The organism is Bradyrhizobium sp. MI1.11, assembly GCF_055811255.1.
Genome location: NZ_JBVVPM010000015.1, coordinates 47,327 through 137,136 on the forward strand (window position 1 = coordinate 47,327; position 89,810 = coordinate 137,136).

The window sequence follows — 89,810 nt, forward strand, 5'->3', positions numbered from 1 at the left end:
CTGCCGCGGGCGCCCACCACTCCCCCGCCCCCGCCTCTTAAATCCACCCCCCCCCCCCCCCCCGGGTTTTTTTTTTTTTCCCCCCCCCCCCCCCCCCCCGGGGGGCCCCCGCCCGCCGCGGCACGCCGCCATGTCTCGAACGCCTCCATGAAGGCACCGCGGTCATAGGCATCTACGCCGCGCTGAACCAGCGCGTCGGGGCCAAGCGCGGCCCATGGCTTCAGCCGGCTCAGCAGTCCGGGCCTGCGCATGCTCGCGGCCATGCTCATTGAGCTTCGCGCATGGCCTGGCCGAGGCCCTTGAGCATGTCGCCGATCACGTACATCGCGACCGACCGCGTGCCGACATGGACATCGCCGGTAAGCGTCATGCCCGGGATCAGCCGGAAATTCGCCGGCACGTCGCGGAAATCCGCCTTGTCCACCGAACAGCGCCCCTTGTAGTAGGCGTCCACCGGCTGGCCGTTGTCGTCGGTGGTGAAGGCCCCCTCGCTGATCCATCGGATCTTGCCTTCGGCGGTGCCGTGCTCGGCAAAGTTGAAGGCATCGATCTTCAGCGTGCAGCGATCGCCGGCCCTGACAAAGCCGACGTCACGCGAGGCGAGCTTGATCTCGGCCTCGAGGCGCGTCTTCACCGGCATCAGCGTGATGAAGGGATCGCCCTGCTTCAGCACCGAGCCGACCGACAGCTTCGCCATGGTCAAGACCACGGACGGCTCGTCCGCCGTCAGCCGAACAAGGTCCTGATGCTTCAGCGCCTTGTCATAGGAGGCCTTTGCCGCGTCCAATGTGTTCTGCGTCGTCACCAGATCCTGGCTGAGTTGCGCATTCCACTGCTGGCTAAACGCGTTGCGATCGGCCTTCAGTGAGTCGAGCTGGTGCTGCGCTTCGACTAGGCTGTTGTGCGTCGAGTCCATCTGCCGCAGCAGCTCGAGGCGGGCATCCTGCGAGATATAGAGGTTGAGCTTGGACCCGCTGCCGCTTTCGGCCAGCGACGAGCGCATCGACTCGATCTTCTGCAGGACGTCGTCGCGCTGGGCATAGCGCTCGTCGTCCTTCTGCAGCTTCTGGATCGTCGCCTCGGTCTGGCTGATCTTGGAATCGAAGCTGGTGACCTGGGCGGCGTATTGCGCCCTCCTTTGGTCGTACAATGCCTTTTGCAGGGCGGCGTAGTTCTTGAATTCGGCATTCGGCCGCTCGGGAAAAACCAGCGGCGAATTGCTGAGCTCCGCCTTGTCGCGCACGACCTGCGCCTCGAGGCTTGCGACCTGCTGCCTATACTGGGTGACGTCGGCCGAGGCGAAGGTCGAATCGAGAGTCGCGAGCAACTGCCCGGCCTGAACTTGCTCACCTTCGCGCACGTCGATGGTCTTGATGATGGACGGATCGAGCGCCTGCAGCACATTGATCTGGTCCAGTGGCACGACCTTGCCGCCGACGCTGGACACGACGCGGTCAAGTCGCGTCAGAAACATGATCGCGACGAGCGAGGCCAGAAAGGCGACCAGGACCCACAAGGTCGCACGAGCGGCAAGCGGCTCGGCGGCCTCGCGGATTTCGTCGGATTCGGACTGGAACTGCCGGACGGTGGTGAGCGCGGTGGGGTTACGAGACAAGGGTCGGCCCTCCGACTTTCGCGCGCGGCCGACGCGCCGGCAGGTTGTGGCTGTTCTGCTGGTGCCAGAGACTGCCGTAGATCTCATTGCGCGCCAGCAATTCCTCGTGCTTGCCGACGTCGTCCACCGCGCCGCGATTGAGCACGAGGATCGCGTCGCAATCGACCAGAGATGACAGGCGGTGCGAGATGATGATCAGCGTCCGGCCATGCGCAATCCGCGATATATTGGCATTGACGATCGCCTCGCTCTCGGCATCGAGCGCGCTGGTCGCCTCGTCCAGGATCAGGATTGGCGGGTTCACGATCAGGGCGCGCGCGATCGCAAGGCGCTGCCGCTGGCCGCCCGACAGATTGGGTGAACCTTCGTAAATATGGGTCTCATAGCCGCGCGGCAGCTTGTCGATGAACTCCTCTGCGCCGGCCATGCGGGCCGCCTGCACCACCTCGTCGAACGTCGCGTCCGGCTTGGCCGCCGCGATGTTCTCGCGGATCGAGCCGCTGAACAGGAAGTTTTCCTGCAGCACCACCCCGATGTTGCGTCGAAGGTGATCGACATCGTATTCGCGCACGTCGATGCCGTCGATCTTGATCAGCCCGCCATAATCAGAGTGCAGCCGCTGCAAAAGCCTCGTAATCGTGGTCTTGCCGGAGCCGCTCTTGCCCATGACGCCCAGCGTGGTGCCGGTCGGAATCTCAAACGAAACACCGTTGAGCGCCGGCGACACCGCGCCCTTGTACTTGAACGTCACATTGGCGAATTCGACGTGGCCCTGCAGTAGGCTCTGCACGCCGTGTCCGGAACGTCCCTCCTCAGGCTCCTGGTTGACCAGGTTGCCGACGATAGCGACGGCCATTCGCGCTTCGTCAAGCTGGTTGACGAGTTGCGCCATCTGCATCAAGGGCGCAGCTACGCGTTGGGACAACAGCAAGAAGGCAAACAGTGCTCCCACATAAACAGGGTCGGCCGTGCTGATCGCCAGGTAGACACCAATCGCAAAAGGCGCGCTCACCGTGAGCCGCTCCAGCGGTTTTACGACCGCCTGGATCGTCACGCCCGCGATACCCTCGGCCAGCCGCGCCTTGGCGACGCGGGCGACATGAACATCCCACGTGTGCTTCTGGCGCGCATCGAGCGCCAGCGACTTCACGGTACGAATGCCATTCAGGTTCTGCACCATGAAGGCGCCCTGCGCACCCTCGGCTGCGATGACGGCGGCCGACTTCTTGCGATAGAAGGGCAGCATCAGGACCAGCCACCCCACGATCAGTCCCGAAAAGCCTAGCACAACGAACGTCAGCAGCGGGCTGAAGAAGAACATCACGGGCAGGAAGAAGATCAGTGTAGTCGAATCCAGAATCGTCCCGAAGACCTGTCCTACCAGAAACGTGCGCACCCTGAAGATTTCGCGCATATCGCGCGCGATCAAGCCAATTTGGTTGCGCTCGAAGTAGTCGATCGGAAGATTGAGCACCTTCTCGAATACGTAGGTCGAAAGCTTGACATCCAGCCGCGCGGTCAGACTGTGAACCAGATATTGGCGCAACACAAAGAACGCCGTCTCAAAGGCGATGATAACGGCCATTGCAAGACACAGCACATAGAAAGTATTGAACGCTCTGTAGAACATCACTTTGTCGGTCAGTAGCCGCCAAAACATGATCGGCGCCAGTGCCAGAAGGCCGAGCACGAGTGCGGCGACGGCGACGTCCCGCACCATGCGGCGCTCACGGAAGATCAACGCCGTGATAAATCCGAAGCTGAACGGCTGGGTCTCGTCCGAGATTTCATAGTCGCGCTTGGCGAGCACGACCTCACCCGTCCAGATATCCTCAAGCCGGATGCGGTCGATCACCAGTAGCGCGTCTTCGCCGACATTGGGATCGCGCAGCACGACGCGCGGGTTATTCTCATCCCCCTCCAGACGCAGCAGCACCATCTTGCTGCCATCCTTGAGACTAAGGATCGCCGGCAACGCCTTCTTCAGATGGCTGAGCCCGTCCCAATCGAGGCGGACGACCTTGGCCCTCATGCCGGAATTGTTAGCGCACTTGACGATCTCGGAGGTCGCAACCTCGCCGCCGCCCAGCACGTTTTCGTGGATGAGCTGCGAGACGGTCAGATGCAGTCCATGCTGCCGCGCCACGATGACGAGCGCCGCAAGGCCGGTCGGCCCAGTGTTCTCAACCGCAGCAAGCGAGACATCCGGAGCAGTGTCGGATGAAACATCGACGGTCATGCAAACCTCTATTCCTGAAGCGGTCCTACCGGACGACGCATCCGCCTCGCTTCATTGTGCACTTGCGAAGCATTCAATCAACTTTAGCGTTTTGAAAGCCGAAAACCAATCTTTCATTGCGTGGGCACAGGTCGTTCATGCCGAAATCAAAACATCATAAATGCCTGAATCATGGGCATGTTTCGCGATTTTGCGCTCTCGACAGATCCCGTCTCGACCCGTCGCCGACACCCAAGGCCGGTCATCCCGCACTGCAAGGAATTTCCTTTGAATTTTAACCCTTTACCGCCCGACTGCGAAACACACGAACGCGTCCGCTGCCACTACGAACGGGACCAGTGGGCGCCGCCTCAGCCACGGCCGGCGCAACGGGCATTTCTTGCCTCGCCGTCGCAGGCGCCGATCGGGCCGGCGGCACCGCAACCTTTGTCGAGGCAATTTGCAGCCGCAATCCGACCAGGGGCTCTCGCCCCGTTGGCCCGGAGACCACAACCCGCTGTCCGGTAACCTTCATCTGCGGTGAACCCAGGAAAATGGCGTCAGCCGTGATCTCGTAATGCTGGGCCGCCGGGCCGAACACTTCGAACGTAGCCCCGACCAACGGCAGCGCCCGTCCGCGGGTGCCCGAATATCCTCCGGCCTCGACGAACTCGGTCGCCCTCGGCTCACCCGGTCCACCCACCCGAACCGAATGACGCAGTCCGAAGTTTTGCGGCCGCCGCGCCCAATCAAGACCGACCCCCTCGATGCGGGTTGGGGCCATCGGGCCGCCGAGCCATTCGCCGAGCCCCGCGGACGTGTCGCCGCGGCCGGCCAAGTGACCGAGCAAACGAAGACCCGAAAGATCAATCGGCGGCTCATCCAAGGCTGCCAAGCCAAGCGGGTCCGTCGAAAGCGACGCCGACTGGATGCGCGCGCCAAGTGAACCGCCAGGCGACCGCGCGCTCACCTCAACCTGAATGCGAGTTGGGGCGGACAACCGAATGACGACATTGGCCCCCGGTGACCACAGGATCGGCTCGTCAATGTCGGGTGGCAGGAGGAATTCTGCCGACCCAGCCGCTCGGGAATCGATCGAAAGGCTGACTTTCGGCGGTTGCGCCACGTCCTCCGCCGAGTCGTAGCGGATCAAAAACAGGCCCTTCTGCAGATCGAGCGACTTCTGCAGTGTCGATAATTTCATTGGAACCCCCAGATGTGGCGCATCATAGCGACCCCACCGCCTGTTAGGCAAGATGCAGGCCAGCGCAGCTTAGCAAAAGCTTTTTTAGCGTTAAATTGTGTCGGCGCTGCAAGCTGCGCGATTCCAGTGCTAAGACTGGGGCGCAGGCCGCTGCGAAGGACTCATGCAGAAAATTCTTTTTGTTCATAATAATTTCCCCGCGCAGTTTCTACCACTGTGTAAGGCTCTTTCCGGCCGCGACGACGTCCAGATGGCGGCGATCGGAGCGCCGAACGCGCGTTCGATTGCTGGCGTCTCCTTAAAGAAGTACATGATCCCCGATGGCGAGCTCGCCGCCGCCCACCCCTTTGCGCGTCGTTTTGAGGCGGAATGCCGCCGTGCCGAGCAGGTGCTCTATTCAGCCTCGAACCTGAAGCAGCAGGGCTTCGTACCCGATCTGGTCGTCGCCCATCCCGGCTGGGGCGAGATGCTGCCCTTACGACCGCTGTTTCCCCAGGCGCGGATTATCGCCTATTGCGAATTCTACTATCGCGCTAACGGGCAGGACGTCGGCTTTGATGCGGAATTCCCCGACATGGGCGTGGATGGCCACGTCCGCATTCACCTGAAGAACGCCGCAACTCTGCTGGCGCTCGACGATGCGGATGCAGGCCTTTCGCCGACCTTGTGGCAGCGCTCCACCTATCCCGCCGAATTCCAGAGCAAGATCGAGGTGATCCACGAAGGCGTGGACACCGAGGCCATTCGTCCCCGAGACAACGCTATATTGACGCTGCCTTCGGGCAAGGTGTTGACCAAGGCCGACGAGGTCGTCACCTTTGCGACCCGAAGCCACGAACCTTTGCGCGGTTTCCACTGCTTCCTGCGCGCACTGCCGGCGATCATGGCGGCCCGGCCGAAGGCCCAGATTCTGATCGTGGGCGGCTCGGGCATTCCCTACGGGCTATCACCCCCGGAAGGCCACAGCTGGCGCTCCTTTTTCTCTCGCGAGATCCAAGGCAAGGTCGATACCAGCCGCATTCATTTCACTGAGGACTTGAGCCGCGAGGATTTCCTCAAGGCGTTCCAGATCTCAAGCGCTCACGTCTACTTCACTTATCCGTTCGTCTTGTCCTGGTCGCTGCTGGAAGCCATGAGCGCGGGCTGCCTCGTGATCGGCTCCGATACTGCCCCCTTGCGCGAGATCATTGACGGCTCCAATGGCCTCCTGGTGCCGTTTTTTGATATCGAACAGTTGTCCGGACGCGTGATCGAGGCGCTGGCCAATCCGCGCCGCTTTGCCGGCATGCGCCGCGCAGCCCGCGAGACCGTGGTCAGCCGCTACGATCTCGAAACCGTGTGCCTGCCGCGCCTGATGGACTTCTACAGGATCGCTGCCAAAGGCCGCGCCGCACGGCCGAAACGGGCCGCGGCCAGCCGCAAGCGCTAGAGCGGATGGGCGCGGTGTTGGACAGAATTGCAGCTCTCGATCCGGAGCAACACCCTGCAGCGCTGGAACGAGCAGCTATCGCAAATCTCGCCCGCGGCAAGCTGGCCGAGGCGTTTCGCCTCGCCGACCGTCGCTGCCGCATCCTTCCCGTTGCCCAGGCACGCCACTACACACTCCGCGCCGAAATAGCCCGTCAATCCGGCTTTGCAGCCGCGGCACTTTCAGACGTCACTAAAGCACTCGAGCTCGCACCGGACGATCTCGCCGCCAATCGGCGCCTGATGCAATGGGGCGACGACGAGCAGCGTGCGTGTGCTGCCCGCCGGTTGATCGAGCTCGATCGCGACATGGCTCTGCTGGGCGAAGCCGTCGCACGGCTGAAGGGTAAGGGGGAAACGTCGTTGGGTGCCATCCACCGCATCGGGGACAGCATCACGGGCTGGGCGGCCTGGCAGGGCCACGGGCAATTGAGCCTGTGGATCGAGACTGACAAGACCCGCATCTCTCATGTGATTGAAAGCGACCCGCAGCACGCCTTGGCAAGCAAAATCGAGCATGCGGCAAGTTTCAGCGTGCCGTTTCCGGCCTCTCCGACCCGCCGCTTGGTGAGCCTGCAGCTTGGCCGACGCGTCATGATCCAAACCGCGTTTCCGGCGCCGCTTGCTGCCCGCCCGGTAAAGCATCACACGCCGGTCACGACGAAATCGGCTGGCCGCAGCAAGGATCGCACCTTCGAAGTGACGGTGGTCGTCCCGGTTTATGACGATTTCGAAGCGACCGAACGCTGTCTCAAAAGCCTGATGAACGCGATCGCGGATGACGAAGGGATCAAGGTAGTCCTGGTCGACGATGCAACGCCCGACAAGCGCATCGCGATGCTGCTTGACTCGGTTGCAACCGCCTCGAACGTGCGATTGATCCGCAACGCCGATAATCTGGGGTTTATCGGTGCCGTCAATCGTGCGCTCGATACGATCCGCGCCGGCGATGTGATCCTGCTTAACTCCGACACCGTGGTGCCAGACGGCTTCGTGAGGCGACTGAGCAACGTAGCTCATGCGGCTCCCGACATCGGCACAGTCACACCGCTGTCGAACAATGGCGAAGCCACCAGCCTGCCGCTCGCCTTTACCTCCAATCCCTTGCCTTCGATCCAGGACGTCGCGCACCTGGACGCAATTGCCGCGCGCGTCAACGCCGGTCGCTTGGTCGATATGCCGGACGGTATCGGCTTTTGCCTTTACATCACCCGCGCCTGTCTCGACGCGGTCGGTGGACTATCCGACCATTATCATCGCGGCTATCTCGAAGATGTTGATCTCTGCCTTCGCGCGCGCCAGAGCGGTTTTCGCAATGTTTGCGCCCCATCGGTCTATGTAGGCCACTCCGGCTCGGCCTCGTTCAAGACCGAAAAACGTGCCCTGGTGGTCCTCAATCTCGGACGACTTCGTTTGCGCTTTCCGGAGTATCGCAACGAAAGCGCAGCCTTCAAGGAATTGGACCCATTAAAATCGAGCCGTGGCGCAATTGAGCGCGAGCTCATCGCCGGTCGCAAGGGATCGACCATCGTCTTGTCCGGCGTCGGCGTGGCGATGGAGGTCGCAAAGCGGTACGCTGCCCAACCCGGCAAGCCCGCGCTTGTCGCGTCCCTTAATCGGGGCAACACCACGCTTGCCATGCGTGATGCCGGGCCCGACTTTCCGCAATCCCTCGACTTCCGGCTTCCTGCCGACGAGCCGACGCTGGTCGAGACCCTGACCGCAATCGCGCCCCCGCGCGTGGTCGTCGCTGATCCGGCCAATATACCCACCGCTCTTGTGCGCCCCCTGGTTGACCGAGGCGCGGTGGTCGATCTCCTGGTCGCCGACGGCGGACTGTGGTGTTCTTGCGGAGGTCTCGATCAAAAAGGCCGTCTCTGCCCTGCCCTTCTTGATGACAAGGAATGCAACTGCGGCTGCGATACGTCCGAGAGCTGGCTCAAGCTCTTAACCCGCGGCAGCTGTATCCTCGCGCCCGATACGGTGGCGGAGACCTTCTTGAGACGACGGCTGCCTCCGAACGCTGCGAAGCGGGTCAGGCTGGTCAATAGTCCTGAGGTCTTCCACAGCAACGAGCAGCGGGGCGCAGTGATGCCGCGCGGCGAGGCACTCGGCGTGCTTCCCGTTGGCCTGGCAGCACTCGATTTTGCCTTCATGCGGGATCTCATTCGGCGCATCCGACATGAGCGACCTGAAACCGGAATCGTCGTGTTGGGTGAAACTCTCGACGATCTGGCACTGATGGCGCTTGGCAACTTGATGGTCACCGGCGCCGTCTCCGCCAAGGACTTGGCCAGCACGGCAGCACTTCATGGTCTTGGCGGAGTTCTGATTGCCCGGCGTGCTCCATTGTTCGGCCACCCGTTGATGACGGCAGCCTTCAACGAGGTCGGTGTGCCACTCGCTTTCTTCGACTGGTCATTCGGCAGTGTCGTTACGCACGGTGCCGATTTGCCGATGCCCCCCTCAAGCAACGTGGCCGCAGCCGCGCAAGACCTACTCAGCTGGAGCGCGCGGCAATGGTGAAGCTCCGCCGTCCATCGCGTGCCGGCGCGGCTCCGGTGCCGCATTCGGCTATAGACCCGCTTCGCCATGAATTCGCGCGGACCGATGAGGCCAATTTCTCCGGCTTCATCTACGACCCGAACGATCTTTCACGCCGGCTGGTGGTTGAGCTCCTGCTCGATGGCGTGCCTGTGCGGCTTGCCCGTGCCGAGGCTTACGTGCCGCAGCTCGCTTTGCAAAGGATTGGCGATGCCTGCTACGGGTTCTCCTTTGCATTGGCGCCTGACATGCTGGCCGACAGCCGGAGCGTCGAGGTCCGCATGGCCAATAGCGCGGACGCGATCGGTTCTTCAATTCAGCTGGATGACGCTTTGGAGAAAGCCACCGATAGCCGCGGCCTGGGCGCTGTCGATTGGATGGGCGGCTTGCGATTTCAGGGGTGGGTGCGCTGCCCAGCGGCGGAGTCGCCGATGGTTCGCGCCGTCGTCGAGGGCGAGCCCGTGGCGGAAGCCCGCGCCAGCGGCTTCAGCCATGTTGGCGGCATCGACAATGCCAACCTCGTCAAGGCCTTCGATCTCCATCTGCCGACCGATTATGCGGACGGACGGGTGAGGCGGGTTCACTTCATCACGGAAGATGAGTTGCAGTTGACTGTGGCGCCTTTGACGTTTGTAGCCTTTCCGGATGCCATGGAGCGGTTCTTTGCCGACTTCGGCGAAACGGAATCCGAACGTCTGCGCGGTCGGATGCTCGATCGTCTATTGCCGGCTTCCGCGCCGTTCACGGCCTATGAAGACTGGCGCAAGCGCTGGGACTTGGGAGGGCAATCGCCGCCTCCCGGTGCGGGCTCTTCCGCCGACCGCGCCACTGCCGTGGTGCTTGTTGCGGGAGGCGACGAGGGTACTTCACTGGAGAGCCTGGAGCAGCAACAGCACAACAATTGGGTCGCCGCCGCCCTCCCGCCACTGGACGGGCCGGGAACGTTTGATCCGGATGAGCTGCGCGAGTTCCTGGCTTACGACGGACGCGACGCTGAAATCGTGATCTTCGCACAGGCCGGGACCGATTTCGGCAGCGCCGCACTATCAAGTCTCATTGCAGGTTTTGCCGCGGTACCGCAGGCTCGCTTGATGTACTGTGATCTGGAGATCGATGGCGAGGATCGACGTCCCTGGCCATTGGCTCTGCCGGCCTTCGATTATGAACGGATGCTCGAACAGGGCTATTGCGCGCAGCTATTTGCGATGGACCGCGCCTCCGTGGAGGCTGCGCTCGAAGCCCGTCCAACCAGCCTCTACCGCCTGTTCAACAGCCAGTTCGACGGCGATGGCGCTTTGCACAAGCAGCAGGTCGCTCATGTACCGATTCCGCTCGCGCGCATGACGCTGCCGGATCTGGCCGCGCACAGCCGACTGTTGGTTAAAGCAAGCCTCGACCATCTATCGGCGCGCGGTATTATGGCAGAGGCAACCGCTCAGCGCGGCGCGCTATTGCCCGCGGCCCGGGTGAGGCGAAAATCGAAGTCTCGCACACTCACGGTGATCGTTCCGGTTCGCAATCGCAAGGAACTGCTGCAAACCTGTCTTTCAAGCATTGCGCCAGCGCTCAGCCACGCACGAGCGCGCGTGCTGGTCGTCGATAACGACTCAGGCGATGCCGACATGCTTGACTATCTCGGCACACTTAAACGCGGCGGCACAGAGGTGCTCGCCATCCCCGGAGCATTCAATTTCGCGCGGCTCAACAATCTCGCCGTCGAAGCCTGCGACAGCGACGACGTTCTGCTGCTCAACAACGACATCAGGGCGATGGACGCCGCTTGGCTGGCCGAGATGCAGGGCCGGCTTGTCGAGCGTGACGTGGGCGCCGTCGGTGCACTGCTGTTGTGGCCGAGCGGCATGATCCAGCATGCCGGCGTTGCTCTCGGTCCGAGTTTTGGAGCCCAACATATCGGTAATGACCGGCTCGCCAGTGATCAAGGCTACGGAGACATGTTGAAGGTTGCGCGCGAATGCGGGTCGGTTACCGCGGCCTGTCTATTGACTCGTCGCAGCGACTATCTGGCCGTGGGCGGGCTTGACGAGGTACGCTTTCCCGTGAACTTCAATGACGTGGACTACTGCCTGAAGCTTCGTAGCCAGGGCAAACGCATCGTCTGGACCCCGTCGGCCCGGCTTTATCACCACGAATCGGCCAGCCGCGGCCGTGACCAGGCTGGCGAAAAGGCCGCGCGCTTCGAGCGCGAGCTCCGGAACCTCCGCAACAAATGGGGCGAGCATCTTCTCGAGGATCCTTACTACAATCCCAATCTTTCGCTTGATGCGGTGCCATTTTCCGCCCTGGCTTGGCCTCCCCGGGGACGGACGGCCCGCGTCAATCTGCCTCCCTCTCCCATCGAGCTCCCACCGGGATTTTGATCAATGTCGTTGAAATTCAATGCGAGCTTCTCTAGCAGCACCAAGCGAGCCGAAATGCGGCTGACTGAGCCACGAGCTACGAGGCGGCGGGTGTTGGGAATACTGAGCAGGTGCACGTGATTGTAATTCAGCCGCTGACCGCGAAAGTCATTCATTTCTTGGGTTTGGTGCAATGCTAAAGAAGGTCCTCAATGCTGGAAGCGGGCCCGTCAATCCCGAACGACTGCAGCGCACCTTCCGCAACGGCGGCTGGCAGGAAGTCCGCATGGACGTCGACCCCCGCGTGTCCCCGGACATCGTCGGATCACTCGAGGATCTCAGTCCGGTTGCCGACAGGAGCTTTGACGCAGTCTTCTGTTCGCACAGCCTGGAGCACCTGCATCCCCACGACGTCCGCTCTGCGCTGCGGGGAATCGGTCGCGTGTTGAAGCCGGATGGGTTCGCGCTCATCACCTCACCCGATCTCGAACCCATTGCGGCACTCGTTGCCCAGGGCCGCGGCGAACAAATCGCCTACGAATCGCCGCTTGGCCCCATCACCGCGCTCGACATGATCTACGGACACGCCGCGTCGATCGAGAAGGGCAACCACTACATGGCCCACAACAGCGGCTTCACGGAAGAACGGATCGCGCGCCTGCTGCTGGAAGCCCGCTTCGAGGAGGTGCTGGTGATCAAGGGCAACTGCTACGACTTCTACGCATTGGCGCTGATGCCACAGGCCGAGAAGCCACTGATTTTAGACGAATTGCACGACGGCGGGCTCGACTTCACTGACTAGTGTGCCGCTCGGTCCGCTTCTGCACCCGACTCGGAGGCACGGACTAGGATCGAGCGCGGCCAATTGTTCCCTCGCCTTACTTTGCAATAGCACGCCCGGCGTCCTGAGGAGAATCAGGGCACCCAGCCGTGGCCAAACGTGGACGATCGGACGATCGGGTGGAGGTTACTGAGAACAAAAAAACGCCCCCAGAACTGGGGGCGCTCCTCATCGTCAGGTCCACGAAGCGGCTTAGGTGGGCTTGTAGTCGGTGTCGTTGAAGATGATGTCCTGCACGTTGGTGAAGGTTAGCGTGTTGCCGCCATAAGCAACGGTGGTAACACCCGCCGTCGTGTTGATCGCGACGTCGGTCGAATTGAGGCCATCCATGAAGGCCACGTTGCTGCCCGAGCCGCCATCGATCGTGCTGTTGGTGATCGACGTAACCTCGAACTGATCGTTGCCCGAGCCGCCAGCGATCGACGCAGTTCCCGAACCGCTGATGAAGAGGTTGTTGCCCGAGGATGCGGAGGCATCGATCGTATCGCTGCCAGACCCTGCCCAAATTGTGTTTGCACCGCTACCGGTGACGGTCGCAATTGCCACGGACGCGCCATCCAAGTTGGCTTGGTTACCCGAGCCGCTGATGTTGACCACATCAATGCCGGAGCCGCCGAACAGCGTGTCGTTGCCATTGAGCGTAAACGAATCCGTACCCGAGCTGTCACCAGCATACATCAATGTGGCGCCAGAGCCGGCCACCAGCGTGTCGTTGCCGCTACCGCCAGCGTACATGGTATCGTTGCCGCTGCCACCGGTCATCGACACATTGCCGGAGCCCGAGGCGTAGAACGTGTCGTTGCCGCCACCGCCGGTTATCGTCGTGTTGCCACCGGCCGCCGAAGTCAGCAGCTCGCTGCCCGTACCGCCGGTCAGGGTGTCGTTGCCGGCGCCAGCAGTCAGGGTGCTGTTGCCAGAGCCGCCAACCAGCAAATCGTTGCCCGTGCCCGCAGATTGCAGGATATCGTTGCCACCGCCCGAGACCAGGGTGTTGCTGCCCGACCCGAGCGAAACGATCAGGTCGTTGCCTGTGCCGCCGATCATCGAGTCGTTGCCAGCACCGCCCCACAAGGTATCGCCGCCACTGCCCGCGATCAGGGTTTGGCTGCCGCTACCGGCATAGAGCACGTTGTGGCCATTCCCGGTAGCCTCGAGCGTGTCGTTACCCGAACCACCATAGAACGTATCGTTACCACCGCCCCCGATGAAATGGTTGCTGCCGCCGTTGCCGTCATAGAGCACATCATCGCCGGAGCCCCCGTAAATGGAGCTATTGCCCGTTCCGGCGATCAAGAAGTTGTTGCCATCGCCGCCGTAGATCGTGTCGTTGCCGGCGCCTGCGGTAATCGTATCGTTGCCTGAGCTGCCCCACACCACATCGTTGCCGCTGTCGAGCAGCGTGACCTTGGCGGGACCGCCGTCGGCAATCACAACACCGACGTCCTGCGTCCCGCGGACCGCAAGGCTTCCGCCGGGCTCGACCACGATCAGTGCATCGTTGGCGTCCGTCGTAATACCTGCCGGCGAGTCCCCCTCGATGAGGACATTCGCCGTCGGATCGACGGGCTGGTAGCCGTTCAGCCCCTGAACTCGAATGGTGTCGGGAAAGAATCCCTTGGAAATCAGATAATTATCGATCTCGGTAAGCGTCGTTGGATCGACGTGGGGGCCTATGAGCGTGTTAAATTGAGCTTCGGTATAGTCATAAGTAGACATCGACTGCCCCTTTTGCCCGAAGGTTGCAACAACCCCCCGGTTCATTCCACAAATTCGCCTTTTGCACCCACGGACGCCCACTTGCCCATAAAGGCAGGTGGAACACGAGGTATGCTTAACTATTGGTTAGATAGCCGGCCAGAGGTATATGAGTCAATCATTAGAATTGTGCACCGCGATCTAGAAAATTTCACTTTATAATCAATAACATGCCATCACGGGAACTCGGCCAGCCGCCCCTGAGTGCAATAACGCCCAATTTGCGAGCACGCTTTTGAAGCAGATGGTGAACATGGAGATTTACGGAACTTTCATCCTTCGGCATGCAGGCGGCGCACACCTTTTGATTGAAATCCTTGGAAATACCAATAATTAGCCTCATTCAATAAGCGGAGGATCTGAGCAGAACGATGCAGGTCTTCAGCAGAATTTTGACGTCGAGCCACAGGCTCCAATTGTCGATGTACCAGAGGTCGTGATCGACGCGCGCTTTCATCTGCGAGAGCGTGGTCTCGCCGCGGAAACCGTTGACCTGCGCCCACCCAGTCAAGCCGGGCTTGACGTGATGCCGATAGGCGTAGTTGGCGATGAGTTGTCCGTAATAATCCGTATGCGCCGCGGCATGGGGCCGCGGTCCCACCAACGACATCTCGCCGCGCAAAATATTGAACAACTGCGGCAGCTCGTCGATGCTGGTCCGTCGCAGCCAGCGGCCCACGCCCGTCAGACGATCGTCATTGCGTGATACCTGCTTCACGACAGGACCATCATCCATCGTGGTGAGCGTGCGAAACTTGAAGATTCTGAACGGCACTCCGCTAAAGCCGGTACGGGCCTGCCTGAAGAGCACCGATCCTTTTGAGCCGAGCTTGACAAGCAGCGCAGAGGCCAGCATCAACGGCGACGCCAGAACGAGCAGCACGGCCGAGACCGCGATATCGAGCGTGCGCTTCGCAAAGCGCTCCTCGAGACTCAGCGGAGCGCGCTGTATCTCGGTCGCCCAAACCCCTCCGACGGACAATGCGTGCTGTCCAAGAAAGCGCGAAACCTTGGAATCCGGAAATAGCCGCACCGATATCGGCACCGCACGCAGGATTTCCGCGAGCCGATCGATACGATCGAGCCTGCCCCAGTCCATCAACAAAAAGAAGCTGTCGATGCGATACTCTGGCCGAGCGGCCTCGGTCAGTTCGCGACTGAATTCGTCAAGCTCATCTGACGCAGGGAGAACCAGAAATCGCGCAACATCGTAATCGTGAAACGCAAGATCCTGCAGGCAGGGGCGGGCTTCTTCAACGCACCGATCGCTGACGACAACCACCTGCCGCGCTGCGATCACACGCTTGGCGCGTGCGTGGTGCAACTGCGCGCCAAGCAGCGCGCGCCAGCCGACCAGCGCACTCCAGCCGGTCAGAAAAAAGGTGACGGTGGCACCACGGGAGAGATTGGGGCCGACCTTCAGCAGGAAGGCCAGCGTGACAAGCATGAGAAAGACTGCGATCCATGCCAGCGTGAGTTCGCGGCACTGAAGAACGGGCCGCATCAGTTGTCTCACGGAATAGTTGCCGCGGTAAGTCAGAACGATCGAGAGATAGAAAGATACGGCGCAGGCAAGGCCAATGAAGGTAGTGATATCTCCGACCTCCTGCAGCATGATGCGATGATAGCCGACAGCAGAGACCACACTCGCAAGGACCAACAGACAAAGATCGGCGAAAAATACCGCAGGACCAACCGAGTAGCCGGGGATGCCAAGCCGCACGCCCAAAACCCTGGCCGCGCTCCCTGCTTCTCGGGACGGCCGATAGTGGGTAATGTCAGCCACAATAATGACTCAGCTGTAACCGAATTAAGGAAAAATTAAGCGTGCCTTATAGAGGCAACTGCAACGTTTGGCGAGTCATTTGCGGTGATGCGGTATCGCCCCTGCTTCCGACCGGCCACGGTCGAAAGCGCGACCGGCAAGAATACAACACTCTATCGCCAAAATTTCCGCAGAACTCATCGAGACTTGAATGGGAAAATCATTCGTTGGATTGATGGGAGACGATCGGCGGAAAGGGCGCAACGCTCGAATAGAGAACAGCTACATGCGCTCGGTGATCTCGGTTGTCCAACGAAAAGGCGGGGTGGGCAAGACGACCATTGCGATAAGCTTGGCGGGCGATTTGCACCAACGTGGCATTTTGGTGGATGTGATTGATGCCGATCCACAGCGATCCGCTGCGGAATGGGCTGCGCCTGGACGGCTTCCCTTTCGCGTCTCGGAAGTGCCGCTGCATTATGGTGAAGCAGCCCGCTGGGCGAGGCTCGTCGGCTCATCGCCAGGCAGCATCACCATTATCGACACTCCGCCGCACGAATACGCGGTTGGCGCTGCGGTGGCCGTGGCTGACATTGTCGTTCTGCCTTGTACAGCTTCGGGGCTCGACCTGAGCGCCACAGAGGAAACAATTTCAGCCATCGCCTTCGCGCGTAGCAAGCGGGACGCCGACGTCCCGACCTTTCTCGTCCCCAATCGGGTCGATCTCCGAACGCTGGAAGGCCAGCAAATCGTAGAGGCGCTCGGCGAAATGGGAGAGACGGTCTGCGGCCCGATCGCTTCACGGCTCGCTTATGTCCGCGCCTTCTCGGCTGGGATAGTCCCTCGAGGTTACGCCATCGCGACGGAGCTTGCCGGACTGAGCGGGCCCGTACTTCAAGCAGTCCGGCAGGCGATGGACGCCTCCCGCCTGCCGGCGACCTGATTATTTTGCCGCTGCAGATAGACGACCTTTAACACTAGCTTTAAACGCGGCGGTGAACTCACAAATACTCGCTTGGATACCCGGAGCGAAGCCATTTCCTATCGTAACCGATTGCAACAAGCGCGCAGAACACCCGCACGCGCGAACGACAGCACAAGCCCCCCGATGTTCGATCGAGCCTTGCTCGTCTGAGCGGCGCGCCAGCTGGCGACTATTGGAGATATTTCAACCTGGGCAAACCCGAGGCTTGATTGCCTTCGAGCTGCGCCGCCTGATCGCGGGCATGCGCGGCTTGGGCCTGATCTCCAACATGCTTGATGTAGGGCCGCAAAAGCTCTCGCGCATTCGCTATGCCGGCACGGGCATCGTTGACGTCGATACCTCTTGGCAGGGGCGTCGCCGTCAGCTGTCTATCCATCGCCTCGATCAGCTTGGCGCAGTCATCGCGATGCTCTCCGGCAACCAGTTCTGCGGCGAGCAGCCGGATGAGGTTCAACAATGCCAAGGTAGTCACATTGGGCAAATCACTCAACGCCGAACCTTTCGCCTCGTTGCCTGCCCATGCCATTCGCTAGCAAAATCCTAGCGCGGTGTGATTTCTGTTGTGGGCAGTTTGTGGTCGATGTCCTTTGCCGATCCATTCGTATTTTGGCCGAGGCAAAATATAAAGTCTATTTATATTAAAATTAAATCACAATATATCATTAAAGCAAGCCCCAAATTATATCACCGCCCTTGCGGCGCCCAGAAGCGCTTGCAGCTGGTTTCGGAATTTGAAATCGATAGGTTCGTGGTCGGGACTTTCCACGGAAAAATATGCGCAGGTCGCGAGTTCCGCGGCTTCGGACCGACTGACGCTCGGCCCCCATCCAGGCCGTGGCAAACCAGCCGCGTGTCACGCAGCGCTGGGACCTCAGACGACAACGTCGGCCGCTTCAATCAGCCGGCTGAACTTTCGAGGCTCGATTAGTATGCGCGGCGGAGGACAGGGCCTACAGGCTCGCAAACGCGATCCCAGTACCAACCATACGGTGTCTCGACGCGGACCTGCGGACAGCGGCGCGATGGCACGTAGCGATAGGGGTAAGACTGTGCCCAGAAGGTCACCGGTGTTGCCTGGCCTTCACCGGTCAGCAGAGCTGCGCTCGCAGGCATCTGCATAGCAGCGCTTGCGCCGCTGGCCGCACAAAACGATGCAGCCAAGCTCAGAAGACCCACCCGCGCGAACGTCTGCAACATTCGTAAAGCTCCTTGCCCCAACCCAATTCACCGATAGCCCGCTAGATTGTCGAAACGAACGGACCCAGCGGCGACCGAGCTCCGTGACCCACCCAGCAATCCGGCTCACATATCCAAAGCAGATTATCAACCCATCGGGTCATTAAGCAACCGGGGCACCAGACGAAATCGCCCCCTGAGGCGAAATAGCCCGGAACTGTGGCATGTCCGACCTAGTTCTTGCCCCTCCCGGTCCGCGATGTGGCAAGATCCGGCGGGCGACGATAGACGTCCCGCAACAGCTGATAGTTGACCAATTGGGCAAGGGGCACCTCTTCCTCCCCAAGCTTGGCAAAAAGGAGAATGTCACGAAGAGTTCTCCAGCGGCTTTCGTCATAGTCGGCGATCCGCCCACCTGTCGGCAGAATCAGGTCCCGCTGTTGCTGCAGCTCAAATCTGACACGGTCTGGGTCCAGCCTCTCCGGGTCGAATCCGACAAGCACAGGAACGCTCTGTGCATAGTCCGTATAGACGAAATGCCAACCTCGGATCAGACCTTGGAGCACTTCCGTGACCAGGGAGGGCTGGTCACGAATGAGATCATTGCTGGCGAAATAGACCAGCCCCGGAACGTGAATCCCGTAATCCTGCGGTTTGATGACATTTAGCCGGACATCGCCGTTCGTAACAGACGGACTTGGCTGATCATCGACGAGGGCGATGATGGCTTCCACCTCGTGGGCTCGAAGCGCGTCGAAAGTGTCGCGATCGGCGACCTTGGTAATCTGACTCCGCGGCAGGCCGAGCTGCGCGATCATGGCATCAAAGATGACGTCGCCCTCGGTGGCTCGGCGGTAGCCGACGCGCTTACCGACCAGATCAGCCGGCCGCCGCAAGCCAGAGCTTTCGAGCGTGAAAATCGCAACAGAGGTATCAAGGAAGCTTGCGGCGAAGGCGGTGACTGGAACGCCGCGCCAAGCCGCCAAGAGGAACTTATAGCTGCTCGTCACACCAATCGCATCCTGACGCGCAACTGCCGCGACAAAATCGGGATTGTTCGGATCGGTCCGCACCGCGACGTTCGGAGCGAAGTATTCTCGCTTGCCGGCGGTCATTTCTCCGGCGAACCGCGCTCCGAAGGGACCATCCAGCAGCAGACTAAGTTGCGTGGCCCCTTCCAGGCGTTTCGTCACCGGCAACGGCTCCCGCGTGAGCGCCAGGATCATCGCGCCAACAACAGCCGTCCCGACCAGAATAAGCAGCGTGAACCGCTTGTATTCGCCGCTCACCGTTCCTCGCGATCGTGCCCGAGCCATTGGCAGGTTCTTGTGGTGAGCGCTTCGCCCATCAAGTCTGGCAGGCGAAGCAATGTCAAGAAATCACCTGTTTCTCTGATCATTTGCATCACGATCGTGTTCGAGAGCTCATTCCGACATTGTGATTTCGATTGTGGTCCCGCGCTTCTGCGCAATCCATTCTCGTAAGCTTGCCGCATGACGACGTGGTCACCGGCAGCGCTTACGAATACGTCGGTCTGCCGGAGCAACGTAGCGCAATCACACGGCACCTTTGATTGATCATCGCCCCGAAGTGATCCAAACAAGAGAGCAAATCCGCTTGCAGGTAACTACCTTTGCAAAAGGACATACTTGAAGTTTTTTATTCCGCTCATCGTTCCAAGAATGGTGTCGACTCGCTTATACGAGGCGACATCAAAAGCGTTACATTTGTCCGAGTTCACATAGCAAACCTTGACGCTTATCGAACGTGGGCAGCTGTTCTTTACGCTGACAACGTGGTCGACTAGGGTCGGGTTGATGACGTGGGCGCGAGCCGCAGCTTCGACGTCCAGGCAAGGTCGTCCCAATGCGTCGCGGAGCACCGGCTGGTAAGACTGTTCTGCCGGCCCCTGTATCGTAAGCCGAGAGGGGCTCCGGCTAATCGCTTGCGCATGGGCGCCAAATATCGGCAGAAAAGCGAAATAGACGGCGACAGCACGAATCGATCGGGAAGAAATTTTGATGATCACCGCCACAACCTCTCATCAATCTCAACGCCCGGAACTCTGACCTTCAAACCATCTCCGACCAGTTTTTTTGCGAGCGACTTACGCTGAATGATATCCACGTGCTCCAAGCTCGCGAGGAGGCGGTCCCGACGGAGCCAACCCACCGTCTTCAAATTGATCGCAGCATCGTCGATGAAATCGCCCTCAACCATCCCAGCGAACTCCTGCGTTGCCTTTGCCTGTACTGCTTCGCTAAGGTTCGGAAAGATCGCGAGCGCCAACCGGTTGCGGCGGAGTGCAACCCAAGCTTCCCGCGGCGCCATGGCATAGGATTGATCGAGATAGCTGACGTTGCTGGGATCGAAACCGTTGCGCATTGTCTCGACCGAATAGAGCATCAGCCAAAGAAAGGAATCAGTGGGATTTAATGAAAGGGAGGACCTGACCTTTTCCAAGGTCAAGGCCACCTCGCGTTCAGCGTCCTCCGAACTTGCCCGCGCGACGGCCTCCTCGGCGACACGAAGCCGTACCAGCGCTTCCGCTCGCGCAAGCTCATGAGGCAGAAGGAGCGGAGCAGACTGCCGCTCGATCCGTGCTAGCACCTTGCTCAGTACGCCGGGTTTAAAGCGGTCATCCAGCAGAATTCGCGTCGAAAGCTCACGGGCCGGCATCACTCGCCAGAACGACGGCAGCACGGCCGACGACCAGAGCACGCCAAGCACGCCAAGCAGCAGCATCGGCGCCCGCTTGCACGCTTGCCGCGCGATGCGGCCGCTATTCCACATAGCCATAACGGGCGTAGTACTTCTGATAGTAATAGCGGCCGTGGTATGATTCATAGCGCGCCAGCAACTTAGTGTCCGCCTTGTTCAGAACGACCCCGAGCAGCTTGTCCTGGATCTCCGGCGCACCACGCAAATTGTGCTTGACGACGTCCATCTTGGTCTTCCCCCACTCGATCACGAAGACGTAGGAATCGACAAACGAAGAGGTGACCCGCACGTCCACCACAGGTGCCATCGGGGGCATGTCGAGCACAACATAATCGTATTTCGAGCGGAGCCGCGCCACTAGGTCGCGCATCGGCTGGGAGGCGAGGATCTCGTTGGTGTGCAGCAGTTTCGAGGTCTTGCCAGCGGACAGGATCGACAGCTTGGTTTCCGGATCGACTATGAGCGCGTCTTCCAACTGCACCTTCTGCGCGATGACATCGACTAGCCCGGTCTCTGCGTGCGGTGCCAGCGCGCGCGATAGCGAGGGATTGCGCAAATCGGCATCTACCAGGATGACACGAGCACCACTATGCGCCATCAGCTGCGCGAGATTGCTTGAGAGTGTACTCTTGCCCTCACTCGGCAAAGTTGAGGTCACTGCCAGAACCCGGTTCTCCCGAACGATTGAATTGAGATCCACTGCCACCTTCAGCGAACGCACGGCCTCCGCAAAGCGAGAGAGCGGAACGTTGACGACATAGCGCAGGAGATTGGGCTGCGGGTTGTCGGATTTCTTGCCGAGCTTGCCGGGGACGGGGAATGACGCGGCAGCCTCGTCCAGCGTCGGCAGAATCGCGATGCAGCTGGCACCCAGCACCTCTTCCACTTGCGCCGTGGTCCGGAACACCTTGTCGGTGAGCTCCCGCGCCATTGCCGCGCCAAAGCTCAGCATCAGGCCGCCAAGCAACGCTGCACCCAGTATGACCATGCTCTTGGGGGAACTCTTCACCAGAGGCGTGGTAGCCGCGCTGATCACGCGCGCCTCGGTGATCGGGAACGACTGTTGCTGCACGCTTTCCATGTAGCGCTGCAGGAAATTGTCGTACATCGCCTGGTAGCTCTGCGCGGTGCTCTCGAGCTCGCGGAGCTGGATCTGCGCCTGGTTGGTGAGCTGCGATTCCGAGACAACGTTGGCGAGGCTCGACTTGATCGCCTCCTCGCGGGTCTGGGCGATGTCGTAGTCGCTCTTGTAAGATTCCTGGATGCGCCTCAGCTCGTCGATGATGTTCTTCTTGATCTCGGCCATCTGGCGACGGAGGTTGACCGCGGCCAGATGGTCCGAGCCGTATTTCATCGCCCAGATCGATTCCTTCGAGGCCATGTCGACATATTGGCCGCGCAGCTTGACGATCGTGTCGTTCTTCAGCGCGTCGGCGACGTTGGCATCCGGAATCTCCTGCTTGAGGATGTCGTTGATGCGGTCCATCCGCGCCTTGGCCTCGGCGGTGCCTGCATGCGCCATCACCAGCTGGCTGTTCACCTCGGCGAGCTGCTGCTCGTTCATCAGCCGGCCGCCGGTGTCGACGATGTTGTTGACTTGCTTGAAATCCACGACGGCCCTTTGCGCCGTCGAAGCCTGAGTCCGCAGCTCCTTGATACGGTCCTGCAGCCAGACGCTCGCCCGGCGCGTCGCTTGGTATTTTGCTTCAAGCTGATCAACGATATAAGCGTCCGCAATCGCATTGGCGATCCGGGCGGACTTGGCAGGATCCCGCGAGGTGAAGCCGATCTCCATGACATAGGTGAGGCCCAAGCGCTTGACTGTCCGGCTATGCTCGAAGCGTTGCAGCGACTTCCGTGTCAACTCGAATTCGGAAGAGGTACGGCCACTCGAAAACAGCCCTGTGAGCGAGCCGATCATCGCACCGAGAAGGCCACCCCCGCTGCCCGTGAATTCCGGGTCGTCGATCAGATGCAAATCCCGGATGACGGCGAGGCTGATATTCTCGGACTTAAGGATTTCCACCTGCGTTTCGACGGTCGCCGAATCGACCGCGATGTCGCCGAGCACGGACTGCTGCTGGAATAGCTGCACCTTGCGGGTGTCGATCACCATCGAGGCACTCGAGGTGAACTGCGGCGCCGCTGTAAAGAGATACAGCAACGCCACCAACAAGCAGGCGGACACGATTGCGATTATAGTCGGAAACTGGCGCCGGACGATCTCGACGTAGGAGGTTAGCGTTTGCGGCGGGGAGCCGTCGGCCTCGGCGAAATCGCGATTGATCTCGGAGGACCGCTTGTTCACCTGCAACATCTATCGGTTCCTGAAATGGATCGATTATCTCTGGATTGAAAATCTGCCAACAGCGCCGAGACATCCGGGGCGAAGCCGATCCGTAAGCCCAAGCCATGCGGCAGCCTAGCACAAGACCGGCTACAATTGAACGTTGTTGATGCAGCGCACCGCGCCGGCGGCCCGGGACTTATCGAGAAGCTTAACAGCTGCAAAGCAAAGCGGCGCTCGATGGCGCCGCTCGACTGCAATGAGATGAGGGGGCTACCCGCTGATCTTAGCGCGGGCTCACATTGCCGCCAGCGTTGGTCGTGCCGGTTACGCCATTCGAGGCGTTCGGGGTAACAGTCGTCGCATAGTGCAGACCACCAAACGTCGGCGCGCCATTGTTGGCACCGCCGCTGGATGCGCCTGCGCCCGTCGGCCCACCTGCGCCGGAGCCACCGCCGCCGCCGCCGGTCGCGGCGATCCCGACGTCGCCGATTTCGCGTTGATAGGCGGCGATCACGTCCGCGTTGCCGGTGTTGGCAATCGCGGTCTGGATCTCATTGGCGAAGGCCGCATCGCTCTGCGCGGCCATGCGGGCGACCTGGGCGAGACCGACGACGATGGCGCGCTGCTGCTCCTTTGTCGTCGCGGGAGCCGTCAACAGCGCGATGAGAGCGTTAAGCGTCGTGGGATCGGAGGCGCCGAGATCGCGCACGCGCGAGATCAGCTGCGGGCCGCCGATCGGATATTGCTGCAACAGGCTGTTCGGCGAAGCCTTGAAGTCGGAAATGACCGTGGCCGGCAGCTGGCGCTGCGGCGGGTAAATGGCGGCGCTTGCGGCCGTGGTGATCGTCACGGCCAGAGCCGCAGCGGCAGCCATCCGAAGCGCAATCCTGATAACGCTCATAAAACAAACCTCCAAAAATCAGCTGCCCCGAATTCGCATCCTCGCCTCGGGCAAATGGCTGTGCAGTGCAGGAACCTAGCCGAAGAGAAAACGGCTGTCCATTTATTCTAAAGAGTTCGTAAACGGCGCAACTGCTTCAAATCTAGACACTTTTGTGAAGCTGGGGCACCCGGCGTGGGGCGGCGTTCGCGGTTGAGGTGCGGCCCTCGCCTCGCCGGCTGGTGGCGCCCGCCTCGACCATCGGGCGGCCCTCCTTGGTGCGGAAGGACTGCGAAAGGCCGGCGCCGAAAAGCGCAAAGAATGGAATGCTGTAGCCGGGCACCTGCAGCGTGAAGTCGAGGCACGAATGCAGCAGCGACAGCGTCGCGGTCGCCGCCGCCGCCAGCGGGATGATGGCATCGCGCCTTCGTCCGAACACGCCCCTCGCCAGCACCAGCAGCATGATCGCCCAGGCAGCAGCGATCAGGAGCGTCATCGGAATGCCCACTTCGGAAGCAAGCTCCAGCGGCGTGGAATGCGCGGCGTCCCAGATTCCGCGCATCGAGATGTTGGGGCTGCGGTAGGGCGGGAAGGCCCATTGGAAGGTGCCCATGCCGGTGCCGAACCAGGGATTGTCGCCGATGATCTTGAGCGTGGATTTCCAGGCCTCGATGCGGCCCTCGTCGACCAAGCCCTGGGTGTCGAAGCGGGAGGAGACGCGGCCGCCGAGCAGCTGCAGGAGACCGAGCGCGACAGCGATGCCGGAGCCGAGCGAGATCCAGATGCCGGTGCGCGGCGGCAGGTCTTTCCTTAGGAACAGCGTGAACGCCACGATCATCGCGAGCAGCGACAGGCCGACGCCGGCGCGCGAGCCGGTCATGAACATCGCCATCAGGCAGACCAGCAGGCTGCCAAGATGCGGCAGGATCTGTTTCGGCGGGATCCTGCGCAGATCGAGCGACAGACGCCGCCATTCGACGTGCCGCTCGGGCAAGCGGCGGCGGACATCCTCGAGGATCAAGAGCATCCAGATCACCGCGCAGGAGCCGAAATAGGCCGCCGCCGTGTTGCGGTTGATGAAGGTGCCGGTGACGCTGCCCATATAGGCCGTCTTGTCCCGCCACAGGATCATGGTGGGCTCGATCAGGAACGAGAGCACGCCGTAGAGCGCGTAAGCCGCGCCCGAGATCGCGATCACCCAGAGCATGCGGCGCGCGCGGTCGCGGTTCGCGCCGACGGTGAGGCCGAGGATGATCGCAAAAATGTTGGCGAGCGGCGCGCCGAGCGCGAAGAACGCCTCGTTCTTCACGATCGACGCGGACCGGGCGATCGGCACGCCGAGGAGTTCCGAGGCCTGCTTCCAGATCGGCTGGAACGGCGCAATCCAAGGATGATCGGAGAGGTGCTCATGCAGCACGAAGGCGTAAGCGGCGACGATCACGCCGATGCCCGCGAGCAGCCACAGGTGCGGCCGGCGTAGCTCGCGCGTCGGCGCGAAGATCACCGCGATCCCGAGGCAGAGACACCAGAACGCGATTGACAGATCATTGGTCGAGCCGAACGGAAACGGCGCGCCGGCCACCACGAAGAACAGGATGAAGGTCGCGGGCATGCTCCATGACCAACGAATCCTGAACCAGTCGATGTTGGGAGGCCGAAGGCGCATCGTGATGTCTTGCGAGCTTTGCTCGAGCCTAGAGGAAGCAATCGATCGGATAGATCTTCAGATCGACGTTGAGGCGGCTGTTCCGGGTCTGGGCCCGAAACGCATAGAATAGCCCAAAGCTGTCACTTCCCGGATCGAGTTTTATTCCAGGGGTCAATTCGTCGGGCGGGACCAGGACGCCGATGTGCCGGTTGATGGCGGTAATCTCGATCCGCCCCTCCCCCTCGCCAAAATGGCCGCGGAGCTGCGTCACCGTCACCTTCGGCAGGCCGCGGCGCTGATGACAGACCTCCTCGTCCCAGAGCTTGATCTGCTGGACCAGCGGTTTGCCCGCGTCATTGGGGACAACGATATCCGGAAATGACGGACGCAACATACCGAAGAACTTGCTCTCCTTGGAGTTCGCCGACAGCCGGACCGTGAACGACAGCTCCCCCTTCGCCCCGCGCAGGCGCGACAAGATCGGACCATCGGGCTCTGCAGAGACCATCACATCGATCCGGTGGCGGACGCCCAGCTCAGCGCCAAGAGCCTTCCCGAGCGGTGCCGACCCGAAGATGACTGGGACGAGAACCAGAAGACGCCCAAATGTTCGAAAGCGCATGAAGCCCCTTGCAACACTGCGGGGTGACCGATGACCGCGCGCCGTGCTCAGTGGCGCCTTGATCCAGATCTCAGACTCGTGGCCGCGTCGATTGCTAAACGAAAATGGCACCGGGACATAGCCCGGTGCCATCGTTTGGTGGATCAAGTCGGCTTCTTACGGCGCCAGCTTGACGTTGTTGCGGAAGATCAGGGCGTCGTTGGAAAGATTCACCGCATCCGAGCCGGTGGCCATGATCACGCGCAGGAACTGCAGGAATTTCGTAACTTCGACGTTGCGGGAGTTCGAGACGTAGATCACGTCGCCGTTCTTCATCATGACCTTGGTGGTAAGAAAGAAGCCGCCGGGATCGCGGAGGTTCACGTTGAAGATGACCGGAACGGTCTCAGAGGTGTACTTGCTGACGTCAATGCCAAGCTGGGCGGCAACCTCACGCGGCTCCCGGCGATACAGGTACACTGATGCCGGATCCGCCTGGCCATCGAGAAGACCACCAGCCTTGCCGACGGCTTCGCCGAGGTTGATGCGCCATGCATCGAAGTTGAACTCGCCGCTCTGGCCGCTGGCGCCGAACGCCAGGAACTTCTGCTGCTCGCGATAGACGTAGATGCTGTCGTCCGGACGAACATAGATGTTGTTTTCCGGGCTCATGACCAGATTCTCGAACGGCACGGTCGCCCGCTTGCCGGCGCGCTCCAGCATCACCCAGGTCTCAAAGCCCTGGCCCTTGATGCCGCCAGCGCGCGTAATCGCATCGAGTACCTTATCCTTCGCGCCCGCGGCGCTCGCCGGATAACGCGCCGGCGAGTTGACCTCACCGAGCACGCTGATGAGCTGTGTCCGCTGCGAGGACATCGCAACCACGACCTGCGGCTCAATGGCGCGGTTGGAGATCTTCTCAACGATCGCGCGCTGAATTTGGACCGCAGTGAGGCCTGCCGCCTTGACCTGACCGGCATACGGCACGGTGATGAAGCCGTCGTTATCGACAGCCTGGTCCGGTATCGTCACGAAGTTACCGGGGCGGACACCGGCTTCGGCGGGGATGAACAGACCACCCGCCGCCGCTTCGAAAATGGTGACGCTGACCACGTCGCCGATGCCGAACACGATGCTGGCCGGCGGCCGTTTGTCCGTGAACGCCCCCGCGAGACCCTTCGGTTCATGGGTGTGCAGAATGTTGACCGTCGCCGGATTGATCGGCACGAGCTCGTATGCCGGCGCGCTTGCCGTCTGAATGTGGTTGTTAACGTCATCCGTTAACGGTCCCGAGCCGGGATTGGTCGAGCAGGCGCCAAGCGCCAAGCCGACACTCAAAAGCGCCAGCTTCAAAACACGAGTCGTCACAAATGCATGCATGAAGGCGCCCGATGGTTCCCCAATTGACTCAATTGGTACGGTGCGGCGCCACCTGCGACAAGCCTGCGCAGCCCAAATGGATGGTTAATGGTGCGATCTGATCGGGAGTGTTGCGCGCGCGCAACTTATCGGAACCCGCATTAAGCCGTTGTGACCGTTTGTTATATTCTGTGTGCGCGTTAATCAGGCAACCGCCTGCGGACCGGCGCCTCCCCAGCGCTTCAAGCTTCTGCTAGAAATCCATGACCTTTGTGTTGATGGGTGACGTGGCTCTTTTCGCAATTGCAGCATCGTTTTTGGCTTTTGGATCTCCCGCCACCTGTACCGCTGGGTCGGCGGCCGAGCTCGATTGCCTCAACCGATCTTTGATCCGGGTAGCCGCACCGGCCTCGACCTGGAAGTTCAGCCGAACCCAGGGCCCGAAGGAGGGCGAGAGCTTCGCCGCGATCACTAAGACCGCGGAGACCGTGCAGTCCGATCCCGATTTCGCCGGCCTGATCGTCCGCTGTGCGCCCAAGGGCAAGATTGACGTGCTGGTGGCATTGATCCGCCCCTTCCCGCCGAAGAGCCACCCCAAGATTACGATCGCCTCCGCCACGGGGGGCGCAGTGACGGTCGAGGCCAGCATGGCAGCGGCCGGAGCCGCCGTCCTGCTACCCCATGAAGTCTCCGCCTTTGCCGCCGGTAAGTGGCAGACGACGCCCGCTTTGAGCTTTGTGGTGAAGGAAGGCGATAGCGAGATCAAAGGCGTGGTGGCCCTGAACGGGCTTCGCGAAGCCTATAATTCTCTGGCGGCAAGTTGCGGCCAATAGACAAAATTTAGCCATACGACTTAAGGGTCTTTTTAGGGTGGGGAACCTAAGGTCCGGAGCACGGAGTGTTTCGGATGACCGAGCTTTTGATCTTCAGCTTTCTGGTAGGCGCAGTTCTGGGCCAACGCTTTCGCGTCCTGGTGCTCCTGCCGCTGACCTTCGTCATGCTCCTCGCCGCGATCCCGGTCGGCTGGATGGCCAATCTGAGCTTTCTCGATGGTCTGAAGGGCGTAGCGCTCGCGGCCGTCGCGCTCCAGGCCGGTTATCTCTTTGGCTCGGCCGCCCGCTTTGCTCTCGCCGCGGGTCGTGCCGCCCGCGTGTTTGCCCGTCCGCTCAAGACCGCCCGCTGACCTCCTCTGTGGCGCATCAATCCGTCTGATCCCGCAGGCGACGCTTCGTTGATCTGGGGTTGGGCTGGGAGCTGCGTGGGCTGCAGAGCTCTGTTTGAAAACTTGCCTCCGGCTTGTATGGTGGCCTGACCCTTTCAGGATTCCTTCCAGGCGCACGTTTGTCCTTCGCTTATTTTGCCCTCATCGTTTGCCTTGTTTCTGCATCCGCTCTCGACATTGTCGGCGCCAAATTCGGCGTTCAGCTCGGGATGACGGCGACGGCCCTGGGGCTATTTGCAGCGGTCTTCAGCGCACGAAAGGCCGACTACGAGCACTATTTGCGTGCCACGGTCTGGGGCCGCTGGGTCCTGATCGCCATTCCCCTTTGCATCGCAACCCAGCTGGCGCCGCTGTGGCTGAATTGGGCGCATCCGATCTGGGCGAGCAGCCACGATGCTCTGGGTGGCCTGTCGCTTGGGCCAGTGACGGCGGATCTCGGCCTTACCCTGAATGCGCTGTTTCAAGCCCTTGCGGCGATCTCGTTGCTCAGCGTGACAATCGTCGTGGTCCGTGACCGCAGCCGTGCCGAACTGGTGCTGTTCGTGCTGAGCGGGGTAACAGCAGTGTCGGCTCTGATCCTGGGCTTGCGTCCACTGTCGCCCGCCCTTGCAACCGCCGTCCCTTCCGACCTCGGGTCAACGATGGCCGGTCTTGGCGTCATGCTTAATCTAGCCGTCATGCAGCTTGCCGCCGAGCGGGCCGAAACGCGCCACTCGGTCGTTCGGTCGGTCGCTGTCGGCCTTTGCGGCCTCGTGGGCGCGTTGGCCAGCGCGGTTGCGGTTTTTGCCTTGTCAGGGACGAACAGCGCGATCGCCGCGGCCTTTGGCCTCGTGTTGATCTTGCTGATCCTTGTCATTCGAAGGATCGACCTGTCGCCGTTGGCCGCTGGCGCACTGTCCTTAGCTGCGCTGGTCGGAGCGATGATTGTCCTGAGCTTCCTGTTCGAAAAGAATGCAGGGCCGATTCTTTTGCGGCTTGTCCCGGATGCGGGGGCCGAAACCAGAGCCGCGCTGGAGCGAATGTTGGCCGATACGAGATGGTTTGGTGCGGGCGCAGGCACCTTTTCGGCCGTTGGCAGGATCTACCAAAGCGATGCCGGCGCGGCTTTGACGGCGCCCTCGACGGCTTTTGCCATCTTCGCGGATACCGGATGGATCGGCTTTTCCGCCGCGCTGCTGGCGGGCATGTTGGCTTTGGGACGTTTGTTTTTGGGGGCTTTGCAGCGCGGCCGCGACTCGTTCTTCCCTGCGGCGGCCGCAGCCTGCGTTGTCTTCGCGCTGGTTGAGAGCTTCGCTGGCTCAGGACTGCTGCATCCGGCAGCAATCCTTTGCCTGTCGACGATTGTGGGACTCGGATTGTCCCAAAGCATCACCCAGTCCGCACGCGGCACGGGTCACTAGTCGCTCGTCGTTAGACGTCGCGATCAGCGAGTGACGCCCAGTAGGTCGGGTTCTTGGGCGTTTGAATGCGGACCCACCGATAGGACTTTTTCGACCACGGCAGGATGTGTCCGGTGAGGTTATCCAGCACGAGATCGCCGGAGAACGTGCGCACCACGACCACGAGATGATGCTCACCCCAGGTCGTGACGACCTCGCTGAGCAACACCGATCGCGCCGGAAAGCCCTCGGCGATCAGGTCATGGCGTTTTGTCACGGCATAGTCGTTGCAGTCGCCGCTGGTGGGATGCAGCAGCCACTTCTCGCCGCGCAGCCCCTCCAAATTGGGCTCGGGTCGGATCGCGCTGTTGACCCGCTGGTTGACCTCCTGAAGCTGCGCCATGCGCTCGGCCGTAAGCTTGAGACGTCCGCCCCTGAACACGATTTGCTGCGGTCGCGGCTTACACTCGCCCTCGTACTTCAGGCAAAAGATCGTGAATGCCATCGGCGCCAGGGTCGGCTGGTTGAACTTGATGTACTGGATGGCGCCGCGCAACGCTGACGGCGCACCAACAAAGGCGGCCTCGGCCTTGTGTTGAGCCGTCCCAGCCAACAGAGCGGCGGCAATCGCCAGGAACTTTAAAGTCTTGCGCATGTCGCGCTCCCCATTTCTTGTTGGGGAAACGCTACGCGAGACGTCTTGAAATCCGGCTCAAAAGCCCAGCAATCCTTTAATCAAAACCGCCGCGCCTTGGTTAGAAACAATTAAGAATACCGACGCGTAACTTGTTCTGCTATGAGCGATCATGCCCTCCATTCATGATGCCAGACCCGATTCGACGAGCTGATGGGCCTTTCCAAGCGCTTTCGTAAGAACGTCAAGCCTCGGCTTCCCGACGGCGTGAGGATCTATGCCATTGGCGATGTGCATGGACGCGCTGACCTGCTTCAGTCGCTCTTAACCGTCATCGACGCCGACCTTGCCCGCTCCGCTCCCGAACGAGCGATTCAGGTCTTTCTTGGCGACTATGTCGACCGGGGCCCGGACTCGCGTGCTGTGATTGATCTCCTGATCGAGCGCTCGAAGTCGCATGAGACAGTGTGCCTCAAGGGCAATCACGAAGTGTTCCTGCTCGAGGTCCTCAAGGACCCGGCACGGCTGGAGGAATGGCGTCGCTACGGAGGCCTGCTGACCCTTGTTTCCTACGGCATCAACCCGACAATGAATCCGACGCCGGAGCAACAGATTGAGTTGATCGAAGGGTTGAGGCAGGCGCTTCCGCCGGAGCATGTTTCGTTTCTTCAGCAGCTCCGCCCGTCCTTCGCGTGTGGCGACTTCTTCTTTGTGCACGCCGGCGTCAAGCCAGGCGTAGCTCTGGAACGTCAGAAGGAGGAGGATCTGCTCTGGATCCGCGAGGAATTCCTCGAGTCCGAAAGACGCTTCGGCAAATATGTCGTCCACGGCCATACCCCGGTCAGCGTCCCGGATATCCGCTCGAACCGGATCAATATCGACACGGGCGCCTACGCGACCGGCAACTTGACCTTGCTCACGATCCAGGGCGATAGTCTGCTCGCAATTTAGGACTTTTGCAGAGTTGCAGGCCGACTCCCGCGCCTTCCACGCGGACATCGAAATTCATCATGAGCCGTATGATCTTGCTTCGCATCATTGGCGCCTGCATCGCAGTGATGTTGCTGCTTTACGCAGCATTGGGCTTTTACGGCGATCTCACGCGGTCGAACTTTCGGGCGAGCGATTTGTTCTTGGGCGAGTTTCCGCCCGAGAAGGTCAAGGTAGCCGCTTCGGGCGTTCTGGCGCCCCTTTCATTGGACGGCGACTTGCTGGCGAATTATGCGGCCGCCAAAGCCGCGGATTTTCTTCACCATCCCGCAGCCGATGCGACCAGCAGGGCGACCGAGAACAAGGCGGCCCAGGATGCCGTCGTTGCGGCCCTGAAAGTATCGCCCATCCGGCCCGCGCTCTGGCTCACGCTCGGCACGCTGAAGGCGCAGTCGGGTGAGCTGGTGACGCCCGCAGTGAAAATGTCTTACTTGACCGGCGCGGTGCCGATCGCTGTTGCCTTCGCACGGCTCCAAACCGTCACCTCGAGCGCGGCGGCAGCCGACGAAGAGATCAAGCTGCTGGCGCAATCGGACGTTCGCTCGGCGCTTGCCAATCGCTCTCGCTACGAGCAGCTCCTGATCGCTGCCTACCTGCAGGCCACGCCGCAGGGCAAGTCGCTGCTTCTGGAGGCCACGCAGGGGACCGATCCGAAGTTCAATCAGATTTTGCGGCGGTACTGAGCGTTCGAGCGCGACCTAGCCTGCTGGTTCGCCGTCAATTCTTCAACGCGTCGCTTTTGGCGCGATCGGCACGAAATCCTGCTCGCGGCGCGGTTGATCCGGTCGCCCCTGGTAGACGAACATGCCCTTCTTGGTCGAGACGATGTCGCCGCGCTGCAGGCTGTCGTCGTTGAGGAGACGTCCGGTCGCGACAAGGTCCGTATCCTCCGGGACCGGCTTATAGAACTCGGGATGATCCCGCCGCTCGCGCGAGAGCTCTTTGGATCTTCGCCGTGCATCTTCGATACGCTGACGCCACTCGTCACGGCTGACTTCCGGCTCGCTTGGTGGGAGATAGTCGTTGACCGAGGGCTCCGGCTCGGTCTGGGCAAAACACGAGGGCGGATTTGCGAGACCGAAGCCGATCGCACCGGCAACGGTCAGGACCGCTCCCGACAACGCCCCAAGCCGCCTTGCATGAGCTAGTGAGGTGTGGGGTCGCGCGGTTCGCACGCTGTAACTCCAGGGCAGAGCAACAAGAACGAGCAAGGGCCGGAACTTCTCGTCTACTCCATTCAATGTATACGTTTGCCGATTGCACGAAAGCCAAATCGCGGGCAAGCTTTGTGCTTTAGCGCGCGAGGGTATTGACCAGTGGTCCGCAACATTACTTTCCTGGTTCTGGCGATCTTTTTGGGGACTCACTTTGCAGCGGCCGGCCAGATCGAATACCCGCAATTGATCCATACGCAATACGAAGCTGTCGATCAGAAGACCGGCGGTCACTTCGTGCTGTGGTCAGAGCGGGAAAAGATCTTCTATGGCCTCGACCAGAAGCTTTTCCCGGGAGCTCGGTTTGTCGACATCACCCAGGTAACCCCAAGCGTGGGTTCGATCACGCTGACCTATGTCGAGGTGCGGACCGTCAGCAGCACGACCTCGGATTATTTGTACCTGGCAGGAAATGTCCGCTTTCGCGTCAGTGGAATGGCGCTCAAATCCAGCAACTTCCCCAGCGGCGGCGGAATGACACCCAACGCACAGTAGCCAGACTAGCGCCTGCTCGACCCGCTACCCCGCGTTCTGTTGCCATAATAGGGACGTGCGCGCCCTCCGCTGACCAGAGGTGGCTGAATCTGGCTCGGAATATTCGGCGTAGCCGTGCTCGGCGAGGGCTGCGAGGGATTGACGATGATGACATTTCGGTTGGGCGTCGACGGATCATTGACACCCTGGGCCAAAGCGCTTGGGACCCAGATGCTTGGGCCCAACGTACTTGCTGTTACAAAAAGCGCGACTGCGGTCAGGACTAATCGTTTCATGAGATGTCTCCCAAGCGAGAACGTCGGGGAGGCGATCACCGTTCCTTCACGGTCGCTTGGGCGTCATTGCCGAGGCACGGCGATCAGCTTGCCGTCTCTCCAGACCCCCTGAGCCGCCATCCCGCTCGGCAGCTTGCCCGGCGCCAGGGTTCGAATGGCTGTGGGTCGGGAGGCGCTCTGGGCCGTTTGGGTTTTCTTCGTAGGGGTCGTCACGATGCTGGTGCTCGTCAAATTGGCTTTGTCCTTGGTCCCTTGTGCAAAACAAGGTTGCACAAGGAGAGCCACAAACGTGAGTGCTATGAAACCGTCGCGCATGATCAACATACCGGAAAGAGGAGCTCGTCGAACTGTCACAGCTTTCTGCCCAAAAGCAAGCCCCCGAAGCTGTTCGACAAGGGCTCTTGCAAGGTTGGCGATCAGAGCGGCTTTCGCAGAGATGGGATTTGACGCCGAAAAAGCCTAGCGAAACAGCCTGTTTCGGGTTACTTGATCGGCCTTGATGACGGACCCCAGCGACACCGCCGCCAGCGCGCCAAATACGCACGCGATCAAGGCCGGGTTTGTGCGTCTACTGTCCGGGCGAATTCGCGACATTTCCGGCGACCCGCGGCAGATCCGGGAAATTGTGTACGAGCTTGCCCGGATCAAGCTTCTGGAACAATTCACCCATGGCGACGCACGGGAATCACGCGAGCTCCAGCAAGTGCTCGAACGCGCCATTCGGGACGTCGAGCTATCATTTGAACGCAACGAGCGCGACGCGCTGTCCAAAGCGCCGGAGTCGGCCCTAGACGTCGCTTCGCATCAGTCGCCACTCGATCCCCCGGCTGCTCAGCCCGTTCCGCCTTCGCCGCCCGTCCCAACGGCGGCGGAAACCAGGCGCGGTTCTGTCGCGCGGCCCGGACCGCTCGACCAATCTCAGCGAAGCGGCATCCTTAACTCCCTCATGCGATTAGCCGCCATCCTGGTCGTCATTGCCGGCGCCAGCGCGGCGGTTACTTATTGGCCGCGGTTGAGGACGCAATCCCTCTCATTGTGGCAGTCCACGACGCTGTCCAAGCGCACCTCGGCAAGCCCCGAGCCTCAACCCACCGTGGCTGTGACTCCATCGAGCGGTGAGAGTGTCGAACGGACACCGGATCAACCGAAGGAGCCGACGCCAGCTGCGCAACCCTCGACGCCGTTGCCGACAGCGTTTGGCGTCTACGCCCTGAGCGAGGGCCAGCTTCAGGAGCTCAAGCCGGTCGCCGGGAAGATTCCGGACCGTCGTGTCGCGATCTCAGCGGCAATCAACACGCCGAGCGCAACGACCCTGACAAGCGGAGATGTCAGCTTCATTGTGTTCAGGCCCGACGGTGGTGTCGATGCAACCGGGACCGAGGTTCGGGTGGTCGCAAAAGTCTCCCGAGCGATGGGCGTCGATGCATCCGGGAAAGCGGCCATGGTCACTGCCGGCGACACCTGGGTCATCCGCAGCATGTCCTACCCTTACAAAGTAGGTCCGGTCGAGGATCAGCCGCGAATGCTATCGCTGCAGCCGGAGCAGGACGGCTTTACGCTTTCGCCGGGTCGCTACGTCGTGGTCGTCAAAGGTATGGGCTATGACTTCACGGTGGCCGGGACGCCGACTGATCCCAACCAATGCGTCGAACGCATCAATGCAACGAACGGCGCTTTCTACTCCCCCTGCCCGCCGCGACGCTAAAGTGGCGCGACGCGTTTCGTTTATTTCTTGGCCTTGGCGTCTTTAGGCGCATCCGCCGGAGCATCATCGACCTTGCCGTTGTTCGCGACGCATTTGCTCAAATAATCGCGCCGCTCCTTGACAGTCCCGGCGCTGCCCGCAGCGGGATTGCCGATTTGCTTTGGGGGAAAGGCCTTGGCCAAAGCTGCGTCGCATGCGCGCGCTACTTCTACCGTGACGGCCGAAGCCGTGACTGGTGCGCCAATAGCCAAAACAAATGCCAATCCCATCGACCTTTGCAAATTTCTGGAGATCACCTGGCTCGCTCCTTCAATCCGTCCGAGAACAGGGCGGGACCATATCAAAAAGGACAGAAGAGCCAAACGGCAAAGCGGCGCCGAAATGTCTGGTGGCAGAAGCTGCTCTGCGAGAGATGATGCTTCTCGGGCCGAGATATCCATCGCGCCCGGACCTGCTGCTTTTCACCAGACGGCAGATGCCGAGCCAAAGCCTCGATCCTAGCTATTGAGCTGCGGCGGCTTCAGGTTCGGAAAGCGCGTGAGCATCGCGGTCCTGATAAACCTCAAGTGAGTGATGGTGTTTGCCAATTCCTTGAGCCGCCGCTGGCCGTTGGAGATATCGGCGGCAAAGAGATCTTGATGATGGCTGTCGATCGGCTCCCGTTCGAGATATTCATCGGTGCCGTTTCCGAAGGTGACGGATGCACGCGCAAGTGCGTCATCAACGCGTCGTCCGAGGCCGACCTGCTCCCTCTCCGCATCGCGCAATGCCGCATCGATCGCGACCATGACGGCATCGATTCGAACGCGGTCCGTCTCCGCATCGCGCTCGACGGTACGGGCCTTGAAGCCCTTGTCCTCACGGCGGGAGCTGAGAAAGTTGTGTGCGCGCGCTCTCAGGAACAGCTGAAACATTTGGGCCATCCCACGTTCGAGATTTGGACCGCTAACATCGGTCAGACATAGTTAACAAAGCTTGAACCTTGTGGCCGCTCCGCCTGGCTTTGTACGATCCACGCCCGCCAGGCTCCTTCGTGTTTGGAATAGAGCTCACGCCATCGAGCTTCGTCCGCCGCGGCGGCTCCATCGCTCAGACCGATTTCGGCCGCGATTTCAACCGTCTCTCCCGATGTCACATCCAGCGCTTCGAACTCGGCCGTTTCCGGAAGCGACAGCCCTATCAGCACCCGTTTCCCTTGCGCATCAACGAAATACCTGCGGGGCGCGTTGTGCCTTTCAGTCATTCGAATGAGCCTCGTCCATGATCCAAGGACCTGGAAGATCTTTCAGGTGCCGATCATAGTCGCGAACGAAAACCATCAAAACAAGGATACAAATTATCGCGCTCAACAACGCAATCAGATACGCCATTTACGCCTACCCTAACGCGGGCCCCGGAAAAATCGGGGCGACTAAACTTTCGCTGTCAATCGATATGTTCTAGGTGACGTCGGCTAGGCTCTCAAGAGTTGCGACAAGTTAACCTAACCGTACATGGTTATTTCGATCATGCCACTGAGATCGTCCGGCAAACAGGCCACGCGCGAGATTCCACCATTACGACGGCGACCGACTTCGTCCCGCCCCTGTTGCCGCGGGAGTATAGGGCGCATAGAGACGATATCTTGCCGATCGCTTTCGCGAGCGCCACGCCCTCGCACCATAGCCGCAAGCAAAACCGCCGGCGAAGATCGAACCCAAGACCACGATTGCCAACATTTGAACGTCCCATTTTTCCGGCGCGTTCCTCCCATTGCATTTCATCTTGTCGTTGTGACGACTTCAAGATCGGCGCCGCTGAAGGTTTTGTCAGGCGACGATGAAGGTTGTGCAAGAGTTGATCGAAGTTTGGTCGTCGCCCGACGGCCGGGGGCCCGGAAAGACCAAAACGTCTCACTGTTGAAGTTAAATCCGGCCGGATGTTAATCCGGGTTCACGTCGACGGCCCCGGCCCATGCAGCCTTCAGAATCGCCGGTCGATAAGTTCGGCTTCGAACCACTCAAAACGCGGCGACGGCCGCTGCTGATCAGCATTGAAATCTCCGTGATAATACGGAGCCACGAAGTCCGGATTAGACGCGTTAAGGTTGAGCGGTTAGCTTAATCCGCGTTGTTTGTTGCGAAGTCTCACCGATCGCTTATCCCATCGTCTCACCGGGCTTCCCCAAGCTCGGCCCCACCCAAGCAAAGCCGTCGAGCGACATGGGTCCGCTTGGCGGCTTTGTCTTTGTCTCGACGAGAGGATGATTTCGGTTATGGCGCGCAAGCCCTGGTCGTTCAAGGAAGACCGCCGGCTGATGGAGTTGGCCAAGTCTTCGGCTTCATTGGAGGAGGCGGCGAAACAGCTCGGACGATCGCCCGATGCGATCAAGCGCATGGCCTTGCGCCTTGGTCTTTCGTTGAAAACGAAGGCGAGGAAAAAGGCCTAGGCGTGCGGCGGTGTTTCGCCAACGACGTCATGGATGACCGCGGGCGCGCGATCTCCGATTCTGACGAAGAACGAATGCGACGTGTTGCTCATCGGACTGGAGCCAGGACTCAAGCCAAGGTGAGACCACCGTCCGCTCGAAAGCCTCGAATCCAGCTGCATGAAATAAACGCGCTCTAACCCTGTTCGCCAGGGAACCGAACCAGCGCGCTCGCGTTGACTCCAACTTCATCGCGAGGTCTGGCCGTGGCACATCTTGCCATTTGCGTCATCCTGGTCTGGTTGGCTATCAATATCGCCTTCGTGGTCTTGCGCTTGCGAGCCACCCGGCCACAGCATGGTGGCAGCACCCGGCAGACTTCCATCGCGCCCTACAATCCCGCACCCGCTTCCCTCCGCCATCGAATGGGCCGCCAGAACTTGGGAGCGGAAGGTTAAGAGGCATTTTCGATAGGGCCCCCGCCCCGGGGGCAGACGGGTCACTCGCCTGCCCAACCCCCCAAAGGCCGGTTCCACATGCCCCGTCCGGGCATTAAACCCTATTTTAGCGCGTCCTGACTAAGATCGGCCGACGCTTCCCTCTGTTCCGCCGGGCCGAATGAGATTGCAGCGACCGACTTTCGCATTTGCGGCGCTTGTGCTCGCGAGCACGGCCGTGTTCGGCGCGGCCGGCCACTTTGCGGCAACTTCGTTCATTCGGTACCAGCAGACCCATCAGCTCGACGAATTGACCGAAGTCGTTCTGCGTCGCGCCGAATTTGCGGTCGATTTTGCCGGCGCGAGCCTGGGCGAACTCGCGCGGCGCGACCTTGCCGATTGCGGGCCCGCGACGCTGCAGGCGATCCGGCTCCACGTCTACCAGCGCTCCGCGATCAAGGACGTGCGCCTCGTCAACCCTGATGGCTCGGTGATCTGTTCGGCCTATTCCGAAACGCTGGAATTCGACAAGGGATGGATCGACCGCCGCGATATGCTTCCCTCGCACGACAAGAGCCTTTCGCTCTTCCGTGTCGAGCAATTCGGCGGCGATGCTCTGGGCGTGCTCAAAGACATCAACGGCAATGCCGCACTGGTCGCCATTCTTGGCGTCAACGCCAGCCTGTTCGACATCATGCCCGCCGAGTTGCGCGCCCATAGCGAAGTGATCCTCGCCTTGAGCAACGGCGAGAAACTTGGCGAATTCCTGCTCGATCCCGACAAAGCCTTGCAGGCCCCGATCGATCTCGACAAAAATTCCGCTCGATTCCCGCTCCATGCGACCATCCGCCTCGAACGCGGCATCCTCTCGACGTGGAACAGCGAGGCCTACTGGCCGGCGTTGGCCGTAGCGTTTGCAATCGGCGCGCTTTTCGGCGAGCTTTTGGCGCGGAGCCGCCGCATGGAAGGGCCCGTCGCCGATCTCGATCGCGGGCTGGCCGCGAACGAATTCAAGCCGTACTACCAGCCAATCTTCGAGCTCAAGACCGGTCGGATCAAGGGCTGCGAGGTGTTGGCTCGGTGGCTGCTCAAAGACGGATCGGTCGTGCCTCCGATGAACTTCATCCCGCTCGCGGAATCCAGCGGCCGCATCGAGGTCATGACCTGGCAGATACTGCGATCAGCGCTGTCGGATCTGCAACCGTTGTTGAAAGCGAACAAGGATTTCAAGCTCTCCCTCAACGTCGTGCCAAAGCATCTCTTGAGTGCAGGCTTCATTGAAACGCTTCGCCGCACAGTCATGGCGGCGCACGTCTCCGCGCGCCAGATCGTCATCGAGGTGACCGAGCGCGACGAACTCGACGACCTCGCACGCGCCGCAGCCGTGGTCAGCGAACTCAGGGACTACGGGTTTCGCGTCGCCATCGACGACGTCGGCGTCGGTCACAGCGGGCTATCTCGGCTCAAGGGCCTGGGCGCCAATACAATCAAGATCGACAAATTTTTCGTCGACACGATCACCGTGGACGCATCGACTGCCACGATCGTGGAGATGCTGGTCGCACTTGCGAAGGACCTCCAAATGACGGTGGTCGCGGAAGGCATCGAGACGGAAGAGCAGGTCCAGGCGCTTATTTCATCCGGCGTAGAGGAGGGGCAGGGCTATCTCGTCTCCGCCCCACTGCCCTTCCCGCGATTCAACGAGTTGGTCGAGTCACGCTGCCTGGCGCAGAGCGCTAAATTGCCGACCGACGCGGTGTTGGTGGCCTGACTGGATTGAGCCGTTAACCCGAGACGGCAAAACGCTCCGCACCGGGCGCCCTGCTCAATCAGCCTTAACGATACTCTCATCTTTCAACGCGGCCTGGCTCCGGTCCGGCTATGGTCGTCCAATGCGCCGAAACCACCTTATCGCAGCCGCAGGAATCTGCTTCGCGCTCATCGTCTATGCCACGCTTGCGAGACTGGCGGGGAGACCCGTGCTTATCGGTCATCACGAGGCTTATTGGGTCGTCGTGATCGAGCGCTTCAGCGCCTACGGGTTGCTGGGATTTCTTTTGTCCTTCCTGTTGCCCGGTCGGCTCACTCTCGCATGCGCGCTTGTCGTGGCGGTCGCAATGGGACTCGAAATCCTGCAAGCAATGACGCCCGATCGTGACCCGGGTTTCCTGGACGTGCTGCAAAAAGCAGCAGGCGGGACCGTCGGGGTCCTCCTCGCTCAAACAATCCTGGCCTTCTTACCGAGACCGCCCTCCTGAGCAGATGCCGGGCCTGCACGTCTGCATCGGGAAGTTACCGTCCTTATTTTATCATTTGTCCGCGTAGTTCACCGCCCGGGTTCGCGGCCGTATGAATGTTCGCGTACCATTTCCCGGCCAGCAGATCCGCAGCCTGAGCTTCCGTGAGCGTTGCGCTCCCCTGAATCGGACTTTGCACCGTCTTGAACGGCAGCACGATGCCGGCGTTCTTGCCGGGCTCCACGGGGCCATGGAAATGTGCCCCCATGACTGGCCCGGTCAAGCCGGAAAAGCTGACCGTATAGGTGAGGGTCTTCGCCTCGGTATCGTAGGTCGCCTCGGCCTTGCCTGTTCCAGGCGAGTTGTTCGGAGGCACTTCATTGCTGCCTTTTAAATCGGCCTGCAACTTCACAAGCTCTGCGTTTGCCGTTGCGGTTGTCATGATGATCAGCCCGCCCAGCATCGCCGCTCCCAACAGTGTCGCGTAGCCTCGATCGCTGTCGTTCCTCATGGCATCCTCCTGCAGGCTCTGCGGCCCGCTGCGGTTAACCCGGCCCGCAATGGAAAATCCGGATGGAGATTTATGCCTGATTCGGAACAAGCATCGCGAGAATCTCGGCTCCTCGTGCCCGGAGCGTGATCGATTGCATGCGGGGGCTAAGCCGACCAGCGCCGGCCCTGGAACTGGTTCGGCGACAGGAGTTCTGCCATCTGGCGATGGGTGGCCTGGAGCGCCTCGATGGCGCCGTCCAGATCAAAACCGGCGTCCCGGACAGATGCGAAAAATTTAGCCGTCAGCGCCAGATCGAGCTTAACGCGGGTTGCGCCATCGCGGCTTTTGCGGCGGTCAAGTGACAAATGGATGGCCCGCATTCTGGCCTCGGCAGGCGTGCAGCCACTAAGCCCGGCGAGTTCGTCATAAGTCATCCAGATCTGTGCCATGTTTCCGTCACTCCTTTACTCGGCATCAGCTTATTTTTCGTCCTTAAAGCTTCGGTTGCCGCGATGCGCGCGCCCACCGTTTCGCAGCGATAGGGTCAATGCGAGCTAAACGAAGACAATCATGCCGAGTCCCGGTGGGTTGCATACGGCGAAGATCGATCTATGCTCACCCGATCGATCAACTGTCGAACTGAGGCAATCACATTGGGACAGATCACTTCGGAAGCCCTCTCCTCGAGTGATGTCGTGTCCCGTGGTGCCACGCGGCGTGTCCCCGCCTTCGGCAAGCGTTTCGAATGGTTGACGCTTGCGGTGCTCGTGCTGTGTGCCGATTTGGTGCTGGCCGCGGACGCATGGATGATCGTTGATTTCACATCGAGGTAAGCAGACATGACCGACCGACCGACTGTCCTCGTTACGGGAGGCGCGGGCTATATCGGCTCGCATGCCTGCCGCGCCCTGACCGCCGCCGGTTATCAGCCCGTCGTTTATGACAATCTGTCGACAGGTCATCGCGGCTTCGTCGCCGGGCCGCTGGTAACAGGCGATCTGCTCGACGGCGCCACGCTGGCGCGCGCCTTCGCCGAGCACAACATCACGGCGGTCATGCATTTCGCGGCGGCGAGCCTCGTCGGCGAGTCCATGACCGACCCGCAAAAGTACTACATCAACAATGTGCAGGGCACGCTGTCGCTATTGCAGGCGATGCGCAATGCGGGCTGCCATCGTATCGTGTTCTCCTCGACCGGCGCCGTCTACGGCAATGCCGATTCCAAGGAACTGCCGGAAGACTTCCCCTGCGCGCCGATCAACCCCTATGGCGCATCGAAGTGGATGATCGAGCGCATGCTCGCCGATTACCGCGCCGCTTACGGCTTCGGCGCGTTCTGCCTGCGCTATTTCAACGCCAGCGGCGCCGATCCTGCCGGCGGCATCGGCGAATTGCGTGACAATGAAACCCATCTCATTCCGCGCGCCATGATGGCATTACAGGGCCATGTCGATTTTGCCGTGTTCGGCGAGGACTACGACACGCCCGATGGCACCGCGATCCGCGATTACATCCATGTCACCGACCTCGCCGCGGCGCATGTTGCGGCGCTGAAGCTGCTGGAACAAGGGCATGCCGGCGGGAGCTTCAATCTGGGCACCGGCTCCGGCTTTTCGGTGCGGGAAATTCTGACTGCCATCAGGCAGGAGACCGGGCGCGAGGTGCCCCACACCATGAAACCGCGCCGCGCCGGCGATCCCACCTATCTGGTCGCCGATCCCTCCGCAGCGCGAAAAGTGCTGAATTTCGTGCCGCGACATTCGGATCTGCCGACTGTGATCCGCACCGCCTGGGCCTGGCACCAGAGGGCTCATCCGCTTAAGCAGCCCTGACGACATCGTCGAAGTCGATCAGGCGGGATAAGACGTGGCCTATGGTCTATTCCGTTCTGAGCCGAGCGATCCCGGCGCAAACGGATGGCGCGATCGCGAGCGGCCGTCGAGACCCTTGGGCAGCTTGTCGGCGTTGAGCTTCACGACCGCACCTCTGGCCTCAACGGCGGGCACCTCGTCCTGGCTGTAAATCAGCGTCGCCTCGAAGGTCACATCGGGCGCCTGCTCGGCCGTTCCGGAACAGGTCGCCATGGCGCCGCTGCACACGCCCGAGAGCTTGACCTCGACTTCGTCGAGCCCGAACACGGTCGGCGGCCCCTCGGCATGTCGCCGCGTGGTCAGAACCGCCGTGAAGCGCTGCTCGTCGATTCGGTAAGAGCCGCCATACGTGAAGAAGCTGTCGCTGCCGGAGATTCGTCCCTCCGCCAGATGCACGACGCCCGTGCCCTGACCGCGCGGGGTCCTGAACCAGGCCGCATATTTGCCGTCTCTCAGCATGAAAACATCCACCGTAAAACCCAAACGTATTTGCAACCAACTCTGGGGCGCGACAATGACCCGCGCGGGGAGCATTCCGCCACGGTTAACGTCCTGCAAAGCGAGCCAGTCAAATTGCTGCCGACGCGCAGCGACGCGGGCGGGCGCACGTTCCCCCGTGCAGCGGGCAAGAAAGCTGGACTTCGTTGGATACCGCGCTAAAAACGATCGGCGTGCCGACTTCGTTTGGCAGCTTGCATATGACCGCTATCAACTCCAACCAGTTCGTGACAGCCAGCCTTCCTGTCGCGATGGGACAAAGTCGTGGAGATCGCGGCCGGTCAACAGACGACGCCGCACCAGAAGACCGAGCAACGCTGGCTCCCATTATCACGCTCGCGCCCATTATAGAGAGTGCAGCGGAGGGCCACCCGGTCGAGGCCGTCCCAGCCGAATGAAATTATCCATCCGGCCAACAGCTTGCCGGCGCACTGTTTTCTCCGGTCGCCGGTTTGAACCTCTTCCTGATAGAGTGCACCAATATCTGAGAGTGATTCCGGTCACACTTGCCTGGGCGTTTCGCTGCTAAGCATCGGGCCTGGACGGGGACCGGGCAAGTATCGGTCGAATTGGATGAGAATTCCCATGAAAAGCCTGATCGGCGCTGTTGTCGGCGCGTGCTGTCTTGCTGCCCCCGCTTTGGCGGAGACCCCGGCCGCCATCGTCGAGGAGGTGCAAGGCAAGGTCGACGGTGTCGCGTTCATGGATTACGTGGCGCCGGGCAAGATCATCAAGCTGGGGCCCAAGGCAACCATTACGCTCAGCTATCTCAAATCGTGCCAGCGCGAGACCATCAGCGAAGGCGTCATCATGGTCGGCACCGAGCAGAGCACCGTGCAACTCGGTGAGGTCAAGCGGGAAAAGGTGCCCTGCGATACCAACGCGGCAAAACTGTCGGAGCGCGAGGCGAACCAGAGTGCCGCGACGACCTTCCGCACCATGCGGTCGGACGCCAAGGGCAGCGCTCCGGCCAAGCTGCCGACGCTCTACGGCGTCGCGCCGTTAGTGCAGGCCAAGAGCGGCAGCACCCTGGTGATCGAACGCACCGATGGCAAGGAGCCCTCGATCAGCGTGCCGCTCAAGAGCGAGACGATGGTCGGCGGCAAGTTCTATGACTTCGCCAAGGCCGGGAAGTCGCTGACGCCGGGCGGCAGCTATCTCGCCATCCTCGGCACCAAGCGTTACGCTTTCCAGGTCGATCCCAGCGCTACGTCGTCGCCGACACCGATCGTCGGGCGCCTGCTGCGGCTCGAATAGGCAGCTAGCGGCGGGGCGATGCGGCGGATCGGCAGACGGGACATCGTTCCAGCGATCCTGATTGCGCTTCTTGCAGGCGCCGTCGTCACGTCTCCGCCGTTCCAGACGCTGCAGGGCCTGTCGCTCGACATCCTCACGGCACTGCGCGGCAAGCTCGTCGGCGACCACCGCGATCCCGCGACATCGCCGGTCGTCGTCGTGGCCATCGACGGCGAGACCTACGACACTCCGCCGTTCAAGGGATCGCCAACGCAGACCTGGACGCGCGAGATCGGCCGGGTGCTCGGGAGTATCAGCGACGGCGGTGCCAAGGTCATCGGCTTCGACGTCATCTTTCCGAGTTCGATCGAGCAGTCGGAGATTCCCTTTGGGGATACCTCGTTCGGCAGCCGGATCAAGGGATTTGACCGCGATTACCTGATCGCACTGCGGCAGCTCTCCGACAGCGGCAAGCTGGTGCTCGGCGAGGTCCTCAGTAACGACCACCCGGATAGTCCTGACCGCGCGCAGCAACTAGTGGTGAAGAACAATATCCGCGCGCTCAACGTCCATACCGACAGCGACGACGTTATCCGGCGGATGCCGCTGAGCTTTGCGATCAACGGCAAGCCGGCCACCGCAATGGCGGTCGAGCTCGCCGCGCGTACGCTCGGCGCAAGGCCCGAGATCGGACCATCCGACGCGACGGAACTATCCGGCTACACGATCCCAAGCGCGGTCCCCAACACGCTGACGCTCAACTTCCGCGGCATGGGTCGTGACGTGCCGGCCTATTCCTTCGCCGACCTGCGTGCCTGCGTGGAGAAAGGTGACCGCGACTTCTTCCGTCGCGCCTTCGAAGACAAGGTGGTGCTGCTCGGGACCGTCCTCAATTTCGATGACCGCAAGCTCACCTCGATGCGGCTGTCCGGCGGGTATGACGGAACGCCGGGGCCACGATGCGCCCTGCCCGTCCCGGCGAACACCGCACAAAAGGCTCGCAGCGACATTGCCGGTGTCTTCGTGCATGCCAACGCGGTGCGAAATCTGATCGAACGCGATGCGGTGACCGAGCTCGGCTTTCCACTGCGGAGCATTCTCACCATCGGGTTCGCAGCGATCGTGGCCTGCGCGGCCTGCGTGCTCGCACCGGGTGGCGCACTGATCGCATGGCTCGGCCTCACCGCCGTATACGCCGCTGTGGCCGTCGGTGCATTCGTCCATGCCTTGGCGCTGCCGTTGACCGAGCCGGCACTCGCGAGCCTTGCCGCGCTCGCGATGATGATCGGCTACCGTTTCGTGCTGGCCGATCGTGACGAGCGTTTCCTGCGCAGGAGCTTTGCGTTCTATCTCGCGCCCGAGGTGATCGAGACGATGGTGGCCTCCGGCAAGATGCCGGCGCTCGGCGGCGAAATGCGCAACGTCACGATGTTCTTCTCCGACCTGAGCGGCTTTTCCTCCATCGCCGAGACGATGACGCCGGGCGAGCTGGTGACGCTGATGAACGAATATCTGTCGGCCATGACCGACATCATCGAGAGCCATGGCGGTTATGTCGACAAATATATCGGTGATTCCATCGTCGCCATGTTCGGTGCGCCCGCCGACGATCCCGCGCATGCGCGCCACGCCGTCCATGCCGCGCTGAAATGTCACGCAAAGCTGGCGGAGCTCAACGCCGGCGGCGCCGCCTTCGCCGGCCACGGCCTGTCGCACCGCATCGGGCTCAACAGCGGCGAGGCCGTGGTCGGCAATATCGGCTCCCGCCGCCGCTTCAACTACACCGTGATGAGCGACACCGTGAACGTCGCCTCGCGGCTCGAAGGCGCCAACAAATATTATGGCACCGCCATCATGGCCTCAGAAACGACTGTCGCGCAGACAGGCGATACTTTCGCCTGGCGCGAGCTCGACGCCATCAAATTGATAGGACGCGGCGAGGCGATCAAGGTGTTCGAGCCCCTCGCGGACAAGGGCACGGAGAGTGCCGGGCAGACGAAGGTTGCCGCCGCGTATGCGGAAGGGTTGGCGTGCTGGCGGGCAAGGGAGTTTGCGAAGGCGGCTGATGCGTTCGGGCGAACGGCGGAAATGGATCCGGCGTCAGCGCTTTTTGGCAAGCGCGCGACTGCGCTCGCTACAAATCCACCGGGGTCGGATTGGACGCCGGTGAACATCCTAGAAGGAAAGTAGCGCAGCGTCGCACCGCTTTTCGGGTCCACTCCACGCTAGAACGGCAGTCCCACATAATTCTCCGCGAGCAGGCGCTGTGCCGTCTCAGACGAGAGGAGATATTCCAGCTCCGTCTGCTGGAGCCGGTCCTCGTATTCGAGCCGGTCGGGGAAGCGATGCAGCAGCATCGTCATCCACCACGAGAAGCGTTGCGCCTTCCAGATCCGCGCCAGCGCCTTGGCGGAATAGCCCTGGAGCCCGGAATCATCGTCGTTCTGATAGTGCGCGAGCATGGCGTGGTAGAGATAATAGATGTCGGAGGCGGCGCTGTTCAGCCCGCGCGCGCCGGTCGGCGGCACGATGTGGGCGGCATCGCCGGCGAGAAACAGGCGACCGTAGCTCATCGGCTCGGCGACGAAGCTGCGCAACGGCGCGATGCTCTTTTCGATGGACGGTCCCGTGATCAGGCGGCCGCCGACCTCGTCCGGCAGACGACGCTTCAGCTCGGCCCAGAACGCATCGTCGCTCCAGTCCTCCACCTTGTCGGTGAGCGGCACCTGGACGTAGTAGCGGCTCAGCACTTGCGACCGCAAGGAACACAACGCGAAGCCGCGCTCATGCTTCACATAGATCAGCTCCGGCGACACCGGTTTCGTACGCGACAGCACGCCGAGCCAGCCGAACGGATAGATCTTCTCGTATTCCCGCAGCACGTCCTTCGGAATCGACTTGCGACTGACGCCATGAAAGCCGTCGGCGCCAACGATATAATCGCAATCGACTCGGACGGTCTCGCCATTCGAACGATAGGTCACGTAAGGCCGATCGGAGGTCAGGTCATGCGGCGTCACGTCCTCGGCATTGTGCACGACGTTGCCGCCGAGGCGGTCGCGCGCCTCGTAGAGGTCGCGCGTCAGCTCGGTCTGGCCGTAGACCAGCACCGAATTGCCGCCGGAATGCTTGTGGAGGTCGATCTGGGAGAGCACCCCATCATGGGCGATCTCGAATCCCTTGTGGATCTCACCCTCGCGGTCCATCCGCTCGCCGCACTGAGCCTCGCGCATCAGCCTGGCGAAGCCGTGTTCGAGCACGCCGGCACGGATCCGGGCAAGCACGTGGTCGCGGCTGGATTTTTCCAGCACGACCGTGTCGATGCCCTTGAGGTGCAGGAGCTGGGACAACAGCAGCCCGGAGGGCCCGCCGCCGATGATACAGACCTGAACTTTCATTTTTGCGTCCTCCTCGGCACTTTCTTGCAGATTCAGCGCCGCTGACCGATGGAGGCTTTCGTCTTTGTCTTGTACTATTCGAACATGAGACGCGCAGCCCCCGCCCCGGCGATCCGGGTCTACAATTTGTTCGGCGAGTCCGGCGATCTGCCCGATGTCGTGCATTGCGAGACGATTGCCTCGCGCTCGGTGCTGCACGACTGGACGCTGGCCGTGCACCGCCATGCCCGGCTGCACCAGGTGCTGCTGATCGAGCGCGGCGGCGGCGAAGCCACGCTCGACGGGCGCGTGGTGCAGCTGAAGCCGATGCAAATCGTGAACGTGCCTGTCGGCCACGTCCACGGCTTCCGTTTCGTGCCTGATACCCAGGGCTGGGTGCTGACCATCGCCGCGGAAATATTGGACGAAGCGCTGCTCGCCTCTGAAGGCCTGCGAAGTGCCTTGTCGCGCTCGGCCGTGATACGCGGCACGCCGCAGATCCGGACCACCATGAAGCAGATCTTTGCCGAACACGCCGCGCGCGATTTCGGCCGAGCGCATGTGCTGCGTGCACTCTCGGCAGCCATGATCGGGCTGGTGGCCCGCGCACTCACTGGCGAGAGCGGAGGCAACGGCACGGCTGAAAGCGGACTATTCCGCCGCTTCGAGGCGCTGCTGGAACAGCATCATCTGGAACGCTGGAGCGTTGCGGACTATGCGGGCGCGCTGTCGATCACGACGACCCATCTCAACCGGGTAACGCGGACGGCAACCGGCGACACCGCCTCGCACCTGATCCTCAACCGGCTGATCCGCGAGGCGCGGCGCAACCTCGTCTACACCAATTTGCCGGTCTCGACGATCGCCTATGCGCTGGGTTTCGAGGACCCCGCCTATTTCAGCCGGGTCTATGCCGCCGCCACGGGCGTGTCGCCGCGCGCCTTTCGCGCGCAGCTCCACGGCGAGGAAGGCTGACAAATCGGCCGATCGATCAGGCGCGCCTGTGGTCGAAGGCCACGCTGGGAACCGCAATGGCCTTTGTTGCCAGCGCTGCCACTTAACCTTCGTATATGGGGCCCTATCCTTTGGATAGGCGCCCTTTACCTCAGTACAATTGAGTAGGGAATGCGCGCGCCTTAGCCTGGCTGCATTCGGCGCCCTGGCGCCGGTGGGCATTGTATCCTCCCTAACCTGGGCGCAAGACGGCCGCCCCTGTCCGGTCGTCTGCGCTGCTTTTTCGGCAAGCCATCGGTGGCTTCAATGTTTTTCCGGCCGACACACCGCCCCCGGCGGTTGGACCGGCCACCTTTCGCGTACAACTGGAGATTTGTGCATAATGTCTTCGATTGAGAAGATCGCACTCTTTATCGATGGCTCCAACCTCCATGCCACCTCCAAGGCGCTCGGCTTCGACATCGACTACAGGCGACTGCTCGGCGAATTCCAAAGCCGAGGTGCGCTGTTGCGGGCCTTCTACTACACGACCGTCGTCGAGGATCAGGAGTATTCGTCAATCCGTCCGTTGATCGATTGGCTCGACTATAACGGATACACCGTCGTCACGAAACTCACGAAGGAATTCGTCGACGCCATCACCGGCCGCCGCAAGGTGAAGGGCAGCATGGATGTCGTCCTCGCCGTAAATGCGATGGAACTCGCCGAGCACGTCGATCAGATCGTGTTGTTCTCGGGCGATGGGAATTTTCGTTCGCTGGTGGAAGCCCTGCAACGCCTCGGTGTCCGCGTGACGGTCGTCTCCACACTCTCCACTCAGCCAGCCATGGTCGCCGACGAGCTGCGCCGACAGGCGGACATATTCATCGATTTGGCAGAACTGCAACCAAAAGTGGGGCGCGATCCGGCCAATCGGCCGGGATCGCGCGAGATGCGTCAGTCACCGCAATTCCGCGCGCGCGTAGCGATCGATCGCGGCGACCAGGTGGAGTGAACCTTCGGGCGGCGGCTCTCACACGTCGAAGAACACCGTCTCTTCCGGCCCCTGCAAATTGATCGTGAAGGCATACACGATCTTGCCAGCGCGTTCGCTGCGCTTTGCGATCAGCGTCGAACGTCGCATCGGCTGTTCGATCAGGCTGAGCACGGGGTCGGCGGCGTTGGCGGCCTCTTCGTCCGAAAAATAGAGGCGCGTGTTGAGACCGATGTTGATACCGCGCGCGACGATCCAGACATTGATGTGCGGCGCGCCTTTGCGGCCGGTCTTGTCGATGATCGCGCCCGGCTTGATGGTCTCGAAGGTGACGAGACCGCTCTCGAAGTCGGAGCCGGCGCGGCCCCAGCCGCGAAATTCCTCGTCAAGCGGGCCGGTCGACCGATCGGCCGGATGGTTGTAGCGGCCGGCCGCGTTCGCCTGCCAGATCTCCAGCAGCACGTCACGCAGCGGCGTGCCGCTGCCGTCGATCACCTTGCCCTCCAGCGTGATGCGTTCGCCTTGCGTGTTCGGCGTCACCAGCACATTGGAGAAGTTCCTCTCGAAAATGTCGAATCCGGCCATGGCCGGGATCAACCCGATATGCACGTAGGGCCCGGCCGTCTGCGAGGCGGTTTCCTTGAGGTAGTTGAGCGGCTGCGGCATGGACCTAGTTCCCTGCGGTGCGATTTTCAAAGTAAGTGGAGCGCCGGCCGCGCAAGACGATGTCGAAGCGGTAGGCGAGCGAATCGAACGGAGTCGATGCATTGAGGTCGAGCGGCGCGACGAGGCGCTCCAGCGCATCCTTGTCCGGGATCGTCGTCAGGATCGGGCAGACCGGGATCAGGGGATCGCCCTCAAAGTACATCTGGGTGATCAGACGTTGTGCGAAGCCCGAGCCGAACACCGAGAAGTGGATGTGAGCGGGACGCCAGCTGTTGACGTAGTTGCGCCAGGGATAGGGTCCCGGCTTCACGGTACGGAAATAATAGTAGCCGGTGTCGTCGGTCAGTGCGCGACCGCAACCGCCGAAATTCGGATCGATCGGCGCCAGATACGTGTCTTTCTTGTGCCGGTAGCGGCCGCCGGCATTGGCCTGCCAGAACTCGACCAGCGTGTTCGGCACGCCGCGGCCGGTCTCGTCCAGCACGCGGCCGTGGACGATGATGCGCTCGCCGACGGGATCGCCGTCCTTGGCGTAGTTGCGGATCAAATCATTGTCGAGCGGGCCGAGATCGTTGTGCCCGAACACCGGCCCCGTGATCTCCGAGACCGAAGTCTCAAGCGACAGCAACGCGTGGCGCGGCGAACGCAGCACCGAGGATTTGTAGCCCGGCGCGTGCGCCGGCGGATGCATGGAGCGGTCGCGCTGGAAGAAGCCGCCGTCACCGAGCGGCGGCGTGAACGGCTCGGGGCGGTTGAGGCGGGGATCCCGCAAGGCTGGCGCCTGGGCATGCATCGGCGTTGTCTCTCCCTGAAGCGCTCCCGTTGGGGCGCACGATTTATCGGGACATAATGGCGCCGGCTATTCTCAAAATAAATAGATCGATTATAATGAATTCCATGAAGAAAATCGATCATTTGGCTCTCGATGGCCACGCGCTGGAGCTGTTCCTGGCCGTGCTGGAAGAAGGCTCGGTGACGGCGGCCGCAACGCGGCTCGGCCTGACGCAATCCGCGGTCAGCCACGCCCTGAACAAGCTGCGGCGGATCGTCGGCGATCCGCTGTTTGCCAAATCCGGCCGCGGCATTGTCGCCACGGCGCACGCCCAGGCGCTCGCGGCAAAGGCGCGGGCGCTGATCGACGAGATGCGGAGCTTTGCCGGCGGCGTTACGTTCGAGCCGGCGGGCGCGCAGCTTTCGCTGACAATCGCCGCGAACGACTTCCAGCGCGACCTGCTGCTTCCGCGGTTCTTCGATCATGTCGCAGCGCAGGTGACGAGCCTGAACCTGCGCGTGATCCCCTCGCAGTCGCCCTCGCCGGCGATGCTCCGGGAAAACCGCTGCGACCTGCTGATCACGCCGCTGCCGCCATCCGGCGTGGACATCGTGCAGAAGCGCCTGCTGCAGGACCATTACGTTTGTTACTACGACCCCAAAGCCCGTGCTGCGCCGGCTACGCGCGGTGCCTATCTCGCGGCGCACCACATCACGGTGGTCTACACTGACAATGAGCGGCTCGACTTCGATCGCCGGCTTGCAGCCAACGGCTTCCACCGCGACATCGCGATCTCGGTGCCGAGCTTCTCCGGCGTGCCATCCTTCCTGCGTGGCTCGCAAATGCTGGCGAGCATGCCGAGCCTGCTGGCGCCCGGCGTCATGCACGGCTTCGCGCAGGTGCGGATTCCGCTGGCCTCGCGCACGCGAACCCTAGCCGAGCTGCCGATGTTCATGGTCTGGCACCAGCGCTATCAGAAAGATCCGGCCCACCGCTGGATCAGGAACCAGCTCGAGATCATCGCGGCGACGGCCGCGGGCCGCTGAACACCCCGGCTGCGGCGCATAAGCCACACCCAAGTCCTGTGTGATTCCGCAAGGAAAACGCCGCCTTCGCGAACCAGCAGTTGCACGAAGAAAATACGGGCTGAAATCATAAAATTGAAGCACAGTGCAACCTACGGGTCATCCTGGCGAAAGCCAGGGCCCATACCGCGTGACCTTTCGATAAGAATCCGTCCGCGGTGACAGACTGAATTGCTTCGCTGCGCTCGCAATGACGGAGCAAGGGCGAGCATCGCCTTCTCCAACTGGCGCTTCAAATCGCAGACACGCCTTCGCATCCTCGCGGCGCAATATTTGTGAAATGGGATTGACGGCGTGGCGGGGTGTTTTACGCGACGGGACGATGGGCCGATTGACAACACACTCACAGCTCCGGACGCGCTGCAGCGTAAAACGCTGCTACGCAGGGCCGGGACCCAGGGGCGACACGGCGTAACGCCAAGATATGCGCCCCGGCTCTGCAGCGCACCGCTGCACCGGATGATGCTTCGCATCGCCGGGGAAGCGCTGCGCTGCGTCCGGGGCACGAGACCTTGCTACGCCACCGCAGCATCCGGCACGCGGGCGGCTTCCATCGGCTGCTTGCCGCGGATGAGGTCCGAGGCGCGGTCAGCAATCATCATGGTCGACGCATTCAAATTCGCCGAGATCATGCGCGGCATCACGGAGGCATCGATGACGCGGAGGCCTTGCAACCCGTGAACGCGGAGCTGGTCGTCGACCACCGCCCAGGTCGAATCCACCGGGCCCATGCGGCAGGTGCAGCCGGGGTGGAAGGTGGTGGTGCCACGTTCGGTGGCGGCGGCCAAAAACTCGTCGTCGGTATTGATGTTGGGTCCCGGGAAATCCTCGTAGGCGTAATAGGGCGACAGCGGCGCGCTCTTCAAAAGCCTGCGCGCGAGCTTCATGCCGCCGACGATGACGCGACGGTCGAGCTCGGCGTCGAGATAGTTGGTCTGGATGATCGGCGGCGCGAACGGATCAGACGAGCGGATGCGGACATAGCCGCGGCTCTCGGGGCGCTGCTGCCAGGAGGCCACGGTCATGCCGGGCTCGTCCTCGAGCTGGCCCTGCACGCCTTCCTTGTAGCTCGCCGGTGTGAAGGTGAGCTGGAGATCGGACGAATCCGCACTCTCGCCGGAGTGCCAGAAGCAATAGACCATGGTCGGCGACAGCGAGAGCAGGCCGCCGCGCGTGGTGGCCCATTTCAGCGCTTCGACCCAGAGCGACAGACCACGGCGGAGCTCGTTGATGGTCCTGATGTCTTTGACGCGCGCGACCGTGCGCGGGGCGTAATGGTCCTGCAAGCCTTCGCCGACCGGAAGCGCGTGACGCACGGCGATGCCGTGGGCCTGCAACAGATCCGGTGAGCCGATGCCGGACAACTGCAACAGCTGCGGCGAATTATAGGTGCCGCCGGACAGGATCACTTCCTTGTTGGCGCGGACCTCGACCGGCGTGCCGCCAGAGCCGCCCTTCATGTAGCGCACGCCGACGGCGCGCTTGCCTTCGAAGATGATCTCGGTGGCGTGCGCGTGGGTATGGACATGCACGTTCGGCCGCTTCATCGCCGGCTTGAGGAAGGCGGTGGCGCCGGAGACGCGCAAGCCCTTATCGATGGTGCGCTGGCAATAGGAGACGCCTTCCTGCTTCGCGCCGTTGTAATCGGGGTTGCGGGGGATACCGAGCGAGACCGCTCCTTCCATGAACGCTTCGCAGAGCGGATCGCGCCAGTTCATGGTGGTAACGGTGAGATTGCCGTCGCGGCCGCGGTAAACGTCCTCGCCCTCGCCGATGCGCTTCTCCAGCCGCCGGAAGTAGGGCAGCACGTCGGCATAGCCCCAGCCGCGATTGCCCATCTGCGCCCAGGTGTCGAAATCCATGCGCTGGCCGCGATTGTAGATATGGCCGTTGATCGAGGACGAACCGCCGAGCGTCTTGCCGCGCGGCGCGTAGATGCTGCGCCCGCCGGTCCAGGGCCCGACCTCCTGCTGGTAGGCCCAGTTGATGCTCTTCATGTGGAAGGTCTTGATGAAGCCAGCCGGCAGATGGATGTAGGGATGCCAGTCGCTCGGGCCCGCCTCGAGCACGCAGACGCTGGTGGCAGGGTCTTCGCTCAGGCGGCTGGTGAGCACGCAACCGGCGGAGCCCGCGCCGACGATCACATAATCAAATCTGTCCATGGTGCCTCGGCCGCCTCTAGCGCGGCTTGTCGTTGAGTTGATAATTCAAATGCGTTCGCACCGTCGGCCATTCGGCCGCGGTGATGCTGTAGACCACAGTATCGCGCAGCGTGCCGTTCGGCGCGACCTGGTGGCTGCGCAGGATGCCGTCCTGCTTGGCGCCCAAACGCTCGATGGCGCGGCGGCTCTGGTGATTGAAGAAGTGGGTGCGGAATTCCACCGCGATGCAGTCCAGGGTTTCGAAGGCGTGGGTGAGCAGCAGCAGCTTGCACTGCGTGTTGAGCGGGCCGCGCTGCGCGCTCTTGCCATACCAGGTCGAGCCGATCTCGACGCGGCGGTTGGCGGCATCGATGTTCATGTAGGTCGTCATGCCCACGATCTTGCCGCTGCCATCGAACACGGTGAAGGGCAGCATCGAGCCCGCGGCCTGAAGGCCGAGCCGGCGGTCGATTTCCTTGCCCATGTTGTCCGGCGTCGGAATCGCGGTGTACCAGATGGTGGAGAGCTCGCCGTCCTTCACGGCCTCGATCAGCCCCTCGCGGTGCTGATGCGACAGCGGCTCCAGACCGGCATGCTGTCCGCGCAGGGTGATAGGATCAGGCCAGGGCATTGCAGGTCTCTCTCTGTTGTCATTGCGAGCGAAGCGAACCAATCCAGGCTGTCAGCTCCTCATCCTGAGGAGCGCGGCACGCGCGTCTCGAAGGATGAAGGCCCTGCTGGTGGCCTCGCCCTTCGAGACGCGCGCGAAGGGCGCGCTCCTCAGGGTGAGGGTCTGCCGGATTGCTTCGCTCCTCGCAATGACGGCTTGGCTCACTTGTTCAGGAAATTCAACGGCAAACCGCCGCGCGGCCAGTCCATGGCGATCAGCTCGCCCTTGCCTGAGAGCGTGATGTAGGCGGTCTTCAGCTCGGGGCCGCCGAAGGCGATGTTGGTGGTGACGCGGTCGCCGGTCGGGACCTGCTCGACCAGGGTGCCATCGGGCGCGATCACCGAGATGCAGCCGGAGACGAGGGTGGCGACGCAGACATTGCCGTTCGCTTCGACCGCCAGCGAGTCGAACATCTGGTAGCCGCCGAGGCCGCAGATCGGTTTGCCCCGCTCGCCGCGATAGATCACGTCGCGCGGCTTCAGCGTGCCGGGCGCGGACAGCTCGTAGGCCCAGAGCCGGCCCGTCGGCGTCTCCGCGATGTAGACGGTGGCCTCGTCCGGCGACAGGCCGATGCCGTTTGCCGGCAACACGCCATGAACGACCTCGACGATCTCCTTCATGCCGGGCTTGAGATAGTACATGCCGCCGACGTCCATCTCGCGCGCGCGGCGCTTGCCGAGATCGGAGAACCAGAGGCCGCCCTGCTTGTCGAACACCAGATCGTTCGGCCCGCGCAGATCGTGCTCGCCGCAACGCGTCACGACGGTTTCGATCTGGCCGGATTGCAGATCGACGCGCTGGATCGAGCCACCGAGGTAATCGTCGGGCTGCGGACCCGGCATGATCATGTTGCGGGTCGGGATCCAGGAGAAGCCGCCATTGTTGCAGATGTAGATCTCGCCGTCGGGGCCGAGAGCTGCACCGTTCGGGCCGCCCGGAATCTTCGCAACGATCTCCTTGCGCCCGTCGGGATGGATGCGGGTCAGGCGCTGGCCGCGGATTTCCACCAGCACGACCGAGCCGTCCGGCATCACGACCGGCCCTTCGGGAAATTCGAGGTCGGTGGCGAGAACGCGGACGTTGGACATGTGGGACCCTCCCGGCTGCTTGTTATGACTTGCACGGGATGTCCGGCACGGGCCCCACACGCAAGATTGCCTGCGGTTATGACAAAGTCGCCGGGGCTTGCCAAGCAAGCGGGATGGTATGCCAGCGTTGCGCGCTAATCTCGCACGGGTATCCAAATCTCCAGGCCGCCATTGCCGGTGGCGGGATCGAAGTTCTCGTCGTAGCGCTCGAAATTCGGTGCATCGGCAGCCTTCAGGCCGGAGGCCGGCAGCCACTGATTCCAGATCGCGTTGACGGTACGCCTGATCGAGGCGACGTGGTCGGCGTGGGTGAACACCGCGTAGCGCTGTTCGGGGATACGGATACGGCCGAAACGGCGCGGCAGCTCGGAGAAATCGGCGACCTCGACGCCGGCGATGTAGTCGAAATTGCCGGCATCGTCGCCGTTGCAGCAGACGCCATAGGCGACGGGCCCAACGCGCGCGGGAATGTCGGCGACCTCCTGGTGGAAGCGCTGCCACAGTCCAGGAATGGCCGCGCCGTTGTCGCAGGAGATGCGCTCGTTGATGCCAGCGACGAGGAAGGCCCTTGTGGTTTCGAAGCGCGGGGCGGCGAGTTTGTCTGCGATGGTTGAGTCCATGAGGATCGGCTCCTGAAGCTTGAGATGGCCGGTGCATTGCGCGGCCCGCACCGCTTCGGGCGTGGTGCCGAACTGGTCGCGGAACGCGCGGGTGAATGCTTCGTGCGAGCCGTAATCCGCCTCCAGCGCCAGCGACAGGATGTCCGGCGCGCCGTTCGCAAGACTGCGCGCCGCTTCGCTCAGCCGCCGCGCGCGCACGTACCGCATCACCGGCAGGCCGGTAGCCGCGGCAAACGCGCGCACGATGTGGAACCGCGACACGCCCGATATCGCAGCGATCTCGTCGAGCGTCATCGGCTCGGCCAGATGGCTCTCGACATACCAGAGCGCGCGCTGGGCTGGGTTCATGGCGTTTCTCTCGTTCGAAGCGCGACCATGATGCACGGAAGTCCGCGGGTTTCGCTTGATCGGCGTTGCGGTCCCGCAAGAGGATAACGCCGGACCAGCCTCTGGCAACGTCCGGGCGTTCATGGCTACACTCGGGTTGTTCTTGAAACCGCTCATAAGAAAGCAGGAGGAACCGTGTCATGAAGATCACCGATGTGCGGCCGCACCATATCCGCATCCCCTATGACGCCGGTGTCGCGAGCTTCCGTCAGGGCGCCTCCGCCATCACCGCCCTCGACATGGTGATCGTCGAGGTCACCACCGACGCCGGGCTGACGGGCTGGGGCGATGCCTTTGCTTATGTCTGCCCCCGCACCACGCGCAGTGCCGTCGAGGAAATGATCGCACCGCAGGCCCGCGGGCTGGAGGTTCCCGATGCCGCCGGCATTCCCGCGGTCATGGAGCAGATCCAGCGTAACCTGCATCTGTTCGGGCGTTACGGCATCACCATGTTCGCGATCTCCGGGCTCGACATCGCGCTGTGGGACCTCGCCGCCAAGATCAAGGACGTGCCGCTGCACCGCCTGCTCGGCGGCACCAGGCGCCCGGCCATTCCGGCCTATGCGAGCCTGTTGCGGATCGGCTCGCCCGACAATATCGCCGCCGAATGCAAGAAGGCGCTCGCGCTCGGCTACGGCGCCATCAAGCTGCACGAGACCACGGCGCCGGCGGTGTTTGCCGCCCGCGCGGCGATCGGGCCCGGCATTCCGCTGATGGTGGACATGAACTGCCCGCTATCAGGCGAAGAGGCGATCGCGTTCGCCAGCACATGCCGGGACGCGCAGCCGATGTTCCTGGAGGAGCCGGTCTGGCCGCCGGAGGATTTTGCGGCGCTCGCCGAAGTCCGCAGCAAGGGCGGGCTCGGCGTCGCCGCCGGCGAGAACGCCTGCACGGAATATCAATTTCGCCAGATGATGGATGCGGGCGCGGTCAGCCACGCCCAGCCGTCCGTGATCAAGGTCGGCGGCATCACGGAATTTCTCAAGGTTGCAGCGCTCGCAGATCGGGTCGGCGTCAAGGTCGTTCCGCACTCCCCGTATTTCGGCCCCGGCCTGCTGGCGACCTTGCATCTCCTGGCGGGGCGCGACGACGGGTTCGTCGAGATGTTTTACCTGAAGCGCGAGGCCTGCCTCTGGGGCGGCCGCGCCGATGTCGATGCCACCGGCCATGTCGCGGTGCCGACCGGACCTGGGCTCGGCCATGAGCCCGACCGCAGCGTGATGGAGCGATATCGCGTCGCCTGAGCGCGGCGGCTATTTCGCCGCATCCTTTGGCGGCGGCGCATCCTGTTTCTTCTTCACATCCTCGGCGGTCTTCGCCTGCGCGGCCTGGAGATCGCCGAGCGTCTTCTGCAAACCGGCCACGGTCGTCTTCAACGCATCGATCTGGCGAGCCGCGGCGTCCAGCTTCTGCTGGTGATCGAGGTTCAGCTTGGTGATCGTCTTCTGGAGGAAGTCGACATTGCTCTGGAGGCAGCTGGTGCGGCGCTCCATGGTCTTCTCGACGGTGCAGATCTCGATGCCGGGCACGTCCTGCGCGCGGACCGACACAATAGCCAGCGTGGCGAGTACCATCGCGAAACAAGCGCCGGTGCTTCGAAGCAGCATGCAGGTTCCTCGTCAAATCAATCACGGCAATGTGCGCTTTTTGCACGCAGCCTGTCGAGGCTACCACACTCGCACCGCATTCTCGCGTTGAGCTTGCGGCTGTTCCCTCGGACGGGGAGCGATGATCTGCACGCGGAGGAAATGGGCGCTCCTTTCGCGGCTTTGTTTAGGGGAGTTTTTGATGGCAACGCGCGACAGACGACTGGCGGAATTCGACGGCGCCGGAGAACCGCCGCCTGGCCTTGCAGTCGAAGTGCTGTGCGAGGACCACAGCGGGACTTATCAGCTGCCGTTCGCCTGCCGCTATGTCGAGGGACGCTGGCAGAACCACACGGCTGGTGTCGCAGTCGAAGCTACCGTTATCGGCTGGCGCGTCCCGCGCATGAAGCATTCGGGCGTGGCCTGAGCACTGATTTCTGTCTCAAAATGCAACGGGGCCGCGTCCCGTCTTAACCTTCGGAACGCGGCCCGAACGAATCACGTCCGAATCAGCCGCAGGGCCCCGTACGCGCCTGTTCACGGCTAGATGTCGCAACTGGCCACCAGGCGCACACAATATCTGCGCAGCGCCTGAGCAGGGCCAGCCGGCCACCGGCGTCAAAAGTTAACGGCTTCAATGACATGACGGCTGGGTGCGGCGGTTGGATGCTCGCTCCCAAAACAGGCAGATGGCAGCCGGCCTGCCTAATATTCGACCTCGAGCTCCTCGATCTCGGCCGGCTCATCCCTTGCCGCCGCGATCCATTCCTTCATCTCCGGCATGGCCATGATGGTATCGGCATAGGCCTGCAGTTGCGGCTCGAGCTTGACGTTATAGGTCACGAAGCGCGTCACTACCGGTGCGTACATCGCGTCAGCCATGGTGCGGGTCTCGCCAAACAAGAAGGGCCCGCCCGATTTGTCCAGGCAGTCGCGCCAGATCGCCCAGACGCGATCGATGTCGGCCTGCGCGCGCGACCAGATCTTGAAGCCGGGGAAGTGCCCCTTCAAATTGACCGGCAGCGAGGCGCGCAAGGTGGTGAAGCCGGAATGGATTTCGCCGCAGATCGAGCGGCAATGCGCGCGCTGGACGCGATCCGCGGGCAACAGCCCTGCATTCGGCATCGCCTCGTTGAGATATTCGCCGATCGCCAGCGTATCCCAGACGACCGCGCCGTCGTGCCGCAGGCACGGCACCAGGATCGACGACGACAACAGCAGGATTTCGGCGCGCGCCGACGCGTCGTCCGGCGCGGTGACGATCTCCTCGAAATCGAGCCCGGAAAATTTCGTCAGCAGCCAGCCACGCAGCGACCAGGACGAATAGTTCTTGCTGCTGATGGTCAGTGTCGCCTTCGCCATGTGGCCTTCCCTCACGCCTGTGACTCACGCCTAAGACATGCACCCCGCCCGGACTGCGGGAGTGCGCAGCGCCTGTGCTTCCCGCAAAAAGAGCAGCAAGCGACGTGCCAATCTTGAGGGCGGCCCTTCCCGGGTTTGGCTCCGATATTGCATAGCAGCACGGGACAGGTGGGCGTTTCAGTATGATGTCGATGTATTATCAGGCCTTTCAGAACCAAATGGACCTGACGGCGCCGTGGCGGTCGGGCGCTTCGTCCGCGCTCAAATTCCTCAATCTGGTGCCGCAGGGCTTGTCGGATCAGGTCGTCGGCCGGCTGTCGGCCGCACTGGAGCTGATCTCCCGCTCCACCCTCACCTATCACCGGCCCGCCTACGGCATCGACAGCGTCATGGTCGGCAATCGCGAGGTCGCCGTGACCGAGGAGATCGCTTACGCGACCCCGTTCGGCTCGCTGCTGCGTTTCAAGAAGGAGGGCGTGGGCGAGCAGCCGCGCATGCTGCTGGTGGCGCCGATGTCCGGCCATTTCGCGACGCTGCTGCGCGGCACCGTGAAGACGCTGCTCCAGGACCACGACGTCTACATCACCGACTGGCACAATCCGCGCGACATTCCCCGCAGCGAGGGCCGTTTCGGGCTCGACGACTATACCGAGCATCTCATCGACTTCCTCGGCCAATTGGGCCCGCGCCCGCATATGGTCGCGATCTGCCAGCCCTCGGTCTCGGCGCTCGCGGCCGCAGCGATCATGTGCGAGGGCAACCATCCTTCGCGGCCGGCGACGTTGACGCTGATGGCCGGCCCGATCGACACGCGCATCCAGCCGACCAGGGTCAACGAATTCGCCAAGAGCAGGCCAATCGACTGGTTCGAGCAGAACCTGATCAACTACGTGCCGATGCAGTGCCGCGGTGCCTTGCGGAAAGTCTATCCCGGCTTCGTGCAGCTCACCGCCTTCGTCTCGATGAATCTCGAGCGCCACATCAAGCAGCACATCGATCTCGCCGATCACATCGCCAAGGGCGAGAAGGAGAAGGCGGCCAGCATCAAGACCTTCTACGACGAATATTTCGCCGTGATGGACCTGCCTGCCGAGTTCTACATCGAGACCGTGCGCGACGTGTTCCAGGAGCATCTTCTGCCCCAGGGCAAGCTGATGCATCGGGGACGTCCGGTGGACACCAAGGCGGTCAGCCGCATGGGGCTGATGACGGTCGAGGGCGAAAAGGACGACATCTGCTCGATCGGCCAGACGCTGGCCGCGCAAGACCTCTGCACCGGCGTGCGCGCCTACCGCCGCGTTCACCACATGCAGGCCGGCGTCGGCCATTATGGCGTGTTCTCGGGCAAGCGCTGGAACAACGAGATCTACCCGCTGCTGCGGGATTTTGTGCACGTGAATTCGTAACCCGTCAGCCCCTGGCCCGTACGTCACGAGCGAACTTCAACGCGCATTGCAGTGAGGCGACCGGAGATGCTGGGGCAGGATCTCGACGCCTCTCCTGACCAAACGGCCAGCTAGAGAAACCGCACGTGCCTAATGCACTTGCTTGAGCAGCTCTCTGGCTTCAACGACTTCGGGAAGATTGCGCTCCGCATCGAATTCAGCGAGCACGGGAGCGAGCACCTCGGATACCGCGCCCGCTCGGCCATTTGTCTTGTGCAGGCGTGCAAGTCCAAGGGCGCTGCGCAGCTCGAAAGTCTTCACCTGTTGGTGCCGTGCGATTTCCAGCGCTCGGTTTAGCGCATTTTCGGCACTGGCTAGGTCCGAAGGATCATGACGCAACAAAAGCTCCCCGTAGACGCGATGCAGCTCGGCATCAAGCCAATGCTGACCGGATTGCCCCGCCCATGCGATCAATCCGCTCAAGATTTCGAGCCCGTTTTCGAGTCGGCCCGACTCTGCATCCGCCATCGCGACATGCATCCCCCAAAACGGCTCACAGAGGTAGCAGTCATTCTCGTGCAGCAAGGTCCAGCCGCGACGCATTTCCGTTAGCCCGGCCATTCCGTCGCCGGCACGCCACTTGGCCAGGCCATTCAGGTAGGTGCCGGCGGCCACATACAGCGGCATCGTGTGGTCGCGAGCGAGACCGAGCGCCAGGATCGTCTCTGTTTGCTGCAACATGCCCCCGCATAGTCCGTCGAACACAGCTCGATGAACAAGCGCATTGGCCTGAGAAAGCGCCCGTTTTTCTCCGGAAGCACTTATCGCTTCCACGGCGAGGCGACGTGCGCGAGCGATCCTGCCAAGCGGCCAAAGCACCAGGGCAAGAAACCTCATGATCACGAATGGGAGATCCAGTGCCGAGCCTCTAAACGTCGCGGGATCCGGCTCGTCACCATAGATCTCTAGTGCCTTCTCAAGATGTACTCTCGCGTTCAAGTAGTCGCCCCCGAACCAGCAGGTAACCCCGCCCGTCCAATGTGCAACGACGGCGGCCACCGGTGAGTCCGGTCGCCGTTCAGCGGCGTTCACGATGGCATCCACGAGCGCCCGCATCGGCGCGAGTTCGCCGTGTGTCAGGCAGGCATTGAAGAGACCCGAATGGACTGGCGCAAGTTCAACCGGATCATTGATGTCGGCTGCGAACTGTCGGGCGCGCGTCCATGCGGCTACCGTTTCGGGAGCGCTGTGCCCGAGGCTGCCCCGTAATGCACGGCCATATGCGATTTGAAGATGTAGCCTACTCATCATCCGGTCGTGCTCATCGGGCAGCTCATCGGCGACGGCAATCGCCTTGCCGAGATGTGCAATCGCCTCGGAATAGGCGGAGCGTTTCAGCGCCTGCAGGCCCGCCTTGCGCCACCATTCGAGGGCGACCTCGTTCAGCCCCGCCTCAGTGAAGTGGTGTGCCAGAACTTCCGGCTCAGTCTCGGCGACGACTGGAAACTTCTCGCGCAGGACATCGCCGATGCGCTTGTGAAGCACCTGCCGTTTGCTCTTGAGCAGGCTCTCGTAGGCCGCTTCCTGAACGAGAGCGTGCTTGAAACTATAGTTTGCTTCGGGCGGAGCCCCGCGACGCACCAGCAGTTCGGCCTCTTCGAGTTGCGCTAGCGCAGCGCTCAGCGTCAGATCATCGCGTCCCGCCACATATCTCAGCAGCGCGTATGAAAAGTCGCGACCGATGGCGGCGCCTATCTGCGCCAACTCCTTGACCGGGGCCAGCCGGTCAAGCCGCGCCATCAGCGAATCCTGCAGCGTCGCGGGAATAGCGAGCGGCGGGAGCGGATTATCGAGGCGATAGCGCCCGGCATCTTCGACGAGTAGCCCGGACTCCAGCACCATCTTGGTCAATTCCTCGACGAATAGTGGGATGCCATCCGTCCTATCGATGATCTGCTTCATCATCTCGCGTGGCAGCTGGCGACCAACGGCCACCTGTTCGACCAGCGCGCGCGAGTCCTGCCGATCGAGTCGGTCGAGCCGCAACAGACTAACGTTGGCAAGGCCCGACCAGGAGGGCTCGAACTCTGGCCGGGATGTCATGAGCACGAGTATCGGCAGGCCTCTGATCCGATCGACCGCGAGATCGAACAGCTCAAGTGTCGTGGCATCGGCCCAATGCATATCCTCGCAGATAATCAGCAGGGGTTGCTCTCGCGCCAACCCCTCAAGCTGATCCAGAAGGGCGGCAAATGTCTGTCGCCGCTGCTGCGCCGGGCTCGAACTCAGCGGCGGACAATGGTCGTCGGTGGGAATCGAAAGGAGAGCCGCAATGAGCGGTGTCGCTTGGGCGACCTGCTGTGTTCCAAGCGCCAGCATTGCCTCGAGCTTGTCGAGCTTTTGCCCAGGCGTGTCGTGCGACCGGATGCCGGCGGCGCGCTCGAGCTGCGCGACAAAGGGATGGAGCGCACTGTTGATATGGTAGGGCGAACACTGATATCGCACCCGGCGGTGCGGGCCCAACGAGGGGCTTTCGGACAGCGTTGCGACAATGCGCGACTTGCCGATGCCCGCTTCGCCAGAAATCAATACCATCTGCCCCTGCCCCTGCCATGCCAGCCGCTGGCGCGAGAGAGTGAACTCGATCTCGTCCCTGCGGCCGACAAAGCCGATCGAGCGTACCGCGCGGACCGCCTCGAAGCGACTCTCGGATGCGATCGCTCCCTCCACCGCCCAGACTGCGATGGGTTCGGCTATGCCCTTGACCTCACGGCGGCCGAGATTGCGAAACGTGAAGAGATCACCAAGCAGCCGGCGCGTCGACGAAGCAACGACGACCGCGCCCGGTTCCGCCAGGCTCTGGAGCCGAGCGGCGAGGTTTGGTGTGTCGCCGACGGTTGCCTGTTCCTCTGACGCATCTCCGCTGATGAGGTCACCGACCACCACAAGCCCTGTCGCAATTGCGATGCGCAGTTCAACCCGTTCGTCGGCGCCTGTTTTGAGCTGCCCAATTGCGGAGATAGTGTCGAGACCCGCTCGCACTGCGCGCTCCGCATCATCCTCGTGGGCGCGAGGATAGCCGAAATAGACGAGTATTCCGTCGCCGACGAATCTGGCTATCCTGCCGTCATAAGCCGCAACGACGCTCGCGCAGGCGGCGCGGTAGGCCCGGATCACTTCCCACATATCCTCGGGATCGAGACGCGCCGAGAGCGCGGTCGAGCCGACCAGATCGCAAAACATAACGGTGAGGTGGCGCCGCTCGGCGTCCTGAGGAGGCGTCGGCGATGCGATCAACGCGGCTGGATCGAGGTCGGCAATAGCACGCAGCATTTTGCGGCGATGGCCTAGCAGGACTCCGAGCTTATCAAAGTCCTCGTCCATCAGTTCGGGGAGGATGCCCACGTCGATTGCATTCTGGGCAAAACGCTCTGCGTATTGCCCAAGCCCCAGTTTGTCGAGCCACTCCGCAATCTGCATTGGCTCCACCGATCGTGTGGTTGGCGGTTAGCAGGATTTTGGACCACGGCGCGGGGACGATATCCCAACATCGCCATGATGGCACGTCTTGTTTGTTGTGCGATAATTTAGGTTACTCAGTACCGACACGACTTCCAAGCCGGGTCGCCGCCCGATGCGAACGACTGCGCTACCAAACATCGTCTTCACGCAGCGTTGCACGACAGAGGTTGCGATGAGTGATCACGACTCACTCGGGACCTGAAGCCGAATCCAACGCTGCGGCTTGTGCTCTCGTCATGACGCCAAGCAGACGTTATTGGGTGAGCACAATTCCTTCATTGCTTGTCCATGCGTGCTTCGTAGTTGCGAGCCATCGTGCCCGCCGCGACTTGGAGCGAAGAACCAACCACCCAACAGCCGGCAACAAAGGCTATCAGCCCATTGGCTGGGTTATGATCAAGGACAAGGATGCTGACGGACAGAGTTGCGGCAATCGCGGCGCCGAACGTTCCGGCCGCACTCATGATCTCAGCCGGCTCGGAACCATTCCACTCTTCCGAGGTGCTCGAAATCGACTTCCGCGCGACACTGCGAGACAAATCAATTCCGACGTAATAGCTAAGAGCTCCGTAGAGCATCGTTATCAGCACGATCCAGCCGCTTTCAAACAGTCCGCCTTTCTCACGCAACAGGGCCGCACCCACATAGAGGCCGCAAGAGGCCCCAACGGCTGCGAGCCCAATTCTTTCAAGAAGATGGGCCGACCTGATCAGACCGGAACGAGCGATCCGAAGATTGCCGGAGCCCCTCGTTAGGGAAAATGCGCTGGAAATTGCATCACTAATTTTCATTGGGGGTCTCCTTCTTAGGTAAGTAGCGGCCTACCGGCCGACCCCGAATAGAGGCAGCCTCGTGGACGCGTTTTGCGATTGCCTTGATTCCAACTTCTGAAAAATCTGTGCTGAGTGATGGGGCTGGCTTGCTCGTGAGCAAGACGAGAGCCAATCCAAAGCTGCGAGCACGCGGCTACGCAGGCATTGCATCTCACCCGTGCCTGTCAGTTAAATCCGGGTGCGGCAATTTCTTGCGGGAGTGATAGCTCGAAAAGAGAGTGGTGAAATATGAGACGGTTCACATAACGCGGTTCCCCGTTGCTCTATCCGATCACAATTTCCGGAGGACAAGTCTGCATCGTCGCGAGACCCGGGAGCGCGGGAGCTGAAAGAGCCATCAGTAAACAAGTTGTCCCGCGTCTCGCCGACATCAGATCTATCCACTCATACCATGTTTTGCCCACGTGAATTCCCGAAGCGCGAGCAAGCAATCAGCAGGATCGGACAAGGCAGCGCGGCTTTGGGAAAGACGCCGGCGCTGCACCAGACCTAAAACCTGGCCATGCCGCTCGCGCCGGAGGCCAAGCCATGTCCGAACTTCCCACCCCCGCTGCAACACCCGCCGCGGTCGTCGATGCATTGAAGGCGGTCGCAGGCAATCCGCCGAAGGTGCGCGCGAGCTTCGCCAAGGGTCGATGTGTGCGCGGGACCTATGCCCCGTCCGATCGCGCGGCAGAGATTACGCGATCGCTGAGCTTCACCAAGCCCTCGCGCGTGCTGGCGCGCTTCTCCGTTGGCGGCGGCAATCCCGGGGTGACCGACACCAACAACCTCGTGCTGCGCGGCTTCAGCTTCAGGCTTGGCGACGACGCGCATCGCTCGGACATCCTGACGGAAACCGCTCCGGTGCATTTTGCACGGACGCTCGACCAGATGCTCGCCTTCCTCGAGGCGCGCATCCCGTGCGCGGACGGCAAGCCTGACATCGAGAAGGTCCGGGCCTTTTCCGCGGCCAATCCTGAAACACTGAACCAGGCGAATTACGTCGCGGCACGCCGGCTGCCCGGCAGCTTTGCCGGCACGACTTATTGGGGCGTGCACGCCTTTCCCGCGACGAACGCCAAGGGTGAAACCCGCTTCATCAAGTTCAAGGTCGCGCCTGTGGGCGGTGACGTCACCTTGAGCGAGGACGAAGCGAGGGCGAAGTCGGCTGATTTCCTGCATGACGATCTCGCGCGGAGGATCGCAGCCGGCGATGTCCGCTTCAACGTGATGGCCTTGCTCGACCGTCCCGGCGATCCCACCATGGACGTGACCCTGCGATGGCCGGACGAGGACAACCGTGAGCAGGTGCGGCTAGGGACGATCGTCATCACCAGCCTTGAGGCCAACGAGGCCTGCGACGGCTCCATCTTCAATCCTGCCAATGTTGCCGACGGCATCGGCCATCCGCCGGACGAGATCTTTGCGGCGCGCCGCACGGCCTACACGATCTCGCTGGCGAAGCGCCGGTAAGTTCAAGCCTTGTCCCGTCCGCCATCCGTTTCGCGGCGCCACGCGCCCGGACTGACACCGACGATGGACGAGAACACCCGCGTGAAATGGCTCTGATTGGCAAATCCGGCCGAGATGGCAATCTCGGACAACGGCAGGTCGCGGACTGTCATAAGTTGCTTGGCCGCCTTCACGCGCTGCTGAAGCAGCCATTGATGCGGCGGCAGGCCGGTGGAAATCCGGAATGCGCGTGAGAAGTGGCTGACTGACAGACCAAGCTCGGTCGCGATCAGCTGCAGCGCGATCTTGCCCGAGAGATCGGAATCGAGCCGGTCACACGCACGTTTCACCTGCCATGGCGCGAGACCGCCGCGGCTCGCTTCTGCGGCTGGCTTCAGCCCACCATAGGTCTGGGCGACATGGGCGGTGAGCGCAAGCATCATGTGATCGACGAAAAGCTGGTTGGTCTCGTCGGGCCGGCACAGTCCTTGCCGCAAGGAGGCACCGACATGTCGAACGACCTCGTCGTCATGACCGACACCTGGCTCGTAGCTGAGCTCGCCAACGCGCGGCCCGCCCGATTGCCTGGCAATGCCGTTGAGCGCCGAGCGCGGCAAATAGAAGAAGAGCGAGTGAAACGGCTTGTCGATCACATAGCGCGGGTCGCGCTTGAGGTCGTACAGATAGGTCGCACCTGCGCGAACATCCGCCTTGGTGACACAGCGGCCCTCCTCCCAGCATTCGCAATCCGGATAGTCGCGGAGTTTCAGGCTGAGGAGATAGGCATCTTCCGCAGCCAGGGAACCGGAAATATCCGGCGTCGGATCGTCATTGCGAACCTCGGTGACCGCGAGCTCGGCGCTGTGCAGCGAACGCGTGATCAGGACCGGTGCTTGCTTGGAGCGAAGGCCCTGCCCGAGCCTCTGCCCGTAGACGCCTGCTTGTGTCATTCTAGTAAATCCATCCGTAAAGGCACGCCTTCGCCGGCCTTCCCGAGATCCGCGCATTATCGGAGATCGACGGCCAACGGTCCAGCTGCAGCGCATAGCACGAAGCTGGCGCGGCCGGCCGTCGCACCGGGTCGCGACGCGATGATTTCATTGTGATTTCAGCGTGATGTCACAGGCCCGGCAGGGCGAAAGACAACACCGTTGACCTGCCCGGCAGATCGCTGCGCGACCTCATCGTGCATTTTGGAAAGGATTTGCGGCCTGCGCACGTCAGTTGGACCATTCCTCGCCCCAGACCTGGACGACGTGGCCCGGCGACACCTCGCGATATTGGCGCACGGGCGGCTGGTAATCGGGCGAGCGCACCGGGCTTCTGATTTCGTCGTTCGCTATCTGGCGCCTGGTGCCGCGGCGCGCTGGATCGGGCACCGGCACGGCCGCCATCAGCTTCTTCGTATAGGGATGCTGCGGATTGCCGAACAGGGCCGCGCGCGGGCCGGTCTCGACGATCTCGCCGAGATACATCACCGCGACGCGATGGCTCATGCGCTCGACCACAGCGATATCATGGGAAATGAAGAGATAGGCAAGTCCCATGCTGGCCTGAAGATCGAGCATCAGATTGACGACCTGCGCCTTGACCGAAACATCGAGTGCCGAAACCGCTTCGTCCGCGACGATCAGCTTCGGTCCGAGCGCGAGCGCGCGGGCAATGCAGATGCGCTGGCGCTGGCCACCGGAGAATTCGTGCGGAAAGCGCGCGGCCATGTCGGCGGTGAGACCAACGCGAACGAGCAGGTCGGCGACCTTCTCCCGCGCCTGCGACGCCGTGGCGAGCCCGTTGGCGAGCAATGGGGCCGCAATCGCCGTTCCCACCGACATGCGGGGGTTGAGGCTCGCGAACGGATCCTGGAACACGATCTGCATCTGCTTGCGAAAGTCACGCAAGGTGCGGGCACTCATGGCCAGCACATCCTGTCCGTCGACCAGAACGGTGCCGCTGTCCGGCTCCGTCAGCTTGAGAATGGAGCGGCCCGTCGTCGACTTGCCGCAGCCGGATTCGCCGACCAGCGCCAGCGTCTCCCCGGCGCGCAAGGTGAAGGAGATGTTCTCGACGGCGTGGACCCGGCCCGAAACCTTGCCGAACAGGCCCGAGCGGATTGAGAAGCGCGTCGTGAGGTTGGAGACCTCGAGCAGCGGTCGCTCGGCAATCGAGACCGTATCTGGCGTCTCCGCCGGCTCGTCGGAGGTCCCCGTCACCTTGTCGACGATCGGAAAGCGCATCGGCCGCGTCCGCCCGTCCATCGAGCCGAGGCGCGGCACGGCCGCGAGCAATGACCTTGTATAGGGATGCGAGGGTGAAGCAAAGATGCGCGAGGTATCGTCGGTCTCCACCGCCTGGCCGCCATACATTACCACGGTGCGGTCCGCGATCTCTGCCACCACGCCCATGTCGTGGGTGATGAAGAGGATCGACATCTCCTCTTCCTGCTGAAGCTCCTTCAGAAGCTCCAGGATCTGGGCCTGGATCGTGACGTCGAGCGCCGTGGTCGGCTCATCCGCGATCAGCAGCCTCGGCTTGCAGGCCAGCGCCATCGCGATCATCACGCGCTGGCGCATGCCGCCGGAGAAGCGATGCGGATGCTCGTGGAAGCGCGATTTCGCCGCGGGGATGCGAACACGATCGAGCAGGCGGATGGTCTCGACCTCCGCCGCCGCACGCGACAGACCGCGGTGCTGGATCAGCGCTTCCGCAATCTGGAAGCCGATGGTCAGCACCGGATTGAGGCTCGTCATCGGCTCCTGGAAGATCATGGCGACTTCGTTGCCGCGAACGTCCTTCATGCTCGCTTCGGGCAGCGTCAGCAGGTCGCGGCCGGCAAGCTGGACGCGGCCTTCGACTCGGCCGTTCTCCTTCGGAATGAGCCGCATGATCGAGAGCGCGGTGACGCTCTTGCCCGAACCGGACTCGCCGACGATCGCCACCGTTTCTCGCGAGGCGACATCGAACGATACGTCGCGGACGACGGGACTCCATTGCCGTTCGCGCATGAAGGACGTCGTCAGGCCGGAAACCGACAGCACCGGCGACTGCGCGTTGGCAGCGACGTGGTCAGGCACGCTTGCGCCGCTGCTCATGCATACCCCCTAAGGCCTGCCGCGGAGACAGCGCGCTCCCTCCCCCGCTTGCGGGGGAGGGTTGGGGAGAGGGTATCTCCGCAGTCGAGAATCCCCCAGAGGAGAGAGCCCTCACCCGCGCCTTCGGCGCGACCTCTCCCGCAAGCGGGAGAGGTAAGAGGACCGCGTGGCTGGATCGATGTCACCATCATCATCGCATCCTCAGTAACCGCGCTTACGATCGACACGCCCCGGCAATTCTTCACCGCGGCGGTGGCGCGCGATCACGTCCAGCACGAAATCGACCGCCGTGTCCGGCGTGGTCATGCTGGCATTGTGCGGCGTGACCAGGATGCGCGGGTGGCTCCAGAAAGGGTGACCCGCAGGCAGCGGCTCCGGCTCGGCGACATCGAGGACGGCACCCGACAACGCGCCGCTGTCGAGCGCCGCGAGAAAGTCGGCTTCGACCAGATGCGGGCCTCGCCCGACGTTGACGAGCGACGCGCCGCGCGGCAGGCGCGCGAACAGATCCGCATTCAGGATGCCGCGGGTCTGATCGGTCAGAGGCAACAGGCAGACGAGAATATCGGTCTGCGCAAGGAAATCCGGCAACGTCTCCATGCCCGCGCAACAGGCGACGCCCTCGATCTCGCGCGGCGAGCGATTCCAGCCGAGAAGTGGAAAATCGAAAGCTCTGAGCCGTTCGAGCACGGCCTGGCCGAGTTGGCCGAGGCCCATCACGCCGACGCGCCGACGTTTGGCCGGCGTGATCCGGATCTCGCGCCAGACCTGTTCCTTCTGCTGGGCAATGAAGGGCAGGAGGTCGCGATGCAGCGCGAGCACCGCCATGGTGACGTATTCGACCATCGTCTCGGCAATGCCCGGCTCCAGCATGCGCACCAACGGAATGTGCGGCGGAACTTTTGACGCGTCGAACTGGTCGACGCCCGCACCGACCGAGAAGACGAGCTCGAGATTTGGGAAAGTCGTCGCGATGTCGTCCGGCGGCACCCACGCCACGAGATAGCGGACGTCAGCGGGATCGCCGATGTCGGGCCAGAGCCGGAACGGCACATCGGGCGCGCGCTCGGCGAAGAAGCCCGCCCACTCCTCGCCGCGAACCATGTTGGCCTTGTAGAGAAGCGTCATGCCGCAAAACCCTCAGAACGGGCTGACCGGCGCGAGCCGGCGGCCATCAATCAGGCGCTTGTGGCTGTAGGCCGCGGGATCGACCAGCGGCGTCGCGCCCGTCACGATGTCGGCGGCGAGCTTGCCGGCCGCAGGACCGATGCCAAAGCCGTGGCCGGAGAAGCCGGTAGCGAGGAAGAAGCCGGGCATGGCGTCGACCGGCGAGATGACCGGGATGGTATCCGGCGTGCAGTCGATCGTGCCGCCCCAGGCTTCCGCGATCTCGATGTCCTTCAATTCAGGATTCGACTTGATCAGCGAAGCCAGCGCGGCATTGACCAGCGACATGTCAGGCGCGGGATCGCGCACGCGCTCGGTCTCGAACGGCGACGGCTTGTCCAAGCTCCAACTGGTGCCCCGCGTGAGCTGGTCGAAGAAGGATTTGCCGAATGACAGTTTCAACCCGTTCTTGCGATGCAGATAGGTCGGCCAGAAGGTTCGCGCGTAGCGGAACAGATCGGGCGACAGTTCGACCGTGCCGCGGTTGCGCAGCGCCAGCGTAAAGCCGCCGTCGAGGCGGCGGCGGATGCAATAGAAATCGGTGCCGAGCGCACCGGAGGTAATCTCCGGCCCGGGCGTGGTCCGGCACGCGGTCGCATTGACAAGGCCGATCGGCAGCTCGATGCCGTGGCGGCGGCAGAATAGCGACGACCAGGCGCCGCCGGACAGCAACACCGATTGCGTGCGAATGGTGCCCTTCTCGGTGACGACGGCGCTCACCCGTCCGCCCTGCGTTTCAAGTCCACGCGCGGCGCAGCCCTGATGAATGGTGACGCCATGTTTTCGCGCGGCGGTGGCAAGCGCAGGCACGGCCATCGAGGGCTCGGCGCGCCCGTCGCTCGGCGTGTGCAGGCCGCCAACCCATTTTTCGGCGTTGCCGGGCAGACGCTCGGCGACCTCCGCCGGCGTCAGGACCGTGGAGTGGACCTGCATCTCGCGCGCCGTTGCCGCCCATCGCTCCCAGCTGGCGAGCTCGTCCTTGCTCTTGGTCAGGAACAGCACGCCGGTGCGGCGGAAACCGGCATCGACACCGGCATCGTTCTGCATGTCTTCCCACAGCCGCAGCGCCTCGCGGGCCAGCGGGATCTCCTCACGCGCACGGCCCTGCTGGCGGCACCAGCCCCAATTGCGGCTCGACTGCTCGCTGCCGACATGGCCCTTCTCGACCAGGGCGACGGAGAGACCCTTCTTCGCGAGATGATAGGCCGCGGAGACGCCGATGACGCCGCCGCCAATGACGACGACGTCCACCTGCGCCGGCAGGCGTTCATCGCTGTTTATACGGGTGAGCGGCGGGGACATGGGGCACTCCAGATATTCAGTTCGATCGGAGCAAGCTTGCTCATCGCTAGTTTGCAGATCATGGGATGTTCATTCGCGGATCGAGCGCGTCGCGCAGGCCGTCGCCGAGAAAGTTGAAGCTCGTCACCGCCAGCGTGATGGCGAGGCCCGGCGCAATCGCAAGCCAGGGCGCGCTGGTAAGATAGATCTGCGCGTTGTTGAGCATGTTGCCGAGGCTCGCGGCCGGCGGCTGGATGCCATAACCGAGATAGCTGAGATAGGATTCCAGCAGGATCGACTTGGCGACGTTCAGCGTCGCCGCCACCACGATGGGCGCGATCGCATTGGGCACCAGTTCGCGGAACATGATCCGCAGGTTCGACGAGCCGAACGCGAGTGCAGCTACCGCAAACTCGCGTTCCCGCAGCGAGCGCACCTGGGCCTCGACGACGCGGGCCACCCACATCCAGGCAGTTGCCGCGATCAGCACGGTGGTGGTGACGAAGCCGGGCTCGATGAGCGCCGCGAGCGCAAGCAGCAGGAAGATGGTCGGAAAGCAGAGCATGGCATCGACCAGCCGCATCAGCACCGCGCCGACCACGCCGCCAAAGAAGCCGGCGAAAGCGCCGACGGCGATGCCCACCGCCATCGCCATCACCATCGCGACGAAGCCGATCGACAGCGAGACGCGCGCACCCATCATCAGCCGCGCCAGCACGTCGCGACCGAGCTCGTCGGTGCCGAGGATGTGCGCGCCGGAGAACGGCGGCGCGAACCGCTTCATGATATCGATATAGGTGTCATCGAACGGCAGCAGATAGGGACCAAAGGCCGAGCCGAGGACGAGCACCAGAATGATCACGGCGCCCGCGAGCGCGAGCCGGTGCCGGCGGAAGCGCCGCCAGGCGGCATGGCCCGGCGCGAGCTGAACGGTCGAGAGGGCTGCGCTCGTCATCGCCTAGCCCACCCGTATCCTGGGATCGACGACGGCATAGAGGATGTCGGCGAGCAGCGACCCGATCAGCACCATGATTGCCGAGAACATCAAAATGCCCATCACCACGGGGTAGTCGCGATAGCCGATGGAATCGAGAAACAGGCGCCCCATGCCGGGCCAGGTGAACACAGTTTCGGCCACCAGCGCGCCGCCGAGCAGCGTCGGGAACTGAAGGCCGGCAACGGTGATCATCGGCAGCAGGGCGTTGCGCAGCGCGTGCACGGTGAGAATGCGCCATTCCGGCATGCCCTTGGCGCGCGCGGTGCGAATGTAGTCCTGGTTGATGACCTCGAGCATCGAGGAACGCATGAAGCGGCCCCACATCGCGGTCTCGACCAGCGCCAGCACCAGGGCCGGCGCGATCAGATGATGCAGAAGGTCGAGGAAGGAGCCGTCGCCGACGGTCTCGCGGTTGCCGGCCGGCAGCCAGCCGAGCTTCACGGAGAAGATGTAAATCGTGACGAGTCCGAACCAGAAGGTCGGGATCGACAGCGCGATCATGGCGCCGACGGTCGCGAGCGAATCGAACAGCGAATAGCGGCGCAGCGCGCCGAGCACACCGATCCAGCAGCCGAGCAGGACCGCGATGATGGTCGCCGTCACCATCAGCTCCAGCGTGGCGCCGAGATGCGACGAGATCACCGACAGCACCGCCTCGCCGTCGCGATACGAGTGGCCCCAATCCCCCCTCAGCATCCGGCCGAACCAGTCGAGATACTGGATCGGCAGCGAACGATCGAGGCCAAGCTGCTTGGTGACGCGATCGAGATCCTCCTGCGTCATCTGCGCGGAGGCCGCGAATTGCGAGAGCGGACCGCCGGGCGCCAGATGCAGAATGGCGAAGCCGATCGCGGACACGATCACCAGCAACATGATCGCCTGCGCCAGGCGATTGGTGACGTAACGGGCCATCTCAGGCGATCTCGCGCACCTGAACCATCAGGCCCAATACCATTCGCGGATGTTCCAGCAGTTGATCGACATGTTGACGTTGGGACGGAAACCCTGGAGGCCTTCCTTCACGCCTTCGGCGATGAAGCCCTGGAATAGCGGCAGGATCGCGAGGTCGTCCCGGATCAGCTTTTGCAGATTGCCATAGGTCGTCTTGCGCTGCGCCAGATCGAATTGCTTGGCGCCTTCGGCGAGCAAGCGATCGGCCTCCGGGTTGCGATACTGATAGGTGTTGTAGCCGCGGCCACCCTTGGCTGGAATGGCGCCGGAGCCGAAGCGGGGCGTCACGTCGGGGTCGCTGCCGAGCATGAAATTCACCCCCACGATCACCGAATTGAATTTCGATTGCTGCCAGAAGTCGCCCCAGATCACCGCGGCCGGCATGTTGTTCACGCGCATCGCGGCACCGATCGCGCGCCAGTCCTGGATCAGCAATTGCTGGGTCTGCTCGCGCACCGCATTGCCCGACGTCGTTGAATTGGTGAATTCGAGCTTGACGCCGCCCTTCTCGCGCACCCCGCCAGAGCCACGCACCCAGCCGGCCGCATCGAGCAGCGTGTTGGCCTTGGCCGGATCGTATTTGTGCTGCGGCAGCCCCTGCTGGAATGACCAGGCCTGCTGCGGCACGAAGCTTTCAGTCTGCGTCGGCAAGCCGTAGTTCAGCGCGTCGATGATCGCTTGCTTATTAATCGCGAGATAAAGCGCCTCGCGCACGGTGCGGTCCGCCAACGCGCCGAACTCCAGATTGGGAGCGATGTGCTCCACCGACGACGTCGAGGAGACGAAGATCTTGCGCCCCTTCAGCGTCTTCGCCTCCAGCACGAAGTTCGGCAAAATGCCTTGCAGGCCGGTGTAGTCGACCTGCCCGGTGCGGAACTGGGTGTAGAGCACGGTCAGGTCGGGAATATACTTGAACACCACGCGCTCAACGTAAGGTCCCTTGCCGTGATAGCCGGTATGGGCATTCAGCTGAATGTGGTCGCCGGGCACGCGCTCGCCCCAGCGGAACGGTCCGGTGCCGACGGGCGCATTGTGGAACGGCGAGGCGTTCGGATCTGTCACCTTCTCCAGGATGTGCTTGGGCACGATGAAGGTCAGCGATCCCAGGATCGACATGTAGGGCGAATAGGGAGCTTCCATGCGCCAGTGAACCTCGTCGGGCGCGACGACCTTGATGTCCTTCACGAGACTATGGCCGACGCGGCTGCGCGCGCGGAAATCGGGATTGTTGATCAGCTCGAGCGAGAACTTCACGTCCTCGGCCGTGAACGCCGTGCCGTCGTGCCATTTCACGTCGCTGCGGAGCTTGATCTTCCAGGTCAGGCCGTCGGCCGACAGGCCGCCATTCTCGATGGTCGGGACTTCGCGGGCGAGGTCGGGAACGAACTTGCCGTCGGGATCGATGAACCAGAGCGGCGAGAACACCTGCCACCAGATGCCCTGATCGACTTCGATGCCCGGCATCAGGGGATGAAAGACCGTCGGCTCCTGCGACAGCGCCGCGATCACCTGCCCGCGCGGCTTGTCCGGCGGATTGGTCGGGCGTTCGGTCTGCGCAAACGCGTGGCCCGAAAGCGTCCATCCCGCCGCGGCGCCCGCGCCGAGCTGAAAGATCTGACGGCGGTTCGGATTGCCGAGATGCAGTGCCCCAACGCCGAACTTCCCGGTGTCGTCCGCCATGACCACTCTCCGTTTTCGCACGCGGCACCGTCTCCCGCGCCCCCGAGATCCCCGGCAAAGGGACAGGAGTGGGCTTTAGTGCTTCTAAATTTTTCTATCAAAAGTTCATCACGACTAAATACAGCTGTCAATCGGATTGCTAGGATGCGCGACCTTTTCACTCCGACTGAAGCTCCAGACCGCCATTGTCCGGGGCTGAGATGATGTATGGGAGAGCGACATGGATGGTCGCGGCGAGATCAACGATCCGAAGGATGCACCGGCGATCGAGGCCGACGATGCGGTCGACCAGCGCCTCGGCGAGACCGTGCGGCTGCTGCGCCAGCGTGCGGGCCTGTCGATCCAGGACGTCGCCAACAAGACCGGCCTCTCCAACGGCATGATCAGCCAGCTCGAACGCGCGCGTGCCATGCCGTCGATCCGCACGTTGCGCCTGCTCAGCATCGCGCTCGACGTTCCGATCTCCTATTTCTTCGAGACAACCGATCCCGCCGACGTGCAGCGCTACATCGTGCGCAAGAACAGCCGGCGCCTGCTGCGGCTCACCGCCAGCGGCGTCGTCAAGGAAGCGTTGACGCCGGCAGACAAAGGCCAGCTCGAACTCTACGAGCTCACCCTCAATCCCGGCGCCTCGTCCGGCACCGACTTCCTGCAGCACACCGGCGAGAAGGCGGGCTATATCCTCTCGGGCAGCCTGCGGCTGTGGCTCGACAACCAGGCCCATCTGCTCGAGGCCGGCGACAGCTTTCGCTTTCCGAGCATCGTGCCGCACATGTTCGACAACCCGACCCAGCAGACGGCACGCGTGATCTGGGTGACGACGCTGCGCCAGACCGATTCGCCGGCAGGTTGAAGCGCCGGCCTACCCGGTACCACCGCAAATTGCCCCTCGACGCCGCCGCGCGGAATCTGTAGCTCACATCTGTAGCTCAGGTGGAGCCGGTCATTGACAGGGCGGACACGAGGGTCTGCGACTGACGCGTTGGTGTGAGACCATGAAACTCAGGGGGCTTCTGACACTCGCGATGGCCGCGCAGGTCATCGTGACCGCGGCGGCTCTCCTCGTCTCCTATGCCGCGATCGGCACCAGGTTCGGCATTGCCCAGATCGTCGCGCTGCTCGCAAGCGGCGCCATTGCGGCCCTGCTGGCTCGTCTGTGCACGCGCGCGATCGAAACGGCGCAGGACAAACGCGCCGCCGCGCAACTGACCGAGCAGGCGCGGGCCAGCGCACAGCTGACGCAAGCCGTCATCAAGACCGCGCTCGATGCCTTCGTCCAGACCGACCAGAACGGCATCGTGCTGGAATGGAGCATTCAGGCCGAGGCCCTGACCGGATGGACGCGCAAGGAGGCGCTCGGCACCGACGTCGTCAACCTCCTCATCGCCGAGCCGCTGCGCGACGGCTTCAGGCAACGCATGATGCGGCTGCTGCCGGAATTGTCGGATACGCCGATCGGCATCCGGTTCGAAGCGACCCTGCTGCACCGAAACGGCGATGACATCCTGATCGAGGCGTCCAGCACGGCGCTCCACCTCGGGGGACGCACCCTCATCAACAATTTCGTCAAGGACGTCACGCGGAAGCGCGCCGCCGAGGAGCAGCTGATCCAGGCCCAGAAGATGGAGGCTGTCGGCCAGCTCACCGGCGGCATCGCGCACGAATTCAACAACATGCTCACCGTGATCACGGGCACGATCGAGATCCTCGCCGACGCAGTGAAGGACAATCCGCCGCTCGCCACCATCACCAAGCTGATCAGCGACGCCGCCGACCGCGGCGCCGCGCTGACGTCGAGCCTGTTGTCCTTTGCCCGCAAGCAGGCGCTCAAGCCGGCCGAGAGCGACATCAACGAACTGCTCGAAGAGCTCGCAAAGCTGCTGCTGGCAACCTTCGACAAGAAGATCGAGATCGTGACCCGGCTCGACGGCAACGTCTGGCTCGCCCTGGTCGATCGCGGCCAATTGAGCTCGGCGCTTCTCAACCTCGCAATCAACGCCCGCGACGCGATGCTGGATGGCGGCAGACTGACGTTGACGACGCGCAACGTCGTGTTCGGCGTCCGCGAGGCGGTGGCGGTCGGGGCCGGCTATGCCGGCGACTATGTCGAGATCGAGATCGCCGACACCGGCACCGGCATTCCGCCGGCCATTCTGGAGCGAATCTTCGATCCCTTCTTCTCGACCAAGGACGTCGGCAAGGGCACGGGGCTCGGGCTCAGCATGGTGTTCGGATTCATCAAGCAGTCCGGCGGCGGCATCAAGGTCGCTTCCGAGGAAGGACGCGGCACGACTTTCACGATCTACCTGCCGAAGGCGGAGGCGAGCACGCTTCGCCCCACCGGCTATGACGAGCGCAAGGTCGTGGGTGGGACGGAAACCATTCTTTGTGTCGAGGACGACCGCGACGTCCGCCAGTACGTCACGGTCCAGCTCGAAAGCCTCGGCTACAAGGTCATCCCGGCCGCCAATGCGGCCGAGGCGCTCGCCATCGCCGCCGAAGGAACGCCCTTCGACCTGCTTTTCACCGACATCGTGATGGCCGGCAGCTTGAATGGACGAGAGCTCGCCGACGAGATGGTGGCTGCGCGCCCCTCGCTGCGGGTGCTATTCACGTCGGGCTACGCCTACGACGCCCCGCATGCGCAGGGGCGCGCCACCAAGGGCGCGCCGCTTCTGACAAAGCCCTACCGCAAGGCCGAGCTCGCGCGCATGCTGCGCCGCTCTCTCGACACCGCCGTCGACGACGCGGGCGATCCGATCCCGACGCCCTATTCCGTGCAGGCCGATCTCGAAGGCTTTCTGCGCAGGCAGGCCGCTGAACGCGACAGGCGGTAGGGCGCGTCTTGCGCATGGACAGCGCATGGCTGCTGCGCAACACTCCGTCTCGGTTACAATCCCATTGGAGGCGAGCCATGACTGCACTCGAAAAGGGCATCACCGCGAACGGTACGGGCTATGGCGGCAAGACCTGGAACATCCTCGGCCAGGTCTACTTCCCGAAGGCCGTCACCGAGTCCACTTTCGCGTTCGAGACCAACAGCGATCCCGGCCAGTTCGTGCCGGTGCACATCCATCCGACCCAGGACGAATTCATCCTGGTGCAGGAAGGCACGCTCGACCTCAAGCTCGACGGCAAATGGGTCAAGGCCCATGCCGGCGATCTCGTGCGCCTGCCGCGCGGCATCCCGCACGGCTATTTCAACAAATCCGACAAACCGGCCCGCGCGTTGTTCTGGGTCTCGCCGATGCAGAAGCTGGAGGCGCTTTTCAATCAGCTCCATGACCTGACCGACCCGGCCGAGGTCGTGCGCATCTCGGCGCTGCACGAGGTCGACTTCCTGCCGCCCGAAGCCAACGACTAGGCTACGATCCCCCGACCGACGAATCGTTGGGGGAACCGGCCATGACTGCACGACGTCAACTCCTCGCCATCATCGCGGCGCTTGGACTGCTCCTTACGACGTTCGTTCCGAGCCAGGCGCAAACGCTCACGGCCAGGCAAGCGGAAGCGGTTGCGACCTACGAGCGTGCGCTCGGCGATTTCAAGGCAATCCTGGCCGAGCGGCGGCGCCAGATCGAGGCGAAGCAGCCGCTGCCGAACCTGCCGGGCCAAGCGCTGTATCTGGCACGCGTCGCCGTGATCAGTGCTTACAAGGATCTCACCGACGCCATGCCGTCCCGGATCGGCAGGCCCAACAAATTCGAAATTCCTCCAGCCTATTTCGACGCCGATATCGAACCGTTGATCGACGAATACTCAATACTGTTCGACATCATGGAAGCGCCGCCGGCGGGCGCGCAGAACTCGGCGACGCCGTTCAAGGACGTGGTCGATCTCGCGGTCGCGATCGCACGCGCGAAGGGGCTGGCGCCTGACCACGCCGAGGCCGCGGGCCGGATCAGCCTCGGGCTGTTCTTCGCCGAAACCAACGGCAAGCAGAACGTCCGCAACGGACGCTCGAACACCTATATGGGTAGCTTCCAGACCGGCCCGTCCGAGGACCGCAACGGCCGCAGGAAATGGGAAGCCATCAAGGGCGAGATCGCGGCGGCCGATCCCGGGTTGAGTGCGCGCGACGACAAGGAGGAGGCGCGGGCCAGCGGTACCGATCATCGCTTCAATCACTGGACCAACGTACGCGATGGCCTGATGAACGCGCATGCGGATGTTTTCCGGGAGATCCCAGGAATCGTGAAGACGCTGCCCGACCGGATCGAGCAGATGAAGCTGTTCGAGCTGATCCAGATCATTCCTACGCCGACACGGTCGGCGCTCAAGTCCGGCGATCTCCTGAACTACAGGGTGTCCAGTCCGACGATCATGAAGCACCTGCGCAACAACAGCATCTTCGCATTCGGACAGGCCGACCGGGCGCGCACCTCGGCAAGCTTCCGCGAGATCCTTGGCGCAATGTGGCTGTTCAAGCGGAAATTCGAGAAGGCGATGGCGAAGTATGCGGAGATCAAGCCGCGCTGAGGATTACACCCCTACTGGATGCGCACTAGTCCTCCGGCTTGTAGCCGTCCGTCAGCATCTTCAGGAAGGTGATGATGTCGGCTTCGTCCGTTGCACCTGATAGCGTGCCATCGCAACCATCGCCTCCGCGATCACGAGCCGCTGACTATCAGCGCAACCGCCCTGAAGGCGCGCATTTTGGCGGAGGGCTGTCAAAGCCGCTTGGTGAAATGATAGCGACGAATGCCACCACCCACGGTCTTGTTGCTGGCGGCATCGGCAATCTCTTCGCGCTCGCTTCGGTATCCAGAGTTTCGATACAGCGCCAGCGCGTCCTGCTGAAGCTCCGACGTACTGAGTTGCAGTTGCTGCCGATTTCGCCGACGGCATTCATCCTCCGCGAACGCCAGCATCTTTCGCGCAATTCCCTGGCGGCGCAGGCCGGGAGCGACGTACATGCGCCGCAGCTCCATCGCATGCTCGCCTGAGGCCTCCAGACCGAACATGCCGACGATCTCGTCGTCGGCAACGGCGACCCAGAAACCGCCGTTCCGGCTTGCATAGTAATCCGCGAGCCGATCGATCTCTTCGGCGAGAGAGTGGACGATATAGCGTTCAAACGCCTCCGCCATATGCGCTGGTGCCAATAGACGATTCACCCGGACGAACAGCTCGCGCACGGCAGCAGCATCAGGCGGTGCAAAGGCGCGAATCTCAATCTCTCTTGTCATGGAGGCGCTGCCGCCGCTACTCTGTCCTTATCGGCGTGTCCTTCAGGCCATTGCTGTCATACGCCTTGCGCAAGGTGCCGTTCGTCACCGCCTCGTTCATGAACTTGGCGGCGAAGGTCAGCGCTTGGGGATGGCCGAGCGGGACGGCGACCGCGGTGACGGTCTTCTTGAAGGTCTCGTCGAGCACTCGCGTGCCCGGAATCTTCTGCGCCATCTTGTTGAGCTGGTCGCGCGACAGCGCGAAGGCGTCGATCTCGCCGCTCTTCAGGAGGCCGAAGATTTCGTCATAGGTCTGGTAGCCCGTGACCTTCGCATTCTTCAGATGGGCAACCGCGCCGCGCATGGTGGTGGTGGCGTTGACGGCCGCGACCTTGATGCCCACCTGGTCGAGCGTGGCGAAATTGGTGACGTTCGAGCCTGATTTGACGATGTAGGTGGCATCCGCGACCTCGTAGATCGGACCGAACGTCATCCTGCTCTCGCGCTCGGGATCCTTGGGGAGCCAGGTGACGTCCCAAGCACCTTTTTCAAGAGTGCCTTTCGATGCGGCATCGGTGATCTGGCCGGAATTCTGGTGCACGACATATTCGACGGGCACGCCGAGCTGGGCGGCCATCTCCTTGCCGAGATCGACCGGAACGCCGGCATAGCCGGCTTCGGTTTTGGTGGACCAGAACGCGCCGCCCGCCGGGCTGATCGCGATCGCGACCCGCAGCCTGCCGGTCGGCGCGATCTCGTCCTTCAGGCCATCGGCTAGCGCGGGCATGGCAACCGCCGCGGCGAGAACGAGGCCGGCAAGGACGGATTTAAGCACCGACTGGAGAGGCGTGGGCATGTCATGATCTCCCGACCTTTTCTTCTTTTATTCTTCTCTTTTTTGTCCCGACCGCTTCGCGCGCCGTCGCTCAGCCTGTGACATAATTCTGGTCGATCGTGCGCGCGATGAAAAGCGGTTTGTGACGGCAAAGCTGCCAAAGGCCACAGCGCAGTCTGCAGTGCAAGGCCGACGACTGCCATGGCTATGGTGTTCCACGTCCGGGCATTTGTTGATAGCCTCCCGCCCCGACAGACAGCAACCGGGGGCCACCGAATGACCTGCGCGAATCCCGCATCTCCCGCACGAAGCAACGGAGCGTGGAGACATGTCGGGCGGGCACTGGCCGCCGCGGTGGCCGTGGCCGCACTCACCGGCTGCGAGGACAAGAACAGTTTCGTCGCCCCGCCCCCGCCCAAGGTGGACGTGGCTACGCCCGTACAGCGCCCGGTGACGCGGTATGTCGAGGCCACCGGCAACACCGCGCCGGTCAAGAATGTCGATCTCGTCGCGCGCGTGCAGGGATTCCTGCAATCGATCGACTACCAGGACGGCGCGTTCGTCAAGCAGGGCACCCAGCTTTTCACGATCGAGCCCGAAACCTACAAGCTCAAGCTCGACCAGGCGCAGGCGGCCGAGGCCGGCGCGCAGGCCTCGCTCCGGCAGGCGGAAGCCGACTTCAAGCGGCAGAGCGATCTCGTGCAGCGGCAAGCGGTCTCGCAAGCGACTTTGGACAGCTCGACTTCGAACCGCGACAACGCACAGGCCAACCTCCAGCAGGCCCAGGCCAACACCCGCCTCGCCGAAGTCAACTACGGCTACACCAAGGTGAGCGCACCATTCGACGGCGTCGTCAGCGCGCATATGGTCTCGATCGGCGAGCTCGTCGGGGTCTCCTCCCCGACTCAACTCGCCTCCATCGTCGCGATGGACCCGATCTATGTGAATTTCACCGTCAACGAGCAGGACGTGCTGCGCATCCGTGCCGAGGCCTCCCGCCGGGGGCTCACCGCCGCCGACATGAAGCAATTTCCGATTCAAGTCGGCCTGCAGACCGAGGCCGGCTATCCGCACGAGGGCAAGCTCGACTATGTCGCCCCGACCCTCACCCAGTCGACCGGCACGCTCGCGGTACGCGGTCTCGTCCCGAACGACAAGCGGGTGCTGCTGCCCGGCTATTTCGTCCGCGTCCGCGTGCCCTTCACCCAGGAGAAGAACGCCCTCCTCGTTCCCGACACCGCGCTCGGCAGCGACCAGGGTGGCCGCTATCTCCTCGTCGTCAACGGCGACAACGTTGTCGAGCAGCGCAAGGTGCAGATCGGTCCCGTCGACAACGGCCTGCGCGTCATCGAAAGCGGCTTGAAGCCGGAGGACCGCTTGGTGACCGCAGGACTGCTGCGGGTGATTCCGGGCCAGAAGATCGATCCGCAGGTGACGAAGATCGAGCAGCCGCAGGCGTCTGCCAAGTAAGTAGGAGCGCCTGCCATGATCTCAAAATTCTTCATCGAGCGGCCGGTCCTCTCGAACGTCATCGCGCTGTTGATGATCCTGATCGGCGGCGTCGCGCTGTTCAACCTCGCGATCGCGCAATATCCCGACGTAGTGCCGCCGACGGTGCAGGTCACGACCCGCTATCCCGGCGCCAGCGCCAAGACCGTGATCGACACCGTGGCACTGCCGATCGAGCAGCAGGTCAACGGCGTCGAGGACATGCTCTATATGCAGTCCTACAGCGGCTCCGACGGCACCTATACGTTGACCGTGACGTTCAAGATCGGCACCGACCTCAACTTCGCGCAGGTGCTGGTGCAGAACCGGGTCTCCAGCGCGCTGTCGCAACTGCCCCAGTCCGTGCAGAACCAGGGCGTCACTGTCCAGAAGAAATCGACCTCGATCCTGCTATTCGTGACGCTGACCTCGCCCGACAAGACGTTCGACAGCCTTTATTTGAGCAACTACGCCACCATCAACCTCCGCGACGAACTCTCGCGCCTGCCCGGCGTCGGCAACGTCACCGTGTTCGGCGCCGGTCAGTATTCGATGCGGGTGTGGCTAGATCCGAACAAGCTGCAGGTCCGTGGCCTGGTGCCGCAGGACGTCATCCAGGCGATCCAGCAGCAGAGCCAGCAGGTCTCGGCCGGCCAAGTCGGCGCGCCGCCGACGCCGCCGGGCCAGGCGTTTCAGTACACCCTCAACGTCAACGGCCGGCTCGACGACACCACCGAGTTCGAGAACATCATCGTCAAATCGGGCACCAGCGGCGACGTCACGCGGGTGCGCGACGTCGGCTGGGTTGAGCTCGGCGCGCAGACCTACAGCCAGATCTTCTCGCTAAACAAGCAGCCGGCCACCGGCATCGGCGTGTTCCAGTCGCCCGGCGCCAATGCACTCCAGGTCGAGCAGGCCGTCGAGAAGAAGATGGCGGAGCTTGCGAAGGCGTTCCCGCAAGGCATGAAGTACGATACGCCGTTCGACACCACAAAGTTCGTGCAGGCCTCGGTGCACGAGGTCTACATGACGCTAATCGAGGCCGGCCTGCTGGTGCTGGTCGTGATCCTGGTGTTCCTGCAGGACTGGCGCGCGATGCTGGTGCCGGCCACCACGGTGCCGGTGACCATCATCGGCGCCTTCGCCGCCATGGCGGCGCTCGGCTTCACCATCAACATGTCGACGCTGTTCGCGATCGTCCTCGCGATCGGCATCGTCGTCGACGACGCCATCGTCGTGGTGGAAGGCGCGGCCCACAACATCGAGCAGGGCATGAACGGCCACGACGCCGCGATCAAAGCAATGGACCAGTTGTTCGCGCCGATCGTCGGCATCACGCTGGTGTTGATCTCGGTGTTTTTGCCGGCGTCGTTCCTCGCCGGGCTCACCGGCCGCATCTATTCGCAATTCGCGCTGGTGATCGCCGCGACCGCGCTTCTGTCCGCCATCAACGCGGCGACGCTGAAGCCGACGCAATGTGCGCTCTGGCTACGGCCGACAGTGCCGCCGGAGCAGCGCAACTTCTTTTATCGCGGCTTCAACGCGGTCTACAACCGCGTCGAGCGCGGCTACATCCGTCTGATCGGCGTGCTGTGCAGGAACAGCACGATCTCGGTCGCGATCGCACTGGTGCTGATCGTGATCGGCGGCTACGGGTTGTCGCGGGTGCCGACCGGCTTCCTGCCGATCGAGGACCAGGGCTATCTGATCGCCGCCGTGCAACTGCCCGACGGCGCAGCGCTGGAGCGGACCCAGAAGGTGCTCGACAGAGCGAGCGAGCTCATCAAGGATACGCCTGGAGTCCAGCAGGTCATCACCATCGCCGGCATCTCCGCGCTCGACAACAGCGCCAGCCTTGCCAACGCCGGCGTCGCCTACATCATCCTGAAGGACTGGGACGCGCGCAAAGGACCGGGCGAGGATCTGCGCTCGCTGGTCTACGGGCTGAACGACAAGCTCGCGGTCATCATGGAGGCGCGCACGCTGGTGCTGCCGCCGCCGCCGATCCAGGGCATCGGCAACGCGGCCGGCTTCTCGATGCAGGTCGAGCTGCGCGACGGCAACAGCGATTTCGCCAAGCTCCAGGCCATCACGGGCGCGATGGTCAGCAATGGCCAGAGCCAGAGCGCGCTGCAGCGCGTCCAGTCCTCGTTCCGCTCTTCGGTGCCGCAATTCAACGTCGAAATCGACCGCATCAAGACCCAGACGCTGCATGTCACGACGGACCAGGTGTTCGCGGCGCTGTCGACCTATCTCGGCTCGTCCTATGTCAACCAGTTCAACAAGTTCGGCCGCGTGTTCCAGGTCTACACGCAAGCCGATCCGGCCTTCCGCGTCACCGAGCGCGACATCGCCAACATGATGGTGCGCAACTCGAACGGCGACATGATCCCGATCGGCACGGTCGCCACGATCACGCCGGCCACCGGTCCGTCGCTGATCAGCCTCTACAATCTCTATCCGTCCTCAACCGTCATCGGCCTCCCCGCGCAGGGCTACTCCTCCGGCCAGTCGCTGAAGCTGATGGAGGAGATCGCGGACAAGACGCTGCCGCCGGGCACCGGCTACGAATGGACCGCGATGTCCTATCAGGAGAAGGCCGTCTCCAACCAGATCTACTGGGTGTTCGGGCTCGCCATGCTGCTGGTCTATCTCGTGCTCGCCGGCCAGTACGAGAGCTGGTACGCGCCGATCTCGGTGATCCTGGCGGTGCCGCTGTCGTTGCTCGGCCCCATGCTGATCCTCAATGCCCTGAAGATCGACAACAACCTCTATTGCCAGATCGGCCTGATCCTGCTGATCGCGCTGTCGGCCAAGAACGCCATCCTGATCGTCGAGGTCGGGCTCGAGCTGCACGGCCGCGATGGCAAGCCGGTGCTGGAATCCGCGATCGAAGCTGCGCGCGCCCGCTTCCGCCCGATCTTGATGACGTCGTTCGCCTTCATCCTCGGGGTGGTGCCGCTGGTGATCGCGACCGGCGCCGGCGCCAGCGCGCGGAAGTCGATCGGCATCACGGTGTTCTCGGGCATGCTGGCCTCGACCTGCCTTGCGGTGCTGTTCGTGCCGGCGTTCTTCGTGGTGGTGCAGCGCTTCGAGAACTGGCGTGCGTCGAAGAAGATTCCGAAGGCGGTGGCAGTGGCCGAGGTGAAGTCCTAGGCTTGCTCCGCAGCCACCTGCCGCGCCTCGCCGCTTGAGACCAGGAGCACCGAGACTTTTGCCTGCCTGAGCACGGCGTCGGCGACGCCACCGAAGGAGAGGTGATCGGCCTGGATGCGATCGACGCCCATCACCACGAGATCGACGTCAGTGGTCTCGATCTCGCGCAGGATCGCCGCTTCCGGCGCCCGGTTCGCGCGCAAGGTCGTGGTGATGTCGACCTCGTAGCGGGCGGCAAGATCGCTGGCGTCCTTCAGGATGCCGGCCTCGTGACTCAGACCCCGAGAGGCCCCGCGTTGCGCGCCCTTGTCGCGCGTCGTCGCGACATAGATCACCCGGAGCGAGCCTGATCCCGCCTGCGCCAGCGCGACCGCGACCTCCGCGCCGCGCTTGGAGACGCTGCTGCCGGAGACCGGAACGAGGATGTTGAGCGCCTCGGGCATCGGCTGCTTCAGGTGCTTGCCCTTGGCCGCCACGATCGCGAGCGGTCCTTCGAACTTCGCTGCGATGTCCTCGATCTTCCGATCGAAGCGATCCTTGGCGGCAGCAACCTTGTCGATGCCGATGACCAGGAGGTCGAAGCCCTTGCGCGCTTCGTCGGCGATGGCCTCGCCGAGCTCCGCACGCTTTGCCCGGGTGACGACATCGACGCTGCCGGCATCGCCATCGCCATAGGCCGAGACGGTCTCGGCGGCCTTCTTCACCACGGCTTCGGGGCTCTCCTCCTCGTTGCGTCCCTTCTCCTGATCCTTGGCGCGCTTGCCGATGTGCAGCACCGTGATCGGCAGACCGCGCATGCCGGCGATCAGGCCGGCGATGTGGGCGGCGAAGGTGGCATTGACGCTCTCGTCCACTGCCAGCAAGGAACGTTCGAGATTGGCGACGAAGCCGCGCTTCTCGAACTCTTCGCGCTCCAGGCGCTCTTGCTCCTCCTCGTTCATCGGCAGCTTCGCCAGCGCCGCACGCAGCATCGGCGGCATCGCCATCGTGGTCACGATCGCCATGGTCACGATCATCGTGAACAGGTTCTGGCTGAGCACGCCGATCGAAAGACCGATGGTGGCGATGATCACCTCTGTCGAGCCGCGCGCGTTCATCCCGCTTGCGAGCGCCAGCGACTCCCGTGTGTTCAGCCCGCCCACGGTTCCGCCGACGAAGGCGCCGCCGAACTTGCCGACACTGGCGATCACGACCAGCAGGCCGGTGAGCATCAGCAGATGGGGATCGCGCAGCACCGTGAGGTCGGCGCTCAAGCCGGCCAGACCGAAGAACACCGGCATGAAGAAGCTGGATATCAACCCGCGCAGGCGCTCGTCGATCTGCCGCGTCAGGATCGGGGACTCGCCGACCAGAATGCCGGCGACAAAGGCGCCGAGCACGGTGTGAACGCCGATCAGATGCGTGATCAGCGCCATGGCGCACATCATCAGCAGGATCACCGTGATGACCGGCGCGGTGCTGACGAGATTGTCGTTGGCCCAGCGGATGAGCTGGAACGCGAGGCGGCGGCCGATGGTGAAGCTGATGGCGAGGAAGGCGAGCGTGCCGAGCACGGCTTTCGCCACCGAGGCGATATCCAACGCCCCCTGCGAGGCCAGGCTGAAGATGACCGCGATGATGATCCAGCCGATGGTGTCATCGATGACGGCGGTGGCGACGATGATCTGGCCGACATTGCGGCGCATGAAGTTCATCTCGCGGACGACCACTGCGACGATCTTCACCGAGGAGATCGACAGCGCCGTGCCCATGAACAGCGACGCAACCAGGCGGGCTTGCGGATTCGGCAACAGCGTGTCCGGCAGGAACTCGCCGAGCGCGAAGCCGCAGGCGAAGGGCACGAGGATGCCGGCGATCGAGATCGCGATCGCGGCCTTGCCGACCTTCCTGACCAGCTTGAGGTCGGTTTCCATGCCGGTCAGCAGCAGCAGCAGCAGGATGCCGAACTGCGCGATGCCGTCGATCATCGCATTCTGCTCGGGCGTCTTGGGGAAGATCGCGTGCTGCGCGTCGGGCCAGACCCAACCGAACAGCGAGGGACCGAGCAGGATGCCGGCGAGCAATTCGCCGATCACCGAGGGCTGGCCGAGGCGCTGCATGATCTCGCCGAGGCCGCGGCCGACCGCGATCAACAGCACGATCTGCGCCACCAGCAGGAATTCGGACGGACCGGCCGATTTGCCGCCCTCGGCACTGGCCGCAACTGTGGTGAGGACAAGCGCCGCGGGGACAAGGCCGACCGGTCGGAGCAGGCTCCACTGCATGCAGGAATTTTCCCCCTTCATCTGCCCCGGCGAGGTGCCGGGATGACGGGGATAGAACCCGCGGCAGGCAACCGGAGTTCCTTGAGTTCGCGGCCGGGTAAGGGGACAACACCAAAAAACGCGAAAACAACCCCATGCACAGTAGGGATGAGGTTGAAAAGACTGAAGAAAAATTTTGTCTCTGCGAAACTCAAATTTCGTCTTTGCCGAAATTGCTTGCGCCGTCGGGCAAAACACTGGCATGATGGCATCATGAGTGGTCTGCGCAGGGTGCCTCCTCATCCCCCGGGGGGTTGGGGGGGGCGCCGGCCGACGCCCCCGCGCGCCCCGGCGCGGGGAGTGGTTTGTGGGGGGGGGGGG

The 89,810-nt window shown here is 62.5% G+C and carries 74 protein-coding genes; 32 read left to right on the plus strand and 42 right to left on the minus strand.

Going from position 1 to position 89,810, the window contains the following annotated elements:
• Positions 1-265 precede the first annotated feature (265 nt).
• The 3 genes from AC0L30_RS17135 to AC0L30_RS17145 form a co-directional block, all read right to left on the minus strand.
• Entirely contained in the window at positions 266-1,615 is a 1,350-nt protein-coding gene (locus AC0L30_RS17135) for an HlyD family type I secretion periplasmic adaptor subunit (RefSeq protein WP_473404775.1), read from the minus strand.
• Positions 1,605-3,854 (minus strand): peptidase domain-containing ABC transporter, encoded by a 2,250-nt coding sequence (locus tag AC0L30_RS17140; RefSeq protein ID WP_473404776.1) that lies wholly within the window; start codon positions 3,852-3,854, stop codon positions 1,605-1,607. The genes AC0L30_RS17135 and AC0L30_RS17140 overlap by 11 nt, the downstream gene beginning before the upstream one ends.
• 274 nt (positions 3,855-4,128) lie before the next feature.
• On the minus strand, positions 4,129-5,037 hold the full coding sequence (locus tag AC0L30_RS17145) for a hypothetical protein (protein WP_473404777.1): 909 nt from the start codon (positions 5,035-5,037) through the stop codon (positions 4,129-4,131).
• Positions 5,038-5,287: 250 nt separating this feature from the next.
• Here AC0L30_RS17145 and AC0L30_RS17150 point away from each other — a divergent pair, with 250 nt between their 5' ends.
• From AC0L30_RS17150 to AC0L30_RS17165, 4 genes are all read left to right on the plus strand, one after another.
• Positions 5,288-6,466, plus strand: a complete 1,179-nt coding sequence (locus AC0L30_RS17150) for a glycosyltransferase (RefSeq protein ID WP_473404778.1) — start codon at positions 5,288-5,290, stop codon at positions 6,464-6,466.
• Between the two features lie 5 nt (positions 6,467-6,471).
• A complete protein-coding gene (locus tag AC0L30_RS17155; protein WP_473404779.1) occupies positions 6,472-9,030 on the plus strand; it encodes a glycosyltransferase in 2,559 nt (852 codons plus the stop codon).
• A complete protein-coding gene (locus AC0L30_RS17160; protein ID WP_473404780.1) occupies positions 9,024-11,426 on the plus strand; it encodes a glycosyltransferase in 2,403 nt (800 codons plus the stop codon). The genes AC0L30_RS17155 and AC0L30_RS17160 overlap by 7 nt, the downstream gene beginning before the upstream one ends.
• 265 nt (positions 11,427-11,691) lie before the next feature.
• A complete protein-coding gene (locus AC0L30_RS17165; RefSeq protein ID WP_473404781.1) occupies positions 11,692-12,207 on the plus strand; it encodes a class I SAM-dependent methyltransferase in 516 nt (171 codons plus the stop codon).
• 231 nt (positions 12,208-12,438) lie between these two features.
• Here the strand turns inward: AC0L30_RS17165 and AC0L30_RS17170 are convergent, their stop codons facing one another.
• Both AC0L30_RS17170 and AC0L30_RS17175 read right to left on the minus strand, forming a co-directional pair.
• Positions 12,439-13,962, minus strand: a complete 1,524-nt coding sequence (locus tag AC0L30_RS17170) for a hypothetical protein (protein ID WP_473404782.1) — start codon at positions 13,960-13,962, stop codon at positions 12,439-12,441.
• Positions 13,963-14,344: 382 nt separating this feature from the next.
• Positions 14,345-15,787, minus strand: a complete 1,443-nt coding sequence (locus tag AC0L30_RS17175; protein ID WP_473404783.1) for an exopolysaccharide biosynthesis polyprenyl glycosylphosphotransferase — start codon at positions 15,785-15,787, stop codon at positions 14,345-14,347.
• Between the two features lie 190 nt (positions 15,788-15,977).
• On the opposite strand from AC0L30_RS17175, the gene AC0L30_RS17180 reads away from it, so the two are divergent.
• Entirely contained in the window at positions 15,978-16,709 is a 732-nt protein-coding gene (locus tag AC0L30_RS17180) for a nucleotide-binding protein (RefSeq protein ID WP_473404784.1), read from the plus strand.
• Positions 16,710-16,920: 211 nt separating this feature from the next.
• Here AC0L30_RS17180 and AC0L30_RS17185 read toward each other — a convergent pair whose 3' ends face one another.
• The 8 genes from AC0L30_RS17185 to AC0L30_RS17220 form a co-directional block, all read right to left on the minus strand.
• Entirely contained in the window at positions 16,921-17,277 is a 357-nt protein-coding gene (locus AC0L30_RS17185; RefSeq protein WP_473404785.1) for a hypothetical protein, read from the minus strand.
• A gap of 883 nt (positions 17,278-18,160) precedes the next feature.
• The gene (locus tag AC0L30_RS17190) at positions 18,161-19,216 is read right to left on the minus strand and encodes an ABC transporter substrate-binding protein (RefSeq protein WP_473404786.1); all 1,056 of its coding nucleotides are present in this window, start codon (positions 19,214-19,216) and stop codon (positions 18,161-18,163) included.
• Positions 19,217-19,952: 736 nt separating this feature from the next.
• Complete coding sequence (locus AC0L30_RS17195; protein WP_473404787.1) at positions 19,953-20,672, minus strand: hypothetical protein; 720 nt, start codon at positions 20,670-20,672, stop codon at positions 19,953-19,955.
• Positions 20,673-20,709: 37 nt separating this feature from the next.
• The gene (locus AC0L30_RS17200) at positions 20,710-22,965 is read right to left on the minus strand and encodes a polysaccharide biosynthesis tyrosine autokinase (RefSeq protein WP_473404788.1); all 2,256 of its coding nucleotides are present in this window, start codon (positions 22,963-22,965) and stop codon (positions 20,710-20,712) included.
• Positions 22,966-23,221: 256 nt separating this feature from the next.
• A complete protein-coding gene (locus tag AC0L30_RS17205; RefSeq protein ID WP_473404789.1) occupies positions 23,222-23,839 on the minus strand; it encodes a hypothetical protein in 618 nt (205 codons plus the stop codon).
• Positions 23,840-23,981: 142 nt separating this feature from the next.
• Positions 23,982-25,484, minus strand: coding sequence for an O-antigen ligase family protein (locus AC0L30_RS17210; RefSeq protein ID WP_473404790.1), 1,503 nt, complete (start codon positions 25,482-25,484; stop codon positions 23,982-23,984).
• Positions 25,485-25,512: 28 nt separating this feature from the next.
• The gene (locus AC0L30_RS17215; protein ID WP_473404791.1) at positions 25,513-25,974 is read right to left on the minus strand and encodes a hypothetical protein; all 462 of its coding nucleotides are present in this window, start codon (positions 25,972-25,974) and stop codon (positions 25,513-25,515) included.
• Between the two features lie 270 nt (positions 25,975-26,244).
• Entirely contained in the window at positions 26,245-27,447 is a 1,203-nt protein-coding gene (locus tag AC0L30_RS17220; protein ID WP_473404792.1) for a polysaccharide biosynthesis/export family protein, read from the minus strand.
• A gap of 365 nt (positions 27,448-27,812) precedes the next feature.
• On the opposite strand from AC0L30_RS17220, the gene AC0L30_RS17225 reads away from it, so the two are divergent.
• The 3 genes from AC0L30_RS17225 to AC0L30_RS17235 all read left to right on the plus strand — a co-directional run bounded on the left by AC0L30_RS17225 (position 27,813) and on the right by AC0L30_RS17235 (position 30,048).
• On the plus strand, positions 27,813-28,259 hold the full coding sequence (locus tag AC0L30_RS17225) for a hypothetical protein (protein WP_473404793.1): 447 nt from the start codon (positions 27,813-27,815) through the stop codon (positions 28,257-28,259).
• Positions 28,260-28,333: 74 nt separating this feature from the next.
• Positions 28,334-28,609: a hypothetical protein gene (locus AC0L30_RS17230; RefSeq protein WP_473404794.1), complete on the plus strand. Its 276-nt coding sequence runs from the start codon at positions 28,334-28,336 to the stop codon at positions 28,607-28,609.
• Between the two features lie 158 nt (positions 28,610-28,767).
• Positions 28,768-30,048 (plus strand): hypothetical protein, encoded by a 1,281-nt coding sequence (locus AC0L30_RS17235; protein ID WP_473404795.1) that lies wholly within the window; start codon positions 28,768-28,770, stop codon positions 30,046-30,048.
• 10 nt (positions 30,049-30,058) lie between these two features.
• Here the strand turns inward: AC0L30_RS17235 and AC0L30_RS17240 are convergent, their stop codons facing one another.
• Entirely contained in the window at positions 30,059-30,682 is a 624-nt protein-coding gene (locus tag AC0L30_RS17240; RefSeq protein WP_473404796.1) for a transglutaminase-like cysteine peptidase, read from the minus strand.
• A 192-nt stretch (positions 30,683-30,874) separates the two neighbouring features.
• On the opposite strand from AC0L30_RS17240, the gene AC0L30_RS17245 reads away from it, so the two are divergent.
• Positions 30,875-31,612 (plus strand): metallophosphoesterase family protein, encoded by a 738-nt coding sequence (locus AC0L30_RS17245; protein WP_473404797.1) that lies wholly within the window; start codon positions 30,875-30,877, stop codon positions 31,610-31,612.
• Positions 31,613-31,671: 59 nt separating this feature from the next.
• Positions 31,672-32,334: a hypothetical protein gene (locus tag AC0L30_RS17250; RefSeq protein ID WP_473404798.1), complete on the plus strand. Its 663-nt coding sequence runs from the start codon at positions 31,672-31,674 to the stop codon at positions 32,332-32,334.
• A gap of 42 nt (positions 32,335-32,376) precedes the next feature.
• On the opposite strand, the gene AC0L30_RS17255 is transcribed toward AC0L30_RS17250, so the two are convergent.
• Complete coding sequence (locus AC0L30_RS17255; protein ID WP_473404799.1) at positions 32,377-32,826, minus strand: hypothetical protein; 450 nt, start codon at positions 32,824-32,826, stop codon at positions 32,377-32,379.
• Positions 32,827-32,967: 141 nt separating this feature from the next.
• On the opposite strand from AC0L30_RS17255, the gene AC0L30_RS17260 reads away from it, so the two are divergent.
• Both AC0L30_RS17260 and AC0L30_RS17265 read left to right on the plus strand, forming a co-directional pair.
• A complete protein-coding gene (locus tag AC0L30_RS17260; RefSeq protein WP_473404800.1) occupies positions 32,968-33,360 on the plus strand; it encodes a hypothetical protein in 393 nt (130 codons plus the stop codon).
• A 774-nt stretch (positions 33,361-34,134) separates the two neighbouring features.
• Positions 34,135-35,340, plus strand: coding sequence for a hypothetical protein (locus tag AC0L30_RS17265; RefSeq protein ID WP_473404801.1), 1,206 nt, complete (start codon positions 34,135-34,137; stop codon positions 35,338-35,340).
• 20 nt (positions 35,341-35,360) lie between these two features.
• Here the strand turns inward: AC0L30_RS17265 and AC0L30_RS17270 are convergent, their stop codons facing one another.
• From AC0L30_RS17270 to AC0L30_RS17280, 3 genes are read right to left on the minus strand one after another with little or no spacing between them, the layout of a single operon-like run.
• Positions 35,361-35,780: a hypothetical protein gene (locus AC0L30_RS17270; protein WP_473366386.1), complete on the minus strand. Its 420-nt coding sequence runs from the start codon at positions 35,778-35,780 to the stop codon at positions 35,361-35,363.
• Positions 35,781-35,837: 57 nt separating this feature from the next.
• The gene (locus AC0L30_RS17275) at positions 35,838-36,254 is read right to left on the minus strand and encodes a hypothetical protein (RefSeq protein WP_007595535.1); all 417 of its coding nucleotides are present in this window, start codon (positions 36,252-36,254) and stop codon (positions 35,838-35,840) included.
• Between the two features lie 41 nt (positions 36,255-36,295).
• Positions 36,296-36,583 carry a hypothetical protein gene (locus tag AC0L30_RS17280; RefSeq protein WP_473254580.1) on the minus strand — a complete coding sequence of 96 codons (288 nt, stop codon included), beginning with the start codon at positions 36,581-36,583 and terminating at the stop codon, positions 36,296-36,298.
• A gap of 1,011 nt (positions 36,584-37,594) precedes the next feature.
• Here AC0L30_RS17280 and AC0L30_RS17285 point away from each other — a divergent pair.
• From AC0L30_RS17285 to AC0L30_RS17295, 3 genes are all read left to right on the plus strand, one after another.
• Positions 37,595-37,768, plus strand: coding sequence for a hypothetical protein (locus AC0L30_RS17285; RefSeq protein ID WP_162847250.1), 174 nt, complete (start codon positions 37,595-37,597; stop codon positions 37,766-37,768).
• Between the two features lie 597 nt (positions 37,769-38,365).
• On the plus strand, positions 38,366-39,955 hold the full coding sequence (locus AC0L30_RS17290; protein ID WP_473404802.1) for an EAL domain-containing protein: 1,590 nt from the start codon (positions 38,366-38,368) through the stop codon (positions 39,953-39,955).
• A 121-nt stretch (positions 39,956-40,076) separates the two neighbouring features.
• A complete protein-coding gene (locus tag AC0L30_RS17295; protein ID WP_473366384.1) occupies positions 40,077-40,442 on the plus strand; it encodes a VanZ family protein in 366 nt (121 codons plus the stop codon).
• A 43-nt stretch (positions 40,443-40,485) separates the two neighbouring features.
• On the opposite strand, the gene AC0L30_RS17300 is transcribed toward AC0L30_RS17295, so the two are convergent.
• Both AC0L30_RS17300 and AC0L30_RS17305 read right to left on the minus strand, forming a co-directional pair.
• Complete coding sequence (locus AC0L30_RS17300) at positions 40,486-40,932, minus strand: CHRD domain-containing protein (RefSeq protein WP_376707519.1); 447 nt, start codon at positions 40,930-40,932, stop codon at positions 40,486-40,488.
• A gap of 146 nt (positions 40,933-41,078) precedes the next feature.
• Positions 41,079-41,363, minus strand: coding sequence for a hypothetical protein (locus AC0L30_RS17305; protein WP_473366382.1), 285 nt, complete (start codon positions 41,361-41,363; stop codon positions 41,079-41,081).
• A 204-nt stretch (positions 41,364-41,567) separates the two neighbouring features.
• On the opposite strand from AC0L30_RS17305, the gene AC0L30_RS17310 reads away from it, so the two are divergent.
• The gene (locus AC0L30_RS17310; protein WP_473254577.1) at positions 41,568-41,747 is read left to right on the plus strand and encodes a hypothetical protein; all 180 of its coding nucleotides are present in this window, start codon (positions 41,568-41,570) and stop codon (positions 41,745-41,747) included.
• Between the two features lie 6 nt (positions 41,748-41,753).
• Positions 41,754-42,746, plus strand: coding sequence for a UDP-glucose 4-epimerase GalE (galE, locus tag AC0L30_RS17315; protein WP_473404803.1), 993 nt, complete (start codon positions 41,754-41,756; stop codon positions 42,744-42,746).
• 39 nt (positions 42,747-42,785) lie between these two features.
• Here galE and AC0L30_RS17320 read toward each other — a convergent pair whose 3' ends face one another.
• Positions 42,786-43,244 (minus strand): hypothetical protein, encoded by a 459-nt coding sequence (locus AC0L30_RS17320; protein WP_007595548.1) that lies wholly within the window; start codon positions 43,242-43,244, stop codon positions 42,786-42,788.
• Between the two features lie 624 nt (positions 43,245-43,868).
• Between AC0L30_RS17320 and AC0L30_RS17325 the strand changes: the two genes are divergently transcribed.
• On the plus strand, positions 43,869-44,540 hold the full coding sequence (locus tag AC0L30_RS17325) for a hypothetical protein (protein ID WP_473404804.1): 672 nt from the start codon (positions 43,869-43,871) through the stop codon (positions 44,538-44,540).
• Positions 44,541-44,558: 18 nt separating this feature from the next.
• Positions 44,559-46,709 carry a CHASE2 domain-containing protein gene (locus tag AC0L30_RS17330; protein WP_473404805.1) on the plus strand — a complete coding sequence of 717 codons (2,151 nt, stop codon included), beginning with the start codon at positions 44,559-44,561 and terminating at the stop codon, positions 46,707-46,709.
• A 35-nt stretch (positions 46,710-46,744) separates the two neighbouring features.
• Here AC0L30_RS17330 and pobA read toward each other — a convergent pair whose 3' ends face one another.
• Positions 46,745-47,917 carry a 4-hydroxybenzoate 3-monooxygenase gene (gene pobA, locus AC0L30_RS17335; RefSeq protein ID WP_473254574.1) on the minus strand — a complete coding sequence of 391 codons (1,173 nt, stop codon included), beginning with the start codon at positions 47,915-47,917 and terminating at the stop codon, positions 46,745-46,747.
• Positions 47,918-47,965: 48 nt separating this feature from the next.
• On the opposite strand from pobA, the gene AC0L30_RS17340 reads away from it, so the two are divergent.
• Together AC0L30_RS17340 and AC0L30_RS17345 are read left to right on the plus strand one after the other, a co-directional pair.
• Positions 47,966-48,871, plus strand: coding sequence for a helix-turn-helix domain-containing protein (locus AC0L30_RS17340; protein WP_473254573.1), 906 nt, complete (start codon positions 47,966-47,968; stop codon positions 48,869-48,871).
• A gap of 361 nt (positions 48,872-49,232) precedes the next feature.
• Positions 49,233-49,844: a LabA-like NYN domain-containing protein gene (locus AC0L30_RS17345; RefSeq protein WP_473254572.1), complete on the plus strand. Its 612-nt coding sequence runs from the start codon at positions 49,233-49,235 to the stop codon at positions 49,842-49,844.
• Positions 49,845-49,862: 18 nt separating this feature from the next.
• Here the strand turns inward: AC0L30_RS17345 and pcaG are convergent, their stop codons facing one another.
• Together pcaG and pcaH are read right to left on the minus strand one after the other, a co-directional pair.
• Complete coding sequence (gene pcaG, locus AC0L30_RS17350) at positions 49,863-50,489, minus strand: protocatechuate 3,4-dioxygenase subunit alpha (protein ID WP_473404806.1); 627 nt, start codon at positions 50,487-50,489, stop codon at positions 49,863-49,865.
• Positions 50,490-50,493: 4 nt separating this feature from the next.
• On the minus strand, positions 50,494-51,282 hold the full coding sequence (gene pcaH / locus AC0L30_RS17355) for a protocatechuate 3,4-dioxygenase subunit beta (RefSeq protein WP_473404807.1): 789 nt from the start codon (positions 51,280-51,282) through the stop codon (positions 50,494-50,496).
• A 95-nt stretch (positions 51,283-51,377) separates the two neighbouring features.
• On the opposite strand from pcaH, the gene AC0L30_RS17360 reads away from it, so the two are divergent.
• A complete protein-coding gene (locus AC0L30_RS17360) occupies positions 51,378-52,307 on the plus strand; it encodes a LysR family transcriptional regulator (RefSeq protein ID WP_473366374.1) in 930 nt (309 codons plus the stop codon).
• A gap of 554 nt (positions 52,308-52,861) precedes the next feature.
• On the opposite strand, the gene AC0L30_RS17365 is transcribed toward AC0L30_RS17360, so the two are convergent.
• From AC0L30_RS17365 to AC0L30_RS17380, 4 genes are all read right to left on the minus strand, one after another.
• Positions 52,862-54,508, minus strand: coding sequence for a GMC family oxidoreductase (locus AC0L30_RS17365; protein WP_473404808.1), 1,647 nt, complete (start codon positions 54,506-54,508; stop codon positions 52,862-52,864).
• 16 nt (positions 54,509-54,524) lie between these two features.
• The gene (locus tag AC0L30_RS17370) at positions 54,525-55,118 is read right to left on the minus strand and encodes a GNAT family N-acetyltransferase (RefSeq protein WP_247287903.1); all 594 of its coding nucleotides are present in this window, start codon (positions 55,116-55,118) and stop codon (positions 54,525-54,527) included.
• 200 nt (positions 55,119-55,318) lie between these two features.
• Complete coding sequence (locus AC0L30_RS17375; protein ID WP_473366371.1) at positions 55,319-56,245, minus strand: SMP-30/gluconolactonase/LRE family protein; 927 nt, start codon at positions 56,243-56,245, stop codon at positions 55,319-55,321.
• Between the two features lie 134 nt (positions 56,246-56,379).
• Positions 56,380-57,213: an AraC family transcriptional regulator gene (locus AC0L30_RS17380; protein ID WP_354201382.1), complete on the minus strand. Its 834-nt coding sequence runs from the start codon at positions 57,211-57,213 to the stop codon at positions 56,380-56,382.
• A gap of 179 nt (positions 57,214-57,392) precedes the next feature.
• Between AC0L30_RS17380 and AC0L30_RS17385 the strand changes: the two genes are divergently transcribed.
• Entirely contained in the window at positions 57,393-58,496 is a 1,104-nt protein-coding gene (locus AC0L30_RS17385) for a mandelate racemase/muconate lactonizing enzyme family protein (RefSeq protein WP_007595590.1), read from the plus strand.
• Positions 58,497-58,505: 9 nt separating this feature from the next.
• Here the strand turns inward: AC0L30_RS17385 and AC0L30_RS17390 are convergent, their stop codons facing one another.
• Positions 58,506-58,859 (minus strand): hypothetical protein, encoded by a 354-nt coding sequence (locus AC0L30_RS17390; RefSeq protein WP_007595592.1) that lies wholly within the window; start codon positions 58,857-58,859, stop codon positions 58,506-58,508.
• A gap of 181 nt (positions 58,860-59,040) precedes the next feature.
• Here AC0L30_RS17390 and AC0L30_RS17395 point away from each other — a divergent pair, with 181 nt between their 5' ends.
• Entirely contained in the window at positions 59,041-59,265 is a 225-nt protein-coding gene (locus AC0L30_RS17395; protein WP_007595594.1) for a hypothetical protein, read from the plus strand.
• A gap of 278 nt (positions 59,266-59,543) precedes the next feature.
• On the opposite strand, the gene AC0L30_RS17400 is transcribed toward AC0L30_RS17395, so the two are convergent.
• Complete coding sequence (locus AC0L30_RS17400; protein WP_007595595.1) at positions 59,544-60,200, minus strand: glutathione S-transferase family protein; 657 nt, start codon at positions 60,198-60,200, stop codon at positions 59,544-59,546.
• A 182-nt stretch (positions 60,201-60,382) separates the two neighbouring features.
• Here AC0L30_RS17400 and AC0L30_RS17405 point away from each other — a divergent pair, with 182 nt between their 5' ends.
• Positions 60,383-61,606, plus strand: coding sequence for a polyhydroxyalkanoate depolymerase (locus tag AC0L30_RS17405; RefSeq protein ID WP_007595596.1), 1,224 nt, complete (start codon positions 60,383-60,385; stop codon positions 61,604-61,606).
• A gap of 129 nt (positions 61,607-61,735) precedes the next feature.
• Here the strand turns inward: AC0L30_RS17405 and AC0L30_RS17410 are convergent, their stop codons facing one another.
• On the minus strand, positions 61,736-65,065 hold the full coding sequence (locus AC0L30_RS17410) for an adenylate/guanylate cyclase domain-containing protein (protein WP_473366369.1): 3,330 nt from the start codon (positions 65,063-65,065) through the stop codon (positions 61,736-61,738).
• A gap of 317 nt (positions 65,066-65,382) precedes the next feature.
• Positions 65,383-65,898, minus strand: a complete 516-nt coding sequence (locus AC0L30_RS17415; RefSeq protein ID WP_007595598.1) for a hypothetical protein — start codon at positions 65,896-65,898, stop codon at positions 65,383-65,385.
• Between the two features lie 570 nt (positions 65,899-66,468).
• On the opposite strand from AC0L30_RS17415, the gene AC0L30_RS17420 reads away from it, so the two are divergent.
• A complete protein-coding gene (locus tag AC0L30_RS17420) occupies positions 66,469-67,395 on the plus strand; it encodes a catalase family peroxidase (protein WP_473404809.1) in 927 nt (308 codons plus the stop codon).
• Between the two features lie 2 nt (positions 67,396-67,397).
• Here the strand turns inward: AC0L30_RS17420 and AC0L30_RS17425 are convergent, their stop codons facing one another.
• From AC0L30_RS17425 to AC0L30_RS17455, 7 genes are all read right to left on the minus strand, one after another.
• Positions 67,398-68,324 (minus strand): helix-turn-helix domain-containing protein, encoded by a 927-nt coding sequence (locus AC0L30_RS17425; RefSeq protein ID WP_473404810.1) that lies wholly within the window; start codon positions 68,322-68,324, stop codon positions 67,398-67,400.
• Between the two features lie 270 nt (positions 68,325-68,594).
• The gene (locus AC0L30_RS17430; protein ID WP_473404811.1) at positions 68,595-70,463 is read right to left on the minus strand and encodes an ABC transporter ATP-binding protein; all 1,869 of its coding nucleotides are present in this window, start codon (positions 70,461-70,463) and stop codon (positions 68,595-68,597) included.
• Positions 70,464-70,664: 201 nt separating this feature from the next.
• Complete coding sequence (locus AC0L30_RS17435) at positions 70,665-71,591, minus strand: 2-hydroxyacid dehydrogenase (RefSeq protein ID WP_473404812.1); 927 nt, start codon at positions 71,589-71,591, stop codon at positions 70,665-70,667.
• Between the two features lie 12 nt (positions 71,592-71,603).
• Entirely contained in the window at positions 71,604-72,932 is a 1,329-nt protein-coding gene (locus tag AC0L30_RS17440) for an NAD(P)/FAD-dependent oxidoreductase (protein ID WP_354168188.1), read from the minus strand.
• A 58-nt stretch (positions 72,933-72,990) separates the two neighbouring features.
• Positions 72,991-73,866 (minus strand): ABC transporter permease, encoded by an 876-nt coding sequence (locus AC0L30_RS17445; RefSeq protein WP_473404813.1) that lies wholly within the window; start codon positions 73,864-73,866, stop codon positions 72,991-72,993.
• A gap of 3 nt (positions 73,867-73,869) precedes the next feature.
• Positions 73,870-74,820 carry an ABC transporter permease gene (locus tag AC0L30_RS17450; RefSeq protein ID WP_473404814.1) on the minus strand — a complete coding sequence of 317 codons (951 nt, stop codon included), beginning with the start codon at positions 74,818-74,820 and terminating at the stop codon, positions 73,870-73,872.
• 27 nt (positions 74,821-74,847) lie between these two features.
• Positions 74,848-76,539 (minus strand): peptide ABC transporter substrate-binding protein, encoded by a 1,692-nt coding sequence (locus AC0L30_RS17455; protein WP_473404815.1) that lies wholly within the window; start codon positions 76,537-76,539, stop codon positions 74,848-74,850.
• Between the two features lie 220 nt (positions 76,540-76,759).
• Between AC0L30_RS17455 and AC0L30_RS17460 the strand changes: the two genes are divergently transcribed.
• The 4 genes from AC0L30_RS17460 to AC0L30_RS17475 all read left to right on the plus strand — a co-directional run bounded on the left by AC0L30_RS17460 (position 76,760) and on the right by AC0L30_RS17475 (position 81,018).
• The gene (locus tag AC0L30_RS17460) at positions 76,760-77,392 is read left to right on the plus strand and encodes a cupin domain-containing protein (RefSeq protein ID WP_007595614.1); all 633 of its coding nucleotides are present in this window, start codon (positions 76,760-76,762) and stop codon (positions 77,390-77,392) included.
• Between the two features lie 142 nt (positions 77,393-77,534).
• Complete coding sequence (locus tag AC0L30_RS17465) at positions 77,535-79,376, plus strand: ATP-binding protein (protein ID WP_473404816.1); 1,842 nt, start codon at positions 77,535-77,537, stop codon at positions 79,374-79,376.
• Between the two features lie 77 nt (positions 79,377-79,453).
• A complete protein-coding gene (locus AC0L30_RS17470; protein ID WP_007595617.1) occupies positions 79,454-79,903 on the plus strand; it encodes a cupin domain-containing protein in 450 nt (149 codons plus the stop codon).
• Between the two features lie 41 nt (positions 79,904-79,944).
• Entirely contained in the window at positions 79,945-81,018 is a 1,074-nt protein-coding gene (locus AC0L30_RS17475) for a hypothetical protein (protein ID WP_473404817.1), read from the plus strand.
• A 191-nt stretch (positions 81,019-81,209) separates the two neighbouring features.
• Here the strand turns inward: AC0L30_RS17475 and AC0L30_RS17480 are convergent, their stop codons facing one another.
• Together AC0L30_RS17480 and AC0L30_RS17485 are read right to left on the minus strand one after the other, a co-directional pair.
• Complete coding sequence (locus AC0L30_RS17480) at positions 81,210-81,677, minus strand: GNAT family N-acetyltransferase (RefSeq protein ID WP_473404818.1); 468 nt, start codon at positions 81,675-81,677, stop codon at positions 81,210-81,212.
• 67 nt (positions 81,678-81,744) lie between these two features.
• The gene (locus AC0L30_RS17485) at positions 81,745-82,563 is read right to left on the minus strand and encodes an ABC transporter substrate-binding protein (RefSeq protein ID WP_219684269.1); all 819 of its coding nucleotides are present in this window, start codon (positions 82,561-82,563) and stop codon (positions 81,745-81,747) included.
• Between the two features lie 255 nt (positions 82,564-82,818).
• Here AC0L30_RS17485 and AC0L30_RS17490 point away from each other — a divergent pair, with 255 nt between their 5' ends.
• Together AC0L30_RS17490 and AC0L30_RS17495 are read left to right on the plus strand one after the other, a co-directional pair.
• Positions 82,819-84,012, plus strand: a complete 1,194-nt coding sequence (locus AC0L30_RS17490; RefSeq protein WP_473254554.1) for an efflux RND transporter periplasmic adaptor subunit — start codon at positions 82,819-82,821, stop codon at positions 84,010-84,012.
• A 15-nt stretch (positions 84,013-84,027) separates the two neighbouring features.
• A complete protein-coding gene (locus AC0L30_RS17495; RefSeq protein ID WP_473366362.1) occupies positions 84,028-87,186 on the plus strand; it encodes an efflux RND transporter permease subunit in 3,159 nt (1,052 codons plus the stop codon).
• Here AC0L30_RS17495 and AC0L30_RS17500 read toward each other — a convergent pair.
• A complete protein-coding gene (locus tag AC0L30_RS17500) occupies positions 87,183-89,450 on the minus strand; it encodes a cation:proton antiporter domain-containing protein (RefSeq protein WP_473404819.1) in 2,268 nt (755 codons plus the stop codon). The two genes, AC0L30_RS17495 and AC0L30_RS17500, sit on opposite strands and share 4 nt — an antisense overlap.
• Positions 89,451-89,810: the final 360 nt, after the last annotated feature.

Bases quoted from the DNA above. Each gene is read 5' to 3' on its own strand.
- AC0L30_RS17415 (WP_007595598.1), bottom strand. From the start codon at position 65,898: ATGAAAATTAGTGATGCAATTTCCAGCGCATTTTCCCTAACGAGGGGC.
- AC0L30_RS17170 (WP_473404782.1), bottom strand. From the start codon at position 13,962: ATGTCTACTTATGACTATACCGAAGCTCAATTTAACACGCTCATAGGC.
- AC0L30_RS17395 (WP_007595594.1), top strand. From the start codon at position 59,041: ATGGCAACGCGCGACAGACGACTGGCGGAATTCGACGGCGCCGGAGAA.
- AC0L30_RS17140 (WP_473404776.1), bottom strand. From the start codon at position 3,854: ATGACCGTCGATGTTTCATCCGACACTGCTCCGGATGTCTCGCTTGCT.
- AC0L30_RS17425 (WP_473404810.1), bottom strand. From the start codon at position 68,324: ATGACACAAGCAGGCGTCTACGGGCAGAGGCTCGGGCAGGGCCTTCGC.
- AC0L30_RS17475 (WP_473404817.1), top strand. From the start codon at position 79,945: ATGACTGCACGACGTCAACTCCTCGCCATCATCGCGGCGCTTGGACTG.
- AC0L30_RS17440 (WP_354168188.1), bottom strand. From the start codon at position 72,932: ATGTCCCCGCCGCTCACCCGTATAAACAGCGATGAACGCCTGCCGGCG.
- AC0L30_RS17500 (WP_473404819.1), bottom strand. From the start codon at position 89,450: ATGCAGTGGAGCCTGCTCCGACCGGTCGGCCTTGTCCCCGCGGCGCTT.
- AC0L30_RS17150 (WP_473404778.1), top strand. From the start codon at position 5,288: ATGGCGGCGATCGGAGCGCCGAACGCGCGTTCGATTGCTGGCGTCTCC.
- AC0L30_RS17470 (WP_007595617.1), top strand. From the start codon at position 79,454: ATGACTGCACTCGAAAAGGGCATCACCGCGAACGGTACGGGCTATGGC.
- AC0L30_RS17365 (WP_473404808.1), bottom strand. From the start codon at position 54,508: ATGGACAGATTTGATTATGTGATCGTCGGCGCGGGCTCCGCCGGTTGC.
- AC0L30_RS17210 (WP_473404790.1), bottom strand. From the start codon at position 25,484: ATGCGCCTTCGGCCTCCCAACATCGACTGGTTCAGGATTCGTTGGTCA.
- AC0L30_RS17490 (WP_473254554.1), top strand. From the start codon at position 82,819: ATGACCTGCGCGAATCCCGCATCTCCCGCACGAAGCAACGGAGCGTGG.
- AC0L30_RS17405 (WP_007595596.1), top strand. From the start codon at position 60,383: ATGATGTCGATGTATTATCAGGCCTTTCAGAACCAAATGGACCTGACG.
- pcaG (WP_473404806.1), bottom strand. From the start codon at position 50,489: ATGCCGCAGCCGCTCAACTACCTCAAGGAAACCGCCTCGCAGACGGCC.
- pcaH (WP_473404807.1), bottom strand. From the start codon at position 51,282: ATGCATGCCCAGGCGCCAGCCTTGCGGGATCCCCGCCTCAACCGCCCC.
- AC0L30_RS17265 (WP_473404801.1), top strand. From the start codon at position 34,135: ATGACGGACCCCAGCGACACCGCCGCCAGCGCGCCAAATACGCACGCG.
- pobA (WP_473254574.1), bottom strand. From the start codon at position 47,917: ATGAAAGTTCAGGTCTGTATCATCGGCGGCGGGCCCTCCGGGCTGCTG.
- AC0L30_RS17155 (WP_473404779.1), top strand. From the start codon at position 6,472: ATGGGCGCGGTGTTGGACAGAATTGCAGCTCTCGATCCGGAGCAACAC.
- AC0L30_RS17270 (WP_473366386.1), bottom strand. From the start codon at position 35,780: ATGGATATCTCGGCCCGAGAAGCATCATCTCTCGCAGAGCAGCTTCTG.
- AC0L30_RS17385 (WP_007595590.1), top strand. From the start codon at position 57,393: ATGAAGATCACCGATGTGCGGCCGCACCATATCCGCATCCCCTATGAC.
- AC0L30_RS17250 (WP_473404798.1), top strand. From the start codon at position 31,672: ATGAGCCGTATGATCTTGCTTCGCATCATTGGCGCCTGCATCGCAGTG.
- AC0L30_RS17220 (WP_473404792.1), bottom strand. From the start codon at position 27,447: ATGCATGCATTTGTGACGACTCGTGTTTTGAAGCTGGCGCTTTTGAGT.
- AC0L30_RS17160 (WP_473404780.1), top strand. From the start codon at position 9,024: ATGGTGAAGCTCCGCCGTCCATCGCGTGCCGGCGCGGCTCCGGTGCCG.
- AC0L30_RS17455 (WP_473404815.1), bottom strand. From the start codon at position 76,539: ATGGCGGACGACACCGGGAAGTTCGGCGTTGGGGCACTGCATCTCGGC.
- AC0L30_RS17345 (WP_473254572.1), top strand. From the start codon at position 49,233: ATGTCTTCGATTGAGAAGATCGCACTCTTTATCGATGGCTCCAACCTC.
- AC0L30_RS17215 (WP_473404791.1), bottom strand. From the start codon at position 25,974: ATGGTCTCTGCAGAGCCCGATGGTCCGATCTTGTCGCGCCTGCGCGGG.
- AC0L30_RS17375 (WP_473366371.1), bottom strand. From the start codon at position 56,245: ATGTCCAACGTCCGCGTTCTCGCCACCGACCTCGAATTTCCCGAAGGG.
- AC0L30_RS17400 (WP_007595595.1), bottom strand. From the start codon at position 60,200: ATGGCGAAGGCGACACTGACCATCAGCAGCAAGAACTATTCGTCCTGG.
- AC0L30_RS17340 (WP_473254573.1), top strand. From the start codon at position 47,966: ATGGAGGCTTTCGTCTTTGTCTTGTACTATTCGAACATGAGACGCGCA.
- AC0L30_RS17465 (WP_473404816.1), top strand. From the start codon at position 77,535: ATGAAACTCAGGGGGCTTCTGACACTCGCGATGGCCGCGCAGGTCATC.
- AC0L30_RS17195 (WP_473404787.1), bottom strand. From the start codon at position 20,672: ATGCTGCTGCTTGGCGTGCTTGGCGTGCTCTGGTCGTCGGCCGTGCTG.
- AC0L30_RS17145 (WP_473404777.1), bottom strand. From the start codon at position 5,037: ATGAAATTATCGACACTGCAGAAGTCGCTCGATCTGCAGAAGGGCCTG.
- AC0L30_RS17295 (WP_473366384.1), top strand. From the start codon at position 40,077: ATGCGCCGAAACCACCTTATCGCAGCCGCAGGAATCTGCTTCGCGCTC.
- AC0L30_RS17300 (WP_376707519.1), bottom strand. From the start codon at position 40,932: ATGAGGAACGACAGCGATCGAGGCTACGCGACACTGTTGGGAGCGGCG.
- AC0L30_RS17280 (WP_473254580.1), bottom strand. From the start codon at position 36,583: ATGACTGAAAGGCACAACGCGCCCCGCAGGTATTTCGTTGATGCGCAA.
- AC0L30_RS17165 (WP_473404781.1), top strand. From the start codon at position 11,692: ATGGACGTCGACCCCCGCGTGTCCCCGGACATCGTCGGATCACTCGAG.
- AC0L30_RS17245 (WP_473404797.1), top strand. From the start codon at position 30,875: ATGGGCCTTTCCAAGCGCTTTCGTAAGAACGTCAAGCCTCGGCTTCCC.
- AC0L30_RS17370 (WP_247287903.1), bottom strand. From the start codon at position 55,118: ATGCCCTGGCCTGATCCTATCACCCTGCGCGGACAGCATGCCGGTCTG.
- AC0L30_RS17200 (WP_473404788.1), bottom strand. From the start codon at position 22,965: ATGTTGCAGGTGAACAAGCGGTCCTCCGAGATCAATCGCGATTTCGCC.
- AC0L30_RS17320 (WP_007595548.1), bottom strand. From the start codon at position 43,244: ATGCTGAGAGACGGCAAATATGCGGCCTGGTTCAGGACCCCGCGCGGT.
- AC0L30_RS17285 (WP_162847250.1), top strand. From the start codon at position 37,595: ATGGCGCGCAAGCCCTGGTCGTTCAAGGAAGACCGCCGGCTGATGGAG.
- AC0L30_RS17495 (WP_473366362.1), top strand. From the start codon at position 84,028: ATGATCTCAAAATTCTTCATCGAGCGGCCGGTCCTCTCGAACGTCATC.
- AC0L30_RS17290 (WP_473404802.1), top strand. From the start codon at position 38,366: ATGAGATTGCAGCGACCGACTTTCGCATTTGCGGCGCTTGTGCTCGCG.
- AC0L30_RS17185 (WP_473404785.1), bottom strand. From the start codon at position 17,277: ATGGCATGGGCAGGCAACGAGGCGAAAGGTTCGGCGTTGAGTGATTTG.
- AC0L30_RS17240 (WP_473404796.1), bottom strand. From the start codon at position 30,682: ATGCGCAAGACTTTAAAGTTCCTGGCGATTGCCGCCGCTCTGTTGGCT.
- AC0L30_RS17420 (WP_473404809.1), top strand. From the start codon at position 66,469: ATGTCCGAACTTCCCACCCCCGCTGCAACACCCGCCGCGGTCGTCGAT.
- AC0L30_RS17390 (WP_007595592.1), bottom strand. From the start codon at position 58,859: ATGCTGCTTCGAAGCACCGGCGCTTGTTTCGCGATGGTACTCGCCACG.
- AC0L30_RS17180 (WP_473404784.1), top strand. From the start codon at position 15,978: ATGGGAAAATCATTCGTTGGATTGATGGGAGACGATCGGCGGAAAGGG.
- AC0L30_RS17275 (WP_007595535.1), bottom strand. From the start codon at position 36,254: ATGTTTCAGCTGTTCCTGAGAGCGCGCGCACACAACTTTCTCAGCTCC.
- AC0L30_RS17430 (WP_473404811.1), bottom strand. From the start codon at position 70,463: ATGAGCAGCGGCGCAAGCGTGCCTGACCACGTCGCTGCCAACGCGCAG.
- AC0L30_RS17450 (WP_473404814.1), bottom strand. From the start codon at position 74,820: ATGGCCCGTTACGTCACCAATCGCCTGGCGCAGGCGATCATGTTGCTG.
- AC0L30_RS17445 (WP_473404813.1), bottom strand. From the start codon at position 73,866: ATGACGAGCGCAGCCCTCTCGACCGTTCAGCTCGCGCCGGGCCATGCC.
- AC0L30_RS17485 (WP_219684269.1), bottom strand. From the start codon at position 82,563: ATGCCCACGCCTCTCCAGTCGGTGCTTAAATCCGTCCTTGCCGGCCTC.
- AC0L30_RS17435 (WP_473404812.1), bottom strand. From the start codon at position 71,591: ATGACGCTTCTCTACAAGGCCAACATGGTTCGCGGCGAGGAGTGGGCG.
- AC0L30_RS17330 (WP_473404805.1), top strand. From the start codon at position 44,559: ATGCGGCGGATCGGCAGACGGGACATCGTTCCAGCGATCCTGATTGCG.
- AC0L30_RS17305 (WP_473366382.1), bottom strand. From the start codon at position 41,363: ATGGCACAGATCTGGATGACTTATGACGAACTCGCCGGGCTTAGTGGC.
- galE (WP_473404803.1), top strand. From the start codon at position 41,754: ATGACCGACCGACCGACTGTCCTCGTTACGGGAGGCGCGGGCTATATC.
- AC0L30_RS17230 (WP_473404794.1), top strand. From the start codon at position 28,334: ATGACCGAGCTTTTGATCTTCAGCTTTCTGGTAGGCGCAGTTCTGGGC.
- AC0L30_RS17325 (WP_473404804.1), top strand. From the start codon at position 43,869: ATGAAAAGCCTGATCGGCGCTGTTGTCGGCGCGTGCTGTCTTGCTGCC.
- AC0L30_RS17410 (WP_473366369.1), bottom strand. From the start codon at position 65,065: ATGCAGATTGCGGAGTGGCTCGACAAACTGGGGCTTGGGCAATACGCA.
- AC0L30_RS17360 (WP_473366374.1), top strand. From the start codon at position 51,378: ATGAATTCCATGAAGAAAATCGATCATTTGGCTCTCGATGGCCACGCG.
- AC0L30_RS17460 (WP_007595614.1), top strand. From the start codon at position 76,760: ATGGATGGTCGCGGCGAGATCAACGATCCGAAGGATGCACCGGCGATC.
- AC0L30_RS17380 (WP_354201382.1), bottom strand. From the start codon at position 57,213: ATGAACCCAGCCCAGCGCGCGCTCTGGTATGTCGAGAGCCATCTGGCC.
- AC0L30_RS17205 (WP_473404789.1), bottom strand. From the start codon at position 23,839: ATGAGCGTTATCAGGATTGCGCTTCGGATGGCTGCCGCTGCGGCTCTG.